The organism is Pantoea sp. USHLN298 (genome assembly GCF_037149395.1).
GTDB classification, from domain to species: Bacteria; Pseudomonadota; Gammaproteobacteria; order Enterobacterales; family Enterobacteriaceae; genus Pantoea; species Pantoea astica.
Map to the genome: position 1 here is coordinate 1 of NZ_JBBCRO010000007.1, position 110905 is coordinate 110905.

Below are 110905 nucleotides of genomic sequence, written 5' to 3' on the forward strand. Positions count from 1 at the left end.
TCATTATGTGTTCACTCGTGAGACTTGATATTTTTTACGTCCGGAGACGCTGATATCAATCCTGCGAGTGCCCACACAGATTGTCTGATAAATTGTTAAAGAGCAGTGCGAGCAGCGGGTTAACCGTCTGTCGCGAGGTGGCGTATATTACGCTTTCCTCCTTCAGAGTCAACTTCTTTTTGAGAAGTTTTTCTCCGGCGGCGCAGTCTCCTGTGCCTCTCAACCCGGCGGCCGGTAAGCCGTTGTTCCGTGTCGATGGAGGCGCATTATAGGGATCCCGCTTCAGAGCACAACCCTTTTTTTGGATCTTTTTCCTGAGTGGTTATAAATGATCCAGATTGGTGAGATCGCCAGCGATCCGGGTCAGAATTGGCTTGTCAGTTGCCTGAAATAACATCAGGCTGCAATAAATTCAGTATCAAGGAGAACATGATGACTTCCGCCTTACGCCCCTATAAACATCTCTTCCCGCAAACCGGCCAGCGCGTGATGGTCGATCCGAGTAGCGTCGTCGTCGGCGATGTGATTATGGAAGATGACGTCAGCATCTGGCCGCTGGTTGCGATTCGCGGTGACGTGAACCAGGTTCGCATTGGCGCCCGCACCAACATTCAGGATGGCAGCGTGCTGCATGTCACCCATAAGTCGGCCTCCAACCCAGAAGGCTTTCCGCTGATTATTGGGCAGGATGTGACAGTCGGGCATAAAGCGATGCTGCATGGCTGTACCATTGGCGATCGCGTATTGGTTGGAATGGGGTCAATCCTGCTGGATGGCGTAATAGTAGAAGAAGAGGTGATGATCGGTGCCGGAAGTCTGGTGCCGCCGGGTAAACGGCTGGAGAGTGGCTACCTTTACCTCGGCAGCCCGGTCAGGCAGGTTCGTCCGCTCAATGAGCAGGAAAAAGAAGGTTTACGCTATTCAGCCAACAACTATGTCAGCTGGAAAAATGATTACTCTGGCGAAGACAACCAGATCCAGCCCTGAGTATCAATATCATCCTGACGAATCGCCGTTTCGGCTTCCTCTTCCAGATCCCAGCGGTGATGCTGAAACAGCGTCATCGCGTCTTCCTCACCAAAGCGGGATCGTAATGTCGCGGCGCTGATGGCACAGGTCAACCGCATACCGTTAACCAGCACCGGAAAACAGATCGCCTGCCGCGCCGCGTCATAAATCTCATCATCGGGAAACTGGATGGCCTGATTCACGACTGCATCGCCTGCTTCAACTGAGCAATAACCGGCGTGATGTCTGGCATTACGCCGTGCCATAAATGAAAAGCATGCGCCGCCTGGCCCACCAGCATGCCTAATCCATCTGCCAGATGTTGCGCACCCTGCTCCTGACACCACTGCAGGAAAGGGGTCAGACCGCGTTGGTAGAACATGTCATAACAGCGCAGTTCAGGATGAATAAGTGTTACTGGCAGAGGCGGCGTTTTTCCCTCTACGCCGCTTGAGGTCGCATTGATGACCAGATCAAAAGTTTTGTCTGCCAGTTGCTCAAAGCCACACGCATTAATTGCGCCATTCTGCCGGAACAGCTCTGCCAGTTCCTCAGCACGGGCAAAGGTACGGTTGACGATAGTCATTGAGACCCCGGCTGACAGCAGCGGCAGGATCACGCCGCGAGCTGCCCCGCCCGCTCCCACCAGCAACACATTATCGCCGGTTTTGATCATTGCCAGCCGCTGAAGATCGCTCAGTAAGCCAATACCATCGGTGTTATCGCCATAAATCTGTCCGTCGCTGAGTTTCTTCAGGGTATTCACCGCACCCGAACGGGCAGCCCGATCGCTGAGCCGATCGGCAAACTCCCACGCCTGCTGTTTGAAAGGCAGAGTGACATTCGCCCCGCGGCCTTCCTGTTCAAAAAACGCCGTCAGAGCCTGCGGAAAACCATCAACCGGCGCGCAGATCCGGCCATAACGGTGCTCTATCCCGGTCTGTTCTGCAAAAGCCTGATGGATTAACGGTGATTTGCTGTGGTTGATTGGATTACCGAAAACGGCGAATTGGTCCATGATTTAGCCCTGACGTATGAGTTCGCCGCTGATGACATCGCGGATTTCAGAAGGGTTTTGCCGCCCACCGGTTTTGCCCGACAGGACCGGAAAATCATCCCCAAACTGCTGCTTAACCTCTTCGGCCGTGCGGCACGGAGGCTGACCCGACAGGTTGGCACTGGTAGAAACCAGCGGTTTACCAAACGCGCGGCAAAGCGCCTGGACATCGGGATGATCGCTGACGCGAATCGCCAGCGAATCAAACTGCCCGGTTAACCAGCGTGGGGTCTGCGGTGGAACGGGAACCACAAAGGTCACCGGGCCCGGCCAGCAGGCAAACATCCGTTCACGCTGAATCACCGAGAGTTCGCGATCGGAGATATAGGGTTCGAGCTGCGAATAATCAGCAGCAATCAGGATGAGCCCCTTCTCCACTGGGCGCTGTTTCAGCGCCAGCAACGCCATAACGGCAGACTCACTGTCTGGATCACAGCCCAGCCCAAACACAGCTTCAGTGGGATAGGCGATCACCGCCTGGCGATTCAGATGACTCACGCAGCGCTCAATGGAGCCGGCGAGATGTTGATTATCCATAATGTCTCAGTTCTCTTCAGCGATGGCTTTGCCACAACTCTTACTGGCACAAAAGCGTTTCACGCCCTGCGCCGTCTTCTTTTCTACTAATAGCGGAAACTGACAATGGGGACAGGTCCCGGCTACGGGTGTCAGATTAACTGCAAACTGGCAGGCCGGATAACGATCGCAGGAATGAAAGGTTTTGCCATAGCGTGAACGCCGCTGGACTAATTTACCTTGCTGACATTGCGGACATGTCAGTGTCGTTTCATCCGGTTTATCGATGGTTTCCGTATAGCCACATTCCGGGTAGTGGCTGCAGCCGATAAACATGCCAAAGCGTCCCTGACGCAAAACTTTGTCTGCGCCGCAGTCCGGACAGGCGTGTCCTTCCAGCACTTTAACGACATGTCCGTCAGCCTGGCTTTTTAAAGGCCGGATATAGTCGCACGCTGGATAATTTGCGCAGCCCAAAAAAGGGCCATGTTTGCCGGAGCGTATAACCAGTTCTGCCCCGCAAGCGGGGCAGGGATCCTGTTTACGCACGGTGAAGAGTGCAGCTTTACTCATAACGATGAATGCATGAAAGGAATTTTAATGCAGCATACCTTCATTGACGTCGAATAGCAGTTCTTCCATCTGCTGATAAGCATTTTCACATCCGGGGATGTTAAACAGCACCATCAGCACCACCCATTTGAGATCCTCTAAGTCAAACTCAGGGGTATCAAGCGCCATGACTCGTTCGATGACCATCTCGCGCGTTTCCAGACTCAGCACCTGAATTTGTTCCAGGAAAAGCAGGAAACCACGGCTTTCAGCATCTAAACGGTTGCTCTCTTCATCGGTATAGATGCGCATAGAGAGCGGATCATTTGCCAGTAAAATTGGCGCAACCAGCCCTTCCTGATAGTCGGCCAACCTTTCTAACCAGTTCAACGCGCTGTAAATATCTTCACGATGAAACCCGGCATCCGTCAAGTCATCTGTCAATCTGTCCTGATCAACACCCATTTCTGCTTCGTTGTGGATATATGTCTCAAACAAGTACATGAGTACGTCGAACATGGCATGCCCTCCTTAATCGGACATAGCCGCCGGGTACAGCTGCGATCCATCCTGCTAACTCCAGTTCCAGCAACTGAGCTGAGATAACTGGCACAGGTTGGCCGGCACGTTCAGCGACAACGTCAACAGGTGTAACATCATCACCTACGTTAGCCAACACATCAGCAAATGGCAATGGAGCATCGTCACTGTCATCAGAATAAATTTGGTCTGTTTGTGTATCGGGCAACCAGCTCAGGACACTCGCCAGATCCTCCAGGATATTATTCGGATGCGCCACCAGCAGCGCCCCCTGCTGAATCAGCCAGTTAACGCCCTCGCCTGATGGATTGCCCAGCGCACCAGGCAGCGCATAAACATTCCGGTTCTGCTCCAGCGCATAACGAGCAGTAACCAGTGAACCACTCTTCAGCGAGGCTTCAACCACCAGCACGCCGAGGCTTAAACCGCTGATGATACGATTCCGGCGTGGAAAATTGTGTGGATGGGGAAGAGTGGCCAGCGGAAATTCAGAAATGATCGCCCCGCCCTGTTCTGTAATCTCGCCGGCCAGCCGCAGATGGCTCTTCGGATAGAGATGCTGAAGGCCGCTGCCTGACACCGCCACCGTTTTGCCACCCACATTGAGTGCGGCCTGATGTGCCACACCGTCAATCCCGCGCGCTAAACCGCTGGTAATAGTCAGCCCGCTAAGTGCCAGCTGCTGGGTAAACCAGTCGCACCAGTAGCGGCCAGCGTGCGAACTATTACGGCTGCCTACCACACCAAGCTGAGGCGTATTCAGTACGCCGGGATCGCCCTGGATGTACAGCACGGGCGGAAAGCGCGCAGTTTCTTTCAGCCGGACAGGATAGCCCGCATCCAGAGCGGTAAGCAGATGATGGTCAGGGCTGCTTGTCAGCCAGCGCCGTACCTCATCCACCTGCTTTTCGGGCAGTGCCTGATACTGCAGGCATTGTGCAGCATCCAGTCTGGTGTGCCGCAGATCGCCATCCGCGACCTCCAGTTGGGTGGCGACCTCAATCCAGCCTCTGCCGGTCATTCCGCTGACCGCAGCCAGCCGTACATAGCGCGCTATTTTGTCCATCTCTGACTCCCTGATCCCGCTTGCTTCCTGCCGCAGAATGCTGTCAATCAGGCCTCAAAAAGTCTACAATATGAGGTAGTAATCTTTTCTTAACCGAATACAGATCTGGATATTTATGTCAGTTTTGCAGGTATTACATTTCCCTGACGAGCGCCTTCGCAAAATCGCTGCGCCCGTTAAAGAAGTTAACGCAGACATTCAGCGTATCGTTGATGATATGTTCGAGACCATGTATGCCGAAGAAGGCATCGGTCTTGCTGCGACACAGGTGGACATCCACCAGCGCATCATCGTCATTGATGTTTCTGAAAGTCGTGAAGAGCGTCTGGTATTGATCAACCCTGAACTGCTGGAAAAAAGCGGCGAAACCGGTATCGAAGAGGGCTGTCTCTCTATCCCTGAACAGCGTGCCTTTGTGCCGCGCGCGGAACGGGTCAAGGTTCGCGCGCTGGATCGTGACGGCAACAGCTTTGAACTGGAAGCCAGTGAGCTTCTGGCCATCTGCATTCAGCATGAGATCGATCATCTGGATGGCAAACTGTTTATTGATTATCTGTCGCCTTTAAAGCGTCAGCGAATCAAAACAAAGTTAGAGAAGCTGGCGCGCCAGAACGCGCAGGCTTCCTGAGTTTCTGAGAAGGGATAAACGTGTCTGCCCCGCTAAAAATTATCTTTGCCGGCACACCTGACTTTGCAGCGCGTCATCTTGACGCGCTGCTTGCTTCTGAGCATCAGGTAGTCGGCGTATTCACCCAGCCTGACCGTCCCGCAGGTCGCGGCAATAAGTTAACGCCCGGCCCGGTTAAAACGCTGGCACTGGCTCACAATATTCCGGTTTATCAGCCTAAGTCGTTGCGACCCGAAGAGAACCAGCAGCTGGTCGCCGATTTACAGGCCGATGTGATGGTTGTGGTGGCATATGGGTTGATTTTACCGAAACCGGTACTTGATATGCCGCGTCTTGGCTGTATCAACGTGCATGGTTCTCTGCTGCCGCGCTGGCGTGGTGCCGCGCCTATCCAGCGTGCGCTTTGGGCTGGCGACAGTGAGACAGGTATCACCATCATGCAAATGGATGTGGGATTAGATACCGGAGACATGCTGTATAAACTGACCTGTCCGATTACGGCACAGGACACCAGCGCGACACTGTACGACAAGCTGGCGCAACTGGGACCGCAGGGCTTACTTGACACGCTGAGCTTAGTTGCCAGCCAGCAGGCTGTACCCGAAAAACAGGACGAATCACTCGCTAATTACGCGGAGAAACTGAGTAAAGAAGAGGCGCGTCTGGACTGGATGCTCCCGGCTGAACAGCTCGAACGCTGTATTCGCGCCTTTAACCCCTGGCCGATGAGTTTCTTCATGGTTGATGACCAGCCGGTTAAAGTCTGGCAGGCCAGCGTGTTGCCACACAGCGATCATCAGCCCGGTCAAATCATCCGTGCTGACAAACATGGCATCCAGGTGGCGACCGCTCAGGGTGTGCTTAATCTGTTGCAGTTGCAGCCCGCCGGTAAAAAACCGATGTCGGCTCAGGATCTTCTCAACTCGCGCCGGGAATGGTTTGAAGCTGGAACCCTTCTCGACTGACTCTCTGGCCCGGTCATGCACCGGGCTTTTTGTTTGATGACAAAATCCTATGAATAAATCAACCAACCTGCGTAGCCTCTCCGCTCAGCTCATTGAGCGCGTTGTCGATAAAGGCGAATCGCTTAATACGGCATTACCAGCGGCGCAGAAAAAACTTTCTGACAAAGACAGCGCTTTAGTGCAGGAGATCTGCTTTGGTGTGTTGCGTACGTTGCCGCAGCTTGAGGCCTTAATTGGCAAGCTGATGGAGCGTCCTCTGACCGGCAAACAGCGTGTTCTGCATTACCTGATCATGGTCGGCCTCTATCAGCTGGAATATACCCGCGTTCCCGCTCATGCGGCGCTGGCTGAAACCGTGGCTGGCGCGGAAGTACTGAAACGCACCAGCCTGAAAGGGTTGCTTAACGGTGTTTTACGCCAGTATCAACGCCAGAGAGAAGAGCTGCTTGCCAGCATTCAGGATGGCCCGCAGCGCTATCTGCATCCGGGCTGGCTGTTAAAGCGGTTACAGCACGCCTGGCCGGAACAATGGCAGCAGATCGTTGAAGCGAACAATCTGCGCCCGCCAATGTGGTTGCGCGTTAACCGTCAGCATCACGACCGTGATGGCTGGCTGGCGATGCTGACTGAAAGCGGCAAGCTCGCCCATCCCGCAGCAGACGTGCCGGATGCCCTGCGTCTTGAATCGCCGGCATCGGTCAGCCAGCTACCGGGCTTCGATCAGGGCTGGGTAACCGTTCAGGATCTCTCCGCCCAGCGTTGCGCCTTGTTGCTGGAGCCGCAGAATGGTGAGCAGATTCTCGACCTGTGTGCCGCGCCGGGCGGCAAAACAACACATATTCTTGAGGTGGCGCCCGAAGCTCAGGTGCTGGCGGTAGATGTGGATGCACAGCGTCTCAAGCGCGTTGAAGAAAACCTTCAGCGTCTGGGGATGAAGGCTGAGGTGAAACAGGGTGATGGACGCACGCCACAGCAGTGGTGCGGCGAACGTCAGTTTGACCGTATTCTGCTGGATGCGCCCTGCTCAGCAACGGGCGTCATTCGCCGTCATCCGGATATTAAATGGCTGCGTCGCGATCGTGACATCGCTGAACTGGCGAAGCTGCAACGCGAAATTCTGGATGCGGTCTGGCCCCACCTCAAACCTGGTGGCACCCTGATTTACGCCACCTGCTCGATTCTGCCTGAAGAGAATCAGCAGCAAATTGAGGCCTTTTTACAGCGTCAGCCGGATGCCGAAGCGAAGCCGCTGCAGGATGCGCCAGCTAATGGCTGGCAGGTCTTTCCTGAGGCCGAGGGCGGAGATGGTTTCTTCTACGCTAAGCTGATAAAAAAACCGGATGCTAATTGATATGAGCGTTGATAAGCGATGAAAATAATCATTCTGGGTGCAGGACAGGTCGGCGGCACGCTGGCAGAAAACCTGGTCGGTGAGAATAACGATATCACGGTGGTCGATACTGACTCTTCGCGCTTACGTCATTTGCAGGATAAATTCGATCTGCGTGTGGTGCAGGGTCACGGTTCCCATCCACGGATATTGCGAGAAGCAGGCGCAGAAGATGCCGATATGCTGGTTGCCGTTACCAACTCCGATGAAACCAATATGATCGCCTGTCAGATCGCTTATTCGCTCTTCAACACGCCTAACCGGATCGCCCGGATCCGCGCTGCGGATTACTTGCGTGACGCCGATAAACTTTTTATCCCTGAAGCGGTACCGATCGATCATTTGATCTCACCCGAGCAGCTGGTGATCGACAATATCTATCGTCTGATCCAGTATCCGGGCGCGTTACAGGTGGTGAACTTTGCAGAAGGCAAAGTCAGCCTGGCGGTAGTCAAAGCCTACTATGGCGGACCGCTGGTGGGTAATCCGCTCTCCATCATGCGCGAGCATATGCCGCACATTGACACCCGCGTCGCCGCCATTTTTCGTCAGGACCGCCCTATTCGCCCGCAAGGTTCAACCATTGTGGAAGCGGGTGATGAAGTGTTTTTCATCGCTGCCAGCCAGAATATTCGTGCGGTGATGAGTGAAATGCAGCGTCTGGAGAAACCCTATAAACGCATTATGCTGGTCGGCGGCGGCAATATCGGTTTCGGCCTGGCGCAGCGGCTGGAAAAAAATTACAGCGTGAAGCTGATTGAACGTAATCCGCAACGCGCGGCGGAACTGGCGGAGCATCTTCAGGACACGATCGTTTTCTATGGTGATGCGTCGGATCAGGAGTTGCTGGCAGAAGAGCATGTTGAGCAGGTCGATCTGTTTATCGCCGTCACCAATGATGATGAAGCTAACATCATGTCAGCCATGCTGGCGAAAAAGATGGGGGCGAAGAAAGTGATGGTGCTGATCCAGCGCCGCGCTTATGTCGACCTGGTCCAGGGCAGCGTCATCGACATCGCAATCTCCCCACAGCAGGCCACCATTTCTGCTTTGCTGGGTCATGTGCGTAAAGCCGATATCGTTGGCGTCTCATCCCTGCGGCGCGGCATCGCTGAAGCCATCGAAGCCATCGCCCACGGCGACGAAACTACCTCCCGCGTTGTCGGACGTTCCATCGATGATATCAAACTGCCGCCTGGCACCATTATCGGTGCGGTGGTGCGCGGTGATGATGTGATGATAGCCAATGACAACCTGCGTATTGAGCAAGGCGATCATGTCATCATGTTCCTGACTGACAAAAAGTTTGTGTCAGATGTGGAACGCCTGTTCCAGCCGAGCCCTTTCTTCCTGTAACAGCAATGGGATAAACCCAGCGGGAAACTGCCGCTTAATTCCCTGAGCTTATGGCAAAAACAGCAGGGTTTGTTAGACTTTAGGGCATTGGCCAGGGCAAGGAGATAAGTATGAGTTTATTCAAAGAGTTTCGTGATTTTGCAATGCGCGGCAACGTGGTGGATTTGGCGGTGGGTGTAATTATCGGTGCCGCGTTTGGTAAGATCGTGTCGTCGCTCGTCGCCAACATCATTATGCCGCCGCTCGGGCTGCTGATTGGTGGCGTTGATTTCAAATCGTTCAGCTGGGTACTTAAACCTGCGGTGGGCGATACGCCTGCTGTTGTCATGCAGTACGGTGTTTTCCTGCAGACAATCTTCGACTTCGTCATCATTGCTTTTGCCATTTTCATGGCGATTAAACTGATGAACCGTCTCTATACGAAAAAAGAAGTCGAAAAGCCAGCGGCTAAGCCATCGAATGAAGAAGTCTTACTGACTGAAATTCGTGACTTACTGAAGCAGCAGAATACCCGGGTTTAAATAATAAGCCGCCTGCCAGGCGGTTTTTTTCCCGCTGAAAGCAGAAGGCCAGTGATAAGATGCTGTCTTATCACTGGCCTCCCAGTTCTGTCCCTTAGCGTGTTTCTCTTTCCGTTTAAAACTTCCTTTCCCTTTTTGCTTCTGTTCTATGCGCTGCCGGAACAGTGGATCGTGTAACAGTGCTTCAATCGCGTTATCGCGTATCTGCCCTTTGGTGTGCTGATATTTACTCATGATTCCTCCTGTTGGAATAGCGAGATACTTTATTCCTTTGCACAAAAAAAACAATATCCCTAACTGCTGATCCCTTCTCCTCGTTCAAGCGCTTCAAGAATTGAGCACGAAACGCTACTGTGACTATCACCACAGCAGGCATCTGACAGATGCTGAAGCGAGCGCTGCATTGATTCTAATTCAGCAATCATCTCCGCAACTTCCCCAAGCCGTTTTTCAACGATCGACTTCGACTCCTGACACGTATGGTGTGCCGGGTCAACGCGAATGGAAAGTAGCTCTCTGATAGCTTCAAGGCTGAAGCCGAGTTTACGACCGTAACGGATAAATTTAAGCCGTTGCAGATCATTTTCACTGTATAAACGAAAACCGCCTTCCGTACGCCCGTTATGGTCCATCATCTGCTGCTTCTCGTAGAAACGGATAGTATCGGGCGTTACATCGGCAAGTTTTGCCAACTGACCAATTCTGTACATCTATTTCTCCTGAGAAAAACGTTGCTGGATGGCGTCGGCATAGTCACCGTGCAGAAAATCGGTGCGCATACCGGCCTGCTGTAGCCTCAGCTCCAGAACTTTAAGGCGGCGGCAATGATCCTGATAGCGCGGATCGGCAGGATCAAGCTGGCGAATCAGATCGTTAACTTCGATCGCTTCACGACGTAGTTCCAGTTCGGGCGGCAGAAAACCGGCATTCTTTAGCAGCCGATAACCGGCACGAAGCTCTGGCGGGACATGACTGTCGTCATCAAGCTGAAGCGGCTTGCCTTCACCGGGCAACTGGCTCAGCTCTCCCTTATCCAGCGCGGCTTTGATGTGTTGTTCTGCAAGCTGATCAATCAACCACATGGTCAACTCCTCTGCTCTCCAGATAGCGCAACCTGATGATAAGACCTAAAGATAGTAAATTCCGGGCAATAAAAAACCCGCCGAAGCGGGTTTTTTACATTGCTACAGATTACTCTGCGGCTGCTTCTGCTTGAGCTTCTGGACGATCAACCAGCTCGATGTATGCCATCGGAGCGTTGTCACCAGCGCGGAAGCCACACTTCAGAATGCGAGTGTAACCACCGGCACGGCTCGCGAAACGCGGGCCCAGCTCATTAAACAGTTTTGCCACGATCTCGTTATCACGAGTGCGGGCGAATGCCAGACGACGATTAGCTACGTTGTCGGTCTTGGCAAGAGTAATCAGCGGCTCAACTACGCGGCGCAACTCTTTGGCTTTCGGCAGAGTCGTCTTGATGATCTCATGACGAACCAGAGAGCCAGCCATGTTACGGAACATAGCCTGACGATGGCTGCTGTTGCGGTTCAGTTGACGACCACTCTTACGATGGCGCATGACCTTATCCTTCTCAGTGAAACCTTAACCTGTGATCGGGTTATTCATCAGCAATGCTTGCCGGCGGCCAGTTCTCGAGGCGCATGCCCAGAGAAAGACCACGTGAGGCCAGCACATCTTTAATCTCAGTAAGAGATTTTTTACCCAAGTTAGGCGTTTTAAGCAGCTCAACCTCGGTACGCTGTACCAGATCACCGATGTAGTGGATAGCTTCTGCCTTAAGGCAGTTAGCAGAGCGGACAGTCAATTCCAGATCGTCAACAGGGCGCAGCAGGATCGGATCGAATTCTGGTTTCTCTTCTTTCACTTCCGGCTGACGTACATCACGTAAGTCAACGAAAGCTTCCAGTTGTTCTGCCAGGATGGTAGCCGCACGACGAATCGCCTCTTCAGGATCGATTGTGCCGTTGGTTTCCATTTCGATGACCAGCTTGTCCAGGTCGGTACGCTGTTCGACGCGCGCTGCTTCAACATTGTAGGCAATACGATCTACAGGGCTGTAGCAAGCATCAACTAACAGACGGCCGATTGGGCGCTCATCTTCTTCCGAATGAATTCGGGCAGAAGCCGGCACATAACCACGACCACGCTGAACTTTGATACGCATGCTGATAGCAGCGTTCTCATCGGTCAGATGGCAGATCACGTGCTGAGGCTTGACGATTTCGACATCACCATCATGGGTAATGTCGGCTGCAGTCACAGGGCCAATGCCAGATTTATTCAGGGTCAGAATGACTTCATCTTTACCCTGAACTCTTACCGCCAGCCCTTTCAGGTTGAGCAGGATTTCCAGGATATCTTCCTGTACGCCCTCTTTGGTGCTGTACTCATGTAGTACACCATCAATTTCAACCTCGGTCACCGCGCAACCCGGCATGGAAGAAAGCAGAATACGGCGCAGTGCGTTACCAAGAGTATGGCCAAAGCCACGCTCTAAAGGCTCAAGGGTCACCTTGGCGTGCGTCGAACTCACTTGCTCGATATCTACCAGGCGCGGTTTTAGAAACTCTGTCACAGAACCCTGCATTGTGTCCTCTCTTTGGTACTAAGCTTTACTTAGAGTAAAGCTCGACGATCAGGTGTTCGTTAATGTCCGCAGACAGATCAGTACGCTCAGGAATACGCTTGAACACACCTTCCATCTTAGTCGCATCAACTTCCAGCCAGGTTGGCTTTTCACGCTGCTCAGCCAGCTCCAGAGCGGCCTTCACGCGAGATTGCTTTTTGGCTTTCTCACGGATGCTAACGACATCATTCGGAGATACCTGATAAGAAGCGATGTTAACAACGCGGCCATTTACCAGAACAGACTTATGGCTCACCAGCTGACGTGCTTCCGCACGAGTGGCACCAAAGCCCATACGATAAACTACGTTGTCCAGACGGCCTTCCAGCAGAGCCAGCAGGTTTTCACCTGTGTTGCCTTTCAGACGTGCTGCTTCTTTATAGTAGTTACGGAACTGACGCTCCAGCACGCCGTAGATACGACGAACTTTCTGCTTCTCACGTAACTGACCGCCGTAATCAGACAGACGCGGTTTACGCGCACCATGCTGACCAGGCGCTTGTTCGATCTTACACTTGGAATCAATCGCGCGAACGCCAGACTTAAGGAATAAGTCAGTGCCCTCACGACGGCTCAGCTTGAGCTTAGGACCCAAATATCTTGCCATTTTCTTTCTCCAACTATCCTAAAAAAACGGGCGTTATACGCGACGTTTTTTCGGCGGACGACAACCGTTATGAGGGATCGGAGTCACATCAGTAATATTAGTGATGCGGAAACCAGCGGCGTTCAAGGCACGAATCGTAGATTCGCGACCCGGACCCGGACCCTTAACCATAACTTCCAGGTTCTTAATACCGTAATCTTTTACCGCTTCTGCACAGCGCTCTGCAGCGACCTGAGCAGCAAACGGAGTGGATTTACGTGAACCGCGGAAACCGGAACCACCGGCGGTTGCCCAACCCAGTGCGTTACCCTGACGATCAGTAATGGTAACGATGGTGTTGTTAAAAGAAGCATGGACATGAGCCACGCCATCTGAGACTTGTTTTCTTACACGCTTACGTGCACGAACTGGTGCCTTTGCCATTATTTACTCACCCCGATTATTTCTTGATCGGTTTACGCGGACCCTTACGGGTACGTGCGTTGGTCTTGGTACGCTGACCGCGAACCGGGAGACCACGACGATGGCGCAAACCACGGTAGCAACCAAGGTCCATAAGACGCTTGATGCTCAGGGTGATTTCACGGCGCAGATCACCTTCTACAACGAATTTCGCAACTGCATCACGCAGCTGATCAATTTGTTCTTCAGACAGCTCACTGATCTTAACATTTTCAGCAATACCCGTTGAAGCGCAGATGGCTTTAGAACGAGTTTTACCGATACCGAAGATCGAAGTTAATGCGATAACGGTATGTTTTTGATCAGGAATGTTAATGCCTGCTATACGGGCCACTATGCACTCCTATAATTAAATAAGCACGTCCCATGCTGAAAAGCCCGTTTTCAGGATACTCAAATGGAAACGCACTGACATACAAAAGATTGGCTGGCTAATCTAGCCAGCTCAACCCGACTTTGCAAGAAAAATATGTGACAAAATCAGCCTTGGCGCTGTTTATGCTTTGGCTCGGCGCTGCAGATCACACGGACGACACCGTCGCGACGAATGATTTTGCAGTTACGACATAATTTCTTGACGGAAGCACGAACTTTCATTTTTACTCTCCGTAACTTCTCAACCACCTGAATTAACGGCCGTAGCCCTTCAGGTTAGCTTTCTTCAATGCCGACTCGTACTGACTTGACATCATCAGAGTTTGCACTTGAGCCATAAAGTCCATGATGACGACAACTACGATAAGCAGTGACGTACCGCCAAAGTAGAAGGGAACCTTCATCGCATCACGCATGAACTCCGGGATAAGGCAGATAAAAGTAATATACAGCGCACCGATTAAGGTTAAACGCGTCATAACTTTATCGATGTACTTCGCCGTTTGCTCTCCCGGACGAATTCCCGGTACGAATGCACCAGACTTCTTCAGGTTATCTGCTGTTTCACGTGGGTTGAAAACCAACGCCGTATAGAAGAAACAGAAGAAGATGATTGCAGTCGCATAGAGTAGCACATAAAGCGGCTGTCCTGGCTGCAAATACAGCGAAATTGTTGTCAGCCAGTTCCAACCGGTACCGCCCCCGAACCACGATGCAATCGTTGCCGGGAACAGAATAATGCTGGAAGCAAAAATAGCCGGGATTACGCCCGCCATGTTCACTTTCAACGGTAAATGTGTGCTCTGTGCAGCGTATACACGACGACCTTGCTGACGTTTTGCATAGTTCACCACAATGCGGCGTTGACCACGCTCAACGAAAATAACAAAGAAGGTCACGGCGAATACGAGTACTGCAACCAACAGCAACAGAAGGAAGTGCAGGTCACCTTGCCGCGCTTGCTCGATGGTATGGCCAATGGCCGGCGGGAGACCCGCAACAATACCTGCGAAGATAATGATCGAAATACCGTTACCGATACCGCGCTCAGTAATCTGTTCGCCCAGCCACATCAGGAACATTGTCCCTGAGACCAGACTCACAACAGCGGTAAAATAGAAGGCAAAGCCTGGATTCATCACCAGGCCCTGCATCCCTGGCATATTCGGTAAACCGGTAGCAATACCGATTGACTGAAATATGGCCAATACCAACGTACCGTATCGGGTGTACTGGCTAATCTTACGACGGCCAGCCTCCCCTTCTTTCTTAATTTCCGCTAACGCTGGATGAACCACCGTTAATAGCTGAATAATAATTGATGCCGAAATATACGGCATGATACCCAGTGCGAAAATAGAAGCACGGCTGAGAGCACCACCAGAGAACATGTTGAACATTTCAATGATGGTGCCACGCTGTTGCTCAAGCAGTTTGGCAAGTACAGTGGCATCAATACCAGGGATTGGAATGAAAGAGCCAATTCGGAAGACAATCAGTGCGCCGATTACAAACAGCAGTCTGCGTTTCAGCTCACCAAAGCCACCTTTGGCACTTTGAAAATCTAATCCCGGTTGTTTAGCCATCTGCTACTTATTCCTCGATTTTACCGCCAGCAGCTTCGATTGCAGCACGTGCACCTTTGGTGACACGCAGACCGCGAACCGTTACCGGTGCAGAAACTTCACCAGAAAGAATTACTTTAACGAATTCAATCTGAACACCGACAATGTTGGCTGCTTTCAGCGCGTTCAGGTCGACGATACCGCCTTCAACTTTCGCCAGATCAGACAGACGAATCTCTGTGGTGATCATTGCTTTGCGAGAGGTGAAACCGAACTTCGGCAGACGACGGTACAGAGGCATCTGACCACCTTCGAAACCGCGACGTACGCCACCGCCAGAACGTGAGTTCTGACCTTTGTGACCACGACCACCGGTTTTTCCGAGGCCAGAACCGATACCACGACCCAGACGCTTGGTAGCGTGCTTAGACCCTTCGGCCGGAGACAGAGTATTTAAACGCATCTCTTACTCCTCCACTTTAACCATATAGGAAACCGCGTTAACCATACCGCGTACTGCAGGCGTATCTTCACGCTCAACGGTGTGGCCAATACGACGCAGACCCAGGCCAACCAGAGTGGCTTTATGCTTAGGCAAACGGCCAATAGCACTGCGGGTTTGAGTGATTTTAATAGTCTTAGCCATCGTGATTACCCCAGAATTTCTTCAACGGATTTACCACGCTTAGCAGCGACCATTTCCGGAGATTTCATATTGCCCAGGCCGTCGATAGTTGCACGAACCACGTTAATCGGGTTGGTGGAACCATAGGCTTTTGCCAGAACGTTATGAACTCCAGCGACTTCCAGGACGGCGCGCATTGCACCACCGGCAATAATACCGGTACCTTCAGAAGCCGGCTGCATGAACACGCGGGAACCCGTGTGTGCACCTTTAACTGGGTGCTGCAGGGTGCCGTTGGTCAGCGCGACGTTAACCATGTTGCGACGGGCTTTCTCCATCGCTTTCTGGATCGCTGCTGGAACTTCACGCGCTTTACCGTAACCAAAACCAACGCGACCGTTACCATCGCCTACCACAGTCAGTGCTGTGAAGGAGAAAATACGACCACCTTTAACAGTTTTAGATACACGGTTTACCGCGATCAGTTTTTCCTGCAGTTCGCCAGCTTGTTTCTCGATGTGTGCCATCTTAGACCTCTACCTTAGAACTGAAGGCCAGCTTCACGGGCAGCATCTGCCAGTGCCTGGACGCGACCATGATATTGGAAACCGGAACGGTCGAAAGAAACACCAGTGATGCCTTTTTCGATTGCGCGTTCTGCAATAACTTTACCTACTGCAGCTGCGGCTTCTTTATTACCGGTATACTTCAGTTGTTCAGTGATAGCTTTTTCTACTGTAGAAGCAGCGACCAGAACTTCGGAACCGTTCGGGGCGATTACCTGTGCGTAAATATGACGCGGGGTACGATGTACCACCAGGCGAGTAGCACCCAGCTCTTTGAGCTTGCGACGTGCACGGGTCGCACGACGGATACGAGCAGATTTCTTATCCATAGTGTTACCTTACTTCTTCTTAGCCTCTTTGGTACGCACGACTTCGTCGGCGTAACGGACACCCTTGCCTTTATAAGGCTCAGGACGACGGTAGGCGCGCAAGTCAGCTGCAACCTGACCAATCAGCTGTTTATCAGCGCCTTTCAGCACGATTTCAGTCTGAGTCGGACATTCTGCAGTGATACCTGCGGGCAGCTGGTGATCGACTGGATGAGAAAAGCCCAGAGACAGGTTAACCACGTCGCCTTTAACGGCTGCACGATAACCTACACCAACCAGCTGCAGCTTCTTAGTGAAGCCTTCGGTAACACCGATAACCATTGCGTTCAGCAGCGCGCGAGACGTACCCGCCTGCGCCCAGCCGTCAACGAAACCTTCGCGCGGGGCGAAAGTCAGAGCGTTGTCAGCATGCTTAACTTCAACAGCATCATTGATAGTACGAGTCAGCTCGCCGTTTTTACCTTTAATCGAAATTACCTGACCGTTGAGTTTTACCTCTACGCCGGCAGGAACAACGACAGGTGCTTTAGCAACACGAGACATAGTATCCTCCGATTACGCTACGTAGCAGATAATTTCGCCACCAAGACCTGCCTGGCGCGCTGCACGATCAGTCATGACACCTTTAGATGTAGAAACTACAGCGATGCCCATACCAGCCATTACCTTTGGCAGCTCATCTTTTTTCTTATAGATGCGCAGACCAGGACGGCTTACTCGCTGAATGCTTTCCACAACCGCTTTGCCCTGGAAATACTTAAGAGTCAGTTCCAGTTCCAGCTTGGTGTCGCCTTCGATTTTAAAATCTTCAATATATCCTTCTTCCTTCAGAACGTTGGCAATTGCCAATTTCAGCTTGGAGGAAGGCATGGTGACCGCAACTTTGTTCGCGGCCTGACCGTTACGGATACGGGTCAGCATATCCGCGATCGGATCTTGCATGCTCATCTGTGTTACTCCCGTGATTCAATTGGTGACAATTACCAGCTAGCCTTTTTCAGGCCCGGGATTTCACCGCGCATGGCGGCTTCGCGGACCTTGATACGGCTCAACCCAAACTTCCGCAGGAAACCGTGCGGACGACCTGTTTGACGGCAGCGGTTACGCTGACGTGAAGGGCTGGAATCACGCGGCAGACTCTGCAGCTTCAGAACGGCACCCCAACGATCTTCGTCGGAAGCGTTCACATCAGAAATGATCGCTTTCAGTTCAGCGCGTTTAGCGAAGAATTTGTCTGCTAATTTTGCACGCTTAACTTCGCGTGCTTTCATAGATTGCTTAGCCATTAAGTAACCCTACCTTACTTACGGAACGGGAAGTCAAAGGCAGCCAGCAGAGCACGGCCTTCATCATCAGATTTCGCAGTAGTGGTAATGGTAATATCCAAACCACGAACGCGATCGACTTTGTCGTAGTCGATTTCTGGGAAGATGATCTGCTCACGTACACCCATGCTGTAGTTGCCACGACCATCGAATGACTTAGCGGACAAGCCACGGAAGTCACGGATACGTGGAACAGCAATGGTGATCAGACGCTCAAAGAACTCCCACATGCGTTCGCCACGCAGAGTTACTTTACAGCCGATCGGATAGCCCTGACGGATTTTGAAGCCTGCAACTGATTTGCGTGCTTTGGTGACCAGCGGTTTTTGACCGGAGATTGCTGCCAGGTCAGCTGCTGCGTTATCCAGCAGTTTCTTGTCAGCGATCGCTTCACCAACACCCATGTTCAGGGTGATCTTCTCGACCCGAGGGACTTGCATGACAGAATTGTAGCCAAACTCTGTCATGAGTTTCTGGACTACTTCGTCTTTGTAGTAATCATGCAGTTTCGCCATCGTACTACTCCAAATTACTTGATAGTTTCGCTGTTAGACTTGAAGAAACGGACTTTTTTGCCGTCTTCGAATCTAAAGCCTACACGGTCAGCCTTACCAGTTGCCGCATTGAACAGTGCAACGTTAGAAACCTGAATTGCAGCTTCTTTTTCAACGATGCCACCTGGTTGGTTCAGAGCCGGAACCGGCTTCTGATGTTTCTTCACCAGGTTGATACCTTCAACGATGACCTTACCAGAAGACAGGACATTCTTAACTTTACCGCGCTTACCTTTATCTTTACCGGTTAACACGATAACTTCGTCGTTACGACGGATTTTAGCTGCCATTGTTCGCTCCTTAGAGTACTTCTGGTGCCAGAGAGATAATTTTCATGAACTTTTCAGTACGAAGTTCACGAGTTACCGGCCCAAAAATACGCGTACCGATAGGCTGCTCACTGTTATTGTTTAAAATAACGCATGCATTACCATCGAAGCGAATGACAGAACCGTCCGGGCGACGAACACCCTTCCTGGTGCGCACCACTACCGCCTTCAGGACATCACCTTTTTTGACTTTACCACGAGGAATTGCTTCCTTGATGGTAACTTTGATGATGTCACCGACGCCTGCGTAGCGACGGTGCGAGCCACCCAGAACCTTGATACACATTACGCGACGTGCACCGGAGTTGTCGGCGACGTTCAGCATAGTCTGTTCTTGGATCATTTTAGTGCTCCGCTAATGTCAACTACTACTTCGGGACCTAAACCTCAGGTCGTTAGAAAGCCCCATAATTGAGGGCGCGGCATTGTAACACCGGTTCTCACAGATGGGTAGAAAAAATAAACGGCTCTCAATCGAGCCGCTGATTTTCCCTGATGACAGGGAGGGCGTATTCTAGGGAATAGTGCGAACAGTAGCAAATGTAATCTGCCTTATTTTTCGTCGCTTCCTGAATAAAGTGCCCGAATGGACTAACTGACCAACTTTCTGGCCAGTTGGTTATGCTGACGCAACACCGCTGGCAGCTCAATTCCCGTCAGTTGGCCGTTACGCACCCTGACATTGCCGTTGATGATGCTGTAAGCGACCTGACCGGGATTACAGAAGACCAGCGAGGCAACCGGATCGTGCCCTGCCCCGGCCAGCCCAATCTGATTCAGGTCAAAAACCGCCAAATCGGCCATCATGCCCGGCGCAATCGTTCCGACATCATCGCGGTTCAGTACCTTCGCCCCGCCAAGCGTCGCCAGTTCCAGTGCCTGTCGTGCCGTCATCGCGTCCGGACCAAAGCCGACACGCTGTAGCAGCAGCGCCTGACGCACCTCTGCAATCATGTCTGAGCTGTCATTGGAGGCGGAACCATCGACGCCCATACCAACGTGCACACCGGCATCGCACATGTGACGTACAGGCGCGATACCCGAGCCCAGTCGCATATTCGAGCAGGGACAGTGCGCGATACCGGTACCGGTGCGGGCAAAGAGCTCAATACCGTGCTGATCCAGCTTCACACAGTGCGCATGCCAGACGTCCGGACCTACCCAGCCGAGGTCCTCTACATACTGTGCTGGCGTCATATTGAACTTCTCGCGGCTGTAACGGATATCACTGTCGTTTTCAGCCAGGTGGGTATGCATTGAAACGCCATAGTGACGCGCCATCGTTGCAGACTGCTTCATCAGCTCTCGGCTGACGGAGAACGGCGAGCAGGGCGCCACTACCACCCGTAACATCGACCCGTGGCTAGCGTCGTGATAGCGCTCTATGACACGCTGAGTATCTTTTAAGATTGCAGCCTCATTCTCCACCAGACTGTCCGGCGGCAGGCCGCCCAGTGACTTACCGACGCTCATACTGCCGCGGCTGGCATGAAAACGCATCCCCATCTCTTGCGCCGCTTCAATACTGTCATCAAGCCGGCAGCCGTTAGGATAAACATAGAGATGGTCGCTGGTTGTAGTGCAGCCCGATAGCATCAGTTCCGCCATCGAGATTTTTGTCGAAATTCGAATCATCTCCGGCGTCAGGTTCTGCCATAGCGGATAGAGATGAGTCAGCCAGTTAAACAGCTCACCATTCTGGACGGCGGGGATTGCACGGGTCAGGCTCTGATACATGTGGTGATGCGTATTAATCAGCCCTGGAATGACGATATGGCCTTTGAGGTCGATCACCTCATCAGCATGGTCTGGAAGCGTTGCTGCTGCCCCGACGGCAACGATCTGATTCCCTTTTATCAGGATACTGGCGTGACCTATTTCACGACGGTCGGCATCCATGCAAACCACACAGTCGGCGTTCTTTAGTAATAGCGTTCGTTCCATCTGATTGCCTGCAGGTTGCTGTTGTGTAGCTCCTGATAATAGCGGCAAGTTTTTCGCTGAGCTAATCGCAGGTAACGCAGCCAGCAGAGGCAATTTTAACAGCGACCGCCGCAAGCGGTCTGGACTCTCCATATTCACAGCACATTTCCTTGTACGGTTATGATAACCCTGTTCTGACTGAGATCAGGGTTTCCAGGCGACAGGCCCGGAGATCCGCAGCATAAGCCGCAGATCCTGCGAAATTTGTGAGCGCCATCACTTCTGTAATCGCACAGGCACAAATGAATCAAGCTCCAGACTCAAGGCAAAAAAAAACCCCCTGCCGAAGCAGAGGGTTTTCTCAGAAAAAACGATTCTTATTACAGAACAGCTTTCTCAATTACGCGAACCAGGGTCCAGGATTTAGTCTTGGACAGTGGACGGCATTCGCGGATTTCTACCACGTCACCAATTCCACATTCATTGTTCTCGTCATGGATGTGCAGCTTAGTCGTACGCTTAATGAATTTGCCGTAGATCGGGTGTTTCACGAAACGTTCGATAGCAACAACTGCAGATTTCTGCATTTTGTCACTTACTACACGACCCTGCAGAGTACGGATTTTATCGGTCATTACGAACCCGCCTTCTCAGTCAGTAAAGTCTTAACGCGTGCAACATCACGGCGCACTTGCTTCAGCAGATGAGTCTGCTGTAGTTGGCCAGATGCTGCCTGCATGCGCAGGTTAAATTGCTCACGCAGCAGATTAAGCAGCTCAGTGTTCAGCTCTTCAACGCTTTTTTCACGCAGCTCTGTTGCTTTCATTACATCACCGTCTTAGTTACAAAGGTGGTTTTGATAGGCAGTTTTGCTGCTGCCAGCTTGAATGCTTCACGGGCCAGCTCTTCTGGTACGCCGTCCATTTCATACAGGACTTTACCAGGCTGGATCAGGGCAACCCAATACTCCACGTTACCCTTACCTTTACCCATACGCACTTCCAGCGGCTTCTCGGTGATCGGTTTGTCCGGGAATACTCGGATCCAGATCTTACCTTGACGCTTAACTGCACGGGTCATAGCACGACGTGCTGCTTCGATCTGACGAGCAGTCAGACGACCACGGCCAACAGCTTTCAGACCGAAAGTACCGAAGCTGACATCCGTACCCGCAGCCAGACCGCGGTTACGGCCTTTGTGCACCTTACGGAATTTCGTACGCTTTGGTTGTAACATCAGCGACTCTCCTTACTTACGGCCTTTACGCTGCTGCTTTTTAGGTTGAGCAGCCGGTTCCGGTTGTTCAACAGCAGCCATACCACCCAGGATCTCACCTTTGAAGATCCATACCTTAACGCCGATTACACCATAAGTGGTGTGCGCTTCAGAGGTGTTGTAGTCAATGTCAGCACGCAGTGTGTGCAATGGCACGCGACCTTCACGATACCATTCGGTACGTGCGATCTCGGCGCCACCCAGACGGCCGCTAACTTCGACTTTAATACCCTTCGCGCCAAGACGCATGGCGTTCTGAACTGCACGCTTCATAGCACGACGGAACATCACACGACGCTCCAGCTGTGAAGTGATGCTGTCAGCTACCAGTTTCGCGTCCAGTTCCGGCTTGCGGACTTCGGCGATATTGATCTGTGCAGGAACGCCAGCGATATTCGCGACGACCGTGCGCAGTTTTTCTACATCTTCGCCTTTCTTACCGATAACGATGCCCGGACGAGCGGTGTGAATAGTCACACGGATGCTCTTCGCTGGACGCTCGATAACGATACGAGAGACAGATGCTTTAGCCAGTTCTTTAGTCAAAAACTGACGTACTTTAAAGTCGCTGTCCAGGTTGTCAGCGAATTCTTTGGTGTTCGCAAACCAGGTAGAGTTCCATGGTTTTACAATACCCAGGCGAATACCATTAGGATGTACTTTCTGACCCATTGCTAGTCTCCAGAGTCTCAGCGATCGGACACAACCACAGTAATGTGGCTGGTGCGCTTCAGGATGCGATCTGCACGACCTTTGGCACGCGGCATAATGCGTTTCATGGTCGGACCTTCATCAACGAAAATTTTCGTGATTTTCAGATCGTCGATATCAGCGCCATCGTTGTGTTCGGCGTTAGCAATGGCAGATTCCAGAACTTTTTTGACCAGTACAGCCGCTTTCTTATTGGTGTAGGTCAAAATGTCCAGTGCCTGCGACACTTTCTTACCGCGAATCAGGTCAGCAACAAGGCGAACCTTCTGAGCAGAAGAACGAGCGTGGCGATGTTGAGCTAAAGTTTCCATCTCTTCCTCCTACTTATTTCTTCTTGGCTTTTTTATCAGCCGCGTGACCGCGATAAGTACGTGTCGGCGCGAATTCACCCAGCTTGTGACCAACCATTTCGTCGGAAACAAAGACAGGAACGTGCTGACGACCATTATGGACAGCGATGGTCAAACCGATCATGTTAGGAAAGATCGTTGAACGACGGGACCAAGTGCGCAAAGGCTTCTTGTCACCGCTTTCCACCGCTTTCTCTACCTTCTTCAGCAAGTGCAGGTCAATAAAAGGACCTTTCTTGAGAGAACGTGGCATGGCTTATCCTCTAATATTATTTGCTACGGCGACGTACGATAAACTTATCGGTACGCTTGTTGCTACGGGTCTTCTTACCTTTGGTCTGAACGCCCCACGGAGTGACCGGGTGCTTACCAAAGTTACGACCTTCACCACCACCGTGCGGGTGATCAACTGGGTTCATCGCGGTACCACGAACGGTCGGACGAACACCACGCCAACGGGCTGCACCAGCTTTACCCAGAACGCGCAGCATATGCTCAGCGTTGCCGACTTCGCCCAGTGTTGCGCGGCAGTCAGATTCGACTTTACGCATTTCACCAGAACGCAGACGCAGGGTAACGTAAGAACCTTCACGCGCAACGATCTGCACGTAAGCACCGGCTGAGCGAGCAATCTGACCGCCTTTGCCTGGTTTCATTTCTACGTTATGCACAGTAGAACCCACCGGGATGTTACGCATCGGCAGAGTGTTACCTGCTTTGATCGCAGCATCAACGCCAGATTGGATCTGGTCGCCGGCTTTCAGGCCTTTAGGGGCCAGGATATAACGGCGCTCGCCGTCTTTGTACAGAACCAGTGCGATGTTCGCAGAGCGGTTCGGATCGTACTCAAGACGTTCAACAACTGCCGGGATACCATCTTTGTTGCGTTTGAAGTCAACCAGACGGTAAGCCTGCTTATGACCACCACCGATGTGACGGGTAGTGATACGACCATTGTTGTTACGGCCACCGGATTTGCTGTTTTTTTCTACCAGCGGGGCAAATGGTTTGCCCTTGTGCAGCTCCGCGTTTACCACTTTAACTACATGGCGACGACCCGGAGATGTCGGTTTACATTTAACAACTGCCATTGTCTTTCTCCTCCGACTTACTCAGCGCCGCCAGCGAAGTCCAGATTCTGGCCTTCTTTCAGGGTGACGTAAGCTTTTTTCCAGTCGCTACGACGACCGATACGCTGTCCGTGACGCTTAACTTTACCCTTAACAACCAGGGTGTTTACGTCTTTAACTTCTACTTCGAACAGTTTCTCAACAGCAGCAACGATCTCTGCTTTGGTCGCGTCATTAGCAACTTTGAGAACGATGGTATTGGTTTTTTCCATCGCGCTAGATGCTTTTTCAGATACGTGCGGCGCGCGCAGTACTTTCAGCAGACGTTCTTCACGGATCATGCCAGCATCTCCTCAACTTGCTTAACTGCATCAGCAGTCATAACGACTTTGTCGAAGGCGATCAGGCTAACTGGGTCGATACCTGATGCATCACGCACGTCTACCTTGTACAGGTTACGCGCAGCCAGGAACAGATTCTCATCCAGTTCGCCAGTGATGATCAGCACGTCTTCCAGCGCCATGTCTTTCAGTTTCTGTACCAGCAGCTTGGTTTTCGGTGCTTCTACAGCAAATGATTCGACAACGATCAGACGATCTTGACGTACCAGCTCGGACAGGATGCTTTTCAGCGCGCCGCGGTACATCTTTTTGTTAACTTTTTGACTGTGGTCCTGCGGCTTCGCAGCAAAGGTCACGCCACCTGAACGCCAGATTGGGCTCTTTACAGAACCTGCACGCGCACGGCCGGTGCCTTTTTGACGCCATGGCTTTTTGCCTGAACCAGTTACTTCAGCACGCGTTTTCTGCGCACGAGTACCCTGGCGGGCGCCAGATGCGTAAGCAACAACAACCTGGTGAACCAGCGCTTCGTTGAAATCACGACCGAAGGTAGTTTCGGAAACAGTCAGCGCGCTCTGCGCGTCTTTCAATACTAATTCCATTGCTATCCCCTTACGCCTTCACAGCTGGTTTAACGATCAGGTCGCTACCGGTTGCACCGGGAACTGCACCTTTAACCAGCAGCAGGTTGCGCTCAGCGTCAACACGTACTACGTCCAGACTCTGAACGGTTACGCGCTCATTACCCAGCTGACCTGCCATTTTCTTGCCTTTGAACACTTTGCCCGGAGTCTGGTTCTGACCGATTGAACCCGGAACGCGGTGAGACAAGGAGTTACCGTGAGTCGCGTCCTGGGTACGGAAGTTCCAGCGCTTAACGGTACCGGCGAAACCTTTACCTTTAGAGGTACCGGTTACGTCAACTTTTTTAACTTCAGCGAAAATCTCAACGCTGATGCTCTGACCTACAGAGTATTCTTCACCTTCAGCGGTGCGGAATTCCCACAGGCCACGGCCAGCTTCAACGCCAGCTTTAGCAAAATGACCAGCTTCAGGTTTGGTCACACGGTTTGCTTTTTTAGCACCGGTGGTAACCTGAATTGCCTGGTAACCATCGTTTTCCAGGCCTTTGACCTGAGTAACGCGGTTCGCTTCAACTTCGATTACGGTGACGGGGATAGAAACGCCATCTTCAGTGAAGATGCGGGTCATGCCCACTTTTTTACCGACTAAACCAATCATTGTTTCAACCTCTCAATCGCTCGATGACCTGATTAACCCAGGCTGATCTGCACGTCAACACCGGCAGCCAGATCCAGACGCATCAGAGCATCAACGGTTTTTTCAGTTGGCTCAACGATGTCTACCAGACGCTTGTGAGTGCGGATTTCGTACTGATCACGCGCATCTTTGTTAACGTGCGGAGAGATCAGAACGGTAAAGCGCTCTTTGCGGGTTGGCAGCGGGATCGGACCACGAACCTGCGCACCAGTGCGCTTGGCGGTCTCAACGATTTCCGCGGTTGATTGATCGATCAGACGATGATCAAACGCTTTAAGACGGATACGGATTCTTTGGTTCTGCATGAGACCAGAGCTCCAAACTTTTTATAGACGAAAAAAATTACTACTCGAGCCCATTACGATTGATGGGAGAGTGTAATCGTTCAGCATATAACTCCCCAATTGGGAGTATTGTCAGGCGGCCTAAAATTCTGCCGTCTGCGATTCTGCTCGAATCGCGCCTGCAATATCTGCAGGCCCGCGCATTATACGTAAATCTGCTCAGGAAGCAACCCGTGTTGCCCTTTTCCCTAGGATTATCGCCGGATGTTTTTCGATCGGCCTCGCACTGCCCTCTCCTCTTCGTCTCTGTTTCACTCTTTTACTGCGCGCCATTTCCCGATAAGACGATCGGCGCCATGACAGGCAAGCGAATTACGCGCAGAGTCCCGCCAGACCTTTTATTCCACTCAGGAACCGCTATGAACTCGCTTCAGATGGCGATTAACGCCGTTACCCTTATCGCTGGCGGTGCATTAGGCAGCTTTATCGCGCTGGCCTCTCATCGCTACTCACCCGCTTTCTCGCCTGCCCGCTGGTTTGGCGCACTCTGCTCACCCGGCTCGCAGTGTGACTGCTGCCAGCATCGGCTCCTGTGGCGCGACAGCTTACCGCTGATAAGCTGGCCAGCCTTAAAGGGTAGATGCCGCTTCTGCCGTCAGCCTGTTAGCCCGTGCAGCCTGATGACAGAGATGCTGATCGCCCTGCTCTGCCTGCTGGCACTCAATACGTTTACGCAGATAACGAACTGCCTGTTCATTATTGCCTGCTCTTGCCTGCTGCTGTTGCTGGCCGCGATTGACCTTCGGCATCTCTGTCTGCCTGACCCGCTCAACGCTATGCTGCTCTGGCTGGGTTTAACCCATGCGATGACGACGGGATCTGAAGCGACAGCGATTGCAGGTGGCCTGACAGGCTATTGCTCGCTTTGGCTGCTGGGCTGGGGCTATCGGTTGTATCGAAGACGTGACGGGCTGGGATATGGCGACATGAAGCTGTTTGCGGCGCTGGGTAGCTGTTGTGGCTGGCAGGCATTACCCTGGATAGCCGTGGGAGCGACATCGCTGGCACTGGGGTGTGTGGTGATTGGGTATTGGCGTGGATCTAAAGCGTTAAGTAACAGCCCGCTGCCGTTTGGCCCATTCCTGGCCATCGCGGGCTGGGTGATGATTGTGCTTCAGACGCGCTTTACTCTTCTTTGATCTGCGCCTGCAGATAGTTCTGGATCCCCATTTTCCGGATAAGCTCAAGTTCGGTTTCGATCCAGTCGATATGGTGTTCCTCATCGGCGAGGATTTCTATCATCATGTCACGACTGACGTAGTCATGAACTTTGTCTGCATAGGAGATCGCTTCACGCAGATCTTTTGCCCCTTCCAGCTCCAGCGCAAGATCGGAACCCAGCATCTCTTCAACATCTTCACCAATGCGAAGCCGGCCTAAGTCCTGCAGGTTGGGAATGCCTTCCAGAAAAAGAATGCGTTCAATGTACTTGTCGGCATGCTTCATCTCATCGATCGATTCGTGGTATTCGACATCGTTGAGGCGTGTCAGCCCCCAGTTTTTGAACATCCGTGCATGCAAAAAGTACTGATTGATGGCAACCAGCTCATTTCCAAGCAGTTTATTGAGATGACTGATAACTTTTATGTCGCCCTTCATTGTTAACCCTCCGCGTCCGGTTTATTAGAGCGTAGATGCGGTTAAAAAGAAGTCAAAAAAACGCGACAAATAATGTGGTTATTCACACAGAGAACAGATTGCCCGATGCTCAGGCAATCTCTTTATACATCGGGGCATGCTGCATCTCTTCGTTCATGATTTCACGCGCAGCGCGAATACATTTACCACACTGCTTGCCAACCGGAACAAGTTGACGAAGCTGCTGGATAGATTTGGGCTGATAGCGGCGTACAACTTCACGAAGGGTTTTATCACTTACGGCATTACACAGGCAGACGTACATTGACTCATCACTCAGGTACATTTTCTGTACACAGTGTAAATGCGAATCGTTTTTATTTCAAACCCAGCCTTTGTGGGGACTTACCCTTGCCTTTTCGGCCGACAAAAAAAAGAGCACCGAAGTGCTCTTTTATTCTGTTGCAGTGGCCGTTTACACGACCACAGCAGATATCACAATTAAGCGATAACTTTAGCAACAACACCCGCGCCAACGGTACGGCCGCCTTCGCGGATTGCGAAGCGCAGACCTTCGTCCATAGCGATTGGGTGGATCAGGGTAACAACCATTTTGATGTTGTCGCCTGGCATTACCATTTCCACGCCTTCTGGCAGCTCTACTGAGCCAGTTACGTCAGTTGTACGGAAGTAGAACTGAGGACGGTAACCTTTGAAGAACGGAGTATGGCGGCCACCTTCGTCTTTAGACAGAACGTAAACTTCTGACTCGAACTGGGTGTGTGGCTTGATGCTGCCTGGCTTAGCCAGAACCTGGCCACGCTGGATGTCTTCACGCTTGATACCGCGCAGCAGAACACCACAGTTTTCGCCTGCCTGACCCTGGTCCAGCAGCTTACGGAACATCTCAACACCGGTACAGGTTGATTTCGCAGTATCTTTGATACCTACGATTTCAACTTCGTCGCCGACTTTAACGATGCCGCGCTCAACACGACCGGTAACAACAGTACCACGGCCAGAGATTGAGAATACGTCTTCGATTGGCAGCAGGAACGGCATATCGATCGCACGCTGTGGTTCTGGGATGTAGTTATCCAGATGCTCAGCCAGTTCGATGATTTTCGCTTCCCACTCAGCTTCGCCTTCCAGCGCTTTCAGTGCAGAACCACGAACGATTGGAGTATCGTCGCCTGGGAAGTCATAAGCTGACAGCAGGTCACGAACTTCCATCTCAACCAGTTCCAGCAGCTCTTCATCATCAACCATGTCACACTTGTTCAGGAACACGATGATGTAAGGAACGCCAACCTGACGACCCAGCAGGATGTGCTCACGGGTCTGTGGCATTGGGCCATCAGTCGCAGCAACAACCAGGATCGCGCCGTCCATCTGCGCAGCACCGGTGATCATGTTTTTCACATAGTCGGCGTGGCCTGGGCAGTCAACGTGTGCGTAGTGACGAGTCGGGGTTTCATACTCAACGTGTGAAGTGTTGATGGTGATACCACGTGCTTTCTCTTCTGGTGCGTTATCGATCTGATCGAATGCACGCGCCTGGCCGCCGTAAGTTTTAGACAGTACGGTGGTGATAGCTGCAGTCAGGGTGGTTTTACCGTGGTCGACGTGACCGATGGTGCCCACGTTTACGTGCAGTTTGTTACGCTGAAATTGCTCTTTCGCCATGGCGATAATTCCTTACGTTGTGCCTTCACCATCTGGGTGAAGGCATCAGTTCAAATTTAAACCGTAGCTTATTTGCTACGAGCTTCAATAACGGCCTGCGCTACGTTGTTTGGCGCATCGTCATACTTCAGGAACTCCATGGAGTAAGAAGCACGACCTTTGGTCAGAGAACGCAGCTGAGTTGCGTATCCGAACATCTCAGACAACGGAACTTCAGCGTGAATCTGAACGCCAGTAGCGTTAGATTCCTGCCCTTTGAGCATACCACGACGACGGCTAAGGTCACCGATGACATCACCCGTGTTCTCTTCTGGCGTTTCAACTTCAACCTTCATGATAGGTTCAAGCAGAACAGGTGTCGCTTGTTTAAAGCCTTGTTTGAAGGCAAGAGACGCGGCCAGTTTAAACGCCAGTTCTGAGGAGTCGACATCGTGGTAAGAACCGAAGTGCAGACGCACGCCCAGATCCACAACCGGGTAACCAGCCAGAGGGCCTGATTTCAGCTGCTCCTGGATACCTTTGTCAACCGCAGGGATGTATTCACCAGGAATCACACCACCTTTGATGTCGTTGACAAATTCGTAGCCTTTCGGGTTCGAACCTGGCTCCAGTGGGTACATGTCGATAACAACATGACCATACTGACCACGACCACCAGACTGCTTGGCATGTTTACCTTCAACATCGGTAACTTTGGTGCGAATCGCTTCACGGTAAGCAACCTGTGGTTTACCCACGTTTGCTTCAACGTTGAACTCACGCTTCATACGGTCAACGATGATGTCGAGGTGCAATTCACCCATACCGGCGATGATGGTCTGGTTAGATTCTTCATCAGTCCATACGCGGAATGATGGGTCTTCTTTTGCCAGACGGCCCAGAGCCAGACCCATTTTTTCCTGGTCAGCTTTGGTTTTTGGCTCAACGGCGATAGAGATTACCGGCTCCGGGAACTCCATGCGCTCAAGGATGATGACGTTATCTGGGTCACACAGGGTGTCACCAGTGGTCACATCTTTCAGGCCGATCGCAGCTGCGATATCGCCCGCACGAACTTCTTTAATCTCTTCACGCTTGTTAGCGTGCATCTGAACGATACGGCCCAGACGCTCACGGTTTGACTTAACCGGGTTGAACACGGTGTCACCCGTGTTAACAACACCAGAGTAAACGCGGAAGAAGGTTAAGTTACCCACGAACGGGTCGGTAGCGATTTTGAACGCCAGTGCAGCAAACGGCTCGTTGTCATCAGAGTGACGAACAGCCGGCGTGTCTTTACCGTCGTCCAGCATACCGTTGATCGCGGTAACGTCAGTCGGTGCTGGCAGATATTCAACAACTGCATCCAGCATCGCCTGAACACCTTTGTTCTTAAATGCAGAACCACAGGTTACCAGGATAATTTCGTTGTTCAGAACACGCTTACGCAGAGATGTTTTGATCTCTTCTTCAGTCAGTTCTTCACCACCGAAGAATTTCTCCATCAGCTCATCAGAGCCTTCAGCAGCGGCTTCAACCAGCTTCGCGTGCCATTCTTCAGCCAGTTCCTGCATATCAGCTGGAATATCTTCGTAGTCGAAGGTTACACCCTGATCTGCGTCGTTCCAGTTGATTGCTTTCATTTTCACCAGGTCAACAACACCAGTGAATTTCTCTTCTGCGCCGATAGCCAGCTGCAGAGGAACTGGAGTTGCACCCAGACGAACTTCCATCTGGTTAACAACTTTCAGGAAGTTAGCACCCATGCGGTCCATTTTGTTAACGAACGCAATGCGTGGAACTTTATATTTGTTAGCCTGACGCCATACGGTCTCAGACTGTGGCTGAACGCCACCAACTGCACAGTAAACCATTACCGCGCCATCAAGCACACGCATAGAACGTTCAACTTCGATGGTGAAGTCAACGTGTCCTGGGGTGTCGATGATGTTGATGTGGTGTGGTTCAAACTGCTTGGCCATACCAGACCAGTAACAGGTGGTCGCAGCGGAAGTGATGGTAATACCACGTTCCTGTTCCTGCTCCATCCAGTCCATGGTTGCTGCGCCGTCATGTACTTCACCGATTTTGTGGTTTACACCGGTGTAGAACAGAACGCGTTCGGTAGTGGTAGTCTTACCGGCGTCGATGTGCGCACTGATACCGATATTACGGTAGCGAGCAATGGGTGTTTTACGAGCCATTTGATTCCTCTGATTCTCGGACGTTCAAGGTAAGTCGACCCCAGCGGGTTGGCTGATTGAGCGCCCGCTGGTTTAACATCTACGTGGTGATTACCAACGGTAGTGTGCGAACGCCTTGTTGGCTTCTGCCATGCGGTGAACGTCTTCACGTTTCTTAACTGCTGTACCTTTGTTCTCTGCAGCATCAGAAAGTTCGTTCGCCAGGCGAAGAGCCATTGATTTATCACCGCGTTTACGAGCAGCATCTACGATCCAGCGCATTGCCAGAGCATTACGACGAACCGGACGGACTTCAACTGGTACCTGATAAGTAGAACCACCAACGCGACGTGACTTAACTTCGACAGTCGGACGCACGTTTTCCAGGGCTACTTCAAAAGATTCCAGCGCGTTTTTACCTGAACGCTGAGCCAGGGTCTCAAGCGCGGTATAAACGATTGATTCTGCAGTAGATTTTTTACCATCTACCATCAGGATATTTACAAATTTGGCCAGCAGCTCTGATCCGAACTTAGGATCTGGCAGAATTTTACGCTGACCAATGACGCGACGACGTGGCATGGAAATACTCCGTTGTTAATTCAGGATTGTCCAAAACTCTATGAGTTTATTTTGACATTTAATTTAAAACGTTTGGCCTTACTTAACGGAGAACCATTAAGCCTTTGGCTTCTTCACGCCGTACTTGGAGCGAGCCTGCTTACGGTCTTTAACACCTGAGCAGTCAAGCGCGCCACGAACGGTGTGGTAACGCACACCTGGCAGGTCTTTTACACGACCGCCACGGATCAGGATCACGGAGTGTTCCTGCAGGTTGTGACCTTCACCACCAATGTAGGAGGTAACTTCAAAACCGTTAGTCAAACGCACACGGCAAACTTTACGCAGTGCTGAGTTTGGTTTTTTAGGAGTGGTGGTGTACACACGAGTACAAACGCCACGTTTTTGCGGGCAAGCTTCCAGCGCCGGCACGTTGCTCTTTGCAACTTTGCGGACGCGTGGTTTGCGAACCAGCTGGTTAACTGTTGCCATTAAATAGCTCCTGGATTTGCTTTTGCTTCGTAAACACGTAATAAATCGCCTCGTAGAATTACGAGGAGGCAGAATTTTAGGGCTGCGTCAAAAGGGTGTCAAGAAATAACCAGGTTTTAGACGATTACCAGGTCATTTGTTGTGGATGCTTTACCGTCAGTGCGACGAAACCAGTATAGTCCACCGGACGCACATTGGTTGAAATTTGTCCAGCCAGGCCGCGGGCGCGAACATCTTCTTCCAGCACCCACAGTGCTGCCGCACAGGCTGAAAGCTGTTGCAGCGCCCGGCTTCCGGCTAAAGCGGCAAGCACGCCATCCTGCAACAGCAGTATGTCGTCATCCGCGCCAGCCATTAACAGCAGCGTCTCAAGATCGCTGTAGGCCGGTGAATGCAGGAGCGTGTGCAGCATGAAAAGCCTCTAAAAGGTAAGAATGCGATCGTAACCGGCCAGTGTCTGACGCAGTTCCAGCGCAGACAATAGCGTAACATCCATTACCCGGTCGGCGTCAACCTGCATTCCACGCGCGGCCAGCGACGCCCGACAGAGATAGCAGTGATCGATGTCATACAGCGCCAGCACGCCAAAGGTCGGCGCATAGTGACGACTGGCAATCGCGTCGGGCTGCTGCTGTGAATTGAGCTGCAGCACGCCATCGCCAATGAAAAATAATCCGATATCCTCGCTCAGCGCACCGGTTGCCAGCGCGGCATCCAGCCCTTCACGTCCTGCGCTGCTGCCATGCGGTGCGCGGGTAAAGACAAAAGCCACTCTATTCATCAGAATTGCACCAGACGTTCGCAGCCTAACGCGGCTTCGGCCAGCGCACCCAGCCCGCTCAGCGTAAAGCCGGGCTGGAGATTACTGCCGGGCAGTTGCAGGCGAGCCGCCTCCTGTTCATCCGTCACGCCACGACGCAGCGCAGCCGCCACACAGATATTAAGCGCCACGCCCTGCTGCTGATGCAGTGCCTGCCAGGCCCGAACCACATCATATTCATCACTGGCCGGTGCGGTCAGCTGGTTTGCATTCAGCACGCCTTCGCGATAGAAGAAGACGCTCTCAAGCTGATGACCTTCCGCCAGCAGCGCGTGGGCAAACAGCAAGGCACTGGTCGCCTGCTGCGTGCCGTAAGCCGGACCGGTAACCAGTAAGGTGTAGCGCATTACCGATCCTGCCCCTGAAAATCGCCGTTTTTGAACTGGCGAATGTAGAGATAGACCGTGTGCTTCGAAATGTTGAGCCGATCGGCAACCTGGTTAATTGCATCTTTAATATCGAAGATGCCCTTCTCATACAGATTCAGCACAATCTGGCGATTCTTGGCGTTGTTGGATACATTGCGGTCAGCGCTGACCTCTTCAATCGTGAACTCCAGCGTCTGCATCACCAGGTCATCAACGGAACTGGCAAAGTTGACGCTGGAGTCAACCTGCTGCATCTCCGGCGGCATAAAGGTCGACATAATCTGAGAGAACGGCACATCCAGGTTCATGTTGATACAGAGCAGGCCAATCACCCGCTGCTGCCGGTTACGGATCGCAATAGTGACCGACTTCATCAGCACGCCGCTTTTGGCGCGGGTAAAGTAGGCGCGCGAGACGTTACTGTCGGCGCCGTGCATGTCATGTAACATCCGCAACGCCAGGTCGGTAATCGGCGATCCCACCTTACGGCCGGTGTGCTCACCATTGGCAATACGCACCGCGGAACATTTCAGATCTTCCAGCGAGTGCAGGACAATTTCACAGTGTGAACCGATCAGCATCGCCAGACCATCGACGACAGCCTCGTATGATTTCAGAATATCGTAATCTGTTTGCTCGAACGGGCGCTGCTCCAGCAGATCGAAGTCGCTCAGTTCACCGGGATTGAATGGATTAGACATTGAAGAGATCACCCTGAATGGCTGGAGCCTGTCACAGCGGCTTATGGGCAGACTCAATATTGGGATAATTAGGCAGGCGCTAGTCTGGCAAATGTCGTCGGCTTATGCCAGTGGTTTGTCATGACGCAGAAATGAAACCGCCGCCCGAAGGCGGCGGTGAGCAGATTACTGTGCTTTTTTCGCGTCAGCAGCAGGTGCCTGCGCTTTTTCGTCTGCTTTAGGGGCCGGTTTGATATCAAGCAGCTCGACATCAAACACCAGCGTGGAGTTAGCCGGGATACCCGGAACGCCATTTTTGCCGTAAGCCAGCTGTGGTGGGATCACCAGCTTAATCTTACCGCCTTTCTTCACATGCTTCAGACCTTCAGTCCAGCCCGGAATCACACCATCCAGACGGAAGGAGAGCGGCTCACCACGGGTATAGGAGTTATCGAACTCGGTACCGTCGATCAGCGTACCTTTGTAGTTCACAACAACCGTATCGCTATCGGTAGGGGCGTCGCCGGTCCCTTCTTTCTCGACTTTATACAGCAGGCCGCTTTCGGTTTTCTTCACGCCGCTCTCTTTCGCGAATTTGGTTGCGTAAGCGTCACCCTTTTCGGCGTTCTCTTTCGCATCTTTTTCCATTTTCGCGGAAGCTGCGCCTTTCACGCGGCCTTCAAACGCCTGCAGCGTCTGCTCGATCTCTTCATCAGAGAGCTTGCTCTTGCCGCCAAACGCATCCTGAACACCGGCAATCAGCTGTTGCTTATCCAGTTTGATGCCCAGTTTTTCCTGTTCCTTCAGGGAGTTGTCCATGTAGCGACCCAGCGAGGCACCCAGCGCGTAGGCAGATTGCTGGTCTTCATCTTTGAAGGCAGCATTTTTCGGTGCCTGAGGAGCAGACTGTGGCGCAGCAGCCGTTGCCGGTGCAGCAGCCGTTTCTGCCGCCATGGTCAGCGGAGCATTCAGCGCAACGGCCATAGTGGTAGCTAACAATGTGACTTTAAACAGTGATTTCATCCATTCTCCAAAACCGAAGCGTCTAACCTCGGGAATCATTGCGGACTTCAGAGTCCACACTATAACTTTACGTGGCAGTGGCGAACACTACCACAATGTAATTACCCGGTTAACCTCCGACCTTTTTTGCATCAGGAAGTTTCATCAGAGATGATGCCGCGCTGCGCTTTTTCAAGCGAGACGCCGCAGATAGTTTAAAAATCAGGTGATTCTTTGCTGCCAGGCCGTAGAATCACGCCCGAGTCGCACCTTAACAGAGGAACAGGTCATGCAACAATCTGAGTGGGAACAGCGTCTGGAGACGTTAGAGAGCAAACTGGCCTTTCAGGAGATGACCATTGAGCAGTTGAACAGCGCAGTGGTTCAGCACGAACTGGAGATGAATAAGATGCGTGAGCAGATGCGTATTCTGACTGACAAGCTCAAAGCTAATGCGCCGTCGATGGTCGCGTCACAGTCTGAAGAGACGCCGCCGCCGCACTATTAATTTGCCGCCGGCGCATCCTGACAGGTAAACCCGTGCGCTGCAGCCAAAAGAAAGGCCACCCGAAGGTGGCCCTGAAGCGGATACTCAGACTTAGTGGCTGCAGCCACAACCGCCCGTACCGCAACCGCCTTTACCATGGTCGTGGTCATGGTCATGACCGTGATCATGGTCGTGGTCGTGGTCGTGATGATGGCCATCTGCACCGTGAACGTGACCATGGGCCAGTTCTTCCGGTGTGGCTTCACGAATCGCAACCACTTCAACGTTGAAGTTCAGGTTCTGACCCGCCAGCATGTGGTTACCATCAACCACGACGTGATCGTCTTCCACTTCGGTAATTTCTACCGGTACCGGGCCCTGATCGGTTTCTGCCAGGAAGCGCATGCCAACCTGCAGTTCGTCAACGCCCATAAAGACGTCTTTCGGTACACGCTGCACCAGGTTGTCATCGTACTGACCGTACGCGTCGTTCGCCGGGATATGCACGTCAAACTTGTCGCCTGCTACGTGGTTTTCCAGCGCATTTTCCAGACCAGAAATCAGGGAACCATGACCGTGCAGATAGTCTAACGGTGCACTCACCGGTGACTCGTCAACTAACACGCCGTCTTCTGTACGTACCTGATAGGCCAGGCTTACCACCAGGTCTTTTGCTACTTTCATGATATCTCCTAACCGTTGAGAGCTGAGATCCCGTCTCATTGGTCTATTCTTGCGTGCAATAACACCAACCAGAAAGGTTCGGGGCTGAGTGCAAGAGGGGTTAACCTTTTCTCTTGCGACCTCAGCGTTAATGGCGTCAATTGTAACGGAATTCAATCCCGCTGTAAGTTTAAGCTTAAAAAAAGCTGAGCCATTACGCTACTCAGGATGGAAAATTCCGATAACCTGCTCGTTAGTGCGAACCTTATCGCGCGCCTGCTTATCAGCCTCACGCATCTGGTGGCCGCACTTAACGCACTCCACCACATCGACATTGTTTTCACGCCACATCGCCAGCGTGTCTTTTTCCTGACAGTGCGGACAGGTCGCACCGGCAATAAAACGTTTACGCATGATATTTCGCCTGTTTAATCACGTTATTCATCATCATCCCAGCCATCCAGCTGCCGCTTCTCCTGCTGCATTTCCCGCTGGAAGATATCCTCCAGTTCACGCCGCGCTTCACGGACGCGTGAAACCTGCGCACTGTCAGTGAGATTCGGCATCAGCTCACGCAGCATACGCATATCCAGCCGACGGAAATGCTGCTGGGCGCGATGCGCCTGATGCGGATGCATGCCCAGTGACATCAAGGTCTTACGTCCCAGTTCCAGCGCGCTGGAGAAAGTCTCACGCGAGAACTGGGTGACCCCCGCCTGCAACAACTCGTGTGCTTCAACACGGCCACGGGCACGCGCCAGGATCTGCAGATGGGGAAAATGCTGCTGACATAAATGCACGATCGTCATCGCATCTTCAGGTTCGTTACAGGTAATCACGATCGACTGCGCGCTGGCGGCCCCGGCGGCGCGTAACAGTTCCAGTTCTGTCGCGTCGCCATAATAAACCTTATAGCCATATTTCCGCATCAGGCTGACGACGCTGATATCGCGCTCCAGTACGGTGATACGACTATGGTTCGCCATCAGCAAACGGCCCACGACCTGCCCGAATCGACCAAAGCCCACCACAATCACCTGCGGCTGATCGTCCTCGACGAACGGTTTTTCCGCCTCGTCGTCCGGCTCATTGAAACGGCGCGCCAGCAGGCGATCAATCCCCTGCATCAGCAGCGGCGTGGTCATCATCGACAGCGTCACCGTCACCAGCAGCATCGGCAGCTGATCGCCGGAAAACAGCTTCGCCGAGGCGGCGGCAGAAAACAGCACAAAGGCAAATTCGCCACCCTGGCTCAGTACCCCGGCAAACTGCTGGCGTTCGGAGCTGCGCAGACCGTAGACCCGCGCCAGCACATAGAGCACCAGCGTTTTTACCACCACCAGCGTCAGCACGCCGAGCAGGATGGTCATAATATGGGTATAGAGCACACCCAGGTTGAGCGCCATCCCCACCGAAATAAAGAACAGTCCAAGCAGCAGCCCTTTAAATGGATCGATGGCGACTTCCAGCTCGTGCCGATATTCACTCTCCGCCAGCAGGATCCCGGCGATGAAGGTCCCGAGCGCCATCGACAGGCCGAGCGCGTCCATAAACAGCGCCGAGCCCAGCACCAGCAACAGCGAGGCGGCGGTAAACACTTCGCGCACGCCGGAAGCCGCGATATAACGGAAGATCGGCCGTAACAGATAGCGGCCGCCCACCAGCATGCCGGCAAAGGCCAGCACCTTCATGCCAACCTTCATCCAGTCGATATGGCCGCTATCGGTGCCCGCCAGCAGCGGAATCAACGCCAGCGCCGGGATCACCGCGATATCCTGAAACAGCAGCACCGAAAAGCCGAGCTGGCCCGATTCGCTGCGGTTCATGCCTTTATCCATCATCAGCTGTAACGCCATGGCGGTAGAGGACATCGCCAGGCCTATCCCGCCAATCACCGCCGCCTGCCAGCTAAAGTCGGTCAGCCACAATAAGCCGCCCAGAATCGCCGCCGAGAAGATGACCTGTGCCGCGCCGACGCCAAAGATTGAACGACGCAGCGCCCACAGCTTGGCCGGATTCAGTTCCAGCCCGATGATAAACATCAGAAACACCACACCGAGCTCAGAGAAGTGCAGGATCTCATCAACGTCGCTGATAAACCCTAATCCCCACGGGCCGATGGCAATACCCGCCACCAGATAGCCCAGAACGGCACCAATACCGAGGCGAGCCGCCACCGGGACGATCAGTACCGCCGCCACCAGGTAGATTACCCCCGCGGTCAGCAGCGTTTGTCCTTCCATTTACACCCCTCCATTCGGCAGCGGTGCTGCCAGCCAGTCACCATAAGCGCGGGCATAATTTTTCATTAAATCGGGATTCTGACGGCGCGCCCAGTAGACCACCATCGGTGGCATCCAGTGCATGCGACACATCTGCGCCGTCAGTTCGAAAGGCCGCATAATGTCGTTCATCGAATAGCGATTCAGACCGTGGTGCTTAAAGGCGCTTTCCGGTTCGCCGGTGGTGACCACGCTGCGCCAGTATTTACCTTCCAGCGCATTGCCATCGACACCGTTGGCAAAGCCGCGTGACAGCACCCGATCCAGCCACTCTTTCAGCAGTGCCGGACAGCTGTAGGTATAGAGCGGATGCTGGAAAATGATCACCTCATGGTCGCGCAGCAGCTGTTGTTCATGATGAATGTCGATGAAAAAATCGGGATAGGCCGCGTAGAGATCGTGCACCGTGACATGTTCCAGTGCCTGAGCCGGCTGCAGTAAAATTCGATTGGCGATCGAATCCTGCGATTCCGGATGAGCATAAAGCAGCAAAACCCTGGGTGGTTGCGACATCCTTTCCCTCCAAAGCGTCGTCATTGGTGCGGTTTTCCGCTACCATGCACGACGCAGCAAAATCTCATTATGTTGCCAGTAAATTAACATATTCTGACGATACGGCGCTTACATGATTGTCTTCTCTGCCTTACAAATTCGCCGCGGCATCCGCGTTCTGCTCGATAACGCTACCGCTACCATCAATCCTGGCCAGAAGGTCGGTCTGGTGGGTAAAAACGGCTGTGGTAAATCCACGCTGCTGTCGCTGTTAAAAGGTGAGATCACCAGCGACGCCGGCTCCGTCACTTTTCCGTCCAACTGGGCGCTGGCCTGGGTTAATCAGGAGACGCCAGCGCTGGGTAAACCGGCCCTGGAGTATGTGATTGACGGGGACCGTGAGTATCGCCAGCTTGAGGCGGAACTGGCAGACGCTAACCAGCGCGACGACGGCAATGCCATTGCCCTGCTGCACGGCAAGCTCGATGCGGTACAGGCGTGGAGCATCCATGCGCGCGCCGCCAGCCTGCTGCACGGCCTGGGCTTCAGTCAGGAGCAGTTGCAGCGTCCGGTCAGCGACTTTTCCGGTGGCTGGCGTATGCGCCTTAACCTGGCGCAGGCGCTGATCTGCCGCTCCGATCTGCTGCTGCTTGATGAACCGACTAACCACCTCGATCTCGATGCGGTGATCTGGCTGGAGCGCTGGCTGAAAAGCTACGAAGGCACGCTGATCCTGATCTCCCATGACCGTGACTTCCTCGATCCGGTCATCGACAAAATTATCCATATCGAACAGGAATCGATGTTCGAATATACCGGCAACTACAGCTCCTTTGAGCGGCAGCGCGTCGCCAAGCTGGCTCAGCAGCAGTCGCTGTATGAGAGCCAGCAGGAGAAAGTGGCGCATTTACACAGCTACATTGATCGCTTCCGTGCTCAGGCCACCAAGGCGAAGCAGGCGCAGAGCCGCATCAAGATGCTGGAGCGCATGGAGCTGATCGCCCCTGCCCATGTCGATAACCCGTTCAAATTTACCTTCCGCAAGCCGGAGAACCTGCCTAATCCGCTTATAAAGATGGAGAGGGTCACGGCGGGTTATGGCGATCGTATTATTCTCGACGCCATCAAGCTCAACCTGGTCCCAGGCTCGCGCATCGGGCTGCTGGGACGTAACGGTGCCGGTAAATCGACCCTGATTAAGCTGCTGGCGGGTGAGCTGGAGGCGATGGAGGGCAAGATGGGGCTGGCGAAAGGGATCAAGCTCGGTTATTTCGCGCAGCATCAGCTGGAATACCTGCGGGCCGATGAGTCACCGCTGCAGCATCTGTCGCGCATTGCGCCAAACGTGCTGGAACAGCAGCTACGCGACTATCTCGGCGGCTTCGATTTCCGTGGCGATAAAGTCACTGAGATCACCGAGCGCTTCTCCGGCGGTGAGAAAGCGCGCCTGGTGCTGGCACTGATTGTCTGGCAGCGCCCTAACCTGCTGCTGCTCGATGAACCGACCAACCATCTCGATCTCGATATGCGTCAGGCGCTGACCGAAGCGCTGATCGATTTTGAAGGTGCGCTGGTGGTGGTCTCGCACGATCGCCATCTGTTACGTGCGACCACCGACGATCTCTATCTGGTGCATGATGGCAAAGTAGATGTGTTTGAGGGCGACCTCGAAGATTACCAGCAGTGGCTGAGCGATCTGCAGAAGCAGCAGGCGCAACAGGATGCCCCGCCAAAGCTGGATAACGGCAACAGCGCCCAGGCGCGTAAAGACCAGAAGCGCCGCGATGCGGAACTGCGAACCCAGACGCAGCCGCTGCGCAAAGAGATTGAGAAGCTGGAAAAACAGATGACTCAATGGCAAAAACAGCTGGCCGAAGCCGAAAATCAGCTGGCCGACAGCGCTATTTACGAGCAAAGCCGGAAAACGGATCTGACCGCCGCCCTGCAGCGCCAGGCGGAAAGTAAGTCCGCGCTGGAAGAGGTCGAAATGGCCTGGCTGGAAGCGCAGGAAAAACTAGAACAGATGCTGGCCAGTTAAACGGCTGGCGTTCTCCTCTTCATCGGGGAGAACGCCTCCGTCGCCGCGTCTTAAAACGGCTTATCCCCCAGAACCGTTGCCCGCTGCATGATCCGCCGCGCCGGATAATAATCGGCATTAGCGTAATGCTGGGTCACCCGGTTATCCCAGATAGCCAGATCGTTCGGCTGCCAGCGCCAGCGCACCTGGAACTCCGGCTTAGTAACGTGGCTGAACAGGAACCCCAGCAGCGTCTCACTCTCTTTCTCGCTCAGATCAACAATCCGCGTGGTAAAGCCTTCATTCACAAACAGCGCCTTTTTGCCGCTGACCGGATGGGTGCGGATCACCGGATGCTGCACCGGCGGATGCTTCGCCACCGCCTGCTGCCAGCGCTGATGCTCCTCTGCCGTTTTGCGGTACTTATATTCCTGGAAAGACTTTTTGAAATCGTGCTCGGCGGTCAGGCCAGCCAGCAGCGTTTTAAACGGTGCTGAGAGCGCCTCATACGCAGCAATGCCGCTGGTCCAGAGCGTGTCACCGCCCGCTTCCGGCAGCACCTTTGACGACAGCAACGCGATCGCTGGTGGCGTTTCGATAAACGTGACGTCGGTATGCCAGTTATCGTTATCCGGCGGATTGTCCTGATGCGTATCCAGCACGATGATCTCTTCAACCCCGTCGGCGTGCGGATAGACCGGATGAATGTGCAAATCGCCAAAGCGGATTGCCAGCGCCCGGTGCTGCTCCGGCGTAATCACCTGATCGCGCAGAAACAGCACCTGATGACGCAGCAGACCGTGATAGAGCTGTTCAAACTGCGCATCGCTGAGCGGCCGTGAAACATCAAGGTTAGAAACCTGAGCACCAATATAGGGACCCAGCGGTTGAAAATTCAGACGTTCATTCATGATTGTTCTCCATTCCACGGCGTCAGACGGCGCTGCAGGGCACGTAAGCCGAGTTCTAAACTAAACGCAATCAGGGCGATGACCGCGATGCCCGCCAGCACCACGTCGGTAGCGAGAAACTCGCCGGCTGACTGCACCATAAAGCCGAGACCACGGGTTGCCGCAATCAGCTCCGCCGCTACCAGCGTTGACCAGCCAACCCCCAGACCGATGCGCAGCCCGGTGAGGATTTCGGGTAGCGCGCCAGGCAGGATCACCCAGCGCAGCAGTTGCCAGCGGGTCGCGCCCAACGACTGCGCCGCCCGGATGCGCACCTGTTGGGTATTGCGCACGCCGGCCAGGGTAGAGAGAGCCACCGGCGCAAAAATGGCCAGGTAAATCAGCAGAATTTTCGAGGTTTCACCAATGCCGAACCAGATCACCATTAAGGGCAGATAGGCCAGCGGCGGGATGGGACGATAGAGCTCGATCAGTGGATCAAGCAGGCCACGCGCCACCGGGCTGAGACCCATCAGAATCCCGACCGGAATCCCGATGGCCGCAGCAGCAAACAGCGCGATCAGCATACGGGTCAGACTGGCCGCCAGATGCTGCCACAGCGTGGCATCCATAAAGCCCTGCGGGCCGGCAATCAGCAGCAGTTTGCTGAACACCTGCTGCGGTGGCGGTAAAAACAGGGGCGCGATCAATCCCAGCGCGGTTACGCCCCACCACAGCAGCAACAGCAGCATGACGCTCAGCACGCTTAACGAGAATCGGGTGGAAAACGGCCAGCGTAACCGGCGTCGCACCGGCAGGGTTTTGTCGTTGATTAACGCACTCATGCAAACGCCTCCCGCTGTTCAAACACCCGGCTCAGCACATATTCGCGCTGGGCAATAAACTGCGGATCGGATTTGATACTGCGGCACGGCTCCCCATCGGCAAAGCGCTGACCGAAATCGAGCCTGAGCCGCTCGACAATCCGCCCAGGTCCGGGCGACAGCAGCACCAGATCGCTGGCGAGGAAAATGGCTTCTTCAATGTCGTGGGTGATCAGCAGGATCTGTTTACCGCTGTCGCGCCACAGCGTCAGTAACAAGGTCTGCATCTGCTCCCGGGTAAAGGCATCGAGCGCGCCAAAGGGTTCATCCAGCAGCAGCAGTTGCGGATCGGTCGCCAGTGCGCGCGCAATGCCCACCCGCTGCCGCTGTCCGCCCGACAGCTGCCAGATCGCCCGCTTTTCTGCCCCTTCCAGCCCGACCTGTCTGATCAGGCGGCGGGCGATAGTTTCGCGCTCCTGACGCGCCATACCCGCCAGCTGCAATCCAAAGGCGACGTTATCCAGCACGTTACGCCACGGCAATAACCCCTCATGCTGAAAGACCACGCCGCGTTCAGCACCCGGTCCGGTGACCGGCTGGTTATCCAGCGTGATGCTGCCCGACTCCACCGGCAAAAAACCGGCCACCAGGTTGAGCAGCGTGGTCTTGCCGCAGCCTGACGGCCCCAGCACCACCAGCAGTTCACGGCGATCGAGCTGCAGATTGATATCCTGCAACACCGGTTGCCCGGCATAACGCGCATTCAGATGAGCGATGCGTAGCATGGGCGTCTCCTTAAGGTTTGGCTAACGGCTCAACAAAGCGAGAGGTGACATAACTGCTGTAATCGTTATCCGCCTGCGGCACTCTGCCCTGCGCTTTCAGAAACTGCGCCGTGTCGACAATCGCCTTGTTGACCGGCTTGCCCAGTTGCTCAACCTGCTGTTGCGCCGTCAGGTAGGTGTTGCCTTTCACCAGGCCTGGCACCTGTGCTTCCGGTACGCCGCTCAGGCGTGACAGTTTGCTGAGGTTATCGGGCTGCTTCAGCCAGCTGTCAGGATTGTCGAGATAGGCTTGCTGAGCCGCCAGCGCGCTGCGGGCAAACGCAGTAACGATCTCCGGATGCTGCTGAGCAAAGTCTTTGCGCACCACCCAGACGTCGAGGGTTGGCGATCCCCAGCTACCCACCTGCGCCGAATCGGTTAACACCTTGCCGTTTTTCTCCAGTTCATTGACGGCAGGCGCCCAGACATAGGCACCATCAATGTCGCCGCGCTGCCAGGCGGCAATAATGGCGGGCGGTTGCAGATTGACCAGCTGCACCTGCGACGGCTTGATACCCCAGTGTTTCAGCGCTGCCAGCAGGCTGTAATGGGTGGTTGAAATGAACGGCACTGCGATGCGCTTACCAATCAGATCCTGCGGCGTGGCGATGCTCTTTTTCACCACCAGCGCCTCAGAGTTACCGAGCTGGGAAGCAAGCAGAAATGCTTCGATCGGCAGCTTCTGCGCCGCGGCTACGGCCAGCGGGCTGGAGCCAATATTACCAATCTGCACGTCGCCGGATGCCAGCGCCCGCAGTACGCCAGCGCCGCTGTCAAACTTGCGCCAGTCGACGCTGGCCCCACTCTCGCTGGCGAAACGGTTGTCAGCCTGCGCCACTTTGGCTGGCTCGGCTGACGTCTGATACGCCACGGTGACATTGACCGCATCTGCCCGGAAGGCCAGCAGCGCCAGCGCTGCGGCTAATAACGTTAAACGTGCTGTGACTGCCATGATTATTACCCCACCCTTTTTATGATGGCAGCAGTGTCTCTGGCGGGAATAGTTTCACCAAGGAATTAAAAATTATCCCTAATAGAAATAAGTTCTTAGATCACTATCTGCATAACAAAGTCAAAAAGCGCAAATGCTGAAAAACAGCCGAAGCTCAAAAAATGTCAGGCGCTCACATTCGGCCTGTGTTATTGATATGCGTTCCTGTTTATTGTCTGCAAAGGTCTTTGTGTTCGATGTCGATTGAGAAAGTCGCTCAGCTGGCTGGCGTCTCTAAAGCCACGGTGTCGCGGGTTCTCAACGCCCATCCCGGCGTCAAACCCGATACGCGTGAGAAAGTGCTGTCGGCTATCGCCGCCTGTGACTACCAGCCCAATTTATTAGCCCGGCAACTGCGCACCGCGCAAAGTCACATGTTGCTGGTGTTGATTTCCGATATCACCAACCCATTCTGCTCGCGCGTGGTACAGGGGATTGAGGCCGAAGCAGAGCTGCACGGCTATCACATCCTGCTCTGCCACTCTGCGTCGCAACTCCAGCGCGAAGCCGCCTACCTTACGCTGCTGACCGGCAAAGTGGTGGATGGCGTCATCACGATGGATGCGGCCTCAGGATTGCAGGATCTCCAGAACATCATCGCGGGCGCGCCCTGGGTGCAGTGCTCGGAGTTTGATCCCGCCATTCCGGCTTCCTCCGTCACCATTGATCATCTTGCTGCGGCGCGCGATACCGTGCACTACCTGGCCGGCAAAGGCCGCAAACGCATCGGGCTGGTTAACGGGGATATGCGCTATCTCTATTCACATCACCGTGAACAGGGTTACCGTCAGGCGATAAGTGCGCTGGGACTTGAGTGGTCTGGTGTCGCCTACGCCAGCGATATCTCCACCGAAGCGGGCAGCCAGGCTTTGCAGCAGTTACTCGCGCTGCCGCAGCCGCCGGATGCGGTATTTGCAGTGTCAGATGTGCTGGCGGTAGGCGTGATTCATGCGGCGCTGGAGGCGGGACTGCGGGTGCCGGAAGATCTGGCGGTGGTCGGTTTTGACGGCATTCCATTTACCCGCAGCCTGAACCCGCCGCTGACCACCATCGAACAACCGATGTATCAGCTCGGGGCGCGAAGCGTGCAGCTGCTGTTGCAGAAAATTCGTCAGCCGCACGCGCCGGTGATCCGCGAGGTATTGCCCTGGAGGCGCGTCGAACGCGCCTCCAGTTAACTCAGTGCCAGATGAGCAGAACGCAGGCCGCCGTCAGCAGCCCCATTGAAATATTGAAGATTTTCCAGGCGCGGCGGCTGCGTAAGATACGGCCAATCATCGCGCCGAAGCCCATCCAGATCAGCCCGGACACCAGATTGACGATAAACATGCCGAGACTGATCGCCATCACCGATTGACGATAGGCGTCGCCAGCCAGACTAAAGCTGGCGACCGCGCCCAGTGCCATCAGCCAGGCTTTGGGATTAATCAGCTGCAGTAAGCCACCCTGCCAGAACGGCATCGGTTTAACCGGCACCTGATCGGTATCCAGTTTTTCATAGCTGGCGGTGGCAATTTTCCAGGCCAGCCACAGCAGGTAGAGGCTACCGGCGATTTTCAGCACCAGATGCAGCGAGGGATAGAGCAGAATCAGCCCGCCGACGCCAAACGCCACCATCAGCAGCATCACCTGCATGCCGATCATGATGCCAATCATCAGGGGAAGCGTACGCAGAAAGCCAAAATTGGCACCGCCTGCGGTAAGTAACATATTATTAGGGCCTGGCGTGATCGCGGCGACCCAAAGGAATCCTAACATCGACAAGAAAAGACTGAGTTCCATAGCAATCGGGTGCTCCTCACCCCCAGCAAGCAAAAAACCTATCGAAGCTAACAGTGTGATATGGATCAGACAAGCTTTTACCGAATGAAATTCACCGGACCCGACACCGATCAATTTATCCCGTTAGCGGGTCTGCGCAATGCCCATCTGCAAACGGTGTTGCCCCGTCTGTTGCGGCGGCAGATCAACGTCGATCCGCACTGGCAGCGTCTCGATCTGCCCGATGGCGATTTTGTCGATCTCGCCTGGAGTGAAGATCCGCAGCGGGCGCTGCATAAACCCCGGGTAGTGCTGTTTCACGGGCTGGAAGGCAGCTTCCACAGCCCCTATATCCACGGGCTGATGGCGATCTGCCGCGCGCGTGGCTGGCTGGCGGTGGTGATGCATTTCCGCGGCTGCAGCGGCGAACCTAACCGGCAGAACCGCATCTATCACTCCGGCGAAACCGAAGATGCGCGCTATTTCCTGCACTGGCTGCAATCCCGCTGGGGCCGGGTTCCGACCGTCGCGGTGGGCTTTTCACTGGGCGGCAATATGCTGGGTTGTCTGCTGGGCCAGCAGGGGTCGGATGCGCCGGTTGATGCCGGCGTCATTGTCTCTGCGCCGCTGATGCTGGAACCGTGCAGCATCAGACTGGAGCGCGGTTTCTCGCGCTTTTATCAATACTACCTGCTGGCCCAGCTAAAGAAGAATGCGCGGCGCAAACTGCACGCCTGGCCAGAAACGTTGCCGGTCAATCTGGCGCAACTGAAAGCGTTGCGGCGTCTGCGTGACTTCGATGATGCGATCACCGCTCGCGCCCACGGTTTTATCGATGCCGCTGATTACTATCGGCGTGCCAGCGCCCTGCCCTGGCTGAAACAGGTCGCTAAGCCGCTGCTGATCATTCATGCCAAAGATGACCCGTTCATGAGTGATGAGGTGATACCGCACAGCAGCCAATTATCTGCCACTATTACTTATCAGCTGACCCCACACGGCGGTCACGTTGGCTTTGTCGGCGGGACATTGCGCCAGCCCGAAATGTGGCTTGAACAGCGCATACCCCAATGGATGACCCCTTTTCTGGATACCTGACGTTGTGATTATTCCCTGGCAACAGGTCTCACCTGAGACCCTCGAAAATCTGATTGAAACCTTCGTGCTGCGTGAAGGCACCGACTACGGCGAGCAGGAGCGCAGCCTGAACGAAAAAGTGGCTGACGTCCGCCGCCAGCTGGAAACCGGTGAAGTGGTGCTGGTGTGGTCGGAGCTGCATGAATCGGTCAATATTATGCCGCGCAAAGAATTTCGCGGCTGATGCGCCGATCGGCAATTCATGGTAACAATGCCCATGGCCCGACCTCACAGGGAGCTTTTTTATGTCTGCACGCCATCCGATAATTGCCGTCACCGGTTCCAGCGGCGCGGGAACCACCACCACCAGCCTCGCGTTCCGTAAAATCTTTCAGCAGCTCGATCTGCACGCTGCCGAACTGGAAGGCGACAGTTTTCACCGCTTCACCCGGCCGGAAATGGATATGGCGATCCGCAAAGCGCGCGATCTGGGCCGTCATGTCAGTTACTTCGGTCCGGAAGCCAATGACTTTGGCCTGCTGGAGCAGAGCTTTAAACAGTATGGGCTCAACGGTGAGGGCCAGTCGCGTAAATACCTGCATACCTATGACGAAGCCGTTCCGTGGAATCAGGTGCCGGGCACCTTTACGCCGTGGCAACCGCTGCCGCAAAACACCGATATTCTGTTTTACGAAGGACTGCACGGCGGCGTGGTGACCGCCCAGCATAACGTGGCTGAGCATGTCGATTTACTGGTCGGCGTGGTACCGATTGTCAACCTGGAGTGGATTCAGAAGCTGGTGCGTGACACCAGCGAACGCGGCCATTCGCGGGAAGCGGTGATGGACTCGGTGGTGCGCTCGATGGAAGATTACATCAACTTCATTACGCCGCAGTTCTCGCGCACTCACCTTAACTTCCAGCGCGTGCCGACGGTGGATACCTCGAACCCGTTTGCCGCCCGTGCTATTCCGTCACTGGATGAGAGTTTCGTGGTGATCCACTTCCAGGCGCTGGACGATATCGACTTCCCTTACCTGCTGGCGATGCTGCAGGGATCGTTTATCTCGCACATTAATACGCTGGTGGTGCCGGGCGGAAAGATGGGGCTGGCGATGGAGTTGATCATGGGACCACTGGTGAAGCGACTGGTGGAAGGCAAGCGAATAGAATAAGAGGCCGCAGAGCGGCCCCCGCAGAGATCAGCGTTCGATCACTTCATAGCTGTGGGTAATGGTGACGCCTTTGCCCAGCATGATGGCAACCGAGCAATATTTTTCTGCAGAAAGATCCACCGCGCGTGAGACCGCTTTATCCTGGAGCGCTTTGCCGCTAACGATAAAGTGCAGGTTGATGTGCGTAAAGATTCGCGGCGCCTCTTCACGACGTTCTGAGGTCAGTTTCACTTCACAATCAGCCACATCGTTGCGGCCTTTTTGCAGAATTGAAACCACGTCGATGGCGCTACATCCGCCCGCCGCCATCAGCACCATCTCCATTGGGCTGGGCGCTTTATCACCCGAATTGCCATCCATTAATACCTGATGGCCGGACGACGACTCACCGAGGAATGTCAGCCCTTCTACCCATTTCACTCTTGCCTGCATGATTTTCGCTCCAGAATATGCGGTTTTGCCGTCAGAGTACGCTTTCGCCTGGTAAACAGCAATCCAGAGAAATCCGCTGTTAGCTGAAGCGAGACAACAGAAGACAGTCGGCAAAAGCTGTGCTACAAACAGTGCTGAAAATATTTTTCGTCACCCGATGGCGAAGCCGGGAAGAATGATGCGCACTGCGCCGAATGCAGCCCGAATAATTTCCTGTAAGGGAAACGCTTGAAGCTTTCATCGCCTGACAGGGAAAACTGCCCCCTGTATTTTGGGCACGATTACAACAGAGGATAATAGCGAATGGTTCTCGGCAAACCGCAAACAGACCCTACACTCGAATGGTTCCTGTCCCATTGCCATATTCACAAGTATCCATCCAAAAGTACGCTGATTCACCAAGGTGAAAAAGCAGAAACGCTTTACTACATCGTGAAAGGTTCCGTCGCGGTTCTGATTAAAGATGAAGAAGGCAAAGAGATGATTCTTTCTTACCTGAATCAGGGCGATTTTATTGGCGAGCTTGGCCTGTTCGAAGAAGGTCAGGAGCGCAGCGCCTGGGTACGTGCGAAAACCGCGTGCGAAGTGGCGGAGATTTCCTACAAGAAATTCCGTCAGCTGATCCAGGTTAACCCCGATATCCTGATGCGACTCTCGTCGCAGATGGCGCGTCGCCTGCAGGTTACGTCTGAAAAAGTGGGTAACCTCGCTTTCCTCGACGTCACCGGACGCATTGCTCAGACTCTGCTTAACCTGGCGAAGCAGCCAGACGCCATGACGCATCCCGACGGCATGCAAATTAAAATTACTCGTCAGGAAATTGGCCAAATCGTTGGTTGCTCACGTGAAACCGTGGGCCGTATTTTGAAGATGCTGGAAGATCAGAACCTGATCTCCGCACACGGCAAAACCATCGTCGTTTACGGCACCCGCTAATTCCTGTCACCCACGGCGTGATGGCAACATCGCGCCGTTATTGTTTGTGTTGGGCCGATGTGGCGTCGAATTATTTACCATCCTGAAGTCAATTATGCCTTGCGGCAAACGCTGGTGCTCTGTCTGCCAGTGGCGCTGGGCTGGCTGGCTGGCGACCTGCAAAAAGGTCTGCTGTTCTCGTTAGTCCCCGCCTGTTGCAATATCGCCGGTCTGGATACCCCGCATAAACGTTTCTTCAAACGCCTGATTGTTGGCGGCAGCCTGTTTGCGCTCGGCAGTTTTCTGATTCAGTGGCTGACGCTGCACGCGATTCCTTTGCCGCTGATTCTGTTCGCGATGCCGCTGCTGCTGGGCGTCACCGGTGAAATTAGCCCGTTGCACGGCCGTCTGTTGCCGGGCTCGCTGATCGCCGCCATCTTCACGCTGAGTCTGATTGGCCGTATGCCGATCTACGTACCGCCGCTGCTCTATATCGGCGGCACGCTGTGGTACGGGCTGTTTAACTGGTTCTGGTTCTGGCTGTGGAAAGAGCAGCCGATGCGCGAAAGCCTGAGCCTGATCTACCGTGAGCTGGCCAACTATTGCGACGCCAAATATACCCTGCTGACCCAGCTGACCGATCCGGAAAAGGCCCTGCCGCCGCTGCTGGCGCGTCAGCAAAAAGTGGTCGATCTGATCACCACCTGTTACCAGCAGATGCACATGCTGTCTGCCAGTCGGGATCACAGCCATAAGCGGCTGACCCGTGCTTTTCAGGTGGCGCTGGATCTGCAGGAACATATCTCGGTCAGCCTGCATCAGCCGGAAGAGGTGCAGAAACTGGTGGAGCAGAGCCATGCGGAAGCGGTGATCCGCTGGAATGCCCAGACCATCTCGGCCCGCTTACGGGTGCTGGCGGATAACATTCTCTATCACCAGTTGCCCGATCGGTTTGGCATGGAGAAGCAGCTCGGCGCGCTGGAAAAAATTGCCCGCCAGCATCCTGATAATCCGGTGGGAAATTTCTGTCTTTATCACTTTAACCGCATCGCGCGGGTGCTGCGTACGCAAAAGCCGCTCTATCAGCGTGACCTGATGGCCGATCGCCAGCGCCGTCTGCCGCTGCTGCCGGCGCTGCGCAGTTATCTTTCCTGGCGTTCGTCTGCACTGCGCACCGCCGGTCGTTTTGCCGTGATGCTGATGCTGGGCAGTGCGCTGGCGCTGTTTTTCAATATTCCGAAGCCCTACTGGATTCTGATGACCATTATGTTCGTCAGCCAGAACGGCTATAGCGCCACCCGGGTTCGTATTCAGCACCGGGCGCTGGGCACTTTTGTCGGACTGGTGATTGCCGCCGCCACCTTACGTCTCGCGGTACCGGAGTCGCTGGTGCTGATGATCATGCTGGTGATCACTTTTATCAGCTACCGCTTTACCCGCCAGTTTTACGGCTGGTCGATGATTGGCTTCACGGTGACGGCGGTCTACTCGCTGCAACTGCTGTCGCTGAATGGCGCGCAGTTCCTGCTGCCGCGCCTGATGGATACCCTGATGGGCTGCCTGATCGCCTTCGGCGGGATGCTGTGGCTCTGGCCGCAGTGGCAGAGCGGCTTGCTGCGACAGAACGCCCATGACGCGCTGGAAACTTACCAGGATGCGCTGCGGCTGCTGCTGGGCGCGGAACAGTCGCCGGAGAAGCTCGCTTATCAGCGGGTACGGGTTAATCAGGCGCACAATGCGCTGTTTAACTCCCTGAACCAGGCGATGCAGGAACCGGCTTTTAACGCCCAGTATCTCAAGGATATGCGGCTGTGGGTCACCCATAGCCAGTTCATTGTTGAGCACATCAATGCGATGACGATACTGGCGCGGGAACATACCATGCTGACCGCCACGCTGGCGGAGCGCTATCTGCAGTCGTGCGAAATTGCGCTGCAACGTTGCCAGCAGCGGCTGGAATATGATGGTGCCAGTTCGCAGGTCAATCTGCTGGATGAGCTGGAAAATATTAATGAAGGGCCGGTGACGGTGCTGGAGCAGCATGTGCGCCGCATTCTGGATCATCTGAGCGTGATGCACACCATTTCATCGCTGGCGTGGAGCCAGCGACCACAGCATGGCCGCTGGCTGATCAGACGGTTACGCAAAAACTAAATCAGCCGGCGATCACCTTGCTGACGGCGGTCGCAAAGCGGCGCATACCCTCTTCGATATCGGCGGGCTCGATGATCAGTGAAGGCGCGAAACGCATCACGTCGGTGCCAGCCACCAGCACCATCACGCCTTCCGCGGCGGCGGCATTCAGAATGTCACGCGCCTTGCCGGCGTGTTGCGGCTTCAGCGCCGCGCCAATCAGCAGGCCTTTACCACGAATGTCGCTGAACAGATCGTATTTTGCATCTATCGCCTGCAGCGCGCTGACAAACTGCTGACGCCGGAGATCAACGCCTTCCAGCACCTCAGGGGTATTGATAATATCCAGCGCCGTTTCCGCAATGGCGCAGGCCAGCGGATTGCCGCCATAGGTCGTGCCGTGCACGCCGGGTGCCATAGTCGAGGCGATCTCGTTAGTGGTCAGCATGGCGCTGACCGGAAAACCGCCGCCCAGCGCTTTGGCAGAGGTCAGAATATCGGGCTGCACACCGTAATGCTCATAGGCAAACAGCTTGCCGCTGCGTCCCATGCCGCTCTGCACTTCATCCAGCACCAGCAGCGCCTGATGCTGATCGCACAGGTCACGCAGCCCCTGCATAAATTCCTGCGTGGCGGGCACGACGCCGCCCTCGCCCTGAATCGGCTCAACCACGATAGCGCAGGTGTGATCGTCGATAACCGCTTTCACCGCATCCAGGTCATTAAAGGGAACATGGACGATATCGGCCGGTTTAGGACCGAATCCATCAGAATATTTTGGCTGCCCGCCGACCGTCACGGTAAACAGCGTCCGGCCATGAAAGGCGTTGTGGAAGGCGATGATCTTGCTCTTGAACGGGCTGTGACGTTTGCAGGCGTAATAGCGCGCCAGTTTAAACGCCGCTTCATTCGCTTCGGCACCGGAGTTGGCGAAAAACACCCGATCGGCAAAGGTGGCGCTGATGAGCTTACTGGCGAGACGCAGCGCCGGTTCGTTGGTGAAGACGTTGCTGGTATGCCACAGGGTTTCGCCCTGGCTTTTCAGCGTCTCTACCAGCGCAGGATGGCAATGGCCGAGCGCAGTCACCGCGATGCCGCCAGAAAAGTCGATATACTCTTTGCCCTGCTGATCCCAGACTCGGCTGCCCTTGCCTTTCACCGGCACGAACTGCGCTGGTGCATAAACAGGCAAAATAACGTTATCGAACGTTTCGCGTGTGACCGCAATTTTTTCGGCTGCCATGAGTGACTCCCTTTGAGTGATTGTTGTGCTTCTGTGAAATAATAATCACAAAATATGCATAAAAAATCACTCAAAGGCAAACTATTGCGTCAGGAAATTGTGCAGCAACTGGTGTCCCTGCTCGCTGAGAATGCTTTCAGGATGGAATTGCACCCCTTCCAGCGCCAGGGTTTTATGGCGGATTCCCATGATCTCGTCGGGCTGGCCGTCACGCAGGCTCCAGGCGGTGACTTCAAAGGCGTCGGGTAGCGTATCGCGTTTGACGATTAATGAGTGATAGCGGGTGACGGTGAGTGGGTTGTTGAGCTGGCGGAACACGCCGCTGTTGCTGTGCTGGATCAGCGAGGTTTTCCCGTGCATCACCTGGCGGGCGCGCACCACTTCGCCGCCCCAGGCCTGAGCCATCGCCTGATGTCCGAGACAGACACCCAGCACCGGCAGCCGCCCGGCGAAATGGCGAATCGCCGCCAGTGAAATACCGGCTTCGTTGGGCGTGCAGGGTCCAGGTGAAATCACCAGATGGGTCAGCGGCAGCGCATCCATCTGTTGCAGGGTGATGGCATCGTTGCGCACCACCCGCACCTGCGCGCCCAGCTCACAGAAATATTGATAGAGATTCCAGGTAAACGAGTCGTAGTTGTCGATCAGCAGCAGCATGACGAATCCAGGGTGGTTATCAGCGCCGCTATTCTACGCGGTTACGCCGGCTCGCTCACCACTTTCGCAAAAACCTGCTCCAGCGGCTGCAGGTCACCCGCGACACCGGCCTGATTCGCCGCTAGCCAGTTTTCGGCATCAATCGCTTCCCACGCCAGCAGATAACCCGCATGCAGCGCCAGCTGCTCGAAAAAGATGCGTTGCGCCCGGCCATTGCCTTCACGGAAAGGATGCAGCACGTTGATTTCGCAATAGTAATGCGCAATGCGCTGCACAAACGCATCGCGTGGCAGATCCGCCAGCCCGTTCTCATCTTCCAGCGCCGCCATCAGGGCGTTGCCCTCTTTTTCGATATATTCGAAGTGACAGAAGGGTGTCTCATCACGCCAGATATCAATGGTGCGCAGCTCACCGGCCCAGCTGTAAACATCCTGGAACAGCGTACGGTGGATCAGCCGCAGCCAGGGAAAGCCGGCATTACGCGGACCTAACTCCAGCGTCGCCAGCCGGGCAGCGCTGAAACTCAGCTCGGCTTTACGCAGCTGGGCGGCGTCATGAATATCGAGCAAATTCTTCAGCACGTTGTCGTTGTGCCACAGGTAGGGATCCTGACTGACCGCGATATTAGAGACCATATTGCCTCCTCAGCGACGCCAGGCGTGCCGCCGCCTCATCGCCTTTTAGCGCGGGTTCATTGTGGCTGAAGCCTTCCAGCCGACAACTGGCCTGATAGCTGGCGCTACGCCGCTGCTGCCACAGTGTGGCCTTTTGTTTTTCGGTGAGTTTGTTGGCCATGCCGCCTCCTGCTCCGGTTTTGCCCTAATAAGTATAAGAGCAAATTCTGGCTTTGCCGGATGCGGGAAGGTGTCGCCATCCGCAGATGGCGACCGGACCGTTAAGGCAGAACTTTAGCGGAGAGGATAACTACCGGTTTAGACGGGACATTCTGGTAAGGACCCACATCTTTGGTCGGTACCTGAGAAATTTTGTCAGCCACATCCTGACCTTTCACAATCTTACCAAAGACCGCATAGCCAAAATCACGCTGACCGTGATCGAGGAAGGCGTTATCGGCCACGTTGAGAAAGAACTGGCTGGTGGCGCTGTCTTTATCGGCAGTGCGTGCCATAGAGATAGTGCCACGCAGGTTGCGCAGGCCGTTATCCGCCTCATTTTTGATTGGCGCATTGGTCTGCTTCTGCTGCATGTCGGTGGTAAAGCCGCCGCCCTGCACCATAAAGCCCGGGATCACGCGATGAAAAATGGTGTTGTTGTAGAAACCATTGTTGACGTAATCAACGAAGTTTTTCACCGAAACCGGCGCTTTCTGGTTATTCAGTTCGAGTTCGATGTTGCCGGCAGAGGTGGTGAGCAGGACGTGGGTATCGCCTTTTGCGGCCAGAGCCGAGGCGGAAACAGATGAGAGCGCTAACAGGGTAATTGCCGCTGTTAAAGTACGTTTAAACATGAAAGATTCCTTACCTTGGAGAGCTAGCTCAAAAACGTGATTGATTGTAAAGAGCATGTAATGCAAGCACCAGCGTTTTACCTATATTTACGCTGCGGCTAAAAAAGCGCCAGCGCGCTTCAAACCCTCTCTTTTGCGTGATTAAAATCACACAACACATGAAATGTAGATCTCCAGTTTCACTGGTTGTTTATTAAGATCACAGTTCCGTTTACACTTTCTGACACTTTTTGCCACCGGTTTCCCAACAGGTTCAGAACATGACAAACCGTAATCGTATCGGCCTTACCTGGATAAGCTTTTTCTCGTATGCGCTTACCGGCGCGCTGGTGATCGTTACCGGCATGGTAATGGGCGATATCGCGAAAGATTTCCAGATCCCCATCTCCAGCATGAGTAATACCTTCACCTTCCTTAACAGCGGGATTCTGGCCGCCGTTTTCCTTAATGCCTGGCTGATGGTGATTGTGCCACTCAAGCGCCAGCTGATTTTCGGTTTCGTCCTGATGGTACTGGCGATCATTGGCTTAATGACCAGCCGCGATCTCAGCATCTTCTCGCTCTGCATGTTCGTGCTGGGCGTGGTCAGCGGCATTACTATGTCGATCGGAACCTTCCTGATTACCCACATGTACGAAGGTCGTCAGCGCGGCTCACGTCTGCTGTTTACCGACTCCTTCTTCAGCATGGCGGGCACGCTGTTTCCGGTGCTGGCGGGTATTCTGCTGGCGCGTCAGCTGCCATGGTACTGGGTTTACGTCTGCATTGGCTTCATCTATGTGGCGATTTTCATCATGACGCTGTTTGTTGAGTTTCCGGTGCTGCGCAAGCCGGAAAACAGCCCGACCGTCGAAAAGGAAAAATGGGGCGTTGGTGTGCTGCTGCTGGCGGTTGCCGCGCTGTGCTACATCCTGGGTCAGCTTGGCTTTATCTCCTGGGTACCGGAATACGCTACCAAAGTCATGGGCATGAACATTGATAACGCCGGACAGCTGGTCGGCAGCTTCTGGACCGCCTATATGGTCGGGATGTGGGCGTTCAGCTTCCTGCTGCGTTTCTTCGACCTGCAACGTATCCTGATGGTGCTGGCGGGTCTGGCAACGCTGCTGATGTACTGGTTCGTCAGCAGTCAGGATGCCGGTATGCTGAAGTGGATCATTATGGTGCTGGGCTTCAGCTCCAGCGCCATTTACACCACCATCATTACGCTCGGCTCGCTGCAGACCAAAGTGGCGTCACCAAAACTGGTGAACTTTATTCTGACCTGCGGCACCGTCGGCACCATGCTGACCTTTGTGGTTACCGCGCCGATCGTTGAGAAGAGCGGCGTCCATACTGCGCTGGTCACCGCTAACGGTCTCTATGCCGTGGTGTTTGTGATGTGCGTCCTGCTGGGACTGGTCACGAAACATCGCTCACACGGTCACGTCACTCATTAATCTCTCCGGGCGGCAAAATTTTGCCGCCCTCTTCTTATTAGCGCCGGAAGTTGACGCGCTCCTGCTCCCGCCAGTAAATCTCACTCTCTGCCGGTCTGGTCGCCGCAATCACTTCGCCACGCCGCAGCGAATAGCGCACCGGAACCTGCCGTCTTACCGCATCAAAACCGCTCTCTGCAGGCAGAATGATCAGGCTGGCCTCGTGGCCGCTCTCAATGCCGTAGCCGGACAGATGCAGGGTTCTGGCACTGTTGTGGGTAATCAGATCCAGGCCCGCATCAATCTGTTCGTAACCCATTAACTGGCAGACGTGCAACCCCATATGCAGCACCTGTAGCATGTTCGCGGTGCCAAGCGGATACCAGGGATCGAACACGTCGTCATGGCCGAAGCAGACGTTAATCTCCGCCTCCAGCATCTCTTTCACCCGTGTAATACCGCGCCGCTTAGGATAGTGATCGAACCGGCCCTGCAGGTGAATATTGACCAGCGGATTGGCGACGAAATTAATACCTGACAGTTTTAACAGACGGAACAGCCGTGAGGTGTAGGCACCGTTATAAGAGTGCATGGCGGTGGTGTGGCTGGCGGTGACCCGCGCCCCGTTGCCGTCACGATGCGCCAGCGCCGCCACGGTTTCAACAAAGCGTGACTGCTCATCGTCAATCTCATCGCAGTGGACATCAATCAGCTTGTCGTAGCGATTGGCCAGCGCGAACGTTTTGTGCAGCGACTCAACGCCATATTCGCGGGTGAACTCGTAATGCGGAATGGCCCCGACCCCATCTGCGCCGAGCCGCAGCGCCTCTTCCAGCAACGCTTCACCATTGGGATAAGAGAGAATCCCCTCTTGCGGAAAGGCGATAATCTGAAGGGTTATCCAGGGTGCCATCTCCGCTTTGAGCTCCAGCATCGCTTTTAACGCAGTCAGCGTCGGGTCGGAAACATCGACATGGGTGCGGACAAACTGAATGCCATTGGCGATCTGCCATTTCAGGGTCTGTAACGCCCGCTGCTTCACGTCCTGATGGCTAAGCATCGCCTTGCGCTCAGCCCAGCGTTCAATGCCCTCAAACAGCGTGCCGGACTGATTCCAGGCTGGCTCACCGGCGGTCTGGGTAGTATCGAGGTGAATATGCGGCTCGATGAACGGCGCGCAGGCCAGGCCGCCTTCCCCGTCCAGCGAGGCTTCTGCGGGAGTAGGTTGCTGCGGCTGGGCGGAGAGACGGGCAATCTTGCCGTCCACCACCTCGATTTGCCACAATCCCTCACGACAGGGTAAACGCACGTTATTGATCCACTTAGGTGAAATCATTGCCCGCTCCTTTTCCGGTTAAACGTCTGACGTTAAAGCTAGCACGATTCATCCCGCCAGCATCAGCGCCGATTGTTCCGCTGCCGGACCCATTCAATAAACTCAATTCAAATCAGCTACATACCTCTAAATAGGTATATGGCAGGGCGGTTGATGTATATCAATAAGCGTCCGTAATGGCGCGCTATTGTAGCCGCAGATATCATAAGTTTGAGGCAAAAATGAGCAAGCACAATGTCGTCATTATCGGTAACGGCATGGTCGGTCACCGCTTCATAGAGGAACTGATTGAGAAAGCCGGACCCGACCAGTTTTCGCTAACCGTCTTTTGTGAAGAGCCGCGCGTCGCCTACGATCGTGTCCACCTTTCCGCCTATTTCTCCCATCACACAGCCGAAGAGCTCTCCCTGGTTCGCGAAGGGTATTACGAGCGGCATCAGGTCAATCTGCTGCTGGGTGAACGCGCCATTACCATTAATCGCGATGAGAAGCTGATTCACTCCAATACTGGCCGCGCGGTGCACTACGACACGCTGGTGTTCGCCACCGGATCTTATCCGTGGATCCCGCCGATCAAGGGCGCAGAAGGCAGCGACTGCTTCGTCTACCGCACCATTGAAGATCTGAATGCTATCGAAGCCTGTTCGCGTCGCAGCAAACGCGGCGCGGTGATTGGCGGCGGACTGCTGGGACTGGAAGCGGCAGGCGCGCTGAAGAACCTCGGCATCGAAACCCATGTGATTGAGTTCGCGCCGGTACTGATGGCAGAGCAGCTCGATCAGCAAGGCGGTGAGCAGCTTCGCCGTAAAATTGAGCAGATGGGCGTGCGCGTCCATACCGGTAAAAATACCCAGCAGATCCACCATCATGAACAGGGCGGAAAAACCTTACAGTTTGCCGATGGCAGCGAGCTGGAGGTCGATTTTATCGTCTTCTCGACCGGTATCCGGCCGCAGGACAAGCTGGCGAAGCAGTGTGGATTAGCGCTGGGGCCGCGCGGCGGCATCGCCATTAATGACCAGTGCCAGACCAGCGATAACGCCATCTATGCCATCGGTGAATGCGCCGCCTGGCAGAATCGGGTCTATGGACTGGTGGCGCCAGGCTACAAAATGGCGCAGGTGGCCAGCGATACCCTGCTGGGCCGTGACAACGCCTTCACCGGTGCCGACATGAGCGCCAAACTGAAATTGCTGGGTGTTGATGTCGGCGGCATCGGTGATGCACGCGGCACCACGCCGGGCGCGCGCAGTGTGGTATGGCTGGATGAGAGCAAATCGATCTATAAACGCTTAATTCTCAGTGAAGACCAGCAAACCTTACTCGGCGCGGTGCTGGTGGGCGACACCAGCGACTATGGCAATTTGCTGCAGCTGGTACTGAATGCCATCCCGCTGCCCGCTAATCCGGAAGCGCTGATTTTACCGGCCGGCAGCGGTGAAAAACCGGCCATCGGGGTCGATTCTCTGCCCGACAGCGCGCAGATTTGCTCCTGTTTTGACGTCAGCAAAGGCGACATCATCAGCGCGGTTCAGGGCGGCTGTCATACCGTGGCGGCACTGAAAAGCGCGACCCGCGCCGGGACCGGCTGCGGCGGCTGTATCCCGCTGATCACCCAGGTACTTAACAGTGAACTCAGCCGCCAGGGAATTGAGGTTAATAACCATCTTTGCGAGCACTTCGCCTGGTCGCGTCAGGAGCTGTATCACCTGATTCAGGTTGAAGAGATCAAAACCTTTGACGAGCTGCTGGCGAAATATGGTCAGGGCTACGGCTGCGAAGTGTGTAAACCGACGATTGGTTCCCTGCTGGCGTCGTGCTGGAATGAGTATGTGCTCAAACCGCAGCACGCTCCGTTGCAGGACAGTAACGATCTCTACCTCGGCAATATCCAGAAAGATGGCACCTATTCGGTGATTCCCCGTTCGCCGGGCGGAGAGATCACTCCACAGGGATTGAAAGTAATTGGCGAGATTGCCGAGCGCTATCAGCTCTACACCAAAATTACCGGTTCACAGCGCATTGGCATGTTTGGCGCGCGCAAAGAGGATCTGCCTGCTATCTGGTCGCAGCTGATTGCTGCGGGCTTTGAGACCGGCCAGGCCTACGCAAAAGCGTTACGCATGGCGAAAACCTGTGTCGGCAGTGCCTGGTGTCGCTACGGGGTTGGCGACAGTCTGGGCTTTGGCGTGATGCTGGAGAACCGCTATAAAGGCATCCGCACCCCGCATAAAATGAAGTTTGGTGTCTCCGGCTGTACCCGTGAATGTTCGGAAGCCCAGGGTAAAGATGTCGGCATCATCGCCACCGAGAAAGGCTGGAACCTCTACGTCTGCGGCAACGGCGGCATGAAACCGCGCCACGGTGATTTGCTGGCGGCCGATCTCGATCAGCAAACCCTGATCGCCTATCTCGATCGCTTCATGATGTTCTATATCCGCACTGCCGATCGCCTGCAGCGGACGTCGCTGTGGCTGGAAAGTCTCGAAGGCGGCATCGACTACCTGCGTAAGGTGATCGTTGACGATAAGCTCGGCCTGAACAGCCAGCTGGAGCAGGAGCTGAACCGGCTGCGCGCCAGCGTCAGCTGTGAATGGAAAACCACGCTGGAAGAGAGCAGCAGCCTGGCGCGTTTTGCCCATTTTATCAATTCCCCGCAGCGCGATCCGGCGATACAGGTGGTGGCCGAACGCGATCAGCATCGCCCGGCGCGCCCGGAAGAACGCATCGCCGTGACCCTGATTGAGGAGGCCGACTAATGAGCCAGTGGAATGCGGTGTGTCAGCTGACACAAATCCTGCCCGCTACCGGCGTCTGCGCGCTGGTGAAAGGCGAACAGATTGCCATCTTTCGTCCGCGCAACGACGAACAACTCTATGCCATCAGTAATATCGACCCGTTTGCCGATGCCAGCGTGCTGTCACGCGGCATCATCGCCGAACATCAGGCGGAACTTTGGGTCGCCAGCCCGCTGAAAAAGCAGCATTTCCGGCTGCGTGATGGCTACTGCATGGAGGATGAAACGCGCTCGGTGGCCAGCTGGCCGGTGCGGGTGAATGCCGGCCAGGTTGAAGTTTTCCTCTGATCTCCGTCTGCCGTCCGCCGCTGGCGGACTTTTAGAGGACCGCGTATGGACTATTTTCCGCTGTTTTGCCGCCTGCAGGGCAAACGTTGCCTGCTGGTTGGTGCCGGCGAAGTGGCTGAGCGCAAAGCCCGCCTGCTGCTGGAGGCCGGTGCCGACCTTTTTGTCGGTGCCCGCGATTTCTCGCCTGTCTTCCAGCAATGGGCGCAACAGCAAGCCATCACCCTGTTACCGGGCGAGTTCGATCCACTCTGGCTGACCGATTGCTGGCTGGTAGTGGCCGCCACCAACGACGATGCGGTCAATCAACAGGTGGCCGACGTGGCTGAGCGTCAGCGGATTTTCTGCAATCTGGTCGATGCTCCGCAACAGGCCAGCGCGATTATGCCGTCCATCATTGACCGTTCACCGCTGATGGTGGCGGTCTCTTCCGGCGGGCGCGCCCCGGTGCTGGCTCGCTTACTGCGGGAAAAGCTGGAAGCGATGCTGCCGCAACATCTGGGTCAGCTGGCGCAGCGGGCCGGCAGTTTACGTGTGCGAGTGAAGCAGCAGTTCGCGTCAATTGCCGCGCGTCGCCACTTCTGGGAACGTTTTTTTAACAGTGAACGGCTGGCACAAACCCTGGCCAACGGTGACGACGAACGCGCGCAGCAGCTCACTGACGCGCTGTTTGCAGCCGATTTGCCCAGCCAGGGCGAAGTCACGCTGGTGGGTGCCGGTCCGGGCGATGCTGGCTTGCTGACGCTGAAAGGACTGCAGCAGATCCAGCAGGCGGATATCGTGGTCTATGACCGGCTGGTCTCTGACGAAGTGCTTAACCTGGTGCGGCGCGATGCCGAGCGTATTTTTGTCGGCAAGCGCGCCGGTCATCACTGCGTCCCGCAGGAGGCGATTAATCAGCTGCTGCTGGAGCAGGCGCAACGCGGTAAACGGGTCGTGCGGCTGAAAGGCGGCGATCCCTTTATTTTTGGTCGCGGTGGCGAAGAGCTGGAGTTGCTGGCGCAGCACCAGATTCCGTTCAGCGTAGTGCCCGGCATCACGGCGGCCTCGGGCTGTGCCGCCTACAGCGGTATTCCCCTGACCCATCGCGATCATGCTCAGAGCGTCAGGCTGGTCACCGGTCATGTGCAGAAAGAGGGCTCGCTCTGCTGGCAGACGCTGGCGGCGGAGCAACAAACGCTGGTGTTTTACATGGGTCTGGCACAGGCCGCAGAAATTCAGCATCAGCTGTTGCAGCACGGTATGCGAGGCGATATGCCGGTGGCGCTGGTGGAAAATGGCACCAGCACCCGCCAGCGAGTGATCACCGGCACGCTGGTCGAACTGGCGTCGCTGGCGCAGCAGGTCAGCAGTCCAGGTCTGATGATCATTGGCAGCGTGGTGAGCCTGCGTGACAGGCTGCGCTGGTTTTAACGCGGATATGGCCGGTAAATAACCACGGCCATAGAAGGTAATGCTCGTCAGTTAAGGTTAAATTTGCAAAGGCTGTCACGGTCAAACGTGGCAGCTTTTTTTCTGGGCAGGCGTGCCGAAGTGCGGGACTGAGCGCCTCTGCTCTCATGCCCTTTTAAACTACACGTACTGAAGTTTCAGCGCAGGCTGGGGCCGATCAGGGGCAGGCAATCCGCAGCGCTGAACATTAGCCAGGAGAGCCCGCAGGACGCGGGCGAAAGACGGGATGGTACAGGATGTGCCATCCCCGGCGGTCCGTCAGGCAGAGGAAAGAAGTGAAGGTACCGCGCAGCGGCGCGAGGACCGCCAGCCCCTGAGCGGCACCAGACTGCGTTATCACCTGCCGCTTAACTGACGAGCATTACATCCATAGAACGTGGTTTGATTGAGCAATAAAAAACGGCGGGCAACAGGCCCGCCGTTTTTCTCTCCGCGATGCCGTTACGGCATAGCAACAAAACCCACGGCTTCGTAGACTTTCTTCAGCGTTTCCTGCGCCTGCGCACGGGCTTTCGCCGCGCCATCACGCATCACCTGCTCCAGCAACGCATCGTCGTTGCGGAAGCGATGATAGCGTTCCTGCAGCTCAGTCAGCATACCGGATACCGCATCCGCTACTGCGCCCTTCAGGTGACCATACATCTTGCCTTCGAACTCCTGCTCCAGCTCGACGATGGTTTTACCGGTCACGCCCGACAGAATATCCAGCAGGTTAGAGACGCCCGCTTTCTCTTTCACGTCATAGCGCACCACTGGCGGCTCTTCGGAGTCGGTTACCGCGCGTTTAATCTTCTTCACGACAGATTTCGGATCTTCCAGCAGACCGATGACGTTGTTACGGTTGTCATCTGACTTAGACATCTTCTTCGTCGGTTCCAGCAGCGACATCACGCGCGCACCTGACTTCGGAATAAACGGCTCTGGCACTTTAAAAATGTCGCCATACAGCGCATTAAAGCGATGGGCGATATCGCGGCTCAGCTCCAGATGCTGTTTCTGATCTTCGCCAACCGGTACCTGATGGGTCTGATAGAGCAGAATATCGGCCGCCATCAGCACCGGATAGTCGAACAGACCGGCATTGATGTTCTCTTCGTAACGCGCTGACTTATCCTTGAACTGCGTCATACGGCTGAGTTCACCGAAATAGGCGTAGCAGTTAAGGATCCAGCTCAGCTGCGTGTGCTCTGGCACGTGCGACTGGACAAAGATGGTGCTTTTTTCGGGATCGATACCGCAGGCCAGATAGAGCGCCAGCGTATCCAGCGTTGCCTTACGCAGCGCAACGGGATCCTGACGAACGGTAATGGCGTGCAGATCGACGATGCAATAAATGCAGTGAAAATCATCCTGCATCTGCACCCACTGACGCAGCGCACCCATATAGTTGCCAATGGTCAGTTCGCCGGACGGCTGTGCGCCGCTGAAAACAATGGGTTTCATACTTAATTCCTGATAATTACAACCCGAGAGCGGGCAGAAGTTGATCAAAAGAGTCGAGTGTTAAATCGGGCTGGCTACGGGCAATCGGTTCACCGTAGTTATAGCCAAAGGTCATGCCAATATTTGGCACGCCCGCCGCCTGAGCCGCCTGGATATCGTTGCGCGAATCGCCAACAAATAACAGCTGGCCAGGCAGCACACCAAAGGTGCCCAGCACCATAAAGATCGCCGCCGGATGCGGTTTCTTCACCGGCACATCGTCACCGCCGATGATCAGAGAAAAAGCATCCGCAATGCCAAGCGACTGAAGCAGTGGCGCGACAAACGGCGTGGGCTTATTGGTGACAATCGCCAGCGGCAGACCGGCGGCCTGCAGCGCAGTCAGCGTCTGCTTCACCTGCGGGAACAGCGTGCTGCCCGCATCCACCGTGTCGGCATAGTGTTTGTCGAACAGCGCCCGCGCATCATGCTGCTCGTCCGGCTGCGGCTCACGGCCCAGCGCGTAAGTCAGGGCGCGCGCCATCATGATATCAGCCCCGTTGCCAATCCAGGTCGAGACGCGCTCAAGGCCGGCCACCGGCAGGCTGAGATCTTTCAGCGTCCGATCGATCGCTTCAGCAAGGCCTGGCGCGCTATCCACCAGCGTGCCATCGAGATCAAACGCCAGCGCCCGGATATCAGTGAAAGGAGCCATTGGCTTTCTCCAGTTCGTTGCGCATCTCGTCGATCACTTTTTTGTAATCCGGGTGACCAAAGATGGCTGAACCAGCGACAAACATGTCGGCGCCTGCTGCCGCGATCTGACCGATGTTATCAATCTTCACGCCGCCATCCACTTCGAGACGAATATTGTAACCGCTCTGGTCGATACGCTTGCGCGCTTCACGCAGCTTATCCAGCGTGCCGGGAATAAACGACTGGCCACCAAAGCCCGGATTCACCGACATCAGCAAAATGATATCCAGCTTATCCATCACGTAATCGAGGTAACTCAGCGGAGTCGCCGGATTGAACACCAGGCCGGCTTTACAGCCATGCTCTTTAATCAGCTGCAGCGTGCGATCGACGTGTTCACTGGCTTCAGGATGAAAAGTAATGTAGGTCGCGCCGGCGCGGGCGAACTCGGGGATCAACGCATCGACCGGCTTAACCATCAGATGCACATCGATGGGTGCGGTGATGCCATAGTCGCGCAACGCTTTCAGAACCATCGGTCCCATAGTCAGGTTGGGCACATAGTGGTTATCCATCACGTCGAAGTGAACCACGTCGCCTCCGGCCTCCAGCGCTTTCGCGGTATCTTCGCCCAGGCGAGCAAAATCCGCCGAAAGGATTGAAGGGGCCAGCAAATATTGTTTCATCCGATTCTCCCACTGTTGTGCGCCAGCCCTGCGGCTGGCGTAATGCGTTGGTCGCGGACGAAACAGACTAGCTATAGAGCGCCAGCAGTTCGTCGACCTTAGTGCGACCGGCTATGCTTCGGCTAATGGAACGCCGGGCTTTGACCACATGTAACACTGCATCCTGATACCACAAACGCGTCAGTGCAGTGTCGTGGTTAGAAATCAGTACCGGAATCCGGTGTTCTGACGAGGCCAGCTGTGCCGCTAACGTCGCCAGATGCTGCTGCTCGCGCAGGCTAAAACTGTTGGTGTGATAAGCCGTGAAGTTCGCTGTCGCCGACAGCGGCGCATAGGGCGGATCACAATATACCACGGAGCCTTTACCGGCATTGGTCAGGGTAACATCGTACGATTCACAGACAAACGTCGCTTTTTGCGCGCGCTCGGCAAACCATAACAGTTCTGCTTCAGGAAAGTAGGGTTTGCGATAGCGGCCAAACGGCACGTTAAATTCGCCGCGCAGGTTATAGCGGCATAAGCCGTTGTAACAGTGACGGTTGAGATAGAGGAAAAGCAGCGCACGCTGATAGGCATCGGTGCTGGTATTAAATTCGGTACGACGCAGGTAATAGCAGACTTCGTTGTTCCCTTCCGGGGTAAACAGCAACTGCGCGTCACGAATAAAATCCGCCGTGCGCGTTTTAACGATGTTATAGAGATTGATCAGATCGCTGTTGATATCGGCAAGATGGTAGCGATCGAAGTCGGTGTTCAGAAACACCGATCCCGCCCCAACAAACGGCTCGATCAAACAGTCGCCTTGTGGCAGGTAGCGATGGATCTCTTCTACTAAGGGAAATTTTCCCCCTGCCCATTTCAGGAAAGCGCGATTTTTTTTCATGCTGTCGTGGTTATTACATCTTATTGTGAGGCTGTGGCTGGACCGACAGCAGATCTGCGCTTAAAACGGGGCCAGTAACCCTGGCCCCACATCAATTACTGACTGGCTTCTTTCTTAACCTGGCTAACCGGTTTAACCCACGGATTCTGTGCACGCACTTCCGCAGGCAGCGATGCCACAGCGCGTTTGGCCTCTGCCGGTGTTGCGTATGATCCACTCACCAGAACGTACCACGACTGACCGTTACGGGTGGTTTTGTAGACGTGATACGCACTCAGATTCTGTTTTTTCGCCCAGGCATTCAGGCTTTCCGCTTTAGAGGCACCGCTCAGCTGCAGCGTATAACTGCCGCCTGGCAGTGATTTGCTGGCTGAACTGCTGCTGGCAGCGTTACTGCTGGTCGCCGTGTTGCTGGCAGGCGTACGCGCCGGCGTTGTATGCGTTCTGCTGTCACTGGTCGCTGGCTTAGAGGCCGTTTTGTGCGCCGGTTCATGTGCAGGACGCGTCTGACTTGTGGATCTGTTTGGCGTCTGACGGCTGGCCGGTGCGCTGACCGGATTCGCTGCCGTGCCCGCATTACCACTGACGGTCGCAGGCGCAGTCGGCAGTGAACTGCCATTTTGCGCGCCGGTCGCGGCACTGTCGATCTGCTGCTGCTGATTACTCAGCGCGCTATTGAGATCGCCCGGTAAGGTGACACGTTGCTGGTTCGCGGGTGTTTCAATCGGCGCGGCCTGGGTAGGCGTAGAGGCCACCGGCGGCATGGACACATCGCGCGGCGGGTTGCTGGTCGCGTCACCCTGGGTTGCCGCAGCGTTCTCTGTTGCCGCTGGCGTGGTCTGTCCGCCGGACATGGAGGAGGAGCCGGTCAGATCGATGTTTTTCTCGCTGTTGGTTCCGCCGCCAGTGGCAGGTGTGTTAGCGCCGTTACTGCCGGTGGCCGGTTTCTTATCGTCCGGGCCATTCAGCGCCGAACCAATACCCAGCACCAGTAACAGCAGCACCAGAATCCCGACGCCCATCATGATGCGCTGGCGCGAAACCGGTATTTTAGCTGCGGTAGACGGCTTACGTGGGCGCGAGGGACGACGGTCACTGGCGTCAGGTTTTAACTCGTCTTCCGGTTTGAACTCATCCATTTTGCCTCCTCCGTAAAGCGGCATCCCGCACTGCGCACCCTGCGCGCCGCGTCACCACTTAACTGCTTAATATCAAGATGTCTGGCAATCGTTAATTGCAGCCAGCACCATATCATGAGCCACGCCGCCACGCACTTCAGAGCGGCCAATCGACAAAGGAAGAACCAGCCGTAATTCACCCGCCAGCACTTTCTTGTCGCGCATCATATGGGGCAGATACATCTCTGCGCTCATCTCCTGCGGACCCTGCACCGGTAAACCGGCACGCTGCAATAGCGTGATGATACGTTCAGTCTGTTCCGGGCTGAACTGCCCCAGACGCTCGGCGGTGCGCGCGGCCATTACCATGCCCGCTGCAATCGCTTCGCCATGCAGCCAGTTGCCGTAGCCCATGTGCGCTTCAATCGCGTGACCAAAGGTGTGACCCAGATTGAGCAGTGCGCGTTGTCCGGTTTCCCGCTCATCGGCAGCCACCACGTCAGCTTTTAATTCACAGCAGCGGCGGATGCAGTAGGCGAGTGCCTGTTCATCCAGCGCCAGCAGTGCATCAAGATTCTGCTCCAGCCACTGGAAAAACGCACCATCCAGGATGATGCCGTACTTGATCACTTCAGCCAGACCGGACGCCAGTTCGCGAGCCGGTAGCGTCTGCAGACACGCCGTATCAATCACCACCGAAGCGGGTTGATAGAAGGCGCCGATCATATTTTTGCCGAGCGGATGGTTTACGGCTGTTTTGCCGCCAACCGAAGAGTCAACCTGCGACAGTAAGGTGGTGGGCACCTGAATAAAGCGCACGCCACGCTGATAACTGGCCGCAGCAAAACCGGTCAGATCGCCAATAACGCCGCCGCCTAAGGCGATCAGCGTCGTATCACGACCGTGCGGTTTTTGCAGTAGTGCGGTAAAGACCTGATCCATCACGGCCAGCGTTTTGTACTGCTCGCCATCGGGTAAAATCACCTGATCCACTTTCACGCCCGCCGCCGTCAGCAGCGCCGACAGTTTGTCGAGATAAAGCGGTGCCAGCGTCTGGTTGGTCACCACCATGGCGTTTTCGCCCGCGGTCAGCGGCCAAAAAGAAGCCGGATCGTTAAACAGTCCGGCGGCGATAGTGATGGGGTAACTGCGTTCCCCCAGTGAGACGGTGATCTTCTCCATGATGCTCGATACCTGTTAAAGAGCCTTCGAACGTTGGATCAACTTTTTTCCAACATGTGGATAATCTGATTCGCCACCACTTTCGCACTCTGATCATCTGTGCGAATCGTGACGTCGGCGATCTCTTCATACAGCGGATTACGTTCGCCAGCCAGCGCTTCAAGCACTTCACGCGGCGGTGAATCCACCTGCAGCAGCGGACGTTTTTTATCACGTTGCGTGCGCGCCAGTTGCTTTTCGATGGTGGTCTCAAGATAAACCACAACGCCGCGGGCGGAGAGACGATTACGCGTTTCCCGGGATTTGACGGAGCCACCGCCTGTCGCCAGGACGATGCCTTGCTTTTCAGTCAGTTCGTTAATGATTTTTTCTTCGCGATCGCGAAAGCCAGCTTCGCCTTCGACGTCAAAAACCCAGCCCACATCCGCTCCGGTGCGTCGCTCAATTTCCTGATCGGAATCGAAGAACTCCATGTTGAGTTGCTGAGCCAACTGACGACCAATAGTGCTTTTGCCGGCACCCATCGGCCCAACCAGAAAGATATTGCGTTTCTCTGCCATTTTGTCGGTATTACTAAGAATTCGTTAATGATACCCCGCGTTCAGCATTTGCTGGCGGGACAGGAACTGAGACCTCATGAGCGTTAGCAAGAGTCAGACGAAAAATTATCTCAACACTCAAGGCTGTTTGGCAACCGATTATATTGCCTGCAGCAAATCCATTTCTGAATTGGCCTGTGGTTCGCGAAACTGTAACGCGCCAGCGCTGCGTCTTTACAACGCTGCTCACAGAGGAATTTTCTGATCTGTTTGCTGGGATTTACCCAACATAGACGGTTACACCGTATTGAAAATCGCTAAACCTTGTAAGCTAATTCCTGTCCTGCGTCAAATCGGATGGCCTTCTGGGACCTATTTTCCGTTTTATCCAGCCGTAAGCGCTGCTTCCCTGACCAATCGCGGCGTAATGAAGATCACCAGCTCCTTTTTTTTGCGCTGCTCAGATTGCTGACGAAACAGCCCGCCGATCAGCGGCACTTTTCCCAGTATCGGCACCCGATTTTCTCCCCGGGTTCGCTGCTGCTGAAAGATACCGCCCAGCGCCAGGGTCTCCCCGTCCCTGACCGTCACCTGGGTTTCAATCTCCTGTTTATCAATCGACAGCACCTCATTGTCACCGGTTTTAATATTGCGGCCCGGCATATTCTGACTGATATGAATTTTAAGCTGGATACGCCCCTGACCGGAAACGCTGGGCGTCACCTCCATACCCAGCACCGCTTCTTTAAATTCGATACTGGTTGCGCCACTGTTACCGGCTGAGACCTGATAAGGAATTTCAGTGCCCTGTTTAATCGAGGCCGTTTGCTGATGAGAGGTAAACAGACGCGGACTGGCGATAATTTCGATCTGGTTTTCCTGTTCCAGTGCGCTTAACTCCAGATCCAGCAGCTGGCCGCCGATGCGCGCCAGCGTCATGCCAACACTCACGCCGGGCGAACTCACCGCCAGCGGAATCGCCAGCCGCGGATGATGAAGCGCCTGGGTGACCGCCGCGTCACCGGCCTGTAGTCCCCAGTTGACGCCGAGTTCGTGTAAATGCTCCTCGCTGATGGTGACGATATGTGCCGCCAGCTCGATTTGCTCCAGCGGCAGATCGAGCGCCCTTAGCCAGCGCTCCGTCTCCTGTAACGCCGCAGCCGTATCGCGTATTAACAGTGTGTTGGTGCGTTTATCCACCGTGACGCTACCACGCGGCGTCATCAGTGACTGGCGCTCACTCAGCAGGCTACGGTGTACCTCGCTGGCGCTGGCATAATGCAGCAGCACTGCACGCTGTTGCAGCGGTGCCTGTTGCAACCGATCTTTCTGCTCTTCATCGCGGGCCTGCCGCTGCGCCTGCTGCCAGCTTTCCGGATAGACCAGTAGCACGTTCTCGTGCTCAATCAGCGTCAGCTTTGCCATCTGAGCGACCAGATCCAGTGCCTGATGCCATGGCAGATCATCCAGCCGCAGCGACAATGATCCCGTCACCTCCGGCGCGATAATCAGGTTGATCTGCTGGTAGTCGGCCAGGGCCTGTAAAATGCGCTCAACCGGCGCGTTATCAAATGCCAGGCTGAGACGCTGATCGTCAGCGGCGTGGACCGGCAGCAGGCAGCTGAGTACCAGCCATAACGTCAGAATCCTTTTCATGCGGAGCTCCTTTTAAATAAAATGCGGTTCGTTGCGCACTGCAGCTATTCCTGACCGCCAGAGTCAGGCTACGCCGGTCAATATCGCTAAGCTGCCACGGCGACAGTGCCAGCGGTTGCCCGGCCCGCACCACCATCGCCTTTTTCTGCGGCGTCACCAGCACGGCATAGAAGCGGGATGGCCGTCCAATGATCCCTTGCAGGTGCCAGCCGGTTAGCGGCTCCACCGACGGCTGACAGACTGCACCCGCAACCGGATGAAACGGATCGCGCGCCAGCGCGCTGCTGCAGCACAGCAGTAACACCAGCAGCCTATGGCGCATCGTCAGGCTCCAGCCAGAGTTGCACGACCAGATGCTGCGGCTGCGCAAGCACCCGAAAACGCGCCGGAAACGGTGCAGCAGCCTGAGCAAGTTCGGTAAACAGCGGCTGAAACGCCCGCCATGGCAGATGCAGCGTCAGGGAGCGTGGCCGGGCATCGGGTTGCCACTGTTCAAGCTGGCCGCGCCGTGACGCAAGAACCGTTTCCACCGCCTGCACAGACGTCGCCGCTGTTACAGGCGCAGCCTGAGTTAAGAGCTGTGCCTGCAACAGCGCGTCTGACGGATTCTGGTGCCATTGCCGCTGGCGCAGTTGCAGCTGGCTCGTCAGCTGTTGCAGCTTCTGCTGTTGGGTTGCCAGCGCCTGCCGCTCCGGCCGCAGCCACACCAGCCAGCCCAGCATCAGTAAGGCAGATGCGACTGCCGCCAGCGTGCCGTAGCGTGGGATCGTCTTCATCTGCCACCAGCCTCTCCACCACTCACTCATCCTTCACCGCCTGAAGCTGCGCACGCAGGGTAAAGTGATATCCCCCGCCAGGCTGACGCTGAACGCTGCCCTGCTCCACCTGGCTGAACAGTGTCAGGGCCGCCAGCTGCTGACGAAATTGCCGGATTGCCTGCATATCCTGCGCCTGGCCCTCCAGCGAGAACTGGCCCTCACGCTTCTCAAGCTGGTTCAGCCAGACGGTGTCGGGCAGCAGCCCCGGTAAATCCAGCCAGAATTGCTGCCAGGCAGCCCGCTGTATTGCCTGATGCTGCGCCTTCTTACGCTGCTTTTGCTGCGCCGCGAGCTGTGCCATCAGCGTTTTTTGCCGGGCCAGACGTGATATCAGGTCGTCCAGCGCCACCTGCGCCGTCGCGGTCTCTGCGCTAACCTGCTGCTGCACGCGATGCAGCCGCCAGACCTGAAGCATCACCAGCAACAGCAGACTAACCGCAACGCCTGCCAGCACCATCAGACTTTGTCGCCGCTGCTTTGTGGCCTGCCGCTGGCGCCACGGCAGCAGATTGACCGCCACCATCAGCAATCCTTATCCCGCAACGCCAGGCCCGCCGCCAGCGCGAACGCTCCGGGATTGGCGGGTAACGGTGGCTGCTGAAACGGGATCAGATCGAAAGGTGAGAAAGGCTTCGCAGTGGCCGGCCACGCCACGGGCTGCGAGGCGCAGACAAACAGCGCCGAAGCCTGCGGGAAAGCCTGTTGCTGTAATGCCTCAAGGGAGATCGCGTCGCCTGCATCCGCAGCGGTCTGACCGTCGCTCCACAGCCAGCGCTTTTCCTGCTGCAGAACCAGCACCGCTCCGGCAGCCAGCCGGGCCTGCTGCGCCAGGCGTTTCAGCGCCTCGGTGGTCAGTTCAAATACCTGCGGCGTTAATCCAGCCTGCAACAGCGGTGCTGCCCACTGGTCAATCATCTCCAGCCGTGCGGCTGTGACACAGAGCTGACCACTCTGCGCATCCGGCCGGTAATCCAGCGCCAGCGCATCGGGTTCCAGCGGGAAAAGCCGTCGGGCCGCCGCCTGCACATAGTGCCCCAGCGCCGGCTCGCTGAGTGGCTGCGCCGGAAGCGACAGCGATCGCTGTAACACCAGTTGGGCTGGCAGCCCGACACGCAGGGAGTAGCGTCGTGGCAGGCGCTGTCGCCAGGCGGTTAAGGCCGCCAGTAATTCAGGCGAAGATTGCAGCACGCCGTTTCTTAACGTATCTTGCGGCAGCCGCTGCTGCCACCAGTGGCGTAGCTGCCAGCCATCACGTTGAGGCTGGAGGGCCAGGGCACAAATCTGCCTATTCTGAATATCCAGCCCAATTTGCCAGGTATGAAAAGCCATGTGCGCGATCTCCTTATCGTCCGGGGAAAATGGACATATCAAAGCGTCTGGCTTGCCTTTATACTACCGCGCGGTTGTTTATAAACTGCTCAAACGACAACAGATGGGAAATTCCAGGTGAAGTTCGTAAAGTATTTATTGATCCTTGCAGTGTGTTGCATGTTGTTGGGAGCAGGCTCGATTTATGGTTTGTACAAATACATAGAGCCCCAGTTGCCCGATGTGAACACGCTGAAAGATGTGCGTCTGCAAACGCCGATGCAGGTTTACAGCGCTGAGGGCGAGCTGATGGCGCAATACGGTGAAATGCGCCGTATCCCTTTAAAGCTGCAGCAAATCCCACCTGAGATGGTGAAAGCCTTTATTGCGACTGAAGATAGCCGTTTTTATGAGCATCATGGCGTCGATCCGGTCGGCATCTTCCGTGCCGCCAGCATTGCGCTGGTTTCGGGCCATGCTTCGCAGGGTGCCAGTACCATTACTCAACAGCTAGCGCGTAACTTCTTCCTGAGTCCGGAACGCACGCTGATGCGTAAAATAAAGGAAGCGTTTCTGGCGATCCGCATTGAGCAACTGCTGAATAAAGATGAAATTCTTGAGCTTTACCTGAATAAAATCTACCTCGGCTACCGCGCTTATGGCGTTGGTGCTGCCTCGCAGGTCTATTTTGGTAAGCCGGTCGATCAGCTGTCGCTGAGTGAAATGGCGATGATTGCCGGTCTGCCTAAAGCACCGTCGACGTTCAACCCGCTCTACTCGCACAGCCGCGCGTTATCACGTCGCAACGTGGTGCTGGCGCGCATGTTAGATCAGCATTACATCACCCAGCAGCAGTATGACGAGGCGCGTAATACCCCGCTGGTGGCGAAGTATCACGGTCCGGAAATCGCCTTCTCTGCCCCTTATCTCAGCGAGATGGTGCGTCAGGAGATGGTGAAACGTTACGGTGAAAATGCCTATACCGACGGTTATAAGGTTTACACCACGGTGACCCGTCGCCTGCAGCAAGCCGCGCAGACGTCGGTACGCAACAACGTGATGGCCTATGATATGCGTCACGGCTATCGCGGCCCGACCAGCGTGTTGTGGAAAGTTGGCGAACCGGCGTGGGATCAGGCGAAGATCGAGAAAGCGTTGAAGACGCTGCCGGTCTACGGCCCGCTCCAGCCAGCCGTCGTGACTGAAGCACGGAGCGATGAAGCGACCGTGATGATGAAGGATGGCAGCAATGTCTCGCTGACCTTAGCCGGGGTTCGCTGGGCTCGTCCTTATAAGTCTGACACCGTTCAGGGCCCGACACCGAAAAGCGTGAGCCAGGTTTTACAACCCGGCCAGCAGATTTGGGTCCGCAAAGTTGATGATGCGTGGTGGCTGGGCCAGGTACCGGATGTTAACTCGGCGCTGGTTTCCCTCGATCCGAATGACGGTGCCGTCCGGGCGCTGGTCGGCGGCTTTGATTTCAACCAGAGCATGTTTAACCGCGCTACGCAGGCGCTGCGTCAGGTCGGGTCGAACATCAAACCCTTCCTCTATACCGCTGCGATGGACCGTGGTCTGACGCTGGCCTCGATCCTTAACGACGTGCCGATTTCACGCTGGGATGCGGGTGCCGGTGCCGACTGGCGTCCGAAAAACTCCCCGCCAACCTATGATGGCCCGATTCGGCTGCGTCAGGGGTTAGGTCAGTCGAAGAACGTAGTGATGGTTCGTGCGATGCGTGCGATGGGCGTCGATTATGCCGCCGAGTATCTGCAGCGTTTCGGCTTCCCGGCGCAAAATATCGTACATACCGAATCGCTGGCGCTGGGTGCAGCCTCATTTACCCCGTTACAGGTGGTTCGCGGCTACTCGGTGATGGCCAACGGTGGCTTCCTGGTTGATCCTTATTTCATCACCCGGATTGAGAATGAACAGGGCGGCCTGGTGTTTGAAGAGAAACCGAAAATTGCCTGTCCGCAGTGCAATCTGCCGGTGATCTACGGTGATACCAAAAAAGCGCTAGCGCTCAATGAAGAGAGCGTGGAAAACGTGGCGGCGTCGGACAAAAACCAGAATCAGTCGGTGCCACAGCCGGAACTGGAGCAGGTGCCTGTCCCGCCTGAGCAGGGCAACTATGCGCCGCACGTCATCAACACGCCGCTGACCTTCCTGATCAAGAGCGCGCTGAACTCGAATATCTTCGGCGAGCCAGGCTGGATGGGCACCGGCTGGCGTGCCGGTCGTGACCTCAAGCGTAATGATATCGGCGGTAAAACCGGTACCACCAACAGCTCGAAAGATGCCTGGTTCTCGGGTTACGGCCCGGGCGTGGTGACTTCAGTGTGGATCGGCTTTGACGATGCCCGCCGCAATTTAGGCCGCAGCACGCTGTCAGGGGCGATTCCCGATCAGATCTCCGGCTATGAAGGCGGCGCGAAGAGCGCACAACCGGCATGGGATGATTTCATGAAGAGTGCGCTGGAGGGCGTGCCGGTTCAGCCGTTAACCCCACCGGAAGGCGTGGTGACGGTGACCATCGATCGCAGCACCGGTAAGCTGGCGAATGGTGGCGGCAATACCCGTCAGGAGTACTTCATTGAAGGTACGCAGCCGACCGAGTACTCGGTGCATGATGTCGGCACCACCATTATGGACAATGGTGAGAGCCACGAACTGTTCTGATGCTTTCAGCGTAGTGTGAAATATCTATGGGTGGTCACCTGATGTGACCACCCATTTTTTTATCCGGTGCTTTTTAATTTGCCATCCTGGCTGGCCTGCCCGCGTTAAATGATCAGACCCGTTTCGCGTAAACGTTGACTGCGGGCACAATTAGCCGCGGAGCATATCAGCCCATGCCCTTTCAACTGGCAGCGGATCTCTATTAACCCTCGCCTTTTCCCACCTGTTCCGAATACTCTTTTACAGGATTAATTAAAGTGGAATCATACTCGCTTTCAGCATCCAGCCAGACAGGGATAACAATCGAACAATGGCAGAAATAAAATCAGGGCAGAATAACGCATTGAGTTTTTAAGAAGAATGCCGATCACCTGTGGTAATCGGCATGCGTTTCCCGTCAGAAGTAAGGATAGGTGAACAAAGCGTTCATGTCATATGAACTAAAATATAATGCAATTATTATGACGTTATAGTTAGTGTTTCCCTGATGCCAGCAAAAAAATCGAATGTCATATGAAACAAAACTGCAGCCAGCATAATATTAACAGCACACGATAACAGGGGGAATATTAACTCTTGCGCATCGTTTACCATCGTGTTAAGAATGAAATGGATCAGCAGAACAAGGTAATGAATATTTTTAATTGAATCATTAATGGATACCTTAATATGGAAATTAAAATCGGTCACACTGAAGAGACTGACGCTGAAAGATATATTATTCAGCGCCTCTGGCAACACAACGAATCCTTTGCCGATATCAATCTGAAAACGTTGAATGTCATTCTTTATGACGACTTTCACCATATTCAGGGCGGACTGTTGGCCCATACCTGGTGTGGCACTCTGGATATCCATTTCTTATGGATAGAGGATGCCTGCCGTCAGCAGGGGACCGGACGTCAACTGATGCAGGCAGCAGAAGAGGAGGCGCGAAACAGAGACTGTCATATGTCGGTCGTTGACACCATGAGTTTCCAGGCTCGCGGTTTTTACGAAAAGCTGGGTTATCGCGTTTATGGTGAACAGCATGGATATGCACAGCGTTTCGCACGCTATTATCTGGCCAAAAAACTCTAACCGGTATTTTCAGCGAGGCGCCATGGACAGCTCATATCGCAATATTGATGAATTTATTGCTGCATTTGCCACAACAATGGATTTATTACCCGTGCCGTGGGGTTTTAAGGATGCAGCATCGCTGCACCTTTATATGAATGAAGCAGCAATATCATACACTGCCACACCAAAAACCTTTTCATTGCAGGGCAAAAAAGACAGTGAATTCCCGACACCCTGGAGTGACTGTGCGGAGGAATTCTGCCTGCACGATCAAAAAGTAAAAGCCCTGAAAAGCTGCGTCACCGTCATTGAAACCCATTACTGGTATGGCAATAACTATCTCACCCCCTTCATCAGCGAAAAATATCCCGTTTTCGATAATAAAAAGCAGTTGCTTGGCTACATCTGGAATGCACGACCGATAGACAACCTGACGGCAACCAGCTTTATCGATGCCAAAAAAGCCTCGGTACTGACAACGCAGCTGGAGCATCCGCTTTTTACCCCGGCCGAGCTGGATGTAATCTTTCTATTGCTGCGACGATTTAATGCCAAAGAGATCGCGCGTATCTATAACCTCAGCGTTAAAACCATCAGTAACCGTATCACGACCCTTTATCAAAAAGCGGGCGTGCATTCGCTACAACAGTTTGAAAACTATTGCCGTGCGGAATCACTGGATAATTATCTGCCAGAGAAGTTTCTCAGCACAGGCGTTATTTTTATATAAACCGGTAAGGATACCCTGTTGTGAGTAAATTTGATGATTACCCGTTACAACCGGTGCCTGAAAACAAAAGGCTTTCGCTGCTCAGCGTTGCCATTGTGCATATGGGCATGTTGACTGCGCTGGATCAGTTTATGCTTGGCGCGGTGCTGGGAAACAGCATGACGCTCGGTGAAGCGTTTATCGCCATTACGCTGGCCAGCCTGCTGTTTGGCGTGCTGACTTTCGCACTCGGCTATGCCGGCATGCGTGAAGGCCTGCCGGGCAGTCTGCTGGCACGCTGGTGTGGCTTTGGTCGTCACGGCTCGGTATTGGTTGGTCTGCTGGTCGCAGTCAGCCTGCTGGGCTGGTTCGGTATTCAGAATGCGGTTTTCGCCCGTTCGCTGAGCTATGCCCTGCACGGTAAACTCAGCTTTACAGAGTCAGCCGCATTATCAGGCGCGGTGCTGACTTTACTGGTTACTTTTGGTTTTAAGGCGCTGCGCTTTACCGCACGCATCGCCGTTCCGCTCTTTATTGCGCTGGTCGGCTGGATTTTCTGGCACGCTTTCCATGCGCAGCCAGGTCAAATCACGCCGCCGGTGATGGCAACAGAAACCATTACCGTCAGCGCGGCGATGACCATGGTGATGGGTGGCGCAATCCTTGCCAGCCTGATGACTCCCGATCTGACGCGTTTCTCCCGCAACGGCAAAGATGTGTTCGTTATTACGCTACTGACCATTCTGGCGGGAGAGTATGGGATCAATGGTCTGGCGATTCTGATCGCCAGAGAGTTGCAGACGTCGGACATCATCGCAATCATTACGCAAACCACCAGCACGCTGGGTTTGTTCGCGGTGGTCTTTTCTACCCTGCGCATTAACGACCTGAATCTCTATTCGTCCACGCTGGGGATCACCAATGCCATTGAAGGCGTGACCGGCTATAAGCCGCATTACCGAATCATTACGCTGGTGCTCGGCCTGATTGGCACACTCTGCTCGATTCTTGGGATTCTCGATCGTTTTGTCGATTTTCTGGAGCTGCTGGGCGTCATCTTCCCGCCGGTGTTGGGCGTGATGATTATTGATTACTACGTGCTGAAAACCGATCGTCAGACGCTGGCGCTGAGCCGTCGCAGCCATACCCTGCCAGCAACCTCGCAGCTTATCGGCTGGCCGGCACTCATCGCCAGCATAGCAGGAGGCGCAACCGGGCTGCTTATCGAGCGCGGCGTACCGGTACTCAATTCGCTGATCGTCGCCTGCCTGGTTTATCTGGTAACTGCTCCGGCGTTAAAGTGGACGTCGGCCCGACAGAAGAGTGCCGTGACCGAATAAGCCCGAACGCGCCTGCTGGCAGGCGCGTTTCGGACGCCGGGAAGTTCGTTGTTTATCAGTAGCGAAGACGCCCCTGCTTCACCAGCCATTCGCGCGCCATAAACAGCGCACTGACGTTACGCGCCTCGCGGAAATCGGGCTCCTGTAACAGGGATAACATATCGCTCAGCGGCCAGCGATGCACAATCAGCGGTTCTGGCTCATCGCCTTCCAGCTTTTCGGCATACAGCCCTTCCGCGATCACAATATTCATTTTGCTGGAAAAGTAGGATGGGGCCATGGTGAGCTTGCCCAGCGGAGTCAGCTCACCTGCGCCAAAGCCCACTTCTTCTTTAAGTTCACGGTCAGCGGCCTGATTCACCGTTTCACCGGCATCGATCAGACCTTTGGGAAACCCAAGCTCGTAGGTTTCCAGCCCCACCGCATACTCCTGAATCAGGATCAGATGATCGTCAATGATCGGTACAATCATGACGGCCTCACGCTCAGAGGGTTTCATCCGCTCATAGACGCGCCGCGCACCATTGCTGAAGGCCAGATCGACCGATTCAATGGTAAACAGCCGTGAACGCGCCACGGCGGCTACATTGAGGATGTCAGGTTTTTTTGGAGTTTTCATATCAGCCTCAAACTTTACTGCGCCGGCTCTCAGGAACGAATTAGCATACCTAACCGCAGGCAATTGTGCGACAGTCAGACCATAAGGTTATCGTTTCATCACCGTGCTCACGGGATAATGGCCGGGTTAATCAATAAGACAAATTTTGCATTAGTCAATATCGTGGGATCAGTTTCAGATAATACCGATATTTAATTCAGTCTCAGACGGTTACCATTCGGGCAAGGCAGGGTTTAACAATTGCTAATTAAATGATTTACAGCGCTATTTTTTTGTCTGTATGACTCGTCAGAGTTGTTTAATCCCCCACAATTTGTCTTATATAGTGGGCGTATCCGGGAGCATGAGTTTAAAGTGAAGGCAGCATTTTGGCTGAATTGAGCAGAGCATGAGCACAATCTTTACGATATTGGCCATAGTGCTAACCTGTTCAATCCTGGCAGGCATTGGGTTTTGGTACGCTATGCGGCATCGTCCGCCGTTGGCGAAACCGCTGCCATTTATCAGTCCGCCCTGCCGCAAACTCTCCGATCAGGAGCGCAAAGCGGTAGATAAGTATGTTGCTGCGCTGGAAAAACAGCCGCGTACTGCCGTCTCGACGGACAAACGCGCTGCGCCTGACCGTCTGACCCTGACTGCACAAAGTAATAATGTCTATCCGGTCACCCGTGCGATTACCCGCTACGGCCTGTCGACCGACGATCCCCATAAATGGCGCTACTACCTCGACGAAGTCGAAGTGCATCTGCCGCCGCTGTGGGAGCAGTACATCACCGATGAAAACTACGTTGAACTGATTCGCACTCAATCGATTCCGCTGGTGATCTCATTAAACGGTCATTCGCTGGTCGATTACGCCGTTGATCAGCAAAGCCTGCCGACGCTGATGCGCCCGGTCTCGACCAATGCCTCCATCCGTAAAGCAGAAACCGAAAGCGTTGAGCTGCTGAAGGTGCGTAAAGAGACGCCAGAAGAGTATCGCCTGTCGCGTCCGGATGGCACGCGTGAAGCGGTCATTATCTCGCTCGCCCTGTTGCTATTCTTCTTCAGCCTGCTGGTGCCGGCGACGTTCATGATCTGGCTGGTGCTGGCTGGCGCGGCGATGATCGCCGCCAGCCTGTGGCTGCTCTACCGCATTCCTGGTGAACGCGGCCTGCGTGACATTCACTGTCTGCGCGGCGCACCTAAGCGCTGGGGCCTGTTCAGTGAGTCTAATCAGGAGCAGAGCAACATCACGCTGGGGATTATCGATCTCGCTTATCCACCGCACTGGCAACCCTACGTGGCCCACGATCTCGGTCAGGTGACCGACGTGGAGATCTACCTGAACCGTCAGGTGGTGCGTCAGGGCCGGTTCCTGTCGCTGCAGGATGAGGTGAAAAATTTTCCTATTCAGCGCTGGCGTAAAAACGTGGTGCTGGCCTGCGGATCGTTAACCGTGCTGGCGCTGCTGGTAACCTGGATCCCGCTCAGTATGCCGATTAAGCTCAGCCTGGCCTGGGCCAGAGGCACCGACAGCCTGGAAGTGAGCAGCGTAGACAAGCTCAGCGGCGTCGCTCTGAATATCGGTGACAACCTGAAAGTGACCGGCAATGGCATGTGTTCGGTTCCGGATAACTACCAGAGTAACCGCAGCTACGCCTTTATGCCGTTCGACTGCTCCGCGGTCTACTGGAATAACGCCACACCGCTGCCGCAGCCGCAATCGGACATCATTGATAAGGCGGCAGCCCTGCTGGAGACCACTACCCGGCAGTTACACCCGGAAACCAACACCGATCCTAAGCTGAATCCGCAACTGGCCTCAGCGATTCAGAAATCCGGCATGATCCTGCTGGATGACTTCTCCGATCTGGTGATGAAAACCCAGGACTTGTGTAATCAGCCGCAGGATTGCGTCCGGCTGAAGAACGCGCTGGTGAATTTAGGCAACGCCAAAGACTGGGAAGCGCTGGTGCGCCGTGCCGACTCCGGCCAGCTGAACGGGATGAATGTGTTGCTGCGCCCGGTGAGTGCCGAAGCGCTGGAAAATCTGGTGAATACCGCCACCTCGACCTTCTTCTTTCGTGAAACCCGACGGGCAGCGGAAAACCTCAACAGCCCGCCACCGGGCGGCTTCCTGATTATCAGCGATGAGGGACGCCAGCTGGTGAATCAGCCTCAGCCAACGGTCTCGCTGTTTGACCTCGATCCGCCGTCGCAATGGCGCGAACTGCAGCGGATGTCCGCTATGCTGCTGCATACGCCGTTCAGCGCCAGTGGCATCATCACCAGCCTGTCGACCGATGCCAACGGCACGCGGCACATTGCGCTGCACAATGAGCCGGATGCGATGGCGCAGTGGCGCTATCTGGGTACCGCGCTGCTGCTGCTGGTGCTGGTGACCTGCGCGCTGATCAACGGACTGCTGGCCCTGCGTCGTATGCACCGTAATCGCCAGCGGATGACCGACATCCAGCACTATTACGACAAGTGCTTCAACCATAACCTCGGCACTTTGCAGGGCGTGCGCTCGTTATTCTGAGCCCTGCCCTTCTGTGCTACCCTGTCGCCCGGTTTTTTACAGGGTGAGACACCATGACGTTCGACTGGTCTGAGATTGATACCGTACTGCTGGATATGGATGGCACGCTGCTGGATCTGGCGTTTGATCGTCATTTCTGGCTGGAGCATGTGCCTGCACTACTCAGCCAGCAGCGCGGCATCACGCTGGCGGAAGCGGATCAGATCATCGCGGAAAAGTATCAGGCCGTAGCCCATACGCTAAACTGGTATTGTCTGGATTACTGGGCGCAGGCGCTGGCGCTGGATATCCGCACCATGACCTGGGAACTGCGCAGCCGCGTGGCGCTTCGCCCCGATACGTTGCCGTTTCTGCAGGCGTTGCGACGCGCAGGCAAGCGCACCATCCTGCTTACCAACGCGCATCCTTACAATCTGGACGTCAAACTGGCGCAGACCGGTTTAGCGCCACACCTTGATTTATTACTTTCTACCCATACCTTTGGGTATCCGAAAGAAGACCAACGTTTATGGCAGGCGGTACAACAGCACACCGGCTATTGTGCGCGGCGTACGCTGTTTATCGATGACAACGAAGTGATTCTGGATGCGGCGAAGTTAGCGGGCATCGGCTGGTGCTTAGGCGTGAGTAATCCCGATTCGGGCCGTCCTGAGCAAATCTTCGAGCGTCACGTCGCGGTGAGCGATTACCAGACGCTGATCTGAAGCAGGAGCAGCAATGAAAGAGAAAAGCAGCGAAGGCGTGCGCCTCGATAAGTGGCTGTGGGCAGCCCGCTTTTATAAAACCCGTGCGCTGGCGCGCGAGATGATTGAAGGCGGCAAAGTGCATTACAACGGTCAGCGCAGCAAACCCGGCAAGCTGGTGGAGCTGAATGCGGAGCTGACCCTGCGGCAGGGCAACGATGAACGTACGGTGGTAGTGGCAGAAATCAGTAGTCAACGCCGTCCGGCCAGCGAAGCCCAGCAGCTCTACCGGGAAACGGATGCCAGCATCGAAAAACGCGAGAAAGTGGCGCAGGCGCGCAAGATGAATGCCCTGACAATGCCACATCCCGATCGGCGACCTGATAAGAAAGAGCGTCGCGATTTGATGAAGTTTAAATTATCGGGCGATGAGTAGCGCCGTCTTTGCTGACGCGTCACCGCCCCGCCCCAACGAGAGAAAAAAATATGTCAGTCCAGGATCAACTGCACCGTTATCTGTTTGAAAATGCCGCGGTACGTGGCGAGCTGGTGAATGTCTCCAACACCTGGCGCGAAACCGTGAAGAACCACGACTATCCGGCGGCGGTGAATACCCTGCTGGGTGAGATGCTGGTGGCGACCAGCCTGCTGACCGCCACGCTGAAGTTTGACGGCGAAATCACCGTGCAGTTGCAGGGTGACGGCCCGTTATCCCTGGCGGTGATTAACGGCAACAACAACCAGGAGCTGCGCGGCGTGGCGCGGATCAAAGGCGATATTCCGGCCGACAGCACGCTGAAAAGCATGGTCGGTAACGGCTATCTGGTGATCACTATCTCTCCGGAAAAAGGCGAACGCTATCAGGGCGTGGTCGGGCTGGAAGGCGAAACGCTGGCCGAATGCCTGGAAGATTACTTTATGCGTTCCGAGCAGCTGCCGACGCGGCTGTTTATCCGTACCAGCGAGAAAGGCGCAGCCGGTATTCTGTTGCAGGTGATGCCAGCGCAGGAAACTGAGAAAGAGGCGTTCGACCATCTGGCGACGCTGACCGAAACCATCAAAACCGATGAGCTGATCGATCTGCCAGCCAATGAAGTGCTGTGGCGTCTTTATCATCAGGAAGAAGCGACGCTCTACGATCCGCAACCGGTGATCTACAAATGTACCTGTTCGCGTGAGCGTTGTGGCGAAGTGCTGAAAACGCTGCCGCAGGAAGAGGTCGATGAGATCATCGCGGAAGATGGCAAAATCGATATGCACTGCGATTACTGCGGCTCGAACTATGTGTTTGACGCGGTGGATATTGCGGGCATCCGTAGCCATTCGCTGGAAAACAGCGACCGTCTGCACTGATTTATCGGGCGGCATTCGCCGCCCTTTTCCTCCCCGCTCCGCCTATCCCCATAATTTTCTTGAAAAATTATCTTTTTTTACTTTCATAACATCTTCAAAACGTTCGAAACATAGTCTTAACGCGCCCTGAGTCGCATTTTTAGATCGCCAGACTTTTTCCCGAAACGCAGAGGAGTAAACTGCGCGCGATCGTGCATCCGCCCATCATCCCGAGGCAGATGCCTGAACCGGCGAGCTATCCGGACGCGGCAAGCTGGCGACGCGCTGTGAATCTTCAGCGAGGGTACCTGGCGGCACGATCCCAACCTATCTCTGCTTTGCAGAACAGACACCGATTTAAGGAGCAGTAAAATGCGCGTTAACGGCCTGACCTCGCAAGACCTTGCCGCTTTGGGCATCGTGGATACCACGGAAGTGGTCTACAACCCTGATTACGATACGCTGTTTCAGGAAGAGACACGCCCGGACCTCGACGGTTTTGCACGCGGCACCCTGACGCAGAGCGGCGCAATTGCGGTGGATACCGGCATTTTCACCGGGCGATCGCCAAAGGATAAGTACATTGTGCGTGACGACACCACGCGCGATACCCTGTGGTGGAACGATCAGGGCACCGGCAAAAATGACAATCAGCCGCTGTCGCAGGAGACCTGGAACGCGCTGAAAGGCTGCGTCACCCGGCAGCTTTCCGGCAAACGTCTGTTTGTGGTGGATGCCTTCTGCGGTGCCAATGCCGATTCCCGTCTGAGCGTGCGCTTCGTCACTGAGGTTGCCTGGCAGGCGCACTTCGTGAAAAACATGTTTATCCAGCCGGATGAGGCGGAGCTGGCTGGTTTCACGCCCGACTTCGTGGTGATGAACGGCGCGAAATGCACCAACCCGGACTGGCAGGCACAGGGGCTGCATTCAGAGAACTTCGTTGCCTTCAACCTGACCGAGCGTATGCAGCTGATCGGCGGCACCTGGTACGGCGGCGAAATGAAGAAAGGGCTGTTTGCCGTCATGAACTACCTGCTGCCGCTGAAAGGCATTGCTTCAATGCACTGTTCCGCCAACGTCGGCAAAGCGGGCGATGTCGCGGTATTCTTTGGCCTCTCCGGCACCGGCAAAACCACGCTCTCTACCGATCCTGATCGTCAGCTGATTGGCGATGATGAGCACGGCTGGGACGACGACGGCGTATTTAACTTTGAAGGCGGCTGCTACGCCAAAACCATCAATCTTTCTGAGCAGGCCGAGCCGGAGATCTACCGGGCGATTCGCCGCAATGCGCTGCTGGAAAACGTGGTGGTGCGCGAAGATGGCAGCGTCGATTACGCCGACGGCAGCAAAACGGAAAATACCCGCGTCTCCTATCCGATTAACCACATCGACAATATTGTGCGGCCGGTCTCTAAAGCGGGCCACGCGAAGAAAGTGATCTTCCTGACCGCCGATGCCTTTGGCGTGCTGCCGCCGGTTTCACGCCTGACGCCTGAACAGACCCAGTACCATTTCCTGTCGGGCTTTACCGCAAAACTGGCAGGCACCGAGCGCGGCGTTACCGAACCAACCCCGACCTTCTCCGCCTGCTTTGGCGCGGCGTTCCTGACGCTGCATCCGACGCAATACGCTGAAGTGCTGGTGAAGCGAATGGAAGCCGCCGGTGCGCAGGCTTATCTGGTTAATACCGGCTGGAACGGCAGCGGCAAACGCATCTCCCTGAAGAATACCCGCGCCATCATCAACGCGATTCTGGCGGGTGAACTGGATGATGCGCCGACCGAAACGCTGCCGATTTTTAATCTGCAGATGCCGGTCAGCCTGGGCGAACTGGATGCCGGGACGCTCGATCCGCGTCGCGGCTGGGAAAGCGAGGAGAAGTGGACCGCGGCCGCCGAAGGTCTGGCGCAGCGGTTTATTGATAATTTCGCCAAATATACCGATAACGAAGCCGGTGCCGCACTGGTGAAAGCCGGTCCGCAACGCTAAAAAATCGGCGCGGTGTTCATGCCGCGCCGTTTTTTTTATCAGCCTGAGACGCTGTTACTGCTGGTGTTGTGGCTCAGCGCCAGGGTTTCCGCTAACGGCAGCCAGGCACGAATCCGTAACCCGCCGCGTTCGCTCTCGCCAATCTCCAGCGATCCCTGATGCGCATCGATAATCCGTTGAACAATCGCCAGTCCCAGCCCGGTACCGCTGGTGCTGCGGGCGCTGTCACCGCGTACAAACGGCTGGAACAGATGCGCCAGCTGATCCGGCTTGATGCCCGGCCCGTCATCTTCCACCTGAAACCAGGCGCGATGCAGTTCCCGTCCGCTGCTGACCTTGATCCAGCCATTACCGTAACGTGCCGCATTCACCACCAGATTGGCCAGCGCCCGCTTGATCGACAGCGGGTTGATATCCAGCATTAACTCTTCCGGCATCACCGCGTTTTCAATCTCACGTTCATAGCCGCTCTCGGCGGCGACCACCTCACCCAGTACGCTGTTGAGATCGGCCCGCTCGGTCTGCATCTCCTGACCGGTACGCAGGTAGTCGATGAACTGCTCGATAATGGCGTTGCACTCTTCGATATCTTTATTGATCGACTCGGCCAGATAGCCATCCTGCTCGCTCATCATCTCGGTGGCGAGACGAATGCGGGTCAGTGGCGTACGCAGATCGTGGCTGACGCCCGCCATTAACAGCGTGCGATCGTCTGCCAGCTGCTTCACGCCGGCGGCCATCTGGTTAAAGGCACGCGTCACCGACCGCACCTCCGAGGCGCCATATTCGCGCAGCGGCGGCGGAATAATCCCGCGTCCGACCTGCAGAGCGGCGTGCTCCAGATCCACCAGCGGTCGGTTCTGAATACGGATAAACAGCCAGGCCCCGCCGATCGCCAGCAGCATAATTGCCAGGGTATAGCGGAACAGCGGTGAGAAGTCGCCCTGATGAATTTCGGTCAGCGGCACCCGCACCCAGATGTCCGGTGACAGCCAGGTTTTCAGCCACACCACCGGCGAATTCTTGTTTACTTCAACCCGCACGTCGGTTGGACCACCAAGCTGCTGGCCCATCTGCTCGCTCAGAAATTCATAGTGCTGCGCCCATCGCAATCCGCTCTCCTCTGCTGCTGCATTGGTATAGAGCGAGATCCCCAGTTCGCGGTAGATTTCCCGGCGAAACGCCGGTGGCACTTCCAGCTGCGTGCCATCCTCCAGCTGCAGCCGGTCGGTCATCAGCATACGCACTTCGTAGGCCAGCACCTTATTGAACTGTTGCAGACTGGGAAGAATGGCGAAGTTCAGCACCACCAGGTAGGTCGTGACCAGGCTGACGAACAGCAGGGTCACGATCAACAGCAAGGTGCGGGCAAACGAACTGCGTGGCGAGAAGCGCAGTCGCCTCATGCTTTACTGCCGTCCGGCACAAAGACGTAGCCCAGGCCCCAGACGGTCTGGATATAACGCGGATGCGCCGGGTCCTCTTCCACCATGCGGCGCAGGCGGGAGATCTGGACATCGATCGAACGTTCCATGGCGCTGTATTCACGGCCCCGCGCCAGGTTCATCAGCTTGTCACGCGACAGTGGCTCGCGCGGATGGCTGACCAGCGCTTTCAGCACCGCGAACTCACCGCTGGTGAGCGGCATTGGCTCATCTTCGCGGAACATTTCACGGGTACCGAGGTTAAGTTTGAACTTACCAAAGGCGATAACCGCCTCTTCCTGCGAAGGCGCGCCCGGCAGCTCATTAGCCTGACGACGCAGCACCGCCCGGATACGGGCCAGCAGCTCACGCGGGTTAAAGGGTTTTGGAATGTAGTCATCCGCGCCGATTTCCAGCCCGACAATACGATCCACTTCTTCGCCCTTGGCGGTCACCATAATGATCGGCATCGGGTTGCTCTGGCTGCGCAGACGACGACAGATCGAGAGACCATCTTCGCCTGGCAACATCAGATCGAGCACCATCAGATGAAAAGATTCACGGGTTAACAAACGGTCCATCTGCTCGGCGTTAGCAACACTGCGCACCTGAAAGCCCTGCTCGGTGAGATAGCGTTCAAGCAGTGCACGCAGACGCATATCATCATCGACGACCAGAATTTTGTAGTTCTCTTGCATTTTCAACTCCCAAAGGCGCTATTGCCTGAGCCAACATTGTTAAAAAAAGATGCCTTATAGTGACAGTCATTAATGGTTTATATTCTAGCCAAAATTGTTACAAAGCATATTAAACAGCAGCTTATATTTAATTTACGCGCATCAGGACCGGGATATAACCCTTTTCACCCTGTTAGCAAAGCGTTACGGCAATTCCGAAATTTTGGCGAAATTTCTCTTCATTGCTGGCGTCAGAAGCGCGCCAGCGTTTATTCAGTCAGCAATTTCAGCAGGTTATCAGATAATTTGACTTAAACATCAGCCATCATTATTGATTAGCTCCAGATAATCTACAGCATTGCAAGATTCACAGCATAAAATTCCAGCAAACGGCTTATTGCCGCCTGACTCCTCTCGGATTAATTGGATTCGCCTCATTTGCACGGCCAGTGAAAATTAAAGTGCGTTAAATCAATCAGTAAAGCCAACTTTTCGCCCCGAATAATTTCAACCAGACTGCTCTGGCATCAATTGACGTCTCAACGGGGATAACACAATGAAAAAAACAATTTTACTGCTCAGCGCGCTGGCATTAGCGAGCGTCAGCCCGGTTTATGCCGCTACCGCTACCGGTGAAGCGGCGGGCGCTCAGGCGACGACCACCGCACAGGGCAACTCAAATGCCATCGGCGTGGGCGCGGTTGCGGCACTGCTCGGCGTAGCGCTGGCTACTGCGGGCGGTGGCGGAGACGGACACGGCAGCACCTCAACCACCACGGCGACGCACGCCGGAAAATAATTTTTACCCTCTGCTCGATTGGCCTCAGCCGCTATTGGCTTCAGAACACACTTTTGCAGCAACCCTTTTCGCCGCCGGGGAAGTCAACGTGGGTTTTTAGACTTTAAAAACCCTTTCCCCGACTCTTTTTTGCCACGCCTCCTTTGCCTTACACTGACGCTCTTTGATTTTTTCTGGCCAGTGCAGCATGAAAACCCGACTGATTACCCGCGAAGGCTTCGATAAGCTGAAAGCAGAACTCGATTACCTGTGGCGTGAAGAGCGACCGGAAGTGACCAAAAAAGTCACCTGGGCCGCCAGCCTCGGCGACCGCAGTGAAAATGCCGATTATCAGTACAATAAAAAGCGCCTGCGTGAAATTGACCGCCGCGTTCGCTATCTGACCAAAAGCCTGGAGCAGTTGCGGATTGTGGATTACTCACCGCAGCAGGATGGCAAAGTCTTCTTTGGTGCCTGGGTCGAAATTGAAAACGATGACGGTGACATCAAGCGCTTCCGCATCGTCGGCTATGATGAGATTTTTGGCCGCAAAGATTACATCTCCATCGACTCGCCAATGGCGCGCGCCCTGCTGAAAAAAGAGGTCGGCGATGCCGCTACCGTTGAGACGCCAGCCGGTCCGGCGCTGTGGTACGTCAACGAAATCCGCTATCAGCAATAGCGATTCAGAATATCGCTGAAAGCCGCCCGCATCTCTGGCAATTTCAACCATCAATCCGTATAACTGTCCGCTATTTCTCAACCCGGAAAGCAAGACAGTCCTGATGATGAAAGTTCTGAGCCAGATAATTGCCAGCGAGCTACAGGCGCGGGCAGAGCAAGTTGACGCCGCCGTTCGCCTGTTGGATGAAGGGAATACCGTGCCGTTTATCGCACGTTATCGTAAAGAGGTCACCGGTGGGCTGGATGATACCCAACTGCGCCAGCTGGAAACCCGCCTCAGCTATCTGCGTGAACTTGAAGAGCGCCGTCAGTCGATTCTGAAGTCGATTGATGAGCAGGGAAAACTCACCGACGACCTCGCGCGCGCCATCAACACTACCCTCAGCAAAACCGAGCTTGAAGATCTCTACCTGCCCTATAAACCGAAACGCCGCACCCGCGGCCAGATCGCGATTGAAGCCGGTCTGGAACCGCTGGCGGAGACGCTGTGGCAGAACCCATCCCACCAGCCGGAGCAGCTGGCTGAACGCTACGTGGATGCGGATAAAGGCGTTGCCGACGTGCGCGCCGCGCTGGACGGTGCCCGCTACATTCTGATGGAGCGTTTCGCCGAAGATGCGACGCTGCTGGCGAAAGTGCGTAACTACCTATGGAAGAATGCCCATCTGGTCTCCCGCGTGGTGGAAGGCAAAGAGGAAGCCGGGGCCAAGTTCCGCGACTATTTTGATCACCATGAAGCGCTGAGCAGCGTGCCGTCACACCGTGCGCTGGCGATGCTGCGTGGCCGCAATGAAGGTGTACTGCAACTGTCGCTCAACGCCGATCCGCAGTTTGATGAAGCGCCGCGTGAAAGCTATGGCGAAACGCTGATTGCGGAGCACCTCAACCTGCGCCTGAATAACGCCCCGGCCGATAGCTGGCGTAAAGCGGTGGTGAGCTGGACCTGGCGCATCAAGGTGATGCTGCATCTGGAAACCGAGCTGATGGGCACGGTTCGTGAGCGTGCTGAAGATGAAGCGATCAACGTCTTCGCCCGTAACCTGCACGATCTGCTGATGGCGGCACCGGCTGGCATGCGCGCCACCATGGGTCTCGATCCGGGCCTGCGCACCGGCGTTAAAGTGGCGGTAGTGGATGCCACCGGCAAACTGGTGGCGACCGATACCGTCTATCCGCACACCGGCCAGACGGCGAAAGCCGCCGCTGCCGTCGCCGCACTCTGTATCAAGCATCAGGTTGAGCTGGTGGCGATCGGTAACGGCACGGCCTCACGCGAAACCGAGCGTTTCTTCCTCGATCTGCAACAGCAGTTCCCGAAGGTCACGGCGCAAAAAGTGATTGTCAGCGAAGCCGGTGCCTCGGTCTACTCAGCGTCTGAGCTGGCGGCGCTGGAGTTTCCGGATCTCGATGTCTCGCTGCGTGGCGCAGTTTCCATTGCCCGTCGTCTGCAGGACCCGCTGGCGGAGCTGGTGAAGATCGATCCGAAATCGATCGGGGTTGGCCAGTATCAGCATGACGTCAGTCAGAGCCAGCTGGCGAAGAAACTGGATGCGGTGGTGGAAGACTGTGTGAACGCCGTCGGTGTCGATCTGAATACCGCCTCGGTGCCATTGCTGACCCGCGTGGCTGGCCTGACGCGCATGATGGCGCAAAATATTGTCGGCTGGCGTGATGAAAATGGTCGTTTCCAGAATCGTCAGCAGCTGCTGAAAGTCAGCCGTCTCGGTCCGAAAGCCTTTGAACAGTGTGCGGGCTTCCTGCGCATCAACCACGGCGATAACCCGCTGGACGCCTCGACCGTTCACCCGGAAGCCTATCCGGTAGTGGAGCGGATTCTGGCTGCCACCGAACAGGCGCTGAGTGATCTGATGGGGAACGCCGGCAGTTTGCGTAACCTGCGCGCCCACGATTTCACCGATGAGCGTTTCGGTTTACCGACCGTCACCGACATTATGAAAGAGCTGGAGAAGCCGGGCCGCGATCCGCGTCCTGAGTTTAAAACCGCGCAGTTTGCCGAAGGCGTCGAGACGCTGAACGATCTGACGCCAGGCATGATTCTGGAAGGCGCGGTGACCAACGTCACTAACTTCGGCGCGTTCGTCGACATCGGCGTGCATCAGGATGGTCTGGTGCATATCTCGTCGCTCTCCGACCGCTTCGTCGAGGATCCGCATCAGGTGGTGAAGGCAGGCGATATCGTTAAAGTGAAGGTGATGGAGGTCGATCTGCCCCGTAAGCGAATTGCCCTGACGATGCGTCTGGATGAGCAGCCCGGTGAAGGCAATGCACGCGGTGGCGGGAAGAACGCTGCGCCACGTGACGAGAAGCGCCCGGCAGCCAGTAAAGGCCGCGCCCGTCCGGCCAGTCAGCCTGCGGGTAACAGCGCGATGGGTGATGCGCTGGCGGCCGCCTTCGGTAAGAAACGCTAAGTTTTTCAGGGGGACGCCTGTCGTCCCCCTTTCAATCTCGCTCCCTCAGTGGAAAATCCCCGCCATAGCGCTACGCTAGAAAGACGCCTGTCATAAAAACAACACCTGCAGTGGCACCCAACTCACGATGGAAACGATCACCGATCTAATCGATAAGATTTATGCCGGCACTTTTCCTGAGGCAACGCGTACGCAGCTGCTGGCGGATATTGCAGACGCGCGCGATGCCATCAAGCTGCCGCGCAAAGCGCACTGGGATGAGCAGGACGTGGTGCTGATCAGCTACGCCGATCAGTTTCGCGAAGCCGATAAGCCAACGCTCAGCACCTTTTCCCGTTTCTATCAGCAGCACCTGCAATCGATTTTCCCGCTGGTGCACCTGCTGCCGTTCTTCCCCTGGTCGTCTGACGATGGCTTCTCGGTGATTGATTATCATCAGGTCGATCCGATCTGTGGCGACTGGCAGGACGTTGCGCGGCTGCATCAGGAAACCCGCCTGATGTTTGATTTCGTCTGTAACCACATGTCGTCGCACAGCGCCTGGTTCCGGCACTTTCTGGCGCAGGACCCCGGCTGGGATGACTTCTTCATCAGTATGCCGCCCGCCACCGATCTCAGCGCGGTGACGCGCCCGCGGACTTCCCCACTGCTGACGCCGTTTCAGATGGCCGATGGCGAGACCCGCTTTATCTGGACCACCTTCAGCGCCGATCAGATTGATCTCAACTTTGCCAATCCGGCGGTGCTGCTGCGCATGGTCAATGTGCTGCTCGACTACCTGAAACGCGGTGCTGATTATGTGCGGCTGGATGCGGTCGGTTACATGTGGAAAACGCCCGGTACCCGCTGTATTCATCTGGAAAAGACACATCAGCTGGTGAAACTGTTCCGCGCCATCGCCGATATTGTCGCGCCCGGTACGGTGATCGTCACCGAGACCAACGTGCCGCATCAGGACAACATCAGCTATCTGGGCAACGGCCACGATGAGGCGCAGATGGTCTATCAGTTCTCCCTGCCGCCGCTGGTGCTGCACGGCATTCATACCGGCTCGGCGCGCGCCTTGCGTCAATGGGCCAGCAGCCTCGATCTCAGCAGTAACGACACCACCTTCTTCAACTTTCTGGCGTCGCACGATGGTATCGGGCTGAACCCGGCACGCGGCATTCTGAGCGAGGTAGAGATTGTGGCGCTGGTGCGCGATCTGGCGCTGGAGGGCGCGCTGGTTTCCTACAAAAATAACCCGGACGGCACGACCAGCCCGTATGAAATCAACGTCACCTATCTGGATGCGTTAAACCGTGAAGCCGACGATGACGCGACCCGCCTGCAGCGCTTTCTGCTGGCACACGCCATCCTGCTGGCCTTTCCTGGCGTGCCGGCTATCTATATTCAAAGCATACTCGGCTCACGCAACCATTACGATGGCGTACGGGCGGCGGGTCATAACCGGGCGATTAACCGTCAGAAATACGATCTTGCACAGATTGAGGCGGCGCTGGCAGGAGAAGACTGGCTGCGCCATCAGGTCTATACCCAACTGGGTCAGCTGATTCAGCTGCGGCGTCGCCAGCCGGCGTTTCATCCTGACAATCCGATGACGCTTTATGATAGCGAAAACGCACTGCTGGTGATGCGCCGGCATCAGCCAGAAAGTGGCGAGGGATTACTGTGCGTGTTTAATCTCAGCGGACGCCCGGTTGAAACCCGGTTGCCGGTGGCGCATAGGCTGCAGGATGTGGTGAGCGGCAGGAAGATTGATGGCACCCAGCCGGTGAGGCTGGATGCCTGGCAGTTTATGTGGCTACGCTAATTATTTATAGACGTCAGCCGTGGCGCTGAATTTACCGTGTTCACGACCGGCGATGACCAGGAAATATTTGCCGCCCTTTTCGTCAGCCAGCTGAGACAGCGCTTTTTTCGCATCCATCGGCGAGGTGGTTTCCGCCGTGGTGTTAACGGTGCCAATCTTCTGCAGGTTCATTGTTTTAACTTCTTCTTTGGTGACTTCTTTCGCTGCCATCGCAGAAAATGAAATCGCGCCCATCATCATTGAAGCCACAACCCATTTAAAAACCTTCATTATGTTTACCCTCATTCATGGTCCATTGTGAGATGTAAGCAACCGCGAAACGCGTAAGGCAGCATGGAACAGCATAGTCGTCCGGGACTAATCACATAAAATTGCAGCGGCCTTGCTCACGAAGAGAAGTATTGCCGCTGCGGCCAGATTTGCCAGTCACCGGCGCAATTAAGTCGGCAAATCGTTGATGAAGTTCATAATATGCTGACAAAACGCCTCAGGATGAGAGATAAACGGCGCGTGGGCCGCCTTGTCGATCACCCACGACGGCGAAGCGGGCAGCGTCTGGTCAAGGCGGGCAGCGATGCTGCGCGGCACCAGGCCATCCAGCGCGCCATACAGTCGCAGAAACGGCAGCGATAGCTGCGGTAACGCGTCGCGCAGATCAACCTGGCGTAAAATTTCCAGCCCGCCATCCAGCACCGCCACCGACGGCATCGGCTGCGACAGCACCACCTCTTTCAGGCGGCGCGCATCGGCCCGGGCGGTCTCTGTTCCCAGCGTCTGCAACGCCAGAAAGCGCTCGACCGTGCGCTGAAAATCGTTACTGAGCAGCTGCTGGAAATTTTGCAGCGTATCGGGTTTGATGCCTGGCCAGTTCTCTGTCGCGGTAAAACAGGGTGAAGATGCAACGGTAATCAGCGCCCGCAGCCGTTGCGGCGCGGTCAGCGCCAGCTCGGTTGCGACCAGTCCGCCCAGTGACCAGCCGACAACCACCGCCTGCGGAGGCAGCGCAGGCAGCAACTGCTGCGCCATCTCTGCCAGCGACAGCGCGCCAAAGGCCTGGCTGCGACCATAACCGGGCAGATCGACCAGATGCAGACGATAGTGCGGGCTGAGTCGCGGAATGATGCTCTGCCAGACTTCGGCATTCAGTCCCCATCCGTGCAGCAGCACAAGATCAACATTCCCTGTTCCACAGGTGTGCCAGTAAAGCGACGTCATCAGTTACTATCCCGAAAGTGATAAGGAGGTCGCTATGCTATCAATGCCTGCCCTGTGTTGGCTATGCCGGTTACCGTTGCAGATGGCGCAACACGGCCTGTGTACTCCCTGTATGCGCCAGTTGCCCGCTTTGCCGCTGCTCTGCCCACGCTGTGGCCTACCCGCCGCTAACGTGCGGCAGCCCTGCGGACGCTGCCTGCAGAAGCCACCCGCGTGGCAGGCACTGATCTGCGTTAACAGCTATCGCCCGCCGTTCAGCCTGTGGGTGAACCAGCTCAAATTTTCTCGCGTAACCGCACTCAGGGTGATGCTGGCGCGGCTGCTTTTGCTAAGCTGGCTGGATGTCTACCGGCGTGGCAACCTGCCGCGCCCTGACCTGCTACTGTCGGTCCCGCTGCATCGGCGACGACGCTGGCAGCGCGGCTACAATCAGACCGATCTGCTGGCCGCGCCGCTGGCGCACTGGCTGGGTTGTGAGTGGGGAACCGGATTACACCGTCTGCGACAAGGGGCGCTACAGCATCAGCTGAACGCCCGTCAGCGCCGCAGCAACTTACGCGGTGCTTTCCGCCTTGAAATGGCGGTGCGCGGACGGCATATCGCCCTGCTGGACGATGTGGTCACCACCGGCAGTACCACAGAAGAAATCAGTCGCCTGTTACTGGCGCAGGGCGCGGCCAGCGTGCAGGTCTGGTGCCTGTGCCGTACCTTGTAGAGCGTCATTGATGGGCGTATTATAACCAACTAAATTAGTCAACTATTGAGCAATCGACATGATCCGAATTACTGATTCTGCCCAAGAGCATTTTTCCAGACTGCTATCCAAACAAGAAGATGGCACCCAGATTCGCGTATTCGTGATTAACCCGGGTACGCCAACAGCCGAGTGTGGTGTCTCTTATTGCCCACCTGACGCGGTCGAAGCGACCGATACCGAGCTGAAGTTCGAAAAACTGTCAGCCTACGTGGATGAACTGAGCGCACCTTATCTGGAAGACGCTGAAATCGATTTCGTCACCGATAACCTCGGTTCGCAGCTGACGCTGAAAGCGCCTAACGCCAAAATGCGCAAGGTCTCTGATGATGCGCCGATGGTGGAACGCGTTGAGTATCTGCTGCAGGCGCAGATCAACCCACAGCTGGCGGGCCACGGTGGCCGCGTGTCGCTGATGGAGATCACCGATGACGGTTACGCCATCCTGCAGTTCGGCGGCGGCTGTAACGGCTGTTCCATGATTGACGTCACCCTGAAAGATGGCATCGAGAAAGAGCTGCTGGCCGCCTTCCCGGAACTGAAAGGCGTGCGCGACATCACCGAGCACCAGCGCGGCGAACACTCGTTTTACTGATGACGTCAGCGCGACAGCTCAGCTGTCGCGCTGACCTTCTCAGCCAGGCTTACGCTGCTGGCTGACCGCTTTGAGCAGCTTATTCACTTCCTCGTCAGCAAATATCTCTTCCAGCGTTTTACTCAGTTTGCGCCGCCAGTTGGGGTATTGCTCAACCGTGCCCGGTACATTGACCGGCGTGGTCATCCCGAGCCAGTCCTCTGGCTGCAGGCCGAGTAACGCACTGTCGGTATCGGCCAGGAAGCGATGAATCGCCCGATTCAGCGTCGGCGTCATTGCCAGCTTATCCGCTTTTTTCGGGCTGCGGGCCGGTAGCGCGCCTGCCTGATGCAGCGCATCCAGCAGCGCCTGCTTCTGCTCTGCCCGCTGCTGATGCAGCGCGTTGACCGCATCGCCCGGATAGAGGCCAATCTTCTCCCCCAGCGACAGATCGCCCTGCTGCCAGAAACCGGTCAGCGTCGGCAGATCATGGGTACTGGCGCTGGCAATTGACTGCCGCGGATAGTCCGCTGGCGCACGATAACTGCCGTTTTTTTCCTGCTCGAACCACAGCACCTTCCACGAAAACACCCCGCTTTTGCGCAGCAGGCTGACGATCTCTTTTGGTACGGTGCCGAGATCTTCTCCGATCACCATGCAGCGCAGCCGATGGCTCTCCAGCGCCAGAATGCCGAGCAGATCATCGACCGGATAAGCCACGTAGGCCCCTTTATCCGCCGTTTCACCGGCGGGCACCCACCACAGACGCAGCAGTGACATCACATGGTCGATACGCAACGCGCCGCAATCACGCATGTTGGCGCGCAGCATGTCGATGAATGGCTGATAGCCGCGCGCCTGCATCACATGCGGGTCCATCGGCGGTAAGCCCCAGTTCTGGCCTAACGGACCCAGGCGATCGGGCGGTGCGCCAATCGACGCCTGCAGGCGATAGAGCTCCGGATCGTGCCAGGTTTCGGCGCTGCCTTCCGCCACGCCGACGGCCAGATCGCGGTAAAGCCCGACGCTCATCCCCAGCGCCTGACTGCGCGCCCAGCAGTGAGAAAACTGCTGCTGCGCCAGCCATTGCAGCCACTGCCAGAAGGCGATCTCCTCTTCATGCCGCTCACACCAGCGCTGCACCTCCGGCAACTGGCTGTTGCGCCAGCCTTCCGGCCAGGCGGGCCAGCCCCAGTGCTGCGCATTGCCTGCCCGCCGCTCAAGTTGTATGCCGTCATAGGCTGCCTGATAACGCAGGCTGTCGCCGCCTTCGCGCACAAAAGCGGACCACGACTGTTTATCGTCGCTCTCTGCATCCCGCGCCTGGAAATGTTCCCAGGCGAGGCGTAACGCGGCCAGTTTGAGCGCCATCACCGCCTCATAATCAACCAGCTCCGCCTCACGCACTTTACTCAGCGCCCGCTGCGTTTTAGCGCTTTTCCACCACTTCTGCGCCGCCGGGCTTTGCTGGAAATCGACTACCTGAGCGACATCGATGTAGATAACGTTCAGCCAGCGACGTGATGACGGACTGTAAGGACTGGCGAAATCGGCACTGGCCGGATAGAGCGCATGCAGGGGATTGAGCCCGACGAAATCGCCGCCGCGCGCCGCCAGCTGCTCCAGCAGGATTTGCAGATCGCCAAAATCACCGATGCCCCAGTTCTGCGCCGAACGCACCGTGTAGAGCTGTACCAGCGCGCCCCAGCGCTTCTCGCCCGCTTCCAGCGCCGGCGGCAGATAGCAGCGGCGCGGAGTGACAATAATGCGGGTCTGCCACTGCTTTTTTCCTTTGCTGAGCGTCAGCTGGTGGTAGCCCTGCGCCAGCGGACCCGGCAGCGTAAAAGGTTCGCCAGCGGTCAGTTCCCCGCTGAGCTGTTTGCCGTTTTCGGTTTGCAACTGCCAGTGATAAACCCCGCTGCCCTGCGGGGTAAGCTGACGTTTACCGCTGCCGCTGAACACTGCGACCGGCGGCAGTGGCGCCTTCTTTGCGCCATGCGGATCGCCCATCACCGCCAGCAACGCGCGTTTGGTGTCGTCGCTGATCGCCTCTTTTTCGCCGTTAACGTTGATGTAATCCAGCGAAATACCGGCCGCCCGGGCGGCCTGATCAAGTGAGTTCTGTTTCATGCTGCTCCTTAGCGTGCTGCCTGCCAGATACGTTGCTGATAATCACGAATGGCGCGATCCGAGCTGAACATGCCGGTTCGCGCGGTGTTAAGGATGGCGGCGCGCGTCCAGCGCTGCGGGTCGCGCCATAGCGCTTCCACCCGTTGTTGCGCCTCGATGTAGGCCTGATAATCTGCCAGCACCAGCCAGGGATCGCCGTTTTTGGTCAGGCTCGCCAGCATCAGGTCAAACGCCTGTTTGTCCCCGTCGCTGAACTTGCCCTTCTCCAGCGATTTGAGTATCGCGTCGAGCGCCTTATTCTGCTTGCGCACTTTTTTCGGGTTATAACCGGCCGCTTTCAGGGCTTTCACCTCATCAGCGTGATGCCCGAAGATGAAAATATTCTCCTCGCCGACCTGTTCGGCGATTTCGACATTGGCCCCGTCCAGCGTGCCGATGGTCAGCGCGCCGTTCAGCGCCAGCTTCATATTGCCGGTGCCGGAGGCTTCATAGCCGGCAGTGGAAATCTGCTCAGACAAGTCCGCCGCCGGGATGATCAACTCCGCCACGGTGATACGGTAATCGGGAATAAACACCACTTTGAGTCTGTCGCCGACCCGCGGGTCGTTGTTGACCACTTCCGCCACTTTATTGATAGCGTAAATAATATTTTTCGCGAGGTAATAGCCCGGCGCCGCTTTGGCACCAAACAGAAAGACCCGCGGAATAAAGTGCGCATCTTCCGGGTTATTCAGCAGGGTCTGATAGCAGTGCAGAATATGCAGCAGGCTGAGATGCTGGCGTTTGTACTCATGTAAACGCTTGATCTGCACGTCGAACATCGCCGTCGGATTGACAATAATGCCGGTGCGCTGCGCAATGTAGTCGGTCAGCCGCGCTTTGTTCTGCTGCTTGATGCTGTGATAACGCTGGCAAAACGCCGGATCGTCGGCATAGGCCTCCAGCCCTTTGAGCGCATCGAGGTTGCTGGCCCATTCTCCCTCAAGCGTCTCATCAATCAGCGACGCCAGCGCCGGATTACACTGCTTCAGCCAGCGGCGCGGAGTAATCCCGTTGGTGACGTTGTGAAATTTATGCGGCCATAGCTGGTAATACTCCGGGAACAGATCGGTAATCACCAGCCGGGAGTGCAGCGCTGCTACGCCGTTAACCGCGAAACCGCTGACCACGCAGAGATTCGCCATACGCACTTCGCCGTCAGCCACCACCGCCAGCTTGTGCCAGAGCGCTTTGTCATCCGGCCAGCGCTGCTTCACCTGCTTCTTCAGCCGCTGATTGATCTCTTTAATAATCAGCATGTGACGCGGCAGCAGGCTGCGCAGCAGTTTTTCATCCCAGCGCTCCAGCGCTTCGGGCATCAGCGTGTGGTTGGTGTAAGCGAACAACCGGCTGGTGATATGCCAGGCCTCATCCCAGCTCAGTTGATGCTCGTCCAGCAACCGTCGCAGCATCTCCGGAATGGCGATGGTGGGATGGGTATCGTTGAGCTGAATCACTTCGTAATCGGGCAGGCTGTGGATGCTGCGCCCCGCCTGATGATGGCGGCGCAGGATGTCAGCGACCGCACAGGCGCACTGGAAATATTGCTGCATCAACCGCAGCCGTTTGCCCGCCACGTGATTATCGTTGGGATAGAGCACCTTAGTCAGTTTGGCCGCGTCAATGCCGGGCTGCTCCGCCTGCAAAAACTCCCCGTTGTTAAAGCGGGTCAGATCGAAAGGATGAGCACTGGTCGCCTGCCACAAACGCAGCGGCAGCGTAGTGCCATTGCGGTAACCGGTCACCGGCAGATCCCACGCCTCGCCGCGCAGAAAGAAATCGGGTTGCCAGCGGACGCCGCCCTGCTCCAGCTTCACCACGCTGCCGCCCATCGCCACCTCAACATCCAGTGCCGCATTGTGGCGGAACCACGGATAGCGGTCACGCTGCCAGTCGTCGGGCGCTTCAATCTGATGTCCCTGATGAAAGGACTGGCGGAACAGGCCATACTGATAGTTGAGTCCGTGTCCGGTGGCAGACTGACCCACCGTTGCCATCGAGTCCATGTAGCAGGCCGCCAGCCGTCCCAGCCCGCCGTTGCCAAGCGCCGGATCAACCTCCTGCTCCAGCAGCTCGGTTAAATCGATCTGCTGCTCAGCCAGCAGCGCCTTCACCTCGTCATACCAGCCCAGATTGATCAGATTGTTGCCGGTCAGACGGCCGATCAGAAACTCCATCGACAGGTAATTGACGTGGCGCTGGCGCTCCGAGACGCGCGGCGACGGTTGCGCCGCCAGCAATTCTGCCAGCGCTGCGCTAATCGCCTGCCACCACTGGTGCGTTGTCATCTGTTGTGCGGAGGTGAGACCTGAGTGTTGCCATTGACGGGTTAATGCGGCGTTAAAACGGGCTTTATTGAATTTCTGCTGCGGCATATCACTCCCTTCTGTTACGCAATGAGGTGAAGCACAAAATAGCAAGCGCACGGGCTGGCAACAGGCTGCCAGCGACGTGTTAAGTAAAGACGGGAGTGAAGAAAAAAGCGACAGCGATCAAAGAAAAACGCCAGCGGAATGGCTGGCGGCGGGGAGAATCAGCAGAGTTCGAGATGGACCTCATGCTGCTCAATCACTTTCATCACGCTGGCTGGCGGCGTTTTATCGGTGTAGAGATGATCCAGCAGGCTCATATTGCCGAGGTTAACCATCGCGTTACGGCCAAATTTAGAGTGGTCTGCCACCAGCATCACACAGCGTGAGTTTTCGATGATGGCGCGCTTGGTCCGCACTTCGTGATAGTCGAACTCCAGCAGGGAGCCATCCATATCGATACCGCTGATGCCGAGAATGCCGTAATCCAGGCGGAACTGAGAGATAAAGTCGAGCGTGGCTTCGCCCATCACCGCCCCGTCACGGGTCCGCACTTCGCCACCGGCAATAATCACCCGAAAATCGGGTTTACCCATCAGCAGCATCGCCACGTTCAGGTTGTTGGTGACCACCCGCAGATCGTTATGATTCAGCAGCGCGTGGGCCACTGCTTCCGGCGTAGTGCCGATATCGATAAACAGCGTGGCGCCATCCGGGATCTGGCTGGCCACCCGCTGTGCAATGCGCGCCTTTTCCGCTGACAACATCATTTTACGATCGTGCCAGGCGGTGTTTTCAGAACTGGAGGGAAGCGCCGCGCCGCCGTGATGGCGCTGAATTTTATTCTGGTCAGCCAGATCGTTCAGATCGCGACGAATGGTCTGCGGACTGACCTCGAAATGATCCACCAGCTCCTCAGTACTGACATATCCCTGACGTCGGACTAAATCGATAATCGCGTCATGACGTTGCGTCTGCTTCACGTTCCTCTCCTGTTTACTCGCTTATTCCTGCTATGCCACAACTAACGGCGCGTGATTTTTCGCGTATCGACCAGCGCCATGGCTAAGCCGACCACCAGACCGGCGACGTGCGCCGCGTTGGCGATCGCCAGGCCAAACACGCCAAACCAGCCAATCACCAGCCAGACCAGGGCAAAACCGATCAGGCCGCGTTCCAGATAGATGCCGCTGTCGGGATCGCGTTCGCCGCGCAGCCAGCAATAGCCCATCAGGGCATAGACCACGCCCGACAGACCGCCAAACCAGATACCGCTGAACTTCGCCTGCATCCAGCCGCTGAGCAGCGCGGAGATCAGCATAATCACAAACAGTTTTCCGCTGCCGAGCCGCTTCTCTACCGCCCCGCCCAGATACCACCACCACATCAGGTTGAACAGGATGTGCAGCAGTGAAAAGTGCAGCAGCGCATGGCTGAACCAGCGCCATACCTCAAGATGCTGATCGGCATCCGGCCACGCCAGCCAGTACATCACGGTACGATCGCCCAGAATCTGCATCAGAATAAACACCGCGATACAGAGCAGCATCACCGTCATGGTCAGCGGGCCGGCGCGCTCGCGGATATTGGCCCAGATGTTGCTGCGCTCATAGCGCAAGCCGCTGTCGGTCTTGCCGCTGTGCCAGCTTGCGGCCTGATAGCGCGGATGGTTCGGATCGCTGACGAACTGCTGAAGTTCGTTTTCGACCATCGAAAGCTGGCTTTCATCATCCAGCATGATGACGTAATGGTTTTCACGTTCAATACGCAGCGTGACGCCGCGCGTTGCCATGTAGTCAACAAACGCCTGCGCCATTCGCGGCTGGCTAAATTGGGTAATGCGCATCAGTAACTCTCCATGTGACGAGCGGCAATTTATTCGCTGCCGTGAGCAACCTGCTGAGGGAACGCGGCACGCCAGGCGTCGAAGCCGCCATCAATGCTGTACGCCGCGCTGAAACCCTGTTCCAGCAGATACTGGGCAGCACCTTTACTGCTGTTGCCGTGATAACACATTACCAGCACCGGCAGGCTGTGGTCTGCACCGGCAACCACCGCGCTGAGGTTGCTGTTGGTCAGATGCAGTGCACCGGTGGCGTGACCAAGGGCATAACTTTGCGGGTCACGGATATCGACCAGCAGCGCACCCTGCGTCAGATGGTCCTGCGCCTGCTGCACATTAATACATTCAAACGTTTCCATGGTCTCTCTCATACATCGTCACAATGGCGCCTAGTGTAACCCGAGAATCAGCGCCGATAACCTGACAATCATTGCGGCTTTGTATTTTTTTCACGGGCAGAATGTTAGCTATATCACGCAAAAATGTTTTTACCGGGTTAAAAGCTGGCATCAATGTTGGTTTGCGATTATGATTATGCTCGAAAACGAACATTAATGAACTATTCCGAACATCGGAGGAGATGACGTGGAAACCAAAGACCTGATCGTGATCGGCGGCGGCATCAACGGTGCCGGCATTGCAGCAGATGCTGCAGGACGCGGACTGTCGGTGCTGATGCTGGAGGCGCGGGACCTGGCTTGCGCGACCTCTTCCGCCAGTTCAAAACTGATTCACGGTGGCCTGCGCTACCTGGAACATTACGAATTTCGTCTGGTGAGCGAAGCGCTGGCCGAACGTGAAGTGCTGCTGAGAATGGCACCGCATATCGCGTTCCCGATGCGCTTCCGTCTGCCCCATCGTCCGCATCTGCGTCCGGCGTGGATGATCCGCACCGGCCTGTTTATGTATGACCATCTGGGTAAGCGTACCAGCCTGCCGGGCAGTAAGAGTTTGCGTTTTGGCGCGGATTCGGCCCTGAAGCCAGAAATCACGCGCGGATTCGAATACTCAGACTGCTGGGTCGACGATGCTCGCATGGTGGTACTGAATGCGCAGGAAGTGGTGAAGCGTGGCGGTGAAGTGCGTACCCGCACCCGCGTTAACCGCGCCTGGCGTGAAGGTGGCATGTGGATGGTTGAAGCGGAAGATGTCGACAGCGGCAAGACCTATACCTGGCGTGCCAAAGGCCTGGTCAACGCGGCGGGTCCGTGGGTCAAACAGCTGTTTGACGACGGTCTGAAGTTAAAATCGCCGTATGGTATTCGCCTGATCAAAGGCAGCCACATCGTGGTGCCGCGCGTGCATACCGAGAAGCAGGCGTACATTCTGCAGAACGAAGATAACCGTATCGTGTTTGTCATCCCGTGGATGGATGAATTTTCTATCATCGGTACCACCGACGTGGAGTACAAAGGCGATCCGAAAAACGTGCATATCGACGACAGCGAGACCGACTATCTGCTGAAAGTGTTCAACGGTCACTTTAAAAAGCAGCTGACCGCTGATGACATTGTCTGGTCCTATTCCGGTGTTCGTCCGCTGTGTGACGATGAATCAGATTCACCGCAGGCGATTACCCGTGATTACACGCTGGATGTGCGTGACGATAACGGTCAGGCACCGCTGCTGTCGGTGTTCGGCGGCAAGCTGACCACTTACCGTAAGCTGGCGGAACATGCGCTGGAGAAGCTGGCGAAGTACTACCCGAATGCCGGTCCGGCCTGGACGAAGAACTGCGTGCTGCCGGGCGGCAATATTTCCGGCACCCGCGAAGATTACGCCGCCAGCCTGCGCCGCCGCTATCCGTTCATCAGCGAAAACATGGCGCGCCACTTTGCCCGCACTTACGGCAGCAATACCGAAACGCTGCTGGCCGGTGCGAAGAGCCTGGACGATCTGGGCGAGAACTTCGGTCATGAGTTTTATGAAGCCGAGTTACGTTACCTGGTGCAGCATGAATGGGTGCGTGAAGTGGAGGATGCGATCTGGCGTCGTACCAAGCAGGGCATGTGGCTGAGCAAAGAGCAGCAGGCCCGCGTGGCAGAATGGCTGGCGCAGAAAGCGAAACCCGCCCTGTCGCTGGCGTCATAATCTGACGATATCGCATCAGAAAGCAGGCTCCGGCCTGCTTTTTTTATCCGCGCAGCACAGGCCAGGACGGTTTTACTGCGTCTGCGTCGCCCCCACGCTTCGCTAGCAGACTTTTTATTTTTACCGCCACTTATTTATTTATTATGCGACTCCCACACCATTCTTTACACGGAATACCCGTTCTCCATTCAGATATTTCCTGAGCGCCTAAACTCAAATCTTTCTGTTTCGCTTATCAAAACGGTCATCTCTTATTGTTACTGTAAATCTAACGTTCAGGCTTTTTGCTTAATTGAACCACCGATCAAGAAAGTAGAGACTTCTCTTAGCAAAACGACATATCCGTTATTTTAATCAGGAGGTTGAAATGAACACAGGCCAAACGCCTGCCCGGGAATGGAACACACGCCGCAGTGAAAAAGCGCGGCGTCTGGCTTCTTTTCCTGTTGATGGCAAAGTCATTCCTACTGAAAGAGCCGTTGAAGCATTCGAAAAACTGATTGCACCGGGTGATCGCGTGGTGCTGGAAGGGAACAACCAGAAACAGGCTGATTTCTTATCACGCACGCTGGCTGAGGTGAATCCGGCCAAAATCCACGACCTGCACATGATTATGCCAAGCGTCGGTCGCAGCGAGCATCTGGATATTTTCGAGAAAGGCATTGCCCGTAAACTCGACTTCTCTTTTTCCGGTCCGCAAAGCCTGCGTATTTCTCAGCTGTTAGAAGATGGCCAGCTGGAAATCGGCGCCATCCATACCTATATCGAACTCTATTCCCGTCTCTACGTCGATCTCAGCCCGAACGTCGCGCTGATTGCCGGTTATAAAGCGGACCGCAAAGGTAATCTTTATACCGGTCCAAGTACGGAAGATACCCCTGCGCTGGTGGAAGCCGCCGCGTTTCGTGACGGTATCGTGATTGCCCAGGTCAATGAACTGGTCGATGACGAAACCGACCTGCCACGCGTCGATATCCCTGGCTCCTGGATCGACTACATCGTGGTGGCAGACAAACCGTTCTTTATCGAACCGCTGTTTACCCGCGATCCGCGCCTGATCAAGCAGGAACATATCCTGATGGCGATGATGGCGATCAAAGGCATCTACGCCGAGCATCAGGTGCAGTCGCTTAACCACGGCATCGGTTTTAATACCGCCGCGATTGAGCTACTGCTGCCGACCTACGGTGAACAGCTCGGCCTGAAAGGCAAAATCTGTAAACACTGGACGCTGAATCCGCATCCAACGCTGATCCCGGCCATCGAGAGCGGCTGGGTGGAGAGCGTGCACTGCTTCGGCGGCGAGCTGGGTATGGAAGAGTACATTCGCGCCCGTCCCGACATCTTCTTCACCGGCAGCGACGGCTCGATGCGTTCTAACCGCGCCTTCTGTCAGCTGGCCGGTCAGTACGCGGTCGATATGTTTATCGGCGCCACTCTGCAGGTTGATGGGCTGGCAAACTCTTCGACCGTTACCCGTGGTCGCCTGTCAGGCTTCGGCGGTGCGCCTAACATGGGACACGATCCCCACGGCCGACGTCATGCCTCGCCTGCCTGGCTCAATATGATCACCGAGCCTGACCCAATGCAGCGCGGGAAAAAACTGGTGGTGCAGATGGTGGAAACCTTCCAGGCCGGGGCAAAACCAACCTTCGTTGAAACCCTGGATGCCGTTGAAGTGGCGAAATCGACCGGTATGCCGCTGGCCCCGGTGATGATTTATGGCGATGACGTTACCCATGTGTTGACCGAAGAGGGGATTGCCTATCTCTATCGTGCTGAAAGCCTTGAAGAGCGCCGCGCGATGGTCGCTGCGGTAGCCGGCATCACCGATATCGGTCTTGGCGTCGATGCGGCGCGTGTCGCTGCGCTGCGTAAAAGCGGCAAAGTGGTCTATCCGGAAGATATGGGCATCCGTCGCTCTGATGCGACGCGCTCACTGCTGGCCGCCAGCAGCGTCTCTGACCTGGTGGAATGGTCGGGCGGTCTTTATAACCCACCCGCTAAATTCCGGAGCTGGTAATGAAACTCCTGTCGCAGACTCAACCCGAGGCGCAGGCCAGCCGGCTGGCGATGACAGCGCGCGATTGTCTGACCGACGAAGCGCGGCTGAGTCCAAAGCCGGGTCTGGTCGACAGCCGGGGAAACGGCGCGCATCTCGATTTAACGCTTGCCCTGATGGAGCGTTCCGCCGAGAGCCTGGTACCGACCTTCCTGGCGCTGGCCCGGCAGAGCTGGATGCGCCCGGCCGATATCGCCCTGCGCGAAACGGTGGGACGTCTGGGACGGGAAGGCGAGCAGCAGATGATGGCAGCCACCGGTGGCGTGAATACTCACCGTGGCGCTATCTGGGCGCTGGGCCTGCTGGTCAGCGCGGCGGCGATGCACGGCGGTGAAGCCAGTGCCGATCAGCTGACCCGTACCGCAGCGACGCTGGCGAGTCTGCCCGACCGGGCGGCACCGAAACTGTTCAGTAAGGGGCTGAAAGCGAGCCACCGCTATCAGGTGCCCGGCGCGCGTGAGGAGGCACAACAGGCGTTTCCACACGTGATGAAACGGGCGTTGCCGCAGCTGTTGCGCAGCCGGGCCGCCGGTGCCCGCGAAAGCGAAGCCCGCCTGGACGCACTGATGGCGATTATGACCTCGCTCAGCGATACCTGCGTGCTGTCACGCGCCGGCATGACCGGACTGGAAACCATGCAGCGCGGCGCCCGCGCGGTGCTGCTGGCCGGTGGTTGCCGCACCGCTGAAGGTCAGGCCGCCCTCGCCCGTCTGGATCACCGCATGCTGGCGCTGAACGCCTCGCCAGGCGGTGCCGCCGATTTGCTGGCCGCGACGCTGTTTGTCGACCGGATCTCTCCGGCCGCCCACCACTCTTTTAATTAGAGGTCGTTATGGAACACATCACATTATCTTTCCCTGCTAACCGCGCACTCAGCGGTAAAGCCCTGGCAGGGGTCGTTGGTTCCGGTGATATGGAAGTGCTGTACACCGCAACCGAAGGGCAAACGCTGAATATTGATATCACCACCTCACTGGATAACAGCGACGCCCGCTGGAAGGCGCTGTTTGACCGCCTGAATCTGATCAACGGCCTGCCTGCCGGACAGCTGGTTATTCACGACTTTGGCGCCACGCCTGGCGTCGCGCGCATCCGTATTGAACAGGTATTTGAGGAGGTGAGTCATGCGTAACGATGCCAGTTTTATTGAATTACGTGCCCGCGAACGCGCGCGTGCGCTGCTGGACGACGGCAGCTACCGCGAACTGCTCGACCCTTTTGAAGGCATCATGTCACCGTGGCTGGCACCGCAGGGTGTGATTCCGCAGTCAGATGACGGCATGGTGGTGGCACGCGGTACGCTGAACGGTCAGCCTGCGGTGGTGATTGCCATCGAAGGGACCTTCCAGGGCGGCAGCATGGGCGAAGTTTCCGGCGCGAAAATGGCCGCAGCGCTTGAGCTGGCCGCCGAAGATAACCGCAACGGCATCCCGACTCAGGCGGTACTGTGCCTCGAAACCGGTGGCGTCCGCTTGCAGGAGGCGAATCTGGGGCTGGCGGCGATTGCCGATATCCATGCCGCAATTGTTGACCTGCGTCGCTACACCCCGGTGATCGGCATCATTGCCGGTACCGTCGGCTGCTTCGGCGGGATGTCTATCGCGGCTGCGCTCTGCAGCTACCTGATCGTCACTCGCGAAGCACGCCTCGGCCTTAACGGCCCGCAGGTTATCGAGCAGGAAGCGGGTATTGAAGAGTATGACTCCCGCGATCGCCCGTTTATCTGGAGCATGACCGGCGGCGAAATCCGCTATGCCAGTGGCCTGGTGGACGCGCTGGTCAGCGATGGCGTCAATGCGGTGAAAACCGCGATGAACGACTTCATTGCCAAAGGCGTACCGGCGCAGCACCGCAGTGATAAGTATGCGGATTTCCTGCCGCGTCTGAGCAACTTTGATACGCGTCAGCAGGCTGATACCGCCATCATCAAACAGCTTTTCGCCCGGGAGGAAAAATAATGAGCCAGACAAGCAGCCGCGGTGCAACATGGCTGGAAAAACTCGCACCCAATGCGCAGCGCCTGAGCGGGCTGTGCCCTTCTGTTCAGGTGGCTGACGGCGAACTCAATGGCGAAAGCGTACGTTTTATCGCCGTGGTCCCGGATGCTGAAAACCACTATCCGCGTGCCGCCAGAGGCGAAGTCGGTCTGCTGGAAGGCTGGACGCTGGCGAAAGTGGTGAACGAAACCCTGGAAGCCGATAGCAACAGCGCGGTGAAACGGCCGATTGTGGCAGTCATCGATGTGCCAAGTCAGGCATATGGTCGTCGTGAAGAGGCGTTTGGCATTCATCAGGCGCTGGCCGGTGCCGCCGGAGCCTATGCTAAAGCGCGTCTGGCCGGTCACCCGGTGATTGGTCTGATCGTCGGTAAGGCGATGTCCGGCGCATTCCTGGCGCACGGCTACCAGGCGAACCGTCTGATCGCGCTCAACGATCAGGGCGTGCTGGTCCATGCGATGGGTAAAGAGTCCGCTGCGCGTATCACGCTGCGTACCGTCGACGCGCTGGAGAAACTGGCGGCGACCATTCCACCGATGGCGTATGACGTCAGCAACTTCGCCACGCTGGGCCTGCTCTCTGACATGCTGACCGTGACCGATCCTGATGCGCCGTCAGATGCCGATCTGGCGATGGTTGAGATCTCTCTGCAGAAAGCTATCGCTGATGCACGTCAGGACCCAAGCCTGAAAAACCGGCTGGGCGCTGAAAATCGCCACAGCTCCTCTCTGGTCCGCGAACGTATGCGCGCCAGCTGGTAAACCGACTACAAAACAAAAAATAAGCCTGCCGGAAACGGCCTGGACGGGGCGGATGACCGCCCCGCAATCAGGGCCGCTTTTTAGAATTATAAACATCGTGTTAGTCAAGAATTCTTCTTAAATACAGGTGATTTATGATCTATACAATTGTTCATGCTCTTGCTCCAATCTTTGTGATCATGCTGCTGGGTTTCTGGGCCGGTAAGGCCGGAATGGTTAATAATAAAGACGTTTCACTGCTCAATATTTTTGTGATGGATTTTGCGCTGCCCGCCGCCCTGTTCAGTGCGACGGTTCAGACGCCCTGGCCGGGTATCGTGGCGCAATGGCCATTAATCGTGGTGATTACCGGTGCTATGTGGATCACCTATGCGGCGGTCTATTTTACCGCGACCAAAGTTTTCAAAAAATCGCCTCAGGATGCTGCTGTCCTGACGCTGACCGTTGCGCTGCCGAACTACGCCGCGCTGGGCCTGCCGATTCTTTCCAGCGTGCTGGGTGAAAATGGTGCGACCTCACTCTCTGTTGCGGTATCGATCGCCTGTGGTTCAGTGCTGCTGACACCGCTGTGCCTGCTGATTCTGGAACGTGAAAAAGCGTTTGCTGCCGGTACCGCGCACGGTTCAACCATGACGATGTTGCCGGTGTTAATGTGGCGCTCGCTGAAAAAACCGATCGTGATGGGTCCGTTGATCGGCGTGGTGCTGTCAGCGCTGGGGGTTAAAATGCCGGATCTGGTGCTGGCGGCAATTAAACCGCTCGGCCTGGCAGCAACCGCCGCCGCCCTGTTCCTGACCGGTGTGATCCTCTCGGCACGTAAACTGAAAC

The 110905-nt window shown here is 55.5% G+C and carries 128 protein-coding genes (1 of these 128 cut by a window edge); 41 read left to right on the forward strand and 87 right to left on the reverse strand.

The genetic code is table 11. The annotated features are described in order from the left end of the window. Positions 1–432: 432 nt before the first annotated feature. Positions 433–987 carry a gamma carbonic anhydrase family protein gene (locus tag WFK59_RS17860; protein ID WP_233988117.1) on the forward strand — a complete coding sequence of 185 codons (555 nt, stop codon included), beginning with the start codon at positions 433–435 and terminating at the stop codon, positions 985–987. Here the strand turns inward: WFK59_RS17860 and WFK59_RS17865 are convergent. From WFK59_RS17865 to dprA, 6 genes are read right to left on the reverse strand one after another with little or no spacing between them, the layout of a single operon-like run. After that, the gene (locus WFK59_RS17865) at positions 954–1211 is read right to left on the reverse strand and encodes a DUF1488 domain-containing protein (RefSeq protein WP_233986969.1); all 258 of its coding nucleotides are present in this window, start codon (positions 1209–1211) and stop codon (positions 954–956) included. The genes WFK59_RS17860 and WFK59_RS17865 overlap by 34 nt on opposite strands. After that, on the reverse strand, positions 1208–2026 hold the full coding sequence (aroE, locus tag WFK59_RS17870; RefSeq protein ID WP_233986968.1) for a shikimate dehydrogenase: 819 nt from the start codon (positions 2024–2026) through the stop codon (positions 1208–1210). Before aroE ends, WFK59_RS17865 begins: the two co-directional genes overlap by 4 nt. A 3-nt stretch (positions 2027–2029) precedes the next feature. Further along, complete coding sequence (gene tsaC, locus WFK59_RS17875; protein ID WP_233986967.1) at positions 2030–2602, reverse strand: L-threonylcarbamoyladenylate synthase type 1 TsaC; 573 nt, start codon at positions 2600–2602, stop codon at positions 2030–2032. 6 nt (positions 2603–2608) lie between these two features. Beyond that, on the reverse strand, positions 2609–3154 hold the full coding sequence (locus WFK59_RS17880; RefSeq protein WP_094121637.1) for a DNA topoisomerase family protein: 546 nt from the start codon (positions 3152–3154) through the stop codon (positions 2609–2611). A 24-nt stretch (positions 3155–3178) separates the two neighbouring features. Further along, positions 3179–3652, reverse strand: a complete 474-nt coding sequence (gene smg, locus WFK59_RS17885) for a DUF494 family protein Smg (RefSeq protein ID WP_069729811.1) — start codon at positions 3650–3652, stop codon at positions 3179–3181. Further along, positions 3624–4739, reverse strand: a complete 1116-nt coding sequence (gene dprA, locus WFK59_RS17890; protein ID WP_336756694.1) for a DNA-protecting protein DprA — start codon at positions 4737–4739, stop codon at positions 3624–3626. Before dprA ends, smg begins: the two co-directional genes overlap by 29 nt. A gap of 115 nt (positions 4740–4854) precedes the next feature. Here dprA and def point away from each other — a divergent pair, with 115 nt between their 5' ends. From def to mscL, 5 genes are all read left to right on the forward strand, one after another. Further along, positions 4855–5367, forward strand: coding sequence for a peptide deformylase (def, locus tag WFK59_RS17895; RefSeq protein WP_233986964.1), 513 nt, complete (start codon positions 4855–4857; stop codon positions 5365–5367). A 20-nt stretch (positions 5368–5387) separates the two neighbouring features. Further along, positions 5388–6332: a methionyl-tRNA formyltransferase gene (fmt, locus tag WFK59_RS17900; protein ID WP_336756696.1), complete on the forward strand. Its 945-nt coding sequence runs from the start codon at positions 5388–5390 to the stop codon at positions 6330–6332. 49 nt (positions 6333–6381) lie between these two features. Beyond that, positions 6382–7683: a 16S rRNA (cytosine(967)-C(5))-methyltransferase RsmB gene (gene rsmB / locus WFK59_RS17905; protein WP_336756697.1), complete on the forward strand. Its 1302-nt coding sequence runs from the start codon at positions 6382–6384 to the stop codon at positions 7681–7683. An 18-nt stretch (positions 7684–7701) separates the two neighbouring features. Next, entirely contained in the window at positions 7702–9078 is a 1377-nt protein-coding gene (trkA, locus tag WFK59_RS17910) for a Trk system potassium transporter TrkA (RefSeq protein ID WP_233986961.1), read from the forward strand. Positions 9079–9188: 110 nt separating this feature from the next. Next, a complete protein-coding gene (gene mscL, locus WFK59_RS17915) occupies positions 9189–9599 on the forward strand; it encodes a large-conductance mechanosensitive channel protein MscL (protein WP_031376667.1) in 411 nt (136 codons plus the stop codon). On the opposite strand, the gene WFK59_RS17920 is transcribed toward mscL, so the two are convergent. The 32 genes from WFK59_RS17920 to rpsJ all read right to left on the reverse strand — a co-directional run bounded on the left by WFK59_RS17920 (position 9570) and on the right by rpsJ (position 26239). Beyond that, the gene (locus tag WFK59_RS17920; RefSeq protein ID WP_293000516.1) at positions 9570–9878 is read right to left on the reverse strand and encodes an alternative ribosome-rescue factor A; all 309 of its coding nucleotides are present in this window, start codon (positions 9876–9878) and stop codon (positions 9570–9572) included. The two genes, mscL and WFK59_RS17920, sit on opposite strands and share 30 nt — an antisense overlap. 14 nt (positions 9879–9892) lie before the next feature. Beyond that, entirely contained in the window at positions 9893–10309 is a 417-nt protein-coding gene (gene zntR / locus WFK59_RS17925; protein WP_233986959.1) for a Zn(2+)-responsive transcriptional regulator, read from the reverse strand. After that, positions 10310–10681: a DUF1992 domain-containing protein gene (locus WFK59_RS17930; protein ID WP_233986958.1), complete on the reverse strand. Its 372-nt coding sequence runs from the start codon at positions 10679–10681 to the stop codon at positions 10310–10312. 109 nt (positions 10682–10790) lie between these two features. Continuing rightward, positions 10791–11177, reverse strand: coding sequence for a 50S ribosomal protein L17 (gene rplQ, locus WFK59_RS17935; protein ID WP_009087575.1), 387 nt, complete (start codon positions 11175–11177; stop codon positions 10791–10793). 40 nt (positions 11178–11217) lie between these two features. Then, positions 11218–12207, reverse strand: a complete 990-nt coding sequence (locus tag WFK59_RS17940; protein WP_003850179.1) for a DNA-directed RNA polymerase subunit alpha — start codon at positions 12205–12207, stop codon at positions 11218–11220. Positions 12208–12232: 25 nt separating this feature from the next. Further along, entirely contained in the window at positions 12233–12853 is a 621-nt protein-coding gene (rpsD, locus tag WFK59_RS17945; RefSeq protein WP_008927131.1) for a 30S ribosomal protein S4, read from the reverse strand. A gap of 33 nt (positions 12854–12886) precedes the next feature. Continuing rightward, positions 12887–13276 carry a 30S ribosomal protein S11 gene (gene rpsK, locus WFK59_RS17950; protein ID WP_004160563.1) on the reverse strand — a complete coding sequence of 130 codons (390 nt, stop codon included), beginning with the start codon at positions 13274–13276 and terminating at the stop codon, positions 12887–12889. A 16-nt stretch (positions 13277–13292) separates the two neighbouring features. Next, positions 13293–13649, reverse strand: coding sequence for a 30S ribosomal protein S13 (gene rpsM, locus WFK59_RS17955; protein WP_003850176.1), 357 nt, complete (start codon positions 13647–13649; stop codon positions 13293–13295). 146 nt (positions 13650–13795) lie between these two features. Further along, complete coding sequence (rpmJ, locus tag WFK59_RS17960; protein WP_004160566.1) at positions 13796–13912, reverse strand: 50S ribosomal protein L36; 117 nt, start codon at positions 13910–13912, stop codon at positions 13796–13798. A 32-nt stretch (positions 13913–13944) separates the two neighbouring features. Next, a complete protein-coding gene (gene secY, locus WFK59_RS17965) occupies positions 13945–15276 on the reverse strand; it encodes a preprotein translocase subunit SecY (protein WP_003850175.1) in 1332 nt (443 codons plus the stop codon). 7 nt (positions 15277–15283) lie between these two features. Continuing rightward, entirely contained in the window at positions 15284–15718 is a 435-nt protein-coding gene (gene rplO, locus WFK59_RS17970; RefSeq protein WP_009087579.1) for a 50S ribosomal protein L15, read from the reverse strand. A 3-nt stretch (positions 15719–15721) separates the two neighbouring features. Beyond that, a complete protein-coding gene (gene rpmD / locus WFK59_RS17975; RefSeq protein WP_031376672.1) occupies positions 15722–15901 on the reverse strand; it encodes a 50S ribosomal protein L30 in 180 nt (59 codons plus the stop codon). Positions 15902–15906: 5 nt separating this feature from the next. Continuing rightward, a complete protein-coding gene (gene rpsE, locus WFK59_RS17980; RefSeq protein WP_003850164.1) occupies positions 15907–16407 on the reverse strand; it encodes a 30S ribosomal protein S5 in 501 nt (166 codons plus the stop codon). 14 nt (positions 16408–16421) lie between these two features. Continuing rightward, the gene (gene rplR / locus WFK59_RS17985) at positions 16422–16775 is read right to left on the reverse strand and encodes a 50S ribosomal protein L18 (RefSeq protein WP_031376674.1); all 354 of its coding nucleotides are present in this window, start codon (positions 16773–16775) and stop codon (positions 16422–16424) included. Between the two features lie 9 nt (positions 16776–16784). After that, positions 16785–17318 (reverse strand): 50S ribosomal protein L6, encoded by a 534-nt coding sequence (gene rplF / locus WFK59_RS17990; protein WP_003850161.1) that lies wholly within the window; start codon positions 17316–17318, stop codon positions 16785–16787. 12 nt (positions 17319–17330) lie between these two features. Next, positions 17331–17723 (reverse strand): 30S ribosomal protein S8, encoded by a 393-nt coding sequence (rpsH, locus tag WFK59_RS17995; RefSeq protein WP_031376675.1) that lies wholly within the window; start codon positions 17721–17723, stop codon positions 17331–17333. Between the two features lie 32 nt (positions 17724–17755). Next, on the reverse strand, positions 17756–18061 hold the full coding sequence (rpsN, locus tag WFK59_RS18000) for a 30S ribosomal protein S14 (RefSeq protein WP_094121646.1): 306 nt from the start codon (positions 18059–18061) through the stop codon (positions 17756–17758). 14 nt (positions 18062–18075) lie between these two features. Beyond that, entirely contained in the window at positions 18076–18615 is a 540-nt protein-coding gene (gene rplE / locus WFK59_RS18005) for a 50S ribosomal protein L5 (RefSeq protein ID WP_031376676.1), read from the reverse strand. A gap of 14 nt (positions 18616–18629) precedes the next feature. Then, positions 18630–18944 (reverse strand): 50S ribosomal protein L24, encoded by a 315-nt coding sequence (gene rplX, locus WFK59_RS18010; protein WP_003850150.1) that lies wholly within the window; start codon positions 18942–18944, stop codon positions 18630–18632. A 10-nt stretch (positions 18945–18954) separates the two neighbouring features. Continuing rightward, positions 18955–19326 (reverse strand): 50S ribosomal protein L14, encoded by a 372-nt coding sequence (rplN, locus tag WFK59_RS18015; RefSeq protein WP_006120590.1) that lies wholly within the window; start codon positions 19324–19326, stop codon positions 18955–18957. Positions 19327–19574: 248 nt separating this feature from the next. Beyond that, entirely contained in the window at positions 19575–20927 is a 1353-nt protein-coding gene (locus tag WFK59_RS18020) for an 8-oxoguanine deaminase (protein WP_233986957.1), read from the reverse strand. A gap of 359 nt (positions 20928–21286) precedes the next feature. Continuing rightward, entirely contained in the window at positions 21287–21541 is a 255-nt protein-coding gene (gene rpsQ, locus WFK59_RS18025) for a 30S ribosomal protein S17 (RefSeq protein ID WP_003850147.1), read from the reverse strand. Then, entirely contained in the window at positions 21541–21732 is a 192-nt protein-coding gene (rpmC, locus tag WFK59_RS18030; RefSeq protein ID WP_003850146.1) for a 50S ribosomal protein L29, read from the reverse strand. The genes rpsQ and rpmC overlap by 1 nt, the downstream gene beginning before the upstream one ends. Then, the gene (gene rplP / locus WFK59_RS18035) at positions 21732–22142 is read right to left on the reverse strand and encodes a 50S ribosomal protein L16 (RefSeq protein ID WP_008927134.1); all 411 of its coding nucleotides are present in this window, start codon (positions 22140–22142) and stop codon (positions 21732–21734) included. Before rplP ends, rpmC begins: the two co-directional genes overlap by 1 nt. 12 nt (positions 22143–22154) lie before the next feature. Beyond that, the gene (gene rpsC, locus WFK59_RS18040; protein WP_009087585.1) at positions 22155–22853 is read right to left on the reverse strand and encodes a 30S ribosomal protein S3; all 699 of its coding nucleotides are present in this window, start codon (positions 22851–22853) and stop codon (positions 22155–22157) included. Positions 22854–22870: 17 nt separating this feature from the next. Continuing rightward, positions 22871–23203 carry a 50S ribosomal protein L22 gene (rplV, locus tag WFK59_RS18045; RefSeq protein WP_008927136.1) on the reverse strand — a complete coding sequence of 111 codons (333 nt, stop codon included), beginning with the start codon at positions 23201–23203 and terminating at the stop codon, positions 22871–22873. A 13-nt stretch (positions 23204–23216) separates the two neighbouring features. Then, complete coding sequence (gene rpsS / locus WFK59_RS18050; protein WP_001138115.1) at positions 23217–23495, reverse strand: 30S ribosomal protein S19; 279 nt, start codon at positions 23493–23495, stop codon at positions 23217–23219. Positions 23496–23511: 16 nt separating this feature from the next. After that, the gene (gene rplB / locus WFK59_RS18055; RefSeq protein WP_094121648.1) at positions 23512–24333 is read right to left on the reverse strand and encodes a 50S ribosomal protein L2; all 822 of its coding nucleotides are present in this window, start codon (positions 24331–24333) and stop codon (positions 23512–23514) included. A 17-nt stretch (positions 24334–24350) separates the two neighbouring features. After that, positions 24351–24653, reverse strand: a complete 303-nt coding sequence (gene rplW / locus WFK59_RS18060; RefSeq protein WP_094121649.1) for a 50S ribosomal protein L23 — start codon at positions 24651–24653, stop codon at positions 24351–24353. Beyond that, positions 24650–25255, reverse strand: a complete 606-nt coding sequence (rplD, locus tag WFK59_RS18065) for a 50S ribosomal protein L4 (protein ID WP_003850711.1) — start codon at positions 25253–25255, stop codon at positions 24650–24652. The genes rplW and rplD overlap by 4 nt, the downstream gene beginning before the upstream one ends. Before the next feature lie 10 nt (positions 25256–25265). After that, entirely contained in the window at positions 25266–25895 is a 630-nt protein-coding gene (rplC, locus tag WFK59_RS18070; RefSeq protein WP_003850712.1) for a 50S ribosomal protein L3, read from the reverse strand. 32 nt (positions 25896–25927) lie between these two features. Continuing rightward, positions 25928–26239: a 30S ribosomal protein S10 gene (gene rpsJ / locus WFK59_RS18075; RefSeq protein WP_001181005.1), complete on the reverse strand. Its 312-nt coding sequence runs from the start codon at positions 26237–26239 to the stop codon at positions 25928–25930. A gap of 398 nt (positions 26240–26637) precedes the next feature. On the opposite strand from rpsJ, the gene WFK59_RS18080 reads away from it, so the two are divergent. Continuing rightward, positions 26638–27417 carry a prepilin peptidase gene (locus WFK59_RS18080; protein ID WP_336756704.1) on the forward strand — a complete coding sequence of 260 codons (780 nt, stop codon included), beginning with the start codon at positions 26638–26640 and terminating at the stop codon, positions 27415–27417. Here the strand turns inward: WFK59_RS18080 and bfr are convergent. The 11 genes from bfr to fkpA form a co-directional block, all read right to left on the reverse strand. After that, the gene (gene bfr, locus WFK59_RS18085; RefSeq protein ID WP_094121650.1) at positions 27404–27877 is read right to left on the reverse strand and encodes a bacterioferritin; all 474 of its coding nucleotides are present in this window, start codon (positions 27875–27877) and stop codon (positions 27404–27406) included. The two genes, WFK59_RS18080 and bfr, sit on opposite strands and share 14 nt — an antisense overlap. A gap of 109 nt (positions 27878–27986) precedes the next feature. Next, positions 27987–28181, reverse strand: coding sequence for a bacterioferritin-associated ferredoxin (gene bfd / locus WFK59_RS18090; protein WP_336756877.1), 195 nt, complete (start codon positions 28179–28181; stop codon positions 27987–27989). 176 nt (positions 28182–28357) lie between these two features. Then, positions 28358–29542: an elongation factor Tu gene (gene tuf, locus WFK59_RS18095; protein ID WP_105099977.1), complete on the reverse strand. Its 1185-nt coding sequence runs from the start codon at positions 29540–29542 to the stop codon at positions 28358–28360. A gap of 68 nt (positions 29543–29610) precedes the next feature. Further along, positions 29611–31725, reverse strand: a complete 2115-nt coding sequence (gene fusA / locus WFK59_RS18100; protein ID WP_031376823.1) for an elongation factor G — start codon at positions 31723–31725, stop codon at positions 29611–29613. Positions 31726–31815: 90 nt separating this feature from the next. Further along, on the reverse strand, positions 31816–32286 hold the full coding sequence (gene rpsG / locus WFK59_RS18105) for a 30S ribosomal protein S7 (RefSeq protein ID WP_003852909.1): 471 nt from the start codon (positions 32284–32286) through the stop codon (positions 31816–31818). 96 nt (positions 32287–32382) lie between these two features. After that, positions 32383–32757: a 30S ribosomal protein S12 gene (gene rpsL / locus WFK59_RS18110; RefSeq protein WP_003852912.1), complete on the reverse strand. Its 375-nt coding sequence runs from the start codon at positions 32755–32757 to the stop codon at positions 32383–32385. A 124-nt stretch (positions 32758–32881) separates the two neighbouring features. After that, positions 32882–33169, reverse strand: coding sequence for a sulfurtransferase complex subunit TusB (gene tusB / locus WFK59_RS18115; protein WP_233986955.1), 288 nt, complete (start codon positions 33167–33169; stop codon positions 32882–32884). Positions 33170–33178: 9 nt separating this feature from the next. Further along, positions 33179–33538, reverse strand: coding sequence for a sulfurtransferase complex subunit TusC (gene tusC / locus WFK59_RS18120; RefSeq protein WP_233986954.1), 360 nt, complete (start codon positions 33536–33538; stop codon positions 33179–33181). Continuing rightward, positions 33538–33924: a sulfurtransferase complex subunit TusD gene (gene tusD, locus WFK59_RS18125; protein ID WP_336756708.1), complete on the reverse strand. Its 387-nt coding sequence runs from the start codon at positions 33922–33924 to the stop codon at positions 33538–33540. The genes tusC and tusD overlap by 1 nt, the downstream gene beginning before the upstream one ends. Next, complete coding sequence (locus WFK59_RS18130; RefSeq protein ID WP_009087612.1) at positions 33924–34646, reverse strand: helix-turn-helix transcriptional regulator; 723 nt, start codon at positions 34644–34646, stop codon at positions 33924–33926. The genes tusD and WFK59_RS18130 overlap by 1 nt, the downstream gene beginning before the upstream one ends. A 165-nt stretch (positions 34647–34811) precedes the next feature. Then, entirely contained in the window at positions 34812–35648 is an 837-nt protein-coding gene (fkpA, locus tag WFK59_RS18135) for an FKBP-type peptidyl-prolyl cis-trans isomerase (protein WP_233986952.1), read from the reverse strand. A gap of 268 nt (positions 35649–35916) precedes the next feature. On the opposite strand from fkpA, the gene WFK59_RS18140 reads away from it, so the two are divergent. Next, positions 35917–36135 carry a SlyX family protein gene (locus tag WFK59_RS18140; protein WP_013359251.1) on the forward strand — a complete coding sequence of 73 codons (219 nt, stop codon included), beginning with the start codon at positions 35917–35919 and terminating at the stop codon, positions 36133–36135. 90 nt (positions 36136–36225) lie between these two features. Here the strand turns inward: WFK59_RS18140 and slyD are convergent, their stop codons facing one another. From slyD to kefG, 4 genes are all read right to left on the reverse strand, one after another. Further along, positions 36226–36798, reverse strand: a complete 573-nt coding sequence (gene slyD / locus WFK59_RS18145; protein WP_336756710.1) for a peptidylprolyl isomerase — start codon at positions 36796–36798, stop codon at positions 36226–36228. 198 nt (positions 36799–36996) lie between these two features. Continuing rightward, positions 36997–37191: a YheV family putative zinc ribbon protein gene (locus WFK59_RS18150; RefSeq protein ID WP_233986950.1), complete on the reverse strand. Its 195-nt coding sequence runs from the start codon at positions 37189–37191 to the stop codon at positions 36997–36999. Between the two features lie 23 nt (positions 37192–37214). Next, positions 37215–39020: a glutathione-regulated potassium-efflux system protein KefB gene (gene kefB / locus WFK59_RS18155; RefSeq protein ID WP_233986949.1), complete on the reverse strand. Its 1806-nt coding sequence runs from the start codon at positions 39018–39020 to the stop codon at positions 37215–37217. After that, the gene (kefG, locus tag WFK59_RS18160; RefSeq protein WP_233986948.1) at positions 39021–39572 is read right to left on the reverse strand and encodes a glutathione-regulated potassium-efflux system ancillary protein KefG; all 552 of its coding nucleotides are present in this window, start codon (positions 39570–39572) and stop codon (positions 39021–39023) included. It abuts the gene before it with no gap. 112 nt (positions 39573–39684) lie between these two features. Here kefG and WFK59_RS18165 point away from each other — a divergent pair, with 112 nt between their 5' ends. Continuing rightward, positions 39685–41589: an ABC transporter ATP-binding protein gene (locus tag WFK59_RS18165; RefSeq protein WP_336756714.1), complete on the forward strand. Its 1905-nt coding sequence runs from the start codon at positions 39685–39687 to the stop codon at positions 41587–41589. A gap of 50 nt (positions 41590–41639) precedes the next feature. Here WFK59_RS18165 and tauD read toward each other — a convergent pair whose 3' ends face one another. From tauD to tauA, 4 genes are read right to left on the reverse strand one after another with little or no spacing between them, the layout of a single operon-like run. Then, positions 41640–42479 (reverse strand): taurine dioxygenase, encoded by an 840-nt coding sequence (gene tauD / locus WFK59_RS18170; RefSeq protein ID WP_233986946.1) that lies wholly within the window; start codon positions 42477–42479, stop codon positions 41640–41642. After that, the gene (gene tauC, locus WFK59_RS18175; RefSeq protein WP_233986945.1) at positions 42476–43303 is read right to left on the reverse strand and encodes a taurine ABC transporter permease TauC; all 828 of its coding nucleotides are present in this window, start codon (positions 43301–43303) and stop codon (positions 42476–42478) included. Before tauC ends, tauD begins: the two co-directional genes overlap by 4 nt. Next, complete coding sequence (tauB, locus tag WFK59_RS18180) at positions 43300–44067, reverse strand: taurine ABC transporter ATP-binding subunit (RefSeq protein ID WP_336756717.1); 768 nt, start codon at positions 44065–44067, stop codon at positions 43300–43302. The genes tauC and tauB overlap by 4 nt, the downstream gene beginning before the upstream one ends. Before the next feature lie 10 nt (positions 44068–44077). Continuing rightward, positions 44078–45058: a taurine ABC transporter substrate-binding protein gene (gene tauA / locus WFK59_RS18185; protein WP_233986943.1), complete on the reverse strand. Its 981-nt coding sequence runs from the start codon at positions 45056–45058 to the stop codon at positions 44078–44080. Between the two features lie 236 nt (positions 45059–45294). Here tauA and WFK59_RS18190 point away from each other — a divergent pair, with 236 nt between their 5' ends. Then, complete coding sequence (locus WFK59_RS18190; protein ID WP_336756719.1) at positions 45295–46275, forward strand: LacI family DNA-binding transcriptional regulator; 981 nt, start codon at positions 45295–45297, stop codon at positions 46273–46275. Between the two features lies 1 nt (position 46276). Here WFK59_RS18190 and WFK59_RS18195 read toward each other — a convergent pair whose 3' ends face one another. Next, a complete protein-coding gene (locus WFK59_RS18195; protein WP_233986941.1) occupies positions 46277–46879 on the reverse strand; it encodes a LysE family translocator in 603 nt (200 codons plus the stop codon). A gap of 60 nt (positions 46880–46939) precedes the next feature. Here WFK59_RS18195 and WFK59_RS18200 point away from each other — a divergent pair, with 60 nt between their 5' ends. From WFK59_RS18200 to WFK59_RS18210, 3 genes are all read left to right on the forward strand, one after another. After that, on the forward strand, positions 46940–47956 hold the full coding sequence (locus WFK59_RS18200; RefSeq protein WP_233986940.1) for a hydrolase: 1017 nt from the start codon (positions 46940–46942) through the stop codon (positions 47954–47956). Between the two features lie 4 nt (positions 47957–47960). Then, the gene (locus tag WFK59_RS18205) at positions 47961–48179 is read left to right on the forward strand and encodes a YheU family protein (RefSeq protein WP_094120254.1); all 219 of its coding nucleotides are present in this window, start codon (positions 47961–47963) and stop codon (positions 48177–48179) included. Positions 48180–48240: 61 nt separating this feature from the next. Further along, a complete protein-coding gene (locus WFK59_RS18210) occupies positions 48241–49110 on the forward strand; it encodes a phosphoribulokinase (RefSeq protein ID WP_233986939.1) in 870 nt (289 codons plus the stop codon). Positions 49111–49137: 27 nt separating this feature from the next. On the opposite strand, the gene WFK59_RS18215 is transcribed toward WFK59_RS18210, so the two are convergent. Then, entirely contained in the window at positions 49138–49542 is a 405-nt protein-coding gene (locus WFK59_RS18215) for an OsmC family protein (protein ID WP_094120252.1), read from the reverse strand. A 303-nt stretch (positions 49543–49845) separates the two neighbouring features. Between WFK59_RS18215 and crp the strand changes: the two genes are divergently transcribed. Together crp and WFK59_RS18225 are read left to right on the forward strand one after the other, a co-directional pair. Beyond that, a complete protein-coding gene (gene crp, locus WFK59_RS18220) occupies positions 49846–50478 on the forward strand; it encodes a cAMP-activated global transcriptional regulator CRP (protein ID WP_000242758.1) in 633 nt (210 codons plus the stop codon). A gap of 57 nt (positions 50479–50535) precedes the next feature. Continuing rightward, on the forward strand, positions 50536–52611 hold the full coding sequence (locus tag WFK59_RS18225; protein ID WP_233986938.1) for a YccS/YhfK family putative transporter: 2076 nt from the start codon (positions 50536–50538) through the stop codon (positions 52609–52611). 1 nt (position 52612) lies between these two features. Here the strand turns inward: WFK59_RS18225 and argD are convergent, their stop codons facing one another. The 5 genes from argD to ppiA all read right to left on the reverse strand — a co-directional run bounded on the left by argD (position 52613) and on the right by ppiA (position 55958). Further along, positions 52613–53833, reverse strand: a complete 1221-nt coding sequence (gene argD / locus WFK59_RS18230) for a bifunctional acetylornithine/succinyldiaminopimelate transaminase (RefSeq protein WP_336756722.1) — start codon at positions 53831–53833, stop codon at positions 52613–52615. Between the two features lie 81 nt (positions 53834–53914). Further along, on the reverse strand, positions 53915–54490 hold the full coding sequence (locus tag WFK59_RS18235; protein WP_336756724.1) for an aminodeoxychorismate synthase component II: 576 nt from the start codon (positions 54488–54490) through the stop codon (positions 53915–53917). A 41-nt stretch (positions 54491–54531) separates the two neighbouring features. Then, a complete protein-coding gene (locus WFK59_RS18240; protein WP_336756726.1) occupies positions 54532–55125 on the reverse strand; it encodes a putative adenosine monophosphate-protein transferase Fic in 594 nt (197 codons plus the stop codon). Further along, a complete protein-coding gene (locus WFK59_RS18245) occupies positions 55115–55285 on the reverse strand; it encodes a YhfG family protein (RefSeq protein WP_233986934.1) in 171 nt (56 codons plus the stop codon). Before WFK59_RS18245 ends, WFK59_RS18240 begins: the two co-directional genes overlap by 11 nt. A 100-nt stretch (positions 55286–55385) precedes the next feature. Then, a complete protein-coding gene (gene ppiA, locus WFK59_RS18250; protein WP_094120247.1) occupies positions 55386–55958 on the reverse strand; it encodes a peptidylprolyl isomerase A in 573 nt (190 codons plus the stop codon). Between the two features lie 260 nt (positions 55959–56218). On the opposite strand from ppiA, the gene tsgA reads away from it, so the two are divergent. Next, the gene (gene tsgA, locus WFK59_RS18255) at positions 56219–57397 is read left to right on the forward strand and encodes an MFS transporter TsgA (protein ID WP_031376798.1); all 1179 of its coding nucleotides are present in this window, start codon (positions 56219–56221) and stop codon (positions 57395–57397) included. Positions 57398–57434: 37 nt separating this feature from the next. Here tsgA and WFK59_RS18260 read toward each other — a convergent pair whose 3' ends face one another. Continuing rightward, entirely contained in the window at positions 57435–58712 is a 1278-nt protein-coding gene (locus WFK59_RS18260) for a cytosine deaminase (protein ID WP_233986933.1), read from the reverse strand. Between the two features lie 221 nt (positions 58713–58933). Here WFK59_RS18260 and nirB point away from each other — a divergent pair, with 221 nt between their 5' ends. The 3 genes from nirB to cysG are packed head-to-tail and all read left to right on the forward strand — an operon-like array spanning position 58934 to position 63207. Then, complete coding sequence (nirB, locus tag WFK59_RS18265; protein ID WP_233986932.1) at positions 58934–61471, forward strand: nitrite reductase large subunit NirB; 2538 nt, start codon at positions 58934–58936, stop codon at positions 61469–61471. Beyond that, positions 61471–61797, forward strand: a complete 327-nt coding sequence (gene nirD, locus WFK59_RS18270) for a nitrite reductase small subunit NirD (protein WP_233986931.1) — start codon at positions 61471–61473, stop codon at positions 61795–61797. Before nirB ends, nirD begins: the two co-directional genes overlap by 1 nt. A gap of 45 nt (positions 61798–61842) precedes the next feature. Continuing rightward, positions 61843–63207 carry a siroheme synthase CysG gene (cysG, locus tag WFK59_RS18275; protein ID WP_336756729.1) on the forward strand — a complete coding sequence of 455 codons (1365 nt, stop codon included), beginning with the start codon at positions 61843–61845 and terminating at the stop codon, positions 63205–63207. 480 nt (positions 63208–63687) lie between these two features. Here cysG and trpS read toward each other — a convergent pair whose 3' ends face one another. From trpS to pilM, 12 genes are all read right to left on the reverse strand, one after another. After that, on the reverse strand, positions 63688–64689 hold the full coding sequence (trpS, locus tag WFK59_RS18280; protein WP_094120242.1) for a tryptophan--tRNA ligase: 1002 nt from the start codon (positions 64687–64689) through the stop codon (positions 63688–63690). 16 nt (positions 64690–64705) lie between these two features. Then, complete coding sequence (locus WFK59_RS18285; protein ID WP_233986929.1) at positions 64706–65383, reverse strand: phosphoglycolate phosphatase; 678 nt, start codon at positions 65381–65383, stop codon at positions 64706–64708. Next, complete coding sequence (gene rpe / locus WFK59_RS18290) at positions 65367–66050, reverse strand: ribulose-phosphate 3-epimerase (RefSeq protein WP_031376791.1); 684 nt, start codon at positions 66048–66050, stop codon at positions 65367–65369. Before rpe ends, WFK59_RS18285 begins: the two co-directional genes overlap by 17 nt. A 67-nt stretch (positions 66051–66117) precedes the next feature. Beyond that, the gene (gene dam / locus WFK59_RS18295) at positions 66118–66933 is read right to left on the reverse strand and encodes an adenine-specific DNA-methyltransferase (protein WP_233986928.1); all 816 of its coding nucleotides are present in this window, start codon (positions 66931–66933) and stop codon (positions 66118–66120) included. Positions 66934–67028: 95 nt separating this feature from the next. Continuing rightward, complete coding sequence (locus WFK59_RS18300; RefSeq protein WP_336756732.1) at positions 67029–68072, reverse strand: SPOR domain-containing protein; 1044 nt, start codon at positions 68070–68072, stop codon at positions 67029–67031. Positions 68073–68144: 72 nt separating this feature from the next. Further along, positions 68145–69233, reverse strand: a complete 1089-nt coding sequence (gene aroB, locus WFK59_RS18305; protein WP_233986926.1) for a 3-dehydroquinate synthase — start codon at positions 69231–69233, stop codon at positions 68145–68147. A gap of 38 nt (positions 69234–69271) precedes the next feature. Then, entirely contained in the window at positions 69272–69793 is a 522-nt protein-coding gene (aroK, locus tag WFK59_RS18310) for a shikimate kinase AroK (protein WP_003852989.1), read from the reverse strand. A gap of 363 nt (positions 69794–70156) precedes the next feature. Continuing rightward, complete coding sequence (hofQ, locus tag WFK59_RS18315; RefSeq protein WP_336756734.1) at positions 70157–71428, reverse strand: DNA uptake porin HofQ; 1272 nt, start codon at positions 71426–71428, stop codon at positions 70157–70159. After that, complete coding sequence (locus WFK59_RS18320) at positions 71367–71750, reverse strand: HofP DNA utilization family protein (RefSeq protein ID WP_336756736.1); 384 nt, start codon at positions 71748–71750, stop codon at positions 71367–71369. Before WFK59_RS18320 ends, hofQ begins: the two co-directional genes overlap by 62 nt. After that, positions 71740–72234, reverse strand: coding sequence for a HofO family protein (locus tag WFK59_RS18325; RefSeq protein WP_336756738.1), 495 nt, complete (start codon positions 72232–72234; stop codon positions 71740–71742). Before WFK59_RS18325 ends, WFK59_RS18320 begins: the two co-directional genes overlap by 11 nt. Next, positions 72227–72769, reverse strand: a complete 543-nt coding sequence (locus tag WFK59_RS18330; protein WP_336756739.1) for a PilN domain-containing protein — start codon at positions 72767–72769, stop codon at positions 72227–72229. Before WFK59_RS18330 ends, WFK59_RS18325 begins: the two co-directional genes overlap by 8 nt. Further along, complete coding sequence (gene pilM / locus WFK59_RS18335; RefSeq protein ID WP_233986921.1) at positions 72769–73575, reverse strand: type IV pilus biogenesis protein PilM; 807 nt, start codon at positions 73573–73575, stop codon at positions 72769–72771. Before pilM ends, WFK59_RS18330 begins: the two co-directional genes overlap by 1 nt. 117 nt (positions 73576–73692) lie before the next feature. Here pilM and mrcA point away from each other — a divergent pair, with 117 nt between their 5' ends. The 4 genes from mrcA to WFK59_RS18355 all read left to right on the forward strand — a co-directional run bounded on the left by mrcA (position 73693) and on the right by WFK59_RS18355 (position 79347). Then, positions 73693–76236, forward strand: a complete 2544-nt coding sequence (mrcA, locus tag WFK59_RS18340) for a peptidoglycan glycosyltransferase/peptidoglycan DD-transpeptidase MrcA (protein WP_336756740.1) — start codon at positions 73693–73695, stop codon at positions 76234–76236. A 669-nt stretch (positions 76237–76905) separates the two neighbouring features. Then, positions 76906–77316 carry a GNAT family N-acetyltransferase gene (locus WFK59_RS18345; protein ID WP_336756742.1) on the forward strand — a complete coding sequence of 137 codons (411 nt, stop codon included), beginning with the start codon at positions 76906–76908 and terminating at the stop codon, positions 77314–77316. Beyond that, a complete protein-coding gene (locus tag WFK59_RS18350) occupies positions 77267–78028 on the forward strand; it encodes a helix-turn-helix transcriptional regulator (RefSeq protein WP_409520465.1) in 762 nt (253 codons plus the stop codon). Before WFK59_RS18345 ends, WFK59_RS18350 begins: the two co-directional genes overlap by 50 nt. A gap of 20 nt (positions 78029–78048) precedes the next feature. Beyond that, positions 78049–79347 carry a cytosine permease gene (locus WFK59_RS18355; protein WP_336756744.1) on the forward strand — a complete coding sequence of 433 codons (1299 nt, stop codon included), beginning with the start codon at positions 78049–78051 and terminating at the stop codon, positions 79345–79347. Positions 79348–79402: 55 nt separating this feature from the next. Here WFK59_RS18355 and nudE read toward each other — a convergent pair whose 3' ends face one another. Beyond that, positions 79403–79966, reverse strand: coding sequence for an ADP compounds hydrolase NudE (gene nudE, locus WFK59_RS18360; RefSeq protein ID WP_233986917.1), 564 nt, complete (start codon positions 79964–79966; stop codon positions 79403–79405). A gap of 388 nt (positions 79967–80354) precedes the next feature. Here nudE and WFK59_RS18365 point away from each other — a divergent pair, with 388 nt between their 5' ends. From WFK59_RS18365 to pckA, 5 genes are all read left to right on the forward strand, one after another. After that, positions 80355–82490, forward strand: coding sequence for an intracellular growth attenuator family protein (locus WFK59_RS18365; RefSeq protein WP_233986916.1), 2136 nt, complete (start codon positions 80355–80357; stop codon positions 82488–82490). Positions 82491–82543: 53 nt separating this feature from the next. Further along, on the forward strand, positions 82544–83194 hold the full coding sequence (gene yrfG, locus WFK59_RS18370) for a GMP/IMP nucleotidase (protein ID WP_336756745.1): 651 nt from the start codon (positions 82544–82546) through the stop codon (positions 83192–83194). Between the two features lie 13 nt (positions 83195–83207). Beyond that, positions 83208–83609 (forward strand): ribosome-associated heat shock protein Hsp15, encoded by a 402-nt coding sequence (hslR, locus tag WFK59_RS18375; RefSeq protein WP_233986914.1) that lies wholly within the window; start codon positions 83208–83210, stop codon positions 83607–83609. Between the two features lie 50 nt (positions 83610–83659). Further along, positions 83660–84526, forward strand: coding sequence for an Hsp33 family molecular chaperone HslO (gene hslO, locus WFK59_RS18380; RefSeq protein WP_233986913.1), 867 nt, complete (start codon positions 83660–83662; stop codon positions 84524–84526). A 351-nt stretch (positions 84527–84877) separates the two neighbouring features. Continuing rightward, positions 84878–86497, forward strand: a complete 1620-nt coding sequence (gene pckA / locus WFK59_RS18385; RefSeq protein ID WP_233986912.1) for a phosphoenolpyruvate carboxykinase (ATP) — start codon at positions 84878–84880, stop codon at positions 86495–86497. A gap of 38 nt (positions 86498–86535) precedes the next feature. On the opposite strand, the gene envZ is transcribed toward pckA, so the two are convergent. Both envZ and ompR read right to left on the reverse strand, forming a co-directional pair. Next, positions 86536–87903: a two-component system sensor histidine kinase EnvZ gene (gene envZ, locus WFK59_RS18390; protein WP_233986911.1), complete on the reverse strand. Its 1368-nt coding sequence runs from the start codon at positions 87901–87903 to the stop codon at positions 86536–86538. After that, the gene (gene ompR, locus WFK59_RS18395) at positions 87900–88619 is read right to left on the reverse strand and encodes an osmolarity response regulator transcription factor OmpR (RefSeq protein ID WP_001157751.1); all 720 of its coding nucleotides are present in this window, start codon (positions 88617–88619) and stop codon (positions 87900–87902) included. Before ompR ends, envZ begins: the two co-directional genes overlap by 4 nt. Before the next feature lie 535 nt (positions 88620–89154). Between ompR and yjbE the strand changes: the two genes are divergently transcribed. The 4 genes from yjbE to WFK59_RS18415 all read left to right on the forward strand — a co-directional run bounded on the left by yjbE (position 89155) and on the right by WFK59_RS18415 (position 94302). Continuing rightward, positions 89155–89397 (forward strand): exopolysaccharide production protein YjbE, encoded by a 243-nt coding sequence (gene yjbE / locus WFK59_RS18400; RefSeq protein WP_233986909.1) that lies wholly within the window; start codon positions 89155–89157, stop codon positions 89395–89397. Between the two features lie 187 nt (positions 89398–89584). Continuing rightward, positions 89585–90058: a transcription elongation factor GreB gene (greB, locus tag WFK59_RS18405; protein ID WP_233986908.1), complete on the forward strand. Its 474-nt coding sequence runs from the start codon at positions 89585–89587 to the stop codon at positions 90056–90058. Positions 90059–90161: 103 nt separating this feature from the next. Next, a complete protein-coding gene (locus WFK59_RS18410) occupies positions 90162–92489 on the forward strand; it encodes a Tex family protein (RefSeq protein ID WP_336756747.1) in 2328 nt (775 codons plus the stop codon). A 127-nt stretch (positions 92490–92616) separates the two neighbouring features. Beyond that, positions 92617–94302 (forward strand): alpha-amylase family glycosyl hydrolase, encoded by a 1686-nt coding sequence (locus WFK59_RS18415; protein WP_233986906.1) that lies wholly within the window; start codon positions 92617–92619, stop codon positions 94300–94302. On the opposite strand, the gene WFK59_RS18420 is transcribed toward WFK59_RS18415, so the two are convergent. Both WFK59_RS18420 and bioH read right to left on the reverse strand, forming a co-directional pair. After that, complete coding sequence (locus WFK59_RS18420) at positions 94303–94572, reverse strand: YdgH/BhsA/McbA-like domain containing protein (RefSeq protein WP_233986905.1); 270 nt, start codon at positions 94570–94572, stop codon at positions 94303–94305. A 168-nt stretch (positions 94573–94740) separates the two neighbouring features. Further along, positions 94741–95517 (reverse strand): pimeloyl-ACP methyl ester esterase BioH, encoded by a 777-nt coding sequence (gene bioH, locus WFK59_RS18425; RefSeq protein ID WP_233986904.1) that lies wholly within the window; start codon positions 95515–95517, stop codon positions 94741–94743. A gap of 34 nt (positions 95518–95551) precedes the next feature. Here bioH and gntX point away from each other — a divergent pair, with 34 nt between their 5' ends. Together gntX and nfuA are read left to right on the forward strand one after the other, a co-directional pair. Then, complete coding sequence (gene gntX / locus WFK59_RS18430; RefSeq protein ID WP_336756748.1) at positions 95552–96232, forward strand: DNA utilization protein GntX; 681 nt, start codon at positions 95552–95554, stop codon at positions 96230–96232. Between the two features lie 58 nt (positions 96233–96290). Then, the gene (gene nfuA / locus WFK59_RS18435) at positions 96291–96866 is read left to right on the forward strand and encodes a Fe-S biogenesis protein NfuA (RefSeq protein WP_094120218.1); all 576 of its coding nucleotides are present in this window, start codon (positions 96291–96293) and stop codon (positions 96864–96866) included. A 39-nt stretch (positions 96867–96905) separates the two neighbouring features. Here nfuA and malQ read toward each other — a convergent pair whose 3' ends face one another. From malQ to glpE, 5 genes are all read right to left on the reverse strand, one after another. Beyond that, positions 96906–98975, reverse strand: coding sequence for a 4-alpha-glucanotransferase (malQ, locus tag WFK59_RS18440; protein WP_336756749.1), 2070 nt, complete (start codon positions 98973–98975; stop codon positions 96906–96908). An 8-nt stretch (positions 98976–98983) separates the two neighbouring features. Next, complete coding sequence (malP, locus tag WFK59_RS18445) at positions 98984–101389, reverse strand: maltodextrin phosphorylase (protein WP_336756751.1); 2406 nt, start codon at positions 101387–101389, stop codon at positions 98984–98986. 158 nt (positions 101390–101547) lie between these two features. Further along, positions 101548–102306, reverse strand: coding sequence for a DeoR/GlpR family transcriptional regulator (locus tag WFK59_RS18450; RefSeq protein ID WP_094120216.1), 759 nt, complete (start codon positions 102304–102306; stop codon positions 101548–101550). Between the two features lie 41 nt (positions 102307–102347). Further along, entirely contained in the window at positions 102348–103169 is an 822-nt protein-coding gene (glpG, locus tag WFK59_RS18455; RefSeq protein WP_336756752.1) for a rhomboid family intramembrane serine protease GlpG, read from the reverse strand. Positions 103170–103198: 29 nt separating this feature from the next. After that, a complete protein-coding gene (gene glpE, locus WFK59_RS18460; RefSeq protein WP_336756753.1) occupies positions 103199–103525 on the reverse strand; it encodes a thiosulfate sulfurtransferase GlpE in 327 nt (108 codons plus the stop codon). A 226-nt stretch (positions 103526–103751) separates the two neighbouring features. Here glpE and glpD point away from each other — a divergent pair, with 226 nt between their 5' ends. The 7 genes from glpD to WFK59_RS18495 form a co-directional block, all read left to right on the forward strand. Continuing rightward, a complete protein-coding gene (glpD, locus tag WFK59_RS18465) occupies positions 103752–105257 on the forward strand; it encodes a glycerol-3-phosphate dehydrogenase (protein ID WP_233986898.1) in 1506 nt (501 codons plus the stop codon). Positions 105258–105624: 367 nt separating this feature from the next. Continuing rightward, positions 105625–107280 (forward strand): malonate decarboxylase subunit alpha, encoded by a 1656-nt coding sequence (gene mdcA / locus WFK59_RS18470; RefSeq protein WP_262287781.1) that lies wholly within the window; start codon positions 105625–105627, stop codon positions 107278–107280. Next, positions 107280–108143 (forward strand): triphosphoribosyl-dephospho-CoA synthase, encoded by an 864-nt coding sequence (locus WFK59_RS18475; RefSeq protein WP_233986897.1) that lies wholly within the window; start codon positions 107280–107282, stop codon positions 108141–108143. Before mdcA ends, WFK59_RS18475 begins: the two co-directional genes overlap by 1 nt. Before the next feature lie 8 nt (positions 108144–108151). Beyond that, positions 108152–108451, forward strand: coding sequence for a malonate decarboxylase acyl carrier protein (gene mdcC, locus WFK59_RS18480; RefSeq protein ID WP_233986896.1), 300 nt, complete (start codon positions 108152–108154; stop codon positions 108449–108451). Beyond that, positions 108444–109277: a biotin-independent malonate decarboxylase subunit beta gene (locus WFK59_RS18485; protein WP_336756756.1), complete on the forward strand. Its 834-nt coding sequence runs from the start codon at positions 108444–108446 to the stop codon at positions 109275–109277. Before mdcC ends, WFK59_RS18485 begins: the two co-directional genes overlap by 8 nt. Then, on the forward strand, positions 109277–110077 hold the full coding sequence (mdcE, locus tag WFK59_RS18490; protein WP_233986894.1) for a biotin-independent malonate decarboxylase subunit gamma: 801 nt from the start codon (positions 109277–109279) through the stop codon (positions 110075–110077). Before WFK59_RS18485 ends, mdcE begins: the two co-directional genes overlap by 1 nt. A 134-nt stretch (positions 110078–110211) precedes the next feature. Continuing rightward, positions 110212–110905, forward strand: the 5' portion of a protein-coding gene (locus WFK59_RS18495; RefSeq protein ID WP_336756758.1) for an AEC family transporter. Its footprint extends 266 nt past the window's final position; the window shows 694 of its 960 coding nt (coding positions 1–694); the start codon lies at positions 110212–110214; its stop codon lies beyond the right edge, outside the window.

Bases quoted from the DNA above. Each gene is read 5' to 3' on its own strand.
- WFK59_RS17860 (WP_233988117.1), top strand. From the start codon at position 433: ATGACTTCCGCCTTACGCCCCTATAAACATCTCTTCCCGCAAACCGGC.
- aroE (WP_233986968.1), bottom strand. From the start codon at position 2,026: ATGGACCAATTCGCCGTTTTCGGTAATCCAATCAACCACAGCAAATCA.
- tsaC (WP_233986967.1), bottom strand. From the start codon at position 2,602: ATGGATAATCAACATCTCGCCGGCTCCATTGAGCGCTGCGTGAGTCAT.
- WFK59_RS17880 (WP_094121637.1), bottom strand. From the start codon at position 3,154: ATGAGTAAAGCTGCACTCTTCACCGTGCGTAAACAGGATCCCTGCCCC.
- smg (WP_069729811.1), bottom strand. From the start codon at position 3,652: ATGTTCGACGTACTCATGTACTTGTTTGAGACATATATCCACAACGAA.
- dprA (WP_336756694.1), bottom strand. From the start codon at position 4,739: ATGGACAAAATAGCGCGCTATGTACGGCTGGCTGCGGTCAGCGGAATG.
- def (WP_233986964.1), top strand. From the start codon at position 4,855: ATGTCAGTTTTGCAGGTATTACATTTCCCTGACGAGCGCCTTCGCAAA.
- rsmB (WP_336756697.1), top strand. From the start codon at position 6,382: ATGAATAAATCAACCAACCTGCGTAGCCTCTCCGCTCAGCTCATTGAG.
- trkA (WP_233986961.1), top strand. From the start codon at position 7,702: ATGAAAATAATCATTCTGGGTGCAGGACAGGTCGGCGGCACGCTGGCA.
- mscL (WP_031376667.1), top strand. From the start codon at position 9,189: ATGAGTTTATTCAAAGAGTTTCGTGATTTTGCAATGCGCGGCAACGTG.
- zntR (WP_233986959.1), bottom strand. From the start codon at position 10,309: ATGTACAGAATTGGTCAGTTGGCAAAACTTGCCGATGTAACGCCCGAT.
- WFK59_RS17930 (WP_233986958.1), bottom strand. From the start codon at position 10,681: ATGTGGTTGATTGATCAGCTTGCAGAACAACACATCAAAGCCGCGCTG.
- rplQ (WP_009087575.1), bottom strand. From the start codon at position 11,177: ATGCGCCATCGTAAGAGTGGTCGTCAACTGAACCGCAACAGCAGCCAT.
- WFK59_RS17940 (WP_003850179.1), bottom strand. From the start codon at position 12,207: ATGCAGGGTTCTGTGACAGAGTTTCTAAAACCGCGCCTGGTAGATATC.
- rpsD (WP_008927131.1), bottom strand. From the start codon at position 12,853: ATGGCAAGATATTTGGGTCCTAAGCTCAAGCTGAGCCGTCGTGAGGGC.
- rpsK (WP_004160563.1), bottom strand. From the start codon at position 13,276: ATGGCAAAGGCACCAGTTCGTGCACGTAAGCGTGTAAGAAAACAAGTC.
- rpmJ (WP_004160566.1), bottom strand. From the start codon at position 13,912: ATGAAAGTTCGTGCTTCCGTCAAGAAATTATGTCGTAACTGCAAAATC.
- secY (WP_003850175.1), bottom strand. From the start codon at position 15,276: ATGGCTAAACAACCGGGATTAGATTTTCAAAGTGCCAAAGGTGGCTTT.
- rplO (WP_009087579.1), bottom strand. From the start codon at position 15,718: ATGCGTTTAAATACTCTGTCTCCGGCCGAAGGGTCTAAGCACGCTACC.
- rpmD (WP_031376672.1), bottom strand. From the start codon at position 15,901: ATGGCTAAGACTATTAAAATCACTCAAACCCGCAGTGCTATTGGCCGT.
- rpsE (WP_003850164.1), bottom strand. From the start codon at position 16,407: ATGGCACACATCGAGAAACAAGCTGGCGAACTGCAGGAAAAACTGATC.
- rplR (WP_031376674.1), bottom strand. From the start codon at position 16,775: ATGGATAAGAAATCTGCTCGTATCCGTCGTGCGACCCGTGCACGTCGC.
- rplF (WP_003850161.1), bottom strand. From the start codon at position 17,318: ATGTCTCGTGTTGCTAAAGCACCTGTCGTTGTTCCTGCCGGCGTAGAG.
- rpsH (WP_031376675.1), bottom strand. From the start codon at position 17,723: ATGAGCATGCAAGATCCGATCGCGGATATGCTGACCCGTATCCGTAAC.
- rpsN (WP_094121646.1), bottom strand. From the start codon at position 18,061: ATGGCTAAGCAATCTATGAAAGCACGCGAAGTTAAGCGTGCAAAATTA.
- rplE (WP_031376676.1), bottom strand. From the start codon at position 18,615: ATGGCGAAACTGCATGATTACTACAAAGACGAAGTAGTCCAGAAACTC.
- rplX (WP_003850150.1), bottom strand. From the start codon at position 18,944: ATGGCAGCTAAAATCCGTCGTAACGACGAAGTTATCGTGTTAACCGGT.
- rplN (WP_006120590.1), bottom strand. From the start codon at position 19,326: ATGATCCAAGAACAGACTATGCTGAACGTCGCCGACAACTCCGGTGCA.
- WFK59_RS18020 (WP_233986957.1), bottom strand. From the start codon at position 20,927: ATGGAACGAACGCTATTACTAAAGAACGCCGACTGTGTGGTTTGCATG.
- rpsQ (WP_003850147.1), bottom strand. From the start codon at position 21,541: ATGACCGATAAAATCCGTACTCTGCAGGGTCGTGTAGTAAGTGACAAA.
- rpmC (WP_003850146.1), bottom strand. From the start codon at position 21,732: ATGAAAGCAACAGAGCTGCGTGAAAAAAGCGTTGAAGAGCTGAACACT.
- rplP (WP_008927134.1), bottom strand. From the start codon at position 22,142: ATGTTACAACCAAAGCGTACGAAATTCCGTAAGGTGCACAAAGGCCGT.
- rpsC (WP_009087585.1), bottom strand. From the start codon at position 22,853: ATGGGTCAGAAAGTACATCCTAATGGTATTCGCCTGGGTATTGTAAAA.
- rplV (WP_008927136.1), bottom strand. From the start codon at position 23,203: ATGGAAACTTTAGCTCAACATCGCCACGCTCGTTCTTCTGCTCAGAAG.
- rpsS (WP_001138115.1), bottom strand. From the start codon at position 23,495: ATGCCACGTTCTCTCAAGAAAGGTCCTTTTATTGACCTGCACTTGCTG.
- rplB (WP_094121648.1), bottom strand. From the start codon at position 24,333: ATGGCAGTTGTTAAATGTAAACCGACATCTCCGGGTCGTCGCCATGTA.
- rplW (WP_094121649.1), bottom strand. From the start codon at position 24,653: ATGATCCGTGAAGAACGTCTGCTGAAAGTACTGCGCGCGCCGCACGTA.
- rplD (WP_003850711.1), bottom strand. From the start codon at position 25,255: ATGGAATTAGTATTGAAAGACGCGCAGAGCGCGCTGACTGTTTCCGAA.
- rplC (WP_003850712.1), bottom strand. From the start codon at position 25,895: ATGATTGGTTTAGTCGGTAAAAAAGTGGGCATGACCCGCATCTTCACT.
- rpsJ (WP_001181005.1), bottom strand. From the start codon at position 26,239: ATGCAGAACCAAAGAATCCGTATCCGTCTTAAAGCGTTTGATCATCGT.
- WFK59_RS18080 (WP_336756704.1), top strand. From the start codon at position 26,638: ATGAACTCGCTTCAGATGGCGATTAACGCCGTTACCCTTATCGCTGGC.
- bfr (WP_094121650.1), bottom strand. From the start codon at position 27,877: ATGAAGGGCGACATAAAAGTTATCAGTCATCTCAATAAACTGCTTGGA.
- bfd (WP_336756877.1), bottom strand. From the start codon at position 28,181: ATGTACGTCTGCCTGTGTAATGCCGTAAGTGATAAAACCCTTCGTGAA.
- tuf (WP_105099977.1), bottom strand. From the start codon at position 29,542: ATGGCGAAAGAGCAATTTCAGCGTAACAAACTGCACGTAAACGTGGGC.
- fusA (WP_031376823.1), bottom strand. From the start codon at position 31,725: ATGGCTCGTAAAACACCCATTGCTCGCTACCGTAATATCGGTATCAGT.
- rpsG (WP_003852909.1), bottom strand. From the start codon at position 32,286: ATGCCACGTCGTCGCGTCATTGGTCAGCGTAAAATTCTGCCAGATCCT.
- rpsL (WP_003852912.1), bottom strand. From the start codon at position 32,757: ATGGCAACAGTTAACCAGCTGGTTCGCAAACCACGCGTCCGCAAAGTT.
- tusB (WP_233986955.1), bottom strand. From the start codon at position 33,169: ATGCTGCACACGCTCCTGCATTCACCGGCCTACAGCGATCTTGAGACG.
- tusC (WP_233986954.1), bottom strand. From the start codon at position 33,538: ATGAATAGAGTGGCTTTTGTCTTTACCCGCGCACCGCATGGCAGCAGC.
- tusD (WP_336756708.1), bottom strand. From the start codon at position 33,924: ATGCGCTACACCTTACTGGTTACCGGTCCGGCTTACGGCACGCAGCAG.
- WFK59_RS18130 (WP_009087612.1), bottom strand. From the start codon at position 34,646: ATGTCTAATCCATTCAATCCCGGTGAACTGAGCGACTTCGATCTGCTG.
- fkpA (WP_233986952.1), bottom strand. From the start codon at position 35,648: ATGAAATCACTGTTTAAAGTCACATTGTTAGCTACCACTATGGCCGTT.
- WFK59_RS18140 (WP_013359251.1), top strand. From the start codon at position 35,917: ATGCAACAATCTGAGTGGGAACAGCGTCTGGAGACGTTAGAGAGCAAA.
- slyD (WP_336756710.1), bottom strand. From the start codon at position 36,798: ATGAAAGTAGCAAAAGACCTGGTGGTAAGCCTGGCCTATCAGGTACGT.
- WFK59_RS18150 (WP_233986950.1), bottom strand. From the start codon at position 37,191: ATGCGTAAACGTTTTATTGCCGGTGCGACCTGTCCGCACTGTCAGGAA.
- kefB (WP_233986949.1), bottom strand. From the start codon at position 39,020: ATGGAAGGACAAACGCTGCTGACCGCGGGGGTAATCTACCTGGTGGCG.
- kefG (WP_233986948.1), bottom strand. From the start codon at position 39,572: ATGTCGCAACCACCCAGGGTTTTGCTGCTTTATGCTCATCCGGAATCG.
- WFK59_RS18165 (WP_336756714.1), top strand. From the start codon at position 39,685: ATGATTGTCTTCTCTGCCTTACAAATTCGCCGCGGCATCCGCGTTCTG.
- tauD (WP_233986946.1), bottom strand. From the start codon at position 42,479: ATGAATGAACGTCTGAATTTTCAACCGCTGGGTCCCTATATTGGTGCT.
- tauC (WP_233986945.1), bottom strand. From the start codon at position 43,303: ATGAGTGCGTTAATCAACGACAAAACCCTGCCGGTGCGACGCCGGTTA.
- tauB (WP_336756717.1), bottom strand. From the start codon at position 44,067: ATGCTACGCATCGCTCATCTGAATGCGCGTTATGCCGGGCAACCGGTG.
- tauA (WP_233986943.1), bottom strand. From the start codon at position 45,058: ATGGCAGTCACAGCACGTTTAACGTTATTAGCCGCAGCGCTGGCGCTG.
- WFK59_RS18190 (WP_336756719.1), top strand. From the start codon at position 45,295: ATGTCGATTGAGAAAGTCGCTCAGCTGGCTGGCGTCTCTAAAGCCACG.
- WFK59_RS18195 (WP_233986941.1), bottom strand. From the start codon at position 46,879: ATGGAACTCAGTCTTTTCTTGTCGATGTTAGGATTCCTTTGGGTCGCC.
- WFK59_RS18200 (WP_233986940.1), top strand. From the start codon at position 46,940: ATGGATCAGACAAGCTTTTACCGAATGAAATTCACCGGACCCGACACC.
- WFK59_RS18210 (WP_233986939.1), top strand. From the start codon at position 48,241: ATGTCTGCACGCCATCCGATAATTGCCGTCACCGGTTCCAGCGGCGCG.
- WFK59_RS18215 (WP_094120252.1), bottom strand. From the start codon at position 49,542: ATGCAGGCAAGAGTGAAATGGGTAGAAGGGCTGACATTCCTCGGTGAG.
- crp (WP_000242758.1), top strand. From the start codon at position 49,846: ATGGTTCTCGGCAAACCGCAAACAGACCCTACACTCGAATGGTTCCTG.
- WFK59_RS18225 (WP_233986938.1), top strand. From the start codon at position 50,536: ATGTGGCGTCGAATTATTTACCATCCTGAAGTCAATTATGCCTTGCGG.
- argD (WP_336756722.1), bottom strand. From the start codon at position 53,833: ATGGCAGCCGAAAAAATTGCGGTCACACGCGAAACGTTCGATAACGTT.
- WFK59_RS18235 (WP_336756724.1), bottom strand. From the start codon at position 54,490: ATGCTGCTGCTGATCGACAACTACGACTCGTTTACCTGGAATCTCTAT.
- WFK59_RS18240 (WP_336756726.1), bottom strand. From the start codon at position 55,125: ATGGTCTCTAATATCGCGGTCAGTCAGGATCCCTACCTGTGGCACAAC.
- WFK59_RS18245 (WP_233986934.1), bottom strand. From the start codon at position 55,285: ATGGCCAACAAACTCACCGAAAAACAAAAGGCCACACTGTGGCAGCAG.
- ppiA (WP_094120247.1), bottom strand. From the start codon at position 55,958: ATGTTTAAACGTACTTTAACAGCGGCAATTACCCTGTTAGCGCTCTCA.
- tsgA (WP_031376798.1), top strand. From the start codon at position 56,219: ATGACAAACCGTAATCGTATCGGCCTTACCTGGATAAGCTTTTTCTCG.
- WFK59_RS18260 (WP_233986933.1), bottom strand. From the start codon at position 58,712: ATGATTTCACCTAAGTGGATCAATAACGTGCGTTTACCCTGTCGTGAG.
- nirB (WP_233986932.1), top strand. From the start codon at position 58,934: ATGAGCAAGCACAATGTCGTCATTATCGGTAACGGCATGGTCGGTCAC.
- nirD (WP_233986931.1), top strand. From the start codon at position 61,471: ATGAGCCAGTGGAATGCGGTGTGTCAGCTGACACAAATCCTGCCCGCT.
- cysG (WP_336756729.1), top strand. From the start codon at position 61,843: ATGGACTATTTTCCGCTGTTTTGCCGCCTGCAGGGCAAACGTTGCCTG.
- trpS (WP_094120242.1), bottom strand. From the start codon at position 64,689: ATGAAACCCATTGTTTTCAGCGGCGCACAGCCGTCCGGCGAACTGACC.
- WFK59_RS18285 (WP_233986929.1), bottom strand. From the start codon at position 65,383: ATGGCTCCTTTCACTGATATCCGGGCGCTGGCGTTTGATCTCGATGGC.
- rpe (WP_031376791.1), bottom strand. From the start codon at position 66,050: ATGAAACAATATTTGCTGGCCCCTTCAATCCTTTCGGCGGATTTTGCT.
- dam (WP_233986928.1), bottom strand. From the start codon at position 66,933: ATGAAAAAAAATCGCGCTTTCCTGAAATGGGCAGGGGGAAAATTTCCC.
- WFK59_RS18300 (WP_336756732.1), bottom strand. From the start codon at position 68,072: ATGGATGAGTTCAAACCGGAAGACGAGTTAAAACCTGACGCCAGTGAC.
- aroB (WP_233986926.1), bottom strand. From the start codon at position 69,233: ATGGAGAAGATCACCGTCTCACTGGGGGAACGCAGTTACCCCATCACT.
- aroK (WP_003852989.1), bottom strand. From the start codon at position 69,793: ATGGCAGAGAAACGCAATATCTTTCTGGTTGGGCCGATGGGTGCCGGC.
- hofQ (WP_336756734.1), bottom strand. From the start codon at position 71,428: ATGAAAAGGATTCTGACGTTATGGCTGGTACTCAGCTGCCTGCTGCCG.
- WFK59_RS18320 (WP_336756736.1), bottom strand. From the start codon at position 71,750: ATGCGCCATAGGCTGCTGGTGTTACTGCTGTGCTGCAGCAGCGCGCTG.
- WFK59_RS18325 (WP_336756738.1), bottom strand. From the start codon at position 72,234: ATGAGTGAGTGGTGGAGAGGCTGGTGGCAGATGAAGACGATCCCACGC.
- WFK59_RS18330 (WP_336756739.1), bottom strand. From the start codon at position 72,769: ATGGTGGCGGTCAATCTGCTGCCGTGGCGCCAGCGGCAGGCCACAAAG.
- pilM (WP_233986921.1), bottom strand. From the start codon at position 73,575: ATGGCTTTTCATACCTGGCAAATTGGGCTGGATATTCAGAATAGGCAG.
- WFK59_RS18345 (WP_336756742.1), top strand. From the start codon at position 76,906: ATGGAAATTAAAATCGGTCACACTGAAGAGACTGACGCTGAAAGATAT.
- WFK59_RS18350 (WP_409520465.1), top strand. From the start codon at position 77,267: ATGGATATGCACAGCGTTTCGCACGCTATTATCTGGCCAAAAAACTCT.
- nudE (WP_233986917.1), bottom strand. From the start codon at position 79,966: ATGAAAACTCCAAAAAAACCTGACATCCTCAATGTAGCCGCCGTGGCG.
- WFK59_RS18365 (WP_233986916.1), top strand. From the start codon at position 80,355: ATGAGCACAATCTTTACGATATTGGCCATAGTGCTAACCTGTTCAATC.
- yrfG (WP_336756745.1), top strand. From the start codon at position 82,544: ATGACGTTCGACTGGTCTGAGATTGATACCGTACTGCTGGATATGGAT.
- hslR (WP_233986914.1), top strand. From the start codon at position 83,208: ATGAAAGAGAAAAGCAGCGAAGGCGTGCGCCTCGATAAGTGGCTGTGG.
- hslO (WP_233986913.1), top strand. From the start codon at position 83,660: ATGTCAGTCCAGGATCAACTGCACCGTTATCTGTTTGAAAATGCCGCG.
- pckA (WP_233986912.1), top strand. From the start codon at position 84,878: ATGCGCGTTAACGGCCTGACCTCGCAAGACCTTGCCGCTTTGGGCATC.
- envZ (WP_233986911.1), bottom strand. From the start codon at position 87,903: ATGAGGCGACTGCGCTTCTCGCCACGCAGTTCGTTTGCCCGCACCTTG.
- ompR (WP_001157751.1), bottom strand. From the start codon at position 88,619: ATGCAAGAGAACTACAAAATTCTGGTCGTCGATGATGATATGCGTCTG.
- yjbE (WP_233986909.1), top strand. From the start codon at position 89,155: ATGAAAAAAACAATTTTACTGCTCAGCGCGCTGGCATTAGCGAGCGTC.
- greB (WP_233986908.1), top strand. From the start codon at position 89,585: ATGAAAACCCGACTGATTACCCGCGAAGGCTTCGATAAGCTGAAAGCA.
- WFK59_RS18410 (WP_336756747.1), top strand. From the start codon at position 90,162: ATGATGAAAGTTCTGAGCCAGATAATTGCCAGCGAGCTACAGGCGCGG.
- WFK59_RS18415 (WP_233986906.1), top strand. From the start codon at position 92,617: ATGGAAACGATCACCGATCTAATCGATAAGATTTATGCCGGCACTTTT.
- WFK59_RS18420 (WP_233986905.1), bottom strand. From the start codon at position 94,572: ATGAAGGTTTTTAAATGGGTTGTGGCTTCAATGATGATGGGCGCGATT.
- bioH (WP_233986904.1), bottom strand. From the start codon at position 95,517: ATGACGTCGCTTTACTGGCACACCTGTGGAACAGGGAATGTTGATCTT.
- gntX (WP_336756748.1), top strand. From the start codon at position 95,552: ATGCTATCAATGCCTGCCCTGTGTTGGCTATGCCGGTTACCGTTGCAG.
- nfuA (WP_094120218.1), top strand. From the start codon at position 96,291: ATGATCCGAATTACTGATTCTGCCCAAGAGCATTTTTCCAGACTGCTA.
- malQ (WP_336756749.1), bottom strand. From the start codon at position 98,975: ATGAAACAGAACTCACTTGATCAGGCCGCCCGGGCGGCCGGTATTTCG.
- malP (WP_336756751.1), bottom strand. From the start codon at position 101,389: ATGCCGCAGCAGAAATTCAATAAAGCCCGTTTTAACGCCGCATTAACC.
- glpG (WP_336756752.1), bottom strand. From the start codon at position 103,169: ATGCGCATTACCCAATTTAGCCAGCCGCGAATGGCGCAGGCGTTTGTT.
- glpE (WP_336756753.1), bottom strand. From the start codon at position 103,525: ATGGAAACGTTTGAATGTATTAATGTGCAGCAGGCGCAGGACCATCTG.
- mdcA (WP_262287781.1), top strand. From the start codon at position 105,625: ATGAACACAGGCCAAACGCCTGCCCGGGAATGGAACACACGCCGCAGT.
- WFK59_RS18475 (WP_233986897.1), top strand. From the start codon at position 107,280: ATGAAACTCCTGTCGCAGACTCAACCCGAGGCGCAGGCCAGCCGGCTG.
- mdcC (WP_233986896.1), top strand. From the start codon at position 108,152: ATGGAACACATCACATTATCTTTCCCTGCTAACCGCGCACTCAGCGGT.
- WFK59_RS18485 (WP_336756756.1), top strand. From the start codon at position 108,444: ATGCGTAACGATGCCAGTTTTATTGAATTACGTGCCCGCGAACGCGCG.
- mdcE (WP_233986894.1), top strand. From the start codon at position 109,277: ATGAGCCAGACAAGCAGCCGCGGTGCAACATGGCTGGAAAAACTCGCA.